The sequence below is a fragment of the Planotetraspora phitsanulokensis genome, from assembly GCF_016863295.1.
Classification (GTDB): domain Bacteria; phylum Actinomycetota; class Actinomycetes; order Streptosporangiales; family Streptosporangiaceae; genus Planotetraspora; species Planotetraspora phitsanulokensis.
This window is the reverse complement of record NZ_BOOP01000020.1, coordinates 1-115,343: the sequence shown is the minus strand read 5'-3', so window position 1 is coordinate 115,343 and position 115,343 is coordinate 1. Positions and strand designations below refer to the sequence as shown.

At 70.7% G+C, this 115,343-nt stretch carries 100 protein-coding genes and 1 tRNA gene; 51 read left to right on the top strand and 50 right to left on the bottom strand.

What is annotated here, in order from left to right; translation table 11 throughout:
- Positions 1–103: 103 nt before the first annotated feature.
- Positions 104–460: a hypothetical protein gene (locus Pph01_RS21725; protein ID WP_204074967.1), complete on the bottom strand. Its 357-nt coding sequence runs from the start codon at positions 458–460 to the stop codon at positions 104–106.
- Positions 461–644: 184 nt separating this feature from the next.
- Here Pph01_RS21725 and Pph01_RS21720 point away from each other — a divergent pair, with 184 nt between their 5' ends.
- From Pph01_RS21720 to Pph01_RS21695, 6 genes are all read left to right on the top strand, one after another.
- Positions 645–2,927, top strand: a complete 2,283-nt coding sequence (locus Pph01_RS21720) for a TIM-barrel domain-containing protein (RefSeq protein ID WP_204074966.1) — start codon at positions 645–647, stop codon at positions 2,925–2,927.
- 24 nt (positions 2,928–2,951) lie between these two features.
- Positions 2,952–4,265 (top strand): ABC transporter substrate-binding protein, encoded by a 1,314-nt coding sequence (locus Pph01_RS21715; RefSeq protein ID WP_204074965.1) that lies wholly within the window; start codon positions 2,952–2,954, stop codon positions 4,263–4,265.
- Between the two features lie 78 nt (positions 4,266–4,343).
- Entirely contained in the window at positions 4,344–5,225 is an 882-nt protein-coding gene (locus Pph01_RS21710; protein ID WP_204074964.1) for a carbohydrate ABC transporter permease, read from the top strand.
- The gene (locus tag Pph01_RS21705; RefSeq protein ID WP_239116902.1) at positions 5,222–6,079 is read left to right on the top strand and encodes a carbohydrate ABC transporter permease; all 858 of its coding nucleotides are present in this window, start codon (positions 5,222–5,224) and stop codon (positions 6,077–6,079) included. Before Pph01_RS21710 ends, Pph01_RS21705 begins: the two co-directional genes overlap by 4 nt.
- 66 nt (positions 6,080–6,145) lie before the next feature.
- On the top strand, positions 6,146–9,100 hold the full coding sequence (locus Pph01_RS21700; protein ID WP_204074963.1) for a glycoside hydrolase family 3 protein: 2,955 nt from the start codon (positions 6,146–6,148) through the stop codon (positions 9,098–9,100).
- Positions 9,101–9,269: 169 nt separating this feature from the next.
- Positions 9,270–9,524 (top strand): metallothionein, encoded by a 255-nt coding sequence (locus Pph01_RS21695; protein WP_204074962.1) that lies wholly within the window; start codon positions 9,270–9,272, stop codon positions 9,522–9,524.
- A gap of 8 nt (positions 9,525–9,532) precedes the next feature.
- On the opposite strand, the gene Pph01_RS21690 is transcribed toward Pph01_RS21695, so the two are convergent.
- The 3 genes from Pph01_RS21690 to folE all read right to left on the bottom strand — a co-directional run bounded on the left by Pph01_RS21690 (position 9,533) and on the right by folE (position 10,956).
- Entirely contained in the window at positions 9,533–9,880 is a 348-nt protein-coding gene (locus Pph01_RS21690; RefSeq protein ID WP_204074961.1) for a peptidylprolyl isomerase, read from the bottom strand.
- Between the two features lie 80 nt (positions 9,881–9,960).
- The gene (locus Pph01_RS21685; RefSeq protein WP_204074960.1) at positions 9,961–10,344 is read right to left on the bottom strand and encodes an arsenate reductase family protein; all 384 of its coding nucleotides are present in this window, start codon (positions 10,342–10,344) and stop codon (positions 9,961–9,963) included.
- A 15-nt stretch (positions 10,345–10,359) separates the two neighbouring features.
- Entirely contained in the window at positions 10,360–10,956 is a 597-nt protein-coding gene (gene folE / locus Pph01_RS21680; RefSeq protein ID WP_204075083.1) for a GTP cyclohydrolase I FolE, read from the bottom strand.
- A 152-nt stretch (positions 10,957–11,108) separates the two neighbouring features.
- On the opposite strand from folE, the gene Pph01_RS21675 reads away from it, so the two are divergent.
- The 7 genes from Pph01_RS21675 (at position 11,109) to Pph01_RS21645 (ending at position 21,429) form a co-directional block, all read left to right on the top strand.
- Entirely contained in the window at positions 11,109–11,831 is a 723-nt protein-coding gene (locus Pph01_RS21675; RefSeq protein WP_345483422.1) for a helix-turn-helix transcriptional regulator, read from the top strand.
- Between the two features lie 4 nt (positions 11,832–11,835).
- On the top strand, positions 11,836–13,071 hold the full coding sequence (locus Pph01_RS21670) for an NAD(P)/FAD-dependent oxidoreductase (RefSeq protein WP_204074958.1): 1,236 nt from the start codon (positions 11,836–11,838) through the stop codon (positions 13,069–13,071).
- A gap of 143 nt (positions 13,072–13,214) precedes the next feature.
- The gene (gene sthA, locus Pph01_RS21665) at positions 13,215–14,618 is read left to right on the top strand and encodes a Si-specific NAD(P)(+) transhydrogenase (RefSeq protein WP_204074957.1); all 1,404 of its coding nucleotides are present in this window, start codon (positions 13,215–13,217) and stop codon (positions 14,616–14,618) included.
- Between the two features lie 168 nt (positions 14,619–14,786).
- Positions 14,787–15,998, top strand: a complete 1,212-nt coding sequence (locus Pph01_RS21660) for an ROK family transcriptional regulator (protein WP_204074956.1) — start codon at positions 14,787–14,789, stop codon at positions 15,996–15,998.
- A 306-nt stretch (positions 15,999–16,304) separates the two neighbouring features.
- Positions 16,305–19,142, top strand: coding sequence for a glycoside hydrolase family 3 protein (locus tag Pph01_RS21655; protein ID WP_204074955.1), 2,838 nt, complete (start codon positions 16,305–16,307; stop codon positions 19,140–19,142).
- Positions 19,139–20,149: a LacI family DNA-binding transcriptional regulator gene (locus tag Pph01_RS21650; RefSeq protein ID WP_204074954.1), complete on the top strand. Its 1,011-nt coding sequence runs from the start codon at positions 19,139–19,141 to the stop codon at positions 20,147–20,149. The genes Pph01_RS21655 and Pph01_RS21650 overlap by 4 nt, the downstream gene beginning before the upstream one ends.
- Positions 20,146–21,429: a GH1 family beta-glucosidase gene (locus Pph01_RS21645; protein WP_204074953.1), complete on the top strand. Its 1,284-nt coding sequence runs from the start codon at positions 20,146–20,148 to the stop codon at positions 21,427–21,429. Before Pph01_RS21650 ends, Pph01_RS21645 begins: the two co-directional genes overlap by 4 nt.
- A 60-nt stretch (positions 21,430–21,489) precedes the next feature.
- On the opposite strand, the gene Pph01_RS21640 is transcribed toward Pph01_RS21645, so the two are convergent.
- A complete protein-coding gene (locus Pph01_RS21640; protein WP_204074952.1) occupies positions 21,490–22,143 on the bottom strand; it encodes a maleylpyruvate isomerase family mycothiol-dependent enzyme in 654 nt (217 codons plus the stop codon).
- A gap of 95 nt (positions 22,144–22,238) precedes the next feature.
- Between Pph01_RS21640 and Pph01_RS21635 the strand changes: the two genes are divergently transcribed.
- The gene (locus Pph01_RS21635; RefSeq protein WP_239116901.1) at positions 22,239–23,294 is read left to right on the top strand and encodes a sigma-70 family RNA polymerase sigma factor; all 1,056 of its coding nucleotides are present in this window, start codon (positions 22,239–22,241) and stop codon (positions 23,292–23,294) included.
- A 66-nt stretch (positions 23,295–23,360) separates the two neighbouring features.
- Here the strand turns inward: Pph01_RS21635 and Pph01_RS21630 are convergent, their stop codons facing one another.
- A complete protein-coding gene (locus Pph01_RS21630) occupies positions 23,361–24,497 on the bottom strand; it encodes a low temperature requirement protein A (RefSeq protein WP_204074950.1) in 1,137 nt (378 codons plus the stop codon).
- Between the two features lie 46 nt (positions 24,498–24,543).
- Positions 24,544–25,533: an isopenicillin N synthase family dioxygenase gene (locus Pph01_RS21625; protein ID WP_275412856.1), complete on the bottom strand. Its 990-nt coding sequence runs from the start codon at positions 25,531–25,533 to the stop codon at positions 24,544–24,546.
- Positions 25,534–25,636: 103 nt separating this feature from the next.
- Here Pph01_RS21625 and Pph01_RS21620 point away from each other — a divergent pair, with 103 nt between their 5' ends.
- Entirely contained in the window at positions 25,637–26,551 is a 915-nt protein-coding gene (locus Pph01_RS21620) for a DMT family transporter (protein ID WP_204074948.1), read from the top strand.
- 13 nt (positions 26,552–26,564) lie between these two features.
- On the opposite strand, the gene Pph01_RS21615 is transcribed toward Pph01_RS21620, so the two are convergent.
- Together Pph01_RS21615 and Pph01_RS21610 are read right to left on the bottom strand one after the other, a co-directional pair.
- Complete coding sequence (locus Pph01_RS21615) at positions 26,565–27,371, bottom strand: DoxX family protein (protein ID WP_204074947.1); 807 nt, start codon at positions 27,369–27,371, stop codon at positions 26,565–26,567.
- A gap of 75 nt (positions 27,372–27,446) precedes the next feature.
- On the bottom strand, positions 27,447–28,979 hold the full coding sequence (locus Pph01_RS21610; protein WP_239116900.1) for an MFS transporter: 1,533 nt from the start codon (positions 28,977–28,979) through the stop codon (positions 27,447–27,449).
- 240 nt (positions 28,980–29,219) lie between these two features.
- Here Pph01_RS21610 and Pph01_RS21605 point away from each other — a divergent pair, with 240 nt between their 5' ends.
- From Pph01_RS21605 to Pph01_RS21595, 3 genes are all read left to right on the top strand, one after another.
- Entirely contained in the window at positions 29,220–31,130 is a 1,911-nt protein-coding gene (locus Pph01_RS21605) for a tetratricopeptide repeat protein (RefSeq protein ID WP_204074945.1), read from the top strand.
- A 57-nt stretch (positions 31,131–31,187) separates the two neighbouring features.
- Positions 31,188–33,539 (top strand): AAA family ATPase, encoded by a 2,352-nt coding sequence (locus Pph01_RS21600; protein ID WP_204074944.1) that lies wholly within the window; start codon positions 31,188–31,190, stop codon positions 33,537–33,539.
- Positions 33,540–33,657: 118 nt separating this feature from the next.
- Positions 33,658–35,358 carry an ABC transporter family substrate-binding protein gene (locus Pph01_RS21595; protein ID WP_204074943.1) on the top strand — a complete coding sequence of 567 codons (1,701 nt, stop codon included), beginning with the start codon at positions 33,658–33,660 and terminating at the stop codon, positions 35,356–35,358.
- Here Pph01_RS21595 and Pph01_RS21590 read toward each other — a convergent pair.
- The 5 genes from Pph01_RS21590 to Pph01_RS21570 form a co-directional block, all read right to left on the bottom strand.
- Positions 35,348–36,220 (bottom strand): 5-oxoprolinase subunit C family protein, encoded by an 873-nt coding sequence (locus Pph01_RS21590; protein WP_204074942.1) that lies wholly within the window; start codon positions 36,218–36,220, stop codon positions 35,348–35,350. The genes Pph01_RS21595 and Pph01_RS21590 overlap by 11 nt on opposite strands.
- Positions 36,217–36,834: a 5-oxoprolinase subunit B family protein gene (locus Pph01_RS21585; protein WP_204074941.1), complete on the bottom strand. Its 618-nt coding sequence runs from the start codon at positions 36,832–36,834 to the stop codon at positions 36,217–36,219. The genes Pph01_RS21590 and Pph01_RS21585 overlap by 4 nt, the downstream gene beginning before the upstream one ends.
- Positions 36,831–37,595 (bottom strand): LamB/YcsF family protein, encoded by a 765-nt coding sequence (locus Pph01_RS21580; RefSeq protein ID WP_239116899.1) that lies wholly within the window; start codon positions 37,593–37,595, stop codon positions 36,831–36,833. Before Pph01_RS21580 ends, Pph01_RS21585 begins: the two co-directional genes overlap by 4 nt.
- 210 nt (positions 37,596–37,805) lie before the next feature.
- Positions 37,806–39,305, bottom strand: a complete 1,500-nt coding sequence (locus Pph01_RS21575) for a hypothetical protein (protein WP_239116924.1) — start codon at positions 39,303–39,305, stop codon at positions 37,806–37,808.
- Between the two features lie 149 nt (positions 39,306–39,454).
- A complete protein-coding gene (locus Pph01_RS21570) occupies positions 39,455–39,700 on the bottom strand; it encodes a hypothetical protein (protein WP_239116898.1) in 246 nt (81 codons plus the stop codon).
- Between the two features lie 100 nt (positions 39,701–39,800).
- On the opposite strand from Pph01_RS21570, the gene Pph01_RS21565 reads away from it, so the two are divergent.
- The 3 genes from Pph01_RS21565 to Pph01_RS21555 all read left to right on the top strand — a co-directional run bounded on the left by Pph01_RS21565 (position 39,801) and on the right by Pph01_RS21555 (position 44,578).
- Positions 39,801–40,367, top strand: coding sequence for an HhH-GPD-type base excision DNA repair protein (locus Pph01_RS21565; RefSeq protein WP_204074938.1), 567 nt, complete (start codon positions 39,801–39,803; stop codon positions 40,365–40,367).
- A gap of 178 nt (positions 40,368–40,545) precedes the next feature.
- A complete protein-coding gene (locus tag Pph01_RS21560; protein WP_204074937.1) occupies positions 40,546–42,636 on the top strand; it encodes a SpoIIE family protein phosphatase in 2,091 nt (696 codons plus the stop codon).
- Between the two features lie 217 nt (positions 42,637–42,853).
- Complete coding sequence (locus Pph01_RS21555; protein WP_204074936.1) at positions 42,854–44,578, top strand: RNA polymerase sigma factor; 1,725 nt, start codon at positions 42,854–42,856, stop codon at positions 44,576–44,578.
- A gap of 252 nt (positions 44,579–44,830) precedes the next feature.
- Here Pph01_RS21555 and Pph01_RS21550 read toward each other — a convergent pair whose 3' ends face one another.
- Positions 44,831–45,577, bottom strand: a complete 747-nt coding sequence (locus Pph01_RS21550; RefSeq protein ID WP_204074935.1) for a YaaA family protein — start codon at positions 45,575–45,577, stop codon at positions 44,831–44,833.
- Between the two features lie 87 nt (positions 45,578–45,664).
- Here Pph01_RS21550 and Pph01_RS21545 point away from each other — a divergent pair, with 87 nt between their 5' ends.
- On the top strand, positions 45,665–46,405 hold the full coding sequence (locus Pph01_RS21545) for a GNAT family N-acetyltransferase (RefSeq protein WP_204074934.1): 741 nt from the start codon (positions 45,665–45,667) through the stop codon (positions 46,403–46,405).
- A 55-nt stretch (positions 46,406–46,460) separates the two neighbouring features.
- On the opposite strand, the gene Pph01_RS21540 is transcribed toward Pph01_RS21545, so the two are convergent.
- A complete protein-coding gene (locus Pph01_RS21540; protein ID WP_204074933.1) occupies positions 46,461–46,694 on the bottom strand; it encodes a DUF7455 domain-containing protein in 234 nt (77 codons plus the stop codon).
- A gap of 245 nt (positions 46,695–46,939) precedes the next feature.
- On the opposite strand from Pph01_RS21540, the gene Pph01_RS21535 reads away from it, so the two are divergent.
- Both Pph01_RS21535 and Pph01_RS21530 read left to right on the top strand, forming a co-directional pair.
- Positions 46,940–49,012 (top strand): DNA gyrase/topoisomerase IV subunit B, encoded by a 2,073-nt coding sequence (locus tag Pph01_RS21535; RefSeq protein WP_204074932.1) that lies wholly within the window; start codon positions 46,940–46,942, stop codon positions 49,010–49,012.
- A gap of 136 nt (positions 49,013–49,148) precedes the next feature.
- Complete coding sequence (locus Pph01_RS21530) at positions 49,149–50,213, top strand: DUF418 domain-containing protein (protein ID WP_204074931.1); 1,065 nt, start codon at positions 49,149–49,151, stop codon at positions 50,211–50,213.
- Between the two features lie 41 nt (positions 50,214–50,254).
- Here the strand turns inward: Pph01_RS21530 and Pph01_RS21525 are convergent, their stop codons facing one another.
- Positions 50,255–50,827 carry a TetR/AcrR family transcriptional regulator gene (locus tag Pph01_RS21525; RefSeq protein WP_204074930.1) on the bottom strand — a complete coding sequence of 191 codons (573 nt, stop codon included), beginning with the start codon at positions 50,825–50,827 and terminating at the stop codon, positions 50,255–50,257.
- Positions 50,828–50,941: 114 nt separating this feature from the next.
- Between Pph01_RS21525 and Pph01_RS21520 the strand changes: the two genes are divergently transcribed.
- Entirely contained in the window at positions 50,942–52,000 is a 1,059-nt protein-coding gene (locus tag Pph01_RS21520; protein ID WP_204074929.1) for an aldo/keto reductase, read from the top strand.
- Between the two features lie 63 nt (positions 52,001–52,063).
- Here Pph01_RS21520 and soxR read toward each other — a convergent pair whose 3' ends face one another.
- From soxR to Pph01_RS21500, 4 genes are all read right to left on the bottom strand, one after another.
- The gene (soxR, locus tag Pph01_RS21515; RefSeq protein WP_373315680.1) at positions 52,064–52,516 is read right to left on the bottom strand and encodes a redox-sensitive transcriptional activator SoxR; all 453 of its coding nucleotides are present in this window, start codon (positions 52,514–52,516) and stop codon (positions 52,064–52,066) included.
- 88 nt (positions 52,517–52,604) lie between these two features.
- A complete protein-coding gene (locus tag Pph01_RS21510; RefSeq protein ID WP_204074928.1) occupies positions 52,605–52,928 on the bottom strand; it encodes a hypothetical protein in 324 nt (107 codons plus the stop codon).
- A 34-nt stretch (positions 52,929–52,962) separates the two neighbouring features.
- Positions 52,963–53,961 (bottom strand): SPFH domain-containing protein, encoded by a 999-nt coding sequence (locus tag Pph01_RS21505; protein ID WP_204074927.1) that lies wholly within the window; start codon positions 53,959–53,961, stop codon positions 52,963–52,965.
- 126 nt (positions 53,962–54,087) lie between these two features.
- On the bottom strand, positions 54,088–54,597 hold the full coding sequence (locus tag Pph01_RS21500) for a beta-class carbonic anhydrase (RefSeq protein ID WP_204074926.1): 510 nt from the start codon (positions 54,595–54,597) through the stop codon (positions 54,088–54,090).
- 157 nt (positions 54,598–54,754) lie between these two features.
- On the opposite strand from Pph01_RS21500, the gene Pph01_RS21495 reads away from it, so the two are divergent.
- Together Pph01_RS21495 and Pph01_RS21490 are read left to right on the top strand one after the other, a co-directional pair.
- Entirely contained in the window at positions 54,755–55,993 is a 1,239-nt protein-coding gene (locus Pph01_RS21495) for a hypothetical protein (RefSeq protein WP_204074925.1), read from the top strand.
- Positions 55,994–56,066: 73 nt separating this feature from the next.
- A complete protein-coding gene (locus Pph01_RS21490) occupies positions 56,067–56,291 on the top strand; it encodes a VOC family protein (RefSeq protein ID WP_204074924.1) in 225 nt (74 codons plus the stop codon).
- A gap of 66 nt (positions 56,292–56,357) precedes the next feature.
- On the opposite strand, the gene Pph01_RS21485 is transcribed toward Pph01_RS21490, so the two are convergent.
- Positions 56,358–58,907, bottom strand: a complete 2,550-nt coding sequence (locus Pph01_RS21485) for a DNA gyrase/topoisomerase IV subunit A (protein WP_204074923.1) — start codon at positions 58,905–58,907, stop codon at positions 56,358–56,360.
- 385 nt (positions 58,908–59,292) lie between these two features.
- On the opposite strand from Pph01_RS21485, the gene Pph01_RS21480 reads away from it, so the two are divergent.
- Complete coding sequence (locus tag Pph01_RS21480) at positions 59,293–61,464, top strand: Hsp70 family protein (protein ID WP_204074922.1); 2,172 nt, start codon at positions 59,293–59,295, stop codon at positions 61,462–61,464.
- Between the two features lie 37 nt (positions 61,465–61,501).
- Here Pph01_RS21480 and Pph01_RS21475 read toward each other — a convergent pair whose 3' ends face one another.
- The 3 genes from Pph01_RS21475 to Pph01_RS21465 are packed head-to-tail and all read right to left on the bottom strand — an operon-like array spanning position 61,502 to position 65,542.
- Positions 61,502–63,382, bottom strand: coding sequence for a dynamin family protein (locus tag Pph01_RS21475; protein WP_204074921.1), 1,881 nt, complete (start codon positions 63,380–63,382; stop codon positions 61,502–61,504).
- Positions 63,366–65,216: a dynamin family protein gene (locus tag Pph01_RS21470; protein ID WP_204074920.1), complete on the bottom strand. Its 1,851-nt coding sequence runs from the start codon at positions 65,214–65,216 to the stop codon at positions 63,366–63,368. Before Pph01_RS21470 ends, Pph01_RS21475 begins: the two co-directional genes overlap by 17 nt.
- On the bottom strand, positions 65,213–65,542 hold the full coding sequence (locus Pph01_RS21465) for a hypothetical protein (protein ID WP_204074919.1): 330 nt from the start codon (positions 65,540–65,542) through the stop codon (positions 65,213–65,215). The genes Pph01_RS21470 and Pph01_RS21465 overlap by 4 nt, the downstream gene beginning before the upstream one ends.
- A 47-nt stretch (positions 65,543–65,589) precedes the next feature.
- On the opposite strand from Pph01_RS21465, the gene Pph01_RS21460 reads away from it, so the two are divergent.
- A complete protein-coding gene (locus tag Pph01_RS21460; protein WP_204074918.1) occupies positions 65,590–66,132 on the top strand; it encodes an RNA polymerase sigma factor in 543 nt (180 codons plus the stop codon).
- Between the two features lie 10 nt (positions 66,133–66,142).
- On the opposite strand, the gene grpE is transcribed toward Pph01_RS21460, so the two are convergent.
- The 3 genes from grpE to Pph01_RS21445 all read right to left on the bottom strand — a co-directional run bounded on the left by grpE (position 66,143) and on the right by Pph01_RS21445 (position 69,117).
- On the bottom strand, positions 66,143–67,441 hold the full coding sequence (grpE, locus tag Pph01_RS21455; protein WP_204074917.1) for a nucleotide exchange factor GrpE: 1,299 nt from the start codon (positions 67,439–67,441) through the stop codon (positions 66,143–66,145).
- A gap of 55 nt (positions 67,442–67,496) precedes the next feature.
- Positions 67,497–68,420, bottom strand: coding sequence for a hypothetical protein (locus Pph01_RS21450; RefSeq protein ID WP_204074916.1), 924 nt, complete (start codon positions 68,418–68,420; stop codon positions 67,497–67,499).
- Positions 68,421–68,541: 121 nt separating this feature from the next.
- Positions 68,542–69,117 carry a GNAT family N-acetyltransferase gene (locus Pph01_RS21445; protein WP_204074915.1) on the bottom strand — a complete coding sequence of 192 codons (576 nt, stop codon included), beginning with the start codon at positions 69,115–69,117 and terminating at the stop codon, positions 68,542–68,544.
- A 56-nt stretch (positions 69,118–69,173) separates the two neighbouring features.
- Here Pph01_RS21445 and Pph01_RS21440 point away from each other — a divergent pair, with 56 nt between their 5' ends.
- Positions 69,174–71,357, top strand: coding sequence for a RecQ family ATP-dependent DNA helicase (locus tag Pph01_RS21440; protein ID WP_204075080.1), 2,184 nt, complete (start codon positions 69,174–69,176; stop codon positions 71,355–71,357).
- Between the two features lie 111 nt (positions 71,358–71,468).
- Here Pph01_RS21440 and Pph01_RS21435 read toward each other — a convergent pair whose 3' ends face one another.
- Positions 71,469–72,362 (bottom strand): carbohydrate kinase family protein, encoded by an 894-nt coding sequence (locus tag Pph01_RS21435; RefSeq protein ID WP_204074914.1) that lies wholly within the window; start codon positions 72,360–72,362, stop codon positions 71,469–71,471.
- A gap of 298 nt (positions 72,363–72,660) precedes the next feature.
- Here Pph01_RS21435 and Pph01_RS21430 point away from each other — a divergent pair, with 298 nt between their 5' ends.
- From Pph01_RS21430 to Pph01_RS21415, 4 genes are all read left to right on the top strand, one after another.
- Positions 72,661–75,303, top strand: a complete 2,643-nt coding sequence (locus Pph01_RS21430) for a bifunctional acetate--CoA ligase family protein/GNAT family N-acetyltransferase (protein ID WP_204074913.1) — start codon at positions 72,661–72,663, stop codon at positions 75,301–75,303.
- A 56-nt stretch (positions 75,304–75,359) separates the two neighbouring features.
- On the top strand, positions 75,360–75,953 hold the full coding sequence (locus Pph01_RS21425) for a DUF5998 family protein (protein WP_204074912.1): 594 nt from the start codon (positions 75,360–75,362) through the stop codon (positions 75,951–75,953).
- Between the two features lie 87 nt (positions 75,954–76,040).
- Positions 76,041–77,147 carry an alkaline phosphatase family protein gene (locus tag Pph01_RS21420; RefSeq protein WP_239116896.1) on the top strand — a complete coding sequence of 369 codons (1,107 nt, stop codon included), beginning with the start codon at positions 76,041–76,043 and terminating at the stop codon, positions 77,145–77,147.
- 70 nt (positions 77,148–77,217) lie between these two features.
- Positions 77,218–78,030: a sulfurtransferase gene (locus tag Pph01_RS21415; RefSeq protein WP_204074911.1), complete on the top strand. Its 813-nt coding sequence runs from the start codon at positions 77,218–77,220 to the stop codon at positions 78,028–78,030.
- A gap of 29 nt (positions 78,031–78,059) precedes the next feature.
- Here Pph01_RS21415 and Pph01_RS21410 read toward each other — a convergent pair whose 3' ends face one another.
- Genes Pph01_RS21410 through Pph01_RS21395 form a run of 4 tightly spaced genes read right to left on the bottom strand, consistent with a single transcriptional unit; the run spans position 78,060 to position 82,754 of the window.
- Complete coding sequence (locus Pph01_RS21410; protein WP_204074910.1) at positions 78,060–80,729, bottom strand: CHAT domain-containing protein; 2,670 nt, start codon at positions 80,727–80,729, stop codon at positions 78,060–78,062.
- Positions 80,708–81,184, bottom strand: coding sequence for a hypothetical protein (locus Pph01_RS21405; RefSeq protein ID WP_204074909.1), 477 nt, complete (start codon positions 81,182–81,184; stop codon positions 80,708–80,710). The genes Pph01_RS21410 and Pph01_RS21405 overlap by 22 nt, the downstream gene beginning before the upstream one ends.
- Positions 81,181–81,702, bottom strand: a complete 522-nt coding sequence (locus Pph01_RS21400; protein WP_204074908.1) for an RNA polymerase sigma factor — start codon at positions 81,700–81,702, stop codon at positions 81,181–81,183. Before Pph01_RS21400 ends, Pph01_RS21405 begins: the two co-directional genes overlap by 4 nt.
- Positions 81,703–81,746: 44 nt before the next feature.
- Positions 81,747–82,754, bottom strand: coding sequence for a S8 family peptidase (locus Pph01_RS21395; protein WP_204074907.1), 1,008 nt, complete (start codon positions 82,752–82,754; stop codon positions 81,747–81,749).
- A 204-nt stretch (positions 82,755–82,958) separates the two neighbouring features.
- On the opposite strand from Pph01_RS21395, the gene Pph01_RS21390 reads away from it, so the two are divergent.
- Positions 82,959–83,456 carry a DUF3145 domain-containing protein gene (locus tag Pph01_RS21390; RefSeq protein WP_239116895.1) on the top strand — a complete coding sequence of 166 codons (498 nt, stop codon included), beginning with the start codon at positions 82,959–82,961 and terminating at the stop codon, positions 83,454–83,456.
- Positions 83,457–83,601: 145 nt separating this feature from the next.
- On the opposite strand, the gene Pph01_RS21385 is transcribed toward Pph01_RS21390, so the two are convergent.
- The 9 genes from Pph01_RS21385 to Pph01_RS21345 form a co-directional block, all read right to left on the bottom strand.
- Entirely contained in the window at positions 83,602–85,023 is a 1,422-nt protein-coding gene (locus Pph01_RS21385; RefSeq protein WP_204074906.1) for an acyl-CoA carboxylase subunit beta, read from the bottom strand.
- A 14-nt stretch (positions 85,024–85,037) separates the two neighbouring features.
- The gene (fabF, locus tag Pph01_RS21380; RefSeq protein WP_204074905.1) at positions 85,038–86,267 is read right to left on the bottom strand and encodes a beta-ketoacyl-ACP synthase II; all 1,230 of its coding nucleotides are present in this window, start codon (positions 86,265–86,267) and stop codon (positions 85,038–85,040) included.
- Positions 86,268–86,340: 73 nt separating this feature from the next.
- Positions 86,341–86,580 carry an acyl carrier protein gene (locus Pph01_RS21375; RefSeq protein WP_204074904.1) on the bottom strand — a complete coding sequence of 80 codons (240 nt, stop codon included), beginning with the start codon at positions 86,578–86,580 and terminating at the stop codon, positions 86,341–86,343.
- 63 nt (positions 86,581–86,643) lie between these two features.
- Positions 86,644–87,600 (bottom strand): beta-ketoacyl-ACP synthase III, encoded by a 957-nt coding sequence (locus Pph01_RS21370; protein ID WP_204074903.1) that lies wholly within the window; start codon positions 87,598–87,600, stop codon positions 86,644–86,646.
- Complete coding sequence (locus Pph01_RS21365) at positions 87,597–88,493, bottom strand: ACP S-malonyltransferase (protein WP_204074902.1); 897 nt, start codon at positions 88,491–88,493, stop codon at positions 87,597–87,599. Before Pph01_RS21365 ends, Pph01_RS21370 begins: the two co-directional genes overlap by 4 nt.
- A gap of 118 nt (positions 88,494–88,611) precedes the next feature.
- Positions 88,612–89,781, bottom strand: coding sequence for a PucR family transcriptional regulator (locus tag Pph01_RS21360; protein ID WP_239116894.1), 1,170 nt, complete (start codon positions 89,779–89,781; stop codon positions 88,612–88,614).
- 148 nt (positions 89,782–89,929) lie between these two features.
- The gene (locus Pph01_RS21355; RefSeq protein ID WP_239116893.1) at positions 89,930–90,403 is read right to left on the bottom strand and encodes a DUF350 domain-containing protein; all 474 of its coding nucleotides are present in this window, start codon (positions 90,401–90,403) and stop codon (positions 89,930–89,932) included.
- Entirely contained in the window at positions 90,400–91,563 is a 1,164-nt protein-coding gene (locus tag Pph01_RS21350; RefSeq protein ID WP_204074901.1) for a glutathionylspermidine synthase family protein, read from the bottom strand. The genes Pph01_RS21355 and Pph01_RS21350 overlap by 4 nt, the downstream gene beginning before the upstream one ends.
- Positions 91,563–92,429, bottom strand: a complete 867-nt coding sequence (locus Pph01_RS21345; RefSeq protein ID WP_204074900.1) for a hypothetical protein — start codon at positions 92,427–92,429, stop codon at positions 91,563–91,565. The genes Pph01_RS21350 and Pph01_RS21345 overlap by 1 nt, the downstream gene beginning before the upstream one ends.
- 142 nt (positions 92,430–92,571) lie before the next feature.
- Here Pph01_RS21345 and Pph01_RS21340 point away from each other — a divergent pair, with 142 nt between their 5' ends.
- From Pph01_RS21340 to Pph01_RS21320, 5 genes are all read left to right on the top strand, one after another.
- Complete coding sequence (locus Pph01_RS21340; protein WP_204074899.1) at positions 92,572–93,600, top strand: PHP domain-containing protein; 1,029 nt, start codon at positions 92,572–92,574, stop codon at positions 93,598–93,600.
- Between the two features lie 112 nt (positions 93,601–93,712).
- The gene (locus tag Pph01_RS21335) at positions 93,713–94,171 is read left to right on the top strand and encodes a helix-turn-helix transcriptional regulator (RefSeq protein ID WP_204074898.1); all 459 of its coding nucleotides are present in this window, start codon (positions 93,713–93,715) and stop codon (positions 94,169–94,171) included.
- An 88-nt stretch (positions 94,172–94,259) separates the two neighbouring features.
- Positions 94,260–96,290: a family 20 glycosylhydrolase gene (locus Pph01_RS21330; protein WP_275412855.1), complete on the top strand. Its 2,031-nt coding sequence runs from the start codon at positions 94,260–94,262 to the stop codon at positions 96,288–96,290.
- Between the two features lie 100 nt (positions 96,291–96,390).
- Positions 96,391–97,107, top strand: a complete 717-nt coding sequence (locus Pph01_RS21325; RefSeq protein WP_204074897.1) for a helix-turn-helix transcriptional regulator — start codon at positions 96,391–96,393, stop codon at positions 97,105–97,107.
- Between the two features lie 117 nt (positions 97,108–97,224).
- Positions 97,225–97,611 carry a VOC family protein gene (locus Pph01_RS21320; RefSeq protein ID WP_204074896.1) on the top strand — a complete coding sequence of 129 codons (387 nt, stop codon included), beginning with the start codon at positions 97,225–97,227 and terminating at the stop codon, positions 97,609–97,611.
- A 284-nt stretch (positions 97,612–97,895) separates the two neighbouring features.
- On the opposite strand, the gene aceE is transcribed toward Pph01_RS21320, so the two are convergent.
- A complete protein-coding gene (aceE, locus tag Pph01_RS21315) occupies positions 97,896–100,649 on the bottom strand; it encodes a pyruvate dehydrogenase (acetyl-transferring), homodimeric type (protein ID WP_345483354.1) in 2,754 nt (917 codons plus the stop codon).
- Between the two features lie 846 nt (positions 100,650–101,495).
- On the opposite strand from aceE, the gene Pph01_RS21310 reads away from it, so the two are divergent.
- The 7 genes from Pph01_RS21310 (at position 101,496) to Pph01_RS21280 (ending at position 104,732) form a co-directional block, all read left to right on the top strand.
- Positions 101,496–101,690: a DUF1918 domain-containing protein gene (locus Pph01_RS21310; RefSeq protein WP_203884005.1), complete on the top strand. Its 195-nt coding sequence runs from the start codon at positions 101,496–101,498 to the stop codon at positions 101,688–101,690.
- A 9-nt stretch (positions 101,691–101,699) separates the two neighbouring features.
- A complete protein-coding gene (locus Pph01_RS21305) occupies positions 101,700–102,107 on the top strand; it encodes a YjbQ family protein (protein ID WP_204074895.1) in 408 nt (135 codons plus the stop codon).
- 138 nt (positions 102,108–102,245) lie between these two features.
- Positions 102,246–102,674, top strand: coding sequence for a DUF3052 domain-containing protein (locus Pph01_RS21300; RefSeq protein WP_203884003.1), 429 nt, complete (start codon positions 102,246–102,248; stop codon positions 102,672–102,674).
- 77 nt (positions 102,675–102,751) lie between these two features.
- Entirely contained in the window at positions 102,752–103,207 is a 456-nt protein-coding gene (locus tag Pph01_RS21295) for a peroxiredoxin (protein WP_204074894.1), read from the top strand.
- Positions 103,208–103,329: 122 nt separating this feature from the next.
- Entirely contained in the window at positions 103,330–103,659 is a 330-nt protein-coding gene (locus Pph01_RS21290; RefSeq protein WP_204074893.1) for a hypothetical protein, read from the top strand.
- 29 nt (positions 103,660–103,688) lie between these two features.
- On the top strand, positions 103,689–104,645 hold the full coding sequence (locus Pph01_RS21285; protein WP_239116892.1) for an ROK family protein: 957 nt from the start codon (positions 103,689–103,691) through the stop codon (positions 104,643–104,645).
- A 15-nt stretch (positions 104,646–104,660) separates the two neighbouring features.
- Positions 104,661–104,732: transfer RNA gene (locus Pph01_RS21280), tRNA-Val, on the top strand.
- Between the two features lie 93 nt (positions 104,733–104,825).
- Here Pph01_RS21280 and Pph01_RS21275 read toward each other — a convergent pair.
- From Pph01_RS21275 to Pph01_RS21255, 5 genes are all read right to left on the bottom strand, one after another.
- A complete protein-coding gene (locus Pph01_RS21275) occupies positions 104,826–105,158 on the bottom strand; it encodes a tyrosine-type recombinase/integrase (protein ID WP_204074892.1) in 333 nt (110 codons plus the stop codon).
- A 95-nt stretch (positions 105,159–105,253) separates the two neighbouring features.
- A complete protein-coding gene (locus Pph01_RS21270) occupies positions 105,254–105,565 on the bottom strand; it encodes a barstar family protein (protein WP_204074891.1) in 312 nt (103 codons plus the stop codon).
- Positions 105,566–105,576: 11 nt separating this feature from the next.
- Positions 105,577–105,975: an ankyrin repeat domain-containing protein gene (locus Pph01_RS21265; RefSeq protein WP_204074890.1), complete on the bottom strand. Its 399-nt coding sequence runs from the start codon at positions 105,973–105,975 to the stop codon at positions 105,577–105,579.
- A gap of 370 nt (positions 105,976–106,345) precedes the next feature.
- Positions 106,346–106,753: a YybH family protein gene (locus Pph01_RS21260; protein WP_204074889.1), complete on the bottom strand. Its 408-nt coding sequence runs from the start codon at positions 106,751–106,753 to the stop codon at positions 106,346–106,348.
- Positions 106,754–106,786: 33 nt separating this feature from the next.
- A complete protein-coding gene (locus Pph01_RS21255) occupies positions 106,787–107,500 on the bottom strand; it encodes an SDR family NAD(P)-dependent oxidoreductase (protein ID WP_204074888.1) in 714 nt (237 codons plus the stop codon).
- A gap of 871 nt (positions 107,501–108,371) precedes the next feature.
- Here Pph01_RS21255 and Pph01_RS21250 point away from each other — a divergent pair.
- Together Pph01_RS21250 and Pph01_RS21245 are read left to right on the top strand one after the other, a co-directional pair.
- On the top strand, positions 108,372–108,911 hold the full coding sequence (locus tag Pph01_RS21250) for an RDD family protein (RefSeq protein WP_204074887.1): 540 nt from the start codon (positions 108,372–108,374) through the stop codon (positions 108,909–108,911).
- An 11-nt stretch (positions 108,912–108,922) separates the two neighbouring features.
- Complete coding sequence (locus Pph01_RS21245) at positions 108,923–109,213, top strand: hypothetical protein (RefSeq protein WP_204074886.1); 291 nt, start codon at positions 108,923–108,925, stop codon at positions 109,211–109,213.
- Between the two features lie 349 nt (positions 109,214–109,562).
- Here the strand turns inward: Pph01_RS21245 and Pph01_RS21240 are convergent, their stop codons facing one another.
- The gene (locus Pph01_RS21240; protein ID WP_204074885.1) at positions 109,563–110,000 is read right to left on the bottom strand and encodes a hypothetical protein; all 438 of its coding nucleotides are present in this window, start codon (positions 109,998–110,000) and stop codon (positions 109,563–109,565) included.
- 315 nt (positions 110,001–110,315) lie between these two features.
- Here Pph01_RS21240 and Pph01_RS21235 point away from each other — a divergent pair, with 315 nt between their 5' ends.
- Entirely contained in the window at positions 110,316–111,158 is an 843-nt protein-coding gene (locus tag Pph01_RS21235; protein ID WP_204074884.1) for an alpha/beta fold hydrolase, read from the top strand.
- A gap of 642 nt (positions 111,159–111,800) precedes the next feature.
- Here Pph01_RS21235 and Pph01_RS21230 read toward each other — a convergent pair.
- Positions 111,801–112,784 carry a BtrH N-terminal domain-containing protein gene (locus Pph01_RS21230; RefSeq protein WP_204074883.1) on the bottom strand — a complete coding sequence of 328 codons (984 nt, stop codon included), beginning with the start codon at positions 112,782–112,784 and terminating at the stop codon, positions 111,801–111,803.
- 564 nt (positions 112,785–113,348) lie between these two features.
- On the opposite strand from Pph01_RS21230, the gene Pph01_RS21225 reads away from it, so the two are divergent.
- Entirely contained in the window at positions 113,349–115,133 is a 1,785-nt protein-coding gene (locus Pph01_RS21225; RefSeq protein WP_505866654.1) for a sigma-54-dependent Fis family transcriptional regulator, read from the top strand.
- The last annotated feature ends 210 nt before the right edge of the window (positions 115,134–115,343 follow it).

The following is a 115,343-nucleotide window of genomic DNA, read 5'->3' as shown; positions in this document are numbered from 1 at the left end:
GGGCTGCCCTCTGTGACCTCGCGTGCATGATCACGCACTGTGAAAGGGCTGGTCGGGAGGCCTGTGTACGAAGGTGTGCATGATCACCCCCAAAAGGGCTGCGTTAGGGCTCGGGGGAGGCTTCCCATTCGTGGCAGGGGCGTAGCGCGTAGTGGTGGTAGATGATGATGCAGACCGCCAGGCGGGGGTCGCCCTCCGGTCCCTCGTCGTCGTCCGCCTGTTCCAGGCCGTCGGCCCGATCCCAGTCGTCCGCGCCCGTGTCCGGGGAGTACGCGCCGTCCGGGAGGTCCTCGTCCTCGAAGCCGGTCAGGTCGTCGGCGTCGACGACGCCGTCGAGGTCGGGGTCCTCCAGGAGGTCCGCCGCGCTCACGATCTGCCCGGCCGGTCCGCAGATGCAGTCCGGCGTGCCCTCATGGCTGATGACGTCGTCGAGCGGCATCACGTGAACGAACTTGTTCATGCCACCTCCTGGCCCTTAATTGCCGGTCACATTACCCAAAACATGCATAAATCGGAATAAAACAGGCGAAAGTCGCACGAAGATGCTCATTTCGATCTTCGAAGCGTCACGGAGCCGTTGACCTTTGTTCGGATGGACGGCAAACTAACTCCACAGTCTTCGCACCAACGATGGAGTGTCGCAAATGCCGTACCGCCCTCCCCTGATCGCGCGCGAGTACTTCGTGGCGGACCCGCCCGAGCTTCCCGTGCGAAGGCCCGGGGAGACCGGCCTGTCGGCGGTGACGCGGGCCGAGGTCGTGGCCTCGGACGGCGACGGCGTCACCTTCAAGGGCTCGACCTCGGCGGACGAGACGCTGGTCGTGCAGGTCTCGGTGGCGGGGGAGGGCGTCATCCGGGTCAGGCTCGGCGCGGAGGCCGACGCCCGCAGCCGTGCGTCCCGGGCGATCACGATGGTCACCCCCGGCCGGTACGGCGACGCCGTCGTGGAGGCGGGACACAGCAGGGTGATCGTCGACGCGGGCTCGCTCCGGGCGGAGATCAGGCTCGACCCGTGGAACATGCGCTTCACCGACCGCGCAGGACGGACGCTGGTCGAGCAGGACCCCGGGCAACCGGACATCAGCGGCCGGCTCCGCACGCTGCCCTTCGGGCGGTCGAGCGCCGACGGCGTGCCCGTGGCCTACCACGAGACGTTCCTGGCCCCCGCGGACGAGGCGTTCGGCGGGTTCGGCGAGTCGTTCACGCCCCTGGACAAGCGCGGCCAGCGGCCGCTGATGTGGAACTTCGACGCCTTCGGCGCGGAGTCGCAGCGCGCCTACAAGAACGTGCCGTTCTACCTGTCGAACAGGGGATACGGCCTCATGGTCGACAGCGGCTCCCCGGTCGAGTTCGACATGTGCCAGTCCACGCACAGCGACGTGCAGATCATCGTGCCGGACGACCTGCTCGACTACTACGTGATCGCGGGACCGGCCCCGGCGGACGTGCTCACCCGATTCGGACGGCTCACCGGCAAGCCCGAACTGCCGCCCAAGTGGGCGTTCGGCACGTGGATCTCCTCGGGGTTCTTCCGGGACAGCCAGGAGCGCGTGCTGGAGCGGGCCGCGACGATCAGAGAAAGGGGCATCCCGTGTGACGTCCTCCACCTGGACACCTACTGGCAGGTCGGCGACCACTGGTCGGACATGCGGTGGGACCCCGAGACCTTCCCCGACCCCGTGGGCATGCTGGCCGCCCTGAAGAAGCAGGGCTTCAGGGTCTGCCTCTGGATGAATCCGTATATTTCACATCTCAGTCCGGCCTTCCCGGAGGCGGCCGAGAACGGATATCTCCTCAGGAGGCAGGATGGCGAGGTCTACGTGGCCGACTCCTGGCACGGCTCGCACCCGGCCTGCGGCATCGTCGACTTCACCAACCCCGCCGCCGTCGACTGGTTCAAGGGCCTGCTCCGCGACCGCCTGCGCGAAGGCGTCTCGGTCTTCAAGACCGACTTCGCCGAGGGCGTCCCGGCCGACGCGGTGGCCTTCAACGGGATGACCGGCACCGACCTGCACAACGTCTACTCGCTGCTGTTCAACGACGTGGTCTCCGAGGCCACCCGTGAGGTCGCGGGACACGGCATGGTCTGGGCCCGCTCGTCCTACCTGGGCGGCCAGCGGCACGCCGCGCAGTGGAGCGGCGACGTCGACTCCGCCTATCCCTCGATGGGCAGCACGATCAGGGGCGGCCTGTCGCACGGCCTGTCCGGCATCCCGTTCTGGACCCACGACGCGGGCGGCTTCACCGGGACGCCGACACCCGATCTCTACATCCGCTGGTCGCAGTTCAGCGCGCTCTCGCCGCTGATCCGTTTCCACGGCACCACCACCCGGGAGCCGTGGCGGTTCCCCGCGCACGCTGAGCGGGGCGCCGTCGAGGCGATCCGGCTGCGTTACCGGCTCATGCCGTACATCTACTCCGCGGCGGTCACGGCGGCGGAGACGGGCGCGCCGATGATGCGGGCGCTGTGCGTCGACTACCCGGACGACCCCGTCGCGTGGCAGGCCGACCTCGAATACCTCCTCGGGACCGACCTGCTCGTGGCCCCCATGATCTCGGCGGACGGAACCCGGAAGGTCTACCTGCCCGCGGGGGTGTGGGTGGACTACTGGACCGGGGAGGCGATCGAGGGCGGCCGCCACATCACGGTCTCCCCGCCGCTGGACCAGATCCCCCTGTTCGTACGGCACGGCGCGCTCATCCCCGTGACCGAGCCGGGGGACACGGTGGGCGACGACGCCCCGGTCACGTTGGCCGCCTTCGGCGTGCCCGCCCGCGAGAGCCGTACGACCATCAGGGACCTGGACGGCGACACCGTCGTCACCGCCGTGCGCGACGGCGACCGCCTGGTCGTCACGGTCGAGGGTCCCAAGCGGATCACTGGCGTCGAGTTCACGGGCCCCGGCGCCCCGGTCATCATCAACTAGCACGAAACCCCCTGGAGAATGACCATGCTGAAGATAGGCAGGACGGCCGCGGCGGCTGTGCTGGCCGCCTCCGCGATGGTGCTCGCCGCATGCGGCGGATCGTCGGATGGCGGGGGCGGCGGCTCGTCGTCGGGCCCGAGGACCCTCACGCTGTGGCACTACGAGGGCGCCGACAGCGCCATGGGCAAGGCCTGGGCGCAGGCGATCAAGGAGTTCGAGGCGAGCCACCCCGGCGTCACGGTGAAGTTCGAGGAGAAGGGCTTCGAGCAGATCCAGAAGACCGCGGGCATGGTCCTCAACTCCGACGAGGCGCCCGACGTCATGGAGTACAACAAGGGCAACGCCACGGCCGGCCTGCTGTCGAAGCAGGGCCTGCTCACCGACCTGTCCGACGAGGCCGCCAAGCGCGGCTGGGACAAGCTGCTCAGCCCGTCGCTCCAGACCACGGCCCGCTACGACGACCGCGGCATCATGGGCTCCGGCAAGTGGTTCGGCATCCCGAACTACGCCGAGTACGTGATGGTCTACTACAACAAGGACGCCTTCAAGAAGCAGGGCATCGAGGTGCCCACGACCTTCGACGAGTTCACCGCCGCACTGGACAAGTTCGCCAAGGCCGGCATCACGCCCATCGCCACCGGCGGCGCCGAGTACCCCGCCCAGCAGATCATGTATCTGCTCGCGCTGAGCAAGGCCGACCGGGCCTGGGTCGACGCCTTCCAGCAGTACAAGGGCAAGGTCGACTTCCACGGGCCGGAGTTCACCTACGGCGCGCAGACCTTCGCCGACTGGGTGAAGAAGGGCTACATCAGCAAGGACTCGGCCGGGATCAAGGCCGAGGACATGGGCGTCTCGTTCATCGGCGGCAAGTTCCCGATCATGATCTCCGGCAGCTGGTGGTACGGCCGGTTCCAGGAGCAGATCAAGGACTTCGACTGGGGCTCGTTCCTGTGGCCAGGCGGCGCGATGGCGCCCGGATCCAGCGGCAACCTGTGGGTCGTCCCCGAGAAGGCGAAGAACAAGGACCTGGCCTACGACTTCATCGACATCACGATGAAGAAGGACATCCAGAACCTGCTGGGCAACTCCGGCGGCCTTCCCGTCGCGGCTGACCCCACCGCGATCACCGACCCCAAGAGCAAGGAACTGGTGGAGAACTTCAACAAGCTCTCCTCCCAGGACGGCCTGGCCTTCTATCCCGACTGGCCGGCACCCGGCTACTACGACGTGCTCGTCGCGGGCGTGCAGGAGCTGATCAACGGCAGCAAGTCGCCCGAGCAGGTGCTCGACGAGATCGCCCAGCCGTACAACGACAACCTCGCCGACATCGGGAACTGACCCCCAAGGCGAACGCAAGGCTCCCGGCGGCAGGGGTGACCGGCCCCCGCCGCCGGACATATCCCGAAAGGTCTGCTCATGGCGCCATCTCCGGCGCGCCCCCGAGGGCGAGGCGGCTACTGGATCTTCCTGATCCCCAGTTTCGTGCTGTTCCTCGCCGTCATCGTCGTGCCGTTCGTCATGAACGTCGCGACGAGCTTCACCCGCTGGTCCGGGGTCGGCACCCCCACCTGGATCGGGCTGGACAACTACACGAAGCTGTTCAAGGACGAGCGGTTCTGGACGTCGTTCGAGCACAACGTCGCCCTGATCGTCGCCATGGCCGTCGTGCCGACCCTGATCGGGCTCGTGCTGTCCGCGGCCCTGTTCGACTACATCGGCAAGAAGTTCGGCTCGCGCACGGCGTCGGTCCTGCGCGCCGCCTACTACCTGCCACAGATCCTGCCGATCGCCGTGGCCGGCGTGGTGTGGAACTGGATGCTGCACCCGTCGTACGGCGCGGTCAACGCGATCTTCGGAACCAAGGTCAACTGGCTGGGGGACCCCGACCTCGCCCTCGCCACGGTCATGGCGATCATGGTGTGGTTCCAGCTCGGCTACCCGGTCGTGATCTTCATGGCCGGGCTCCAGCGGGCCGACCCGGCGCTGCACGAGGCCGCCGAGATCGACGGCGCCTCCTGGTGGCGCAGGTTCTGGCACATCACGATCCCGCAGATCAGGCCAGAGATCTTCGTCGTGCTCCTCACCTGCACTATCGCCGCCCTCAAGGTCTTCGGGCCGATCTTCGTGCTCACCCGGGGCGGGCCGGGCAACGCGACGATGGTGCCCTCGTACTTCTCGTATCTGAACTTCTTCCAGAAGGCCAACGTGGGCTACGGCTCGGCCATCGCGACCGTCCTCGCGCTGATCATCGTCGTCGTGACCTTCCTCTTCCTGCGCGTCCAGGAGCGTGACGCATGACCTCCGTACGCGCAGTACGCACCGTGCGCAGCGTGCGCGCCCCCGGCAGGTGGGCGGTGCTCGCGGCCCTCGTGGTGCTGGCCGTCGCGATGGTGTCCCCGTTCGTGATCGTCACGCTCAACGCGTTCAAGTCGCCCGCGGAGTACTCCGCGGGAGGGCCGCTGAGCCTGCCCAAGGGGCTCTACCTCGACGGGATCATCGACTTCTGGAACCGGGTGGACTTCGGCGAGAAGTTCTTGAACAGCCTCCTCATCAGCGGTGCGGTCGCGATCGCCGCCGTCGTGCTGTCCGTGCTCAACGCGTACGCGCTGGGCATCGGCCGGGTCAGGGGCAGGTTGTGGATCCTGGTGCTGTTCCTCGTCGCCAACACGCTCCCGCAGGAGTCGCTCGTCTACCCGCTCTACTACCTGTCGAAGGAAGTGGGGCTCTACGACTCGAAGCTCGCCGTGATCCTGATCTTCACCGTCATCCAGGCGGCGTTCGGGACCTACCTGCTCTCGTCGGTGCTCGGGCAGTTCCCCCGCGAGATCCTCGAGGCGGCCTCGATCGACGGGGCGGGCAAGTGGCGGGCGCTGTCGCGGATCGTCGTCCCGATCAGCCGCCCGACGTTGTCGGTGTTGGTGATCTTCTTCTTCATCTGGACGTGGAACGAGTTCTTCCTGCCGCTGATCTTCCTGATCTCCAACGACAACCAGACCGTGCCGGTCGCCCTGGGCGTCCTGCAGGGCGAGAAGATGATGGACGCCACCATGTCGAGCGCATCGGCGCTGCTCGGCATCGTGCCGGCCGTCGCCTTCTTCCTGATCTTCCAGCGCACGCTGACCAGAGGGGTGACCGTCGGCGCCATCAAGTGAGGACCCGATCCCCTCGTCTTCCCGGACCCAGTGAACTCCATGCCCCCCACCTGACCTGGAGGCACCATGTCCCTGCGACGTCCGTTATGGGTGACGGCCGTCATCGGCCTGCTGATGACGCTCCTGGCGGCCCCGGCCGCCAGGGCGGCGGAGGACCCGCCCTTCCGCGACCCCGCCCTCCCGCTCGGCCAGCGGATCGACGACCTGCTCGGCCGCCTCACGCTCGACGAGAAGATCTCGTGGCTGCATCAGTACCAGCCCGCGATCCCGAGGCTCGGCATCGGGCTGTTCAAGACCGGCACCGAGGCCCTCCACGGAGTCGCCTGGTCCACCGACATCGACCACGGCGGCGCGGTCGTGACCGCGGACGGGACCGTCTTCCCGCAGGCCGTCGGCCTCGCCAGCACCTGGGACACGGACCTGATCGAGCGGGTCGGCGCCGCGGTCGGCGACGAGGCGCGCGGCTTCAACAGCCGCAACCCGCGGGTCTGGGGCCTGAACCTGTGGGCGCCGGTGGTCAACCTGCTGCGCGACCCGCGCTGGGGCCGCAACGAGGAGGGCTACTCCGAGGATCCGACGCTGACCGGCGCGATCTCCACCGCGTACGGCTCGGGCATCCAGGGCGGCGACCCCGACCACCTCAGGGCGGCGCCGACGCTCAAGCACTACCTGGCCAACAACAACGAGGTGCGCCGGGACAGCACGTCGTCCGGCCTCCCGCCGCGGGTCGAGCAGGAGTACGACCAGGCCGCGTTCAGGCCCGCCGTCGAGGCCGGCGCCGCCACCGGCGTCATGGCCTCCTACAACCTGGTCAACGGACGGCCCGCCACCGTCAACCCCGACCTGGACGACGTCGTGCGGTCCTGGACGGAGAAGGACCTGCTGAACGTCACCGACGCCGGCGCTCCCAACAACCTCGTCGGCTCCCAGTCCTACTATCCGAACCTCGCCGAGGCGGACGCGGCCGCGCTCAAGGCAGGCATCGACAGCTTCACCACCGACGACACCAACGCGGCTCCCACCACCACGGCGATCAAGGCCGCCCTGGAGCGGGGACTGATCACGGAGTCAGACGTCGACACCGCCGTCCGGCACATCCTGTCCATCCGCTTCCGGCTCGGCGAGTTCGATCCGGACGGCGGACCGTACGGGAAGATCGGCGCGGACGTGGTAGACAGCCCGGAGCACCGCCTGCTGGCCCGCAAGACGGCGGCCGAGGCCATGGTGCTGCTCAAGAACTCGAACAAGGCCCTTCCGCTGAGCCCGGCGGCCAGGAAGGTGGCCGTGATCGGCCCGCTCAGCCAGACCCTCTACACCGACTGGTACTCCGGCGGCCTGCCGTACCGGGTGACCCCGCTCGACGGGATCCGGGAGCGGCTCGGCGCGGGCGCCGTCACCGGCACCGAGGGCGCCGACCGCATCGCCCTCAAGGACGTCGCGACGGGCAGGTACATCACCGCCGGCGCCGGAGAGGCTGGCGCGGTGCTCAGGGAGAGCGCGACCACCGCGGGCGACACCGAGAAGTTCGACGTGTTCGACTGGGGCCAGGGCGTCCTGACGCTGCGCAGCGTGGCCAACGGCAAGTACGCCGGGTACAACTGGTCGAACTTCGTCAACGACCAGGCCCAGCCGAACGGCTGGTTCGTCCAGCAGCAGTTCAAGCTGGAGAAGCAGGCCGACGGCGCCTACCTCCTGCGCTACGCCGGCTACGAGACCGCCGAGAGCTGGTTCGGGCCGAACACCTACATCAAGGCCGGCGACGACGGGACCCTCGTGCTGACCACCGCCGACCAGGCGTCCAGGTTCGCCAAGGAGACGGTCGCCAGCGGCGTCGAGGCGGCCGCGGCGGCGGCCAGGGGCGCGGACGTCGCGGTGGTCGTCGTCGGCAGCATGCCGTTCATCAACGGCCGCGAGGCGCACGACCGCACCGACCTGAACCTCGCCGAAGGACAGGAGGCCCTGGTCAAGGCGGTCAGGAAGGCCAACCCCCACACCGTGGTGGTCCTCGAGAACAGTTATCCGACGACGATCGGCTGGGAGCAGGACAACGTCCCGGCCATCCTGTGGACCACGCACGCCGGCGCCGAGACCGGGCACGCGCTCGCGGACGTGCTGTTCGGCGACGTCAACCCGGCGGGACGCCTGACCCAGACCTGGCCCCGCTCGGCGGGCGACCTGCCGGACATCCTCGACTACGACATCATCAAGAGCGGCGCGACGTACCAGTACTCCAAGGACCGGCCGCTCTACCCGTTCGGCCACGGGCTCAGCTACACGACCTTCGCGTACCAGGGGCTGAAGCTGAACGCGAACTCGGCGCGGCCGGACGGCACGGTCGTGGCGACCGTCAAGGTCACCAACACCGGCCCGGCCGCGGGTGACGAGGTGGTCCAGCTCTACACCCACCAGCGGTCCTCGCGGGTGGAGCAGCCCGTCAAGCGGCTCCGCGCGTTCGAGCGCGTCCACCTCGAGCGCGGGCAGACCAGGACGGTGACGTTGTCCTTCAAGGCGGCCGACCTGGCCATCTGGGACGTCACCCGGAACAGATGGGTCGTCGAGGCATCCGGGCACGACGTCATGGTGGGCGGCTCATCCGACGGCGTCCGCCGGCGGACGACGCTGAACGTCACGGGGGAGACGATCCCGCCCCGCGACCTGACCCGGCTGACCAGGGCCGTCGACTTCGACGACTACTCCGGCGTCGAGATGGTCGACGAGACGAAGGAGCGCGGTGACGCCGTCGGCGCCTCGAGCGGCGACTGGATCGTGTTCCGTGACGCCGACCTCAGGAAGCCGGCGCGGGTCACCGCGGGAGTCTCCTCGGTGAGCGGCGGATCGTTCGAGCTGCGCCTGGGCTCGCCGACCGGCAAGGTCGTCGCGACCGTCCCCGTCCCCGCCACGGGCGACGTCCACGCCTGGGGAACGGCCACCGCCCCGGTCGGCCCCGTCGCGGGAGTCAGGGATCTGTACCTCGTCTTCACCGGAGACCTGAGGATCAGGGACTTCGTCCTCGGCGGTTGACCAGGCCGGAGCCGCCGGTTCCGGACGCCGCGTGCCACCGGGGGGCGCGGCGTCCGGCGCCGGTGATGAAAGTCCTGGTCAGTGCGTTGTTATGCGCGGTACATCGCGGTTCGCCGGTGTGACCGGACGGGTATGCCGGAGTCGAAATATCGGCTGACCGGGGGTGACCATGGCGACCTGCGAGGTCTGCGGCAACGATTACGACATGGCGTTCGAGGTGCACGCTCAGGGGGTGGTGCACGTCTTCGACAGCTTCGAGTGCGCGATCACCAGGATGGCGCCCGTGTGCGAGCACTGCTCGTGCCGCATCGTCGGGCACGGCGTGGCCCTGGACGGGCGATGGTTCTGCTGCGCCCACTGTGCGCGTGAAGCGGGCGCGAAGACCATCGCCGACCGTGAGACCCTCCCCGGAGGGCGGCGGTAGTCCCGGGGTCAGGACTCGAAGGCGATCAACCTGATGATCACATATCCCTCACCGTCGGGCACGGGAGGGAACGTGGTGCCGGGCACGGCGTCGAACACGCTGGGACGCTCTGCCCGGGTCACCACGCCGAACATGTCGCCGGGCAGGGTCATGCCGAACACGTGCGCCCGCTTGGCCGCCGCGTAGAAGCTGCCGCCCGCCTCCAGGTCCGCGGCGACCGCGGCCGCGGCCCGCTGGTCGACCAGCCGCAGGTACGCGACGCGGGCCTTGTCCGGCTTCACCGCCTGTGCGCTGAGATAGTCCTCGATCTCCCAGATGAGGAGCTCGCTGAGGTAGCGCGAAGTGTCCTTCCACATGCTTAGCAGGGTGCCTCGCCCCAGTTGCGTCTGAGTTGCACTCGGATTGCTTCGCCTGCCCCGGGCACCTGTGCGAGCGGTTAGGGGGTTCCGTTCCTGGGTGAGGGCGGCGTGAGCACGGAGCGGACGGCGTCGGGGGATCGGCCGACGACGGCGGGCCCGTCGTCGACCGTGATTATGGGGCGCTGAATGAGGATCGGATGGGCGGCCAGGGCCCGGATCCAGCGGTCGCGGTCCCCGGGGTCGCGCGGCCAGCCGGCCATGCCGAGGCCGGCCGCCACGCTCTCACCGGTCCGGGTGATGTCCCACGGTTCGAGGCCGAGCCTGGTCAGCACGTCACGGAGCTCCTCCTCCGTGGGCGGCTCGTCCAGATAGTGGCGCACGGTGTACTCCGCGCCCGCGCCGTCCAGAAGAGACAGGGCCGAGCGGCATTTCGAGCAGTCGGGATTGATCCAGATCTCCATCGGGTGCCCGTCGTCTCAGTGGCCGGTGGGGTGGGCGAGGGCGAAGAACTCGCCGCGGGAGCGCGCGTCGTCGCGGAGCACGCCCAGGAGGGCGGAGGTGACCGTGTGCGATCCCGAGGCCCGGACGCCGCGCAGCGTCATGCACGTGTGGTCGGCCTCGACGACCACGCCGACTCCCTTGGGCTCGAGCCGGGTCTGCAACCAGTCGGCGACCTGCTTGGTGAGCCGTTCCTGGACCTGGGGGCGGCAGGCGAAGTGCTCCACGATCCGGGCGAGCTTCGACAGGCCGACGATGCGCCGTCCGGGCAGGTAGCCCACGTGGGCGACACCGGCGAAGGGCAGCATGTGGTGCTCGCACACGGACCGGACGGGGATGGAGCGGACCAGGACGAGCTCGTCGTACCCCTCGTCGTTGGGGAAGGTGGTGAGGTCGAAGGGGCGCGGGCTGAAGAGTTCGGCGTAGGCGCGGGCCATCCGGCCAGGCGTGTCCCGCAGGCCCTCCGCGTCGACGGGGATGCCGAGGGCGCTGAGGAACTCCCCGGCGGCGCGTTCGGCCGCCGCGACGTCCACGCCGTCGTGACGCGTCGGGCGCCCGTGGGTTCCCGGGACCATCGTCACCGGCCGTTCGGCCTGGTGTGCCGGACTGGACATTGCCACCTCCTGTTTCGGAAGCAAGTGTTAGCCATATCGGGAACGAACGTCAACAAGCAGGATGGCTGGGCTATTTAACCAACAAGTTTGGGTGTTACTGTGGTCGGGTGACCATGGACGACTCCACGCTCGCGGCCGTCGCGGTGCTCAGCGACGACCTTCGCCGCCGCATGTACGGCTTCATCCGGCGATCGGACGGCCCGGTCACCCGGGACGAGGCGGCCGACAGCGTCGGGATCTCCCGCAAGCTCGCGGCCTTCCACCTGGACAAGCTGGTCGACGTGGGGCTGCTGCGGGCCGGCTACGGCCGGCCGGGAGAGACGCGCGGAGTCGGCCGCGCGCCGAAGGTGTACGAGCCGACCGATCTGGACGTCCAGGTGAGCATCCCCCAGCGTGAACACGGCCTGCTCGCGGACATCCTGCTCGACGCCGTCCGCACCCAGGACCCGGGGGAGAGCGGACGGGACGCCGCGCTGCGCGTGGCGGCCGACCGCGGCCGCGAGCTGGGCGACGCCGAGCGCGGGCGGACGAGGCCGGGACGTCTGGGAGCCGAACGCGCCCTGACCTGCGCCGGCCAGATGCTGGAACGCCATGGGTTCGAGCCCGCGCGCGCCACGCCGACGCTGGTCCGGCTGCAGAACTGCCCCTTCCACCCGCTGGCCGCCAAGGATCCCGACCTGGTCTGTGCGATCAACCACGCCTTCCTGGCCGGGTTCCTCGACGGGCTCGGCGCCACCACCCTCACCGCCACTCTGGCGCCCCGGCCGGGAGCCTGCTGCGTCGAGCTCGGCACAGCCGTCCCGCCCGCGTCCGCCACGAGCCCGACTGGAGCATGACGTCATGTCCACACCCCCCACGTTCGTTGTCGCAGGCGGCGGGCTCGCCGCGGCCAAGGCCGCCCAGGCGCTGCGGGAGCAGGGTTTCGACGGCCGGGTCGTACTGATCGGCGACGAGCCCCATCCGCCGTACGAGCGGCCGCCCCTGTCCAAGGACTACCTGCAGGGGAGGTCGGAGCGGGAGAAGATCTTCGTCCACGACGCCGGCTGGTACCGGGAGCACGACGTCGACCTGCGCTCGGGCGTCGCGGTGACCGCGGTGGACCCCGGCGCCCATCGGGTCACGCTGTCCGGCGGAGAACGGCTCGGCTACGACAAGTTGCTGCTGGCCACCGGCGCCTCGCCCCGCCGCCTGACCGTCCCGGGAGCGGACCTGGACGGCGTGCTGTACCTGCGCACCGTGGGGGACAGCGAGCGCATCCGGGACACCCTGGCCACCGCCTCCCGGATCGCGATCGTCGGCGCGGGGTGGATCGGCCTGGAGGTCGCCGCCGCCGCCCGCGCCGCCGGGGTCCGGGTGAGCGTCCTGGAGGTCGAGTCGCAGCCGCTCCTGCGCGTGCTCGGCCCCCGGATCGCCTCCGTCTTCGCCGACCTGCACCGTGACCACGACGTGGACCTGCGGCTGGGAGCGCGGGTCGCCGAGATCACCGGCGAGGACGGACGGGTCCGGGGGGTGCGACTGGCCGGCGGCGCCCAGCTGGACGTGGACGCGGTCGTCGTCGGGATCGGCGCGGTCCCCAACACCGGTCTCGCCGCGGCCGCCGGGCTGACCGTCGGCGACGGGGTGCGGGTCGGCGCAGACCTGCGCACGTCGGATCCCGACATCTTCGCGGCCGGCGACGTCGCCGCGGCCTACCACCCGCTGCTGGGCGTCCACATCCGCGTCGAGCACTGGGCCAACGCCCTCAACCAGCCCGTGGTCGCCGCGGGCGCCATGCTCGGCCGGGACGTCGCCTACGACCGGCTGCCCTACTTCTACACCGACCAGTACGACCTGGGCATGGAGTACAGCGGCCACCCCTCACCCGGCCACATCGACGACGTCGTGGTGCGAGGCGACCTCGCGTCCCGTGAGTTCATCGCGTTCTGGATCGCGGACGGCAAGGTGACGGCCGGCATGAACGTCAACGTCTGGGGCGTCGCCGACCAGATCCAGGCGCTGATCCGCTCGGGCGCCCCCGTCGACCGAGGCAGGCTCGCCGACCCCGGCGTGCCGCTGCCCCAGGTGGCCGCCGGCTGACCCCGGCCGTCTCAGGCCGGCCCAGGATCGTCATTCCGGGGCCGTGTGAACTTTTCGCGAAATGCGGATCAATATGTCACGTCGGGCCAGGTGAAACGAAGGGAACTCTTTCCGGCGCCAACTCGGAGCCTCAAACTAACGATGTGACCGACTTTGACGTACTTGTCCTTGGCTCCGGGCCAGGTGGGCAGAAGGCGGCGATCGCCGCGGCGAAGCTGGAACGACGGGTCGCCATCGTCGAACGCCGCGACATGATCGGCGGCGTCTGCATCAACACGGGGACCATCCCCTCCAAGACGCTCCGCGAGGCGGTGCTGTACCTGACGGGCCTGACCCAGCGGGACATGTACGGCCAGAGCTACCGGCTGAAGGAGGACATCACCGTCACCGACCTGACCGTGCGGACGCGGCACGTCGTGGGCCGCGAGGTCGACGTGATCCGCAACCAGCTCGCCCGCAACCGGGTGACGGTCCTGAGCGGCTCGGGCCATTTCGTGGACCCGCACACCGTGGCCGTGGTCGACGATCGCGGCAACGAGCTGAAGGTCTCGGCCGACAAGATCATCGTCGCTACGGGCACGCGGCCCGCGCGGCCCGCCAGTGTGCAGTTCGACGACCAGACGATCATCGACTCCGACGGCATCCTGCAGATGGACCGGGTGCCCGACTCCATGGTGGTCGTCGGCGCCGGGGTCATCGGCATCGAGTACGCCTCGATGTTCGCCGCCCTCGGCACGAAGGTCACCGTGGTGGAGCGGCGCGACCGGATGCTGGACTTCTGCGACCTCGAGGTGGTCGAGGCGCTCAAGTACCACCTGCGCGACCTCGCGGTGACGTTCCGGTTCGGCGAGACGGTCGCCGCGGTCGAGAAGCACCCGCGCGGAGCCCTCACCATCCTGGAGAGCGGCAAGAAGATCCCGGCGTCCACGGTCATGTACTCGGCGGGCCGCCAGGGGATGACCGAGAACCTCGCCCTGACGGCCGCGGGGCTGTCGGCCGACGACAGGGGCAGGATCGCGGTCGACGAGTTCTACCGGACCTCCGTCCCGCACATCTACGCCGTCGGCGACGTCATCGGTTTCCCCTCGCTCGCGGCGACCTCGATGGAGCAGGGCAGGCTGGCGGCCTACCACGCCTGCGACGAGCCGGTCAGCGGGTTGAACGGGCTCCAGCCGATCGGGATCTACACCATCCCGGAGATCAGCTTCATCGGGAAGACCGAAGACGAGCTGACCGACTCCCTCATCCCGTTCGAGGTGGGAGTCTCCCGCTACCGCGAGCTCGCCCGCGGCCAGATCATCGGCGACACCTACGGCATGCTGAAGCTGCTGGTCTCGCCGGAGGACCGGACGCTGCTCGGAGTGCACGTCTTCGGCACGGGGGCGACCGAGCTCATCCACATCGGCCAGGCGGTCATGGGCTGCGGCGGCACCATCGACTACCTGGTGGACGCGGTCTTCAACTACCCGACGCTGGCCGAGTCGTACAAGGTGGCCGCACTCGACGCCGTCAACAAGCTCAGGAGGGTGGCCAGGATCACCGACTGACGAGGGCCTCCGTGCTCCGGCCGCGAGCCGCCACTCCCGCCCCGCGTTCCCGTTAGTTAGTATTGAGGTCAAACAAAATGGGAACGCCGTGCCCGCAGGAAGGTGTGTGGCATGCCGGGCCGCCCGCCCATGCGGCATGATGAGCCGGAGCACGAACGGGGCTGACTTTTGATCACATCGCACAACGGGCCTCAGCCTGCCGACTTCACCGACGTCCGGGCGACCAACCTGGCGGTCGTGTTGCGGTTCGTGCGGGAGGGCGCGCCCTGCTCGCGTGCGGACATCGCGGCGTCGACCGGTCTCAACAAGGCGACCGTGTCCAGTCTGGTGGCCGACCTGATCGACCGCAGGCTGCTGCGCGAGACCGGGCTGACCGAGAACCGGGTCGGCCGCCCGGCCACGATGCTCGTGCTGGACGGCTCGCCGTACGCCGCGATCGGCATCGAGGTCAACGTCGACTACATCACGGCCGTCGCGGTCGACCTCAAGGGCGAGCAACTGCTGAACTGGCGGCGCGCCTTCCCCGGGGGGACGTCGAGCGCCGGACAGGCGGTGGCCGCGGTGGCCGCCATCGCCAAGCGCGCGGTGAGCCGGATGACGAGGGAGGCCCGGCAGGTGCTCGGCCTGACCGTGGCGGTCCCCGGCCTGGTCGACGTGAACGGCACGGTCCGCATCGCGCCCAACCTGGGCTGGCGCGACGCCGACCTCGGCGGCGACCTCATGAAGGCCCTCCGTGATCCCGGCTTCCCCGTGCTGGTGGACAACGACGCCAACCTCGCCGCCCTGGCCGAGTGCCGCTTCGGTCCGCACGGCGACGTCGGCGACCTCGTGTACGTCACCGGAGAGGTCGGGGTCGGCGCGGGCGTCGTCATGGACGGCAGGCTGCGGCGCGGCGGACACGGCTACAGCGGCGAGATCGGTCATGTCGAGGTCGACCCCGGCGGGCCCGAGTGCCGCTGCGGCCGCCGCGGCTGCCTGGAGGCGGTCGCCGGCATCGGCGCCATCCTCGCCCGCACCGCGCCCGGCGCCCCGCCGGCCGAACTGGCGGCGGAGGTCGACGAGGTCGTCCGCCGGGCGAAGCGGAACGACCCGGAGGTGCTGGCGCTGCTGGAGACCGTCGGCAGGGGACTCGGCAAGGGCGTGGCGATCGCGGCCAACCTGCTCAACCCCGAGGTCGTCGTCCTCGGCGGTTACTACGTCCCTCTCGGGCCGTGGCTGCTCGGACCCGCGGAGGACGAGATGCTCCGCCGCTCGCTCGCCCCCGGCGCGGGCGGCTGCCGGCTGGTCGTCTCCACGCTCGGTCATCGTGCTGCGGCCCTGGGCGCCGCGGCCCGCGTGCTCGACTCGGTCGACTCCGGGCGCCTCCCGCCGCGGCCCTGATCGGGAGGAACCCGGGCACCCCGTTCGCCGCAGGGCGCGTCTAGGGTGCCCGACCCGTACGGGCGACCCTGGGTGTACGGGCGTGCGGGTGACCGTCTTGGGTCTTGACCGGAAGCCAACAAAGGGGCAGTCTTCCGGATAAGTCCGGAATTAACACATCGGAAACTCAGAGAATCCTTTTCGAAGCGCTTCGACTCCGATGGCGCTTCAGCGAACCGAACACGGCCGGTCGAATGCACAGTCGCGCCTCAGGGCGCGTTTTTCCGCCAGGTCGTCGAAGCGCTTCGACAGGAAGGTCGGATCCTCATGAACGAACCGGTCACCGCCTCCGGTCCGGCGGCCGACGACGAGGCCCGTGACGCCTGCTTGTTCAGGGACGCCGCGCTGCCCGTCCGGGAGCGGGTGGACGACCTGCTCGGCCGGCTCACCCTTGAGGAGAAGCTCGGCCTGCTGCACCAGTACCAGGCTCCGGTCGACCGGCTCGGACTCAGGGCGTTCCGCACCGGCACAGAGGCGCTGCACGGCCTGGCGTGGCTCGGCCCGGCGACCGTGTTCCCGCAGGCCGTGGGGCTGGCGAGCACGTGGAACCCCGGCCTGGTCGAGCAGGTGGGGGCGGCCACGGCCGACGAGGTGCTGGCCTTCCACCACAAGGATCCCGGCGGGGCGGGACGCAACGTCTGGGCGCCCGTGGTGAACCCCCTCAGGGATCCGCGCTGGGGCCGCAACGAGGAGGGCTACGCCGAGGACCCCTGGCTGACCGGGGTGATGGGCACGGCCTACGCCCGCGGCCTGCGCGGCGACCACGAGGTGTTGAAGACGGCCCCCACCCTCAAGCACTTCCTCGCCTACAACAACGAGACCGACCGACAGGTGACGTCGAGCAGCGTTCCGCCCCGTGTCCTGCACGAATACGAGCTCAAGGCCTTCAGGCCCGCGATCGAGTCGGGGGCGGCGGTCGCCGTCATGCCGTCGTACAACCTGGTCAACGGACGCCCCGCCCACCTGTCGCCGCTCATCGGCACGCAGGTGCGGGCCTGGACGGACGACGACGTCCTGGTCGTCAGCGACGCCCACGCGCCCGCGAACCTCGCCTGCCTGCAGCGCTACCACGAGGACCTCCCCGAGGCGTACGCGCACGCCGTCCGGGCGGGCCTGGACAGCTTCACCCAGGACGACGCGAACACGGCGGCGACACTCGGTCACCTCAAGGCCGCGCTGGAGCGCGGACTGCTGAGCGAGCGCGACGTCGACGCCGCGGCGGGGCGCGTGCTCGCCATCCGGGTCCGCCTGGGCGAGTTCGACCCCGCCACGCCGTACGACGGGATCACTCAGGACGTCGTCAACGGCCCCGAGCATCGCGCGCTCGCGCGGGAGGCGGCCCGGCAGTCGATCACCCTGCTGAAGAACGACGGCATCCTGCCTCTCAGCGCGCCGAAGACGGTCGCGGTGATCGGACCGCTCTCCGACGTTTTGCTGGAGGACTGGTACAGCGGCACGCTGCCCTACCAGGTGACGGCGCGCGGGGCCCTCGGCGGGCGGTGCAGGACCGTGCACTGCGAGGGCGTCGACCGGGTCGCGCTGCGCGCCGACGGTGGGTACCTCCAGGCGACCGACGACCCGGCGGGCGGCCCGCTGAGCGTCGGGCCGGACAGGTCGGCGTTCGACGTGTTCGACTGGGGCGGCGGAGCGTACGCCTTCCGGGCGGCGGCCAACGGGCAGCACGTGTCGGCGGGCGACGACGGCGTCCTCGTCAACGACCAGCCGGGGCCGAACGGCTGGGAGGTGCGTCAGACCTTCCGGATGGAGGAGCGGCCCGGCGGGATGGTCCTGCGGAACATCTCCACAGGTCACTACGTCACGCTCTCGGACGGCGTCGCCACCGTCGCCGAGGACCCCGAGACGGCGGCCGTGCTCACGGTCGAACTGATCGAGAGCGGCCGCGCGCGTGCGGCGGAGGCGGCCGCGGCGGCCGACGTGGCGGTGGTCGTCGTCGGCGACCACCCCCTCGTCAACGGCCGCGAGACCGAGGACCGGACCGACCTCCGCCTGCCGCGGCAGCAGGAGTCCCTGGTCAGGGCGGTCCACGCGGCCAACCCCTCGACCGTCCTCGTCGTCTCCAGCGGCTACCCCTTCGCGGTCACGTGGGCCGACGAGCACGTTCCTGCCATCGTCTGGTCGTCTCACGGCGGCCAGGAGTACGGCAACGCGCTCGCCGACGTTCTCTTCGGCGACGAGGACCCCGGGGGCAGGCTCACCCAGACCTGGTACCGCTCGGCCGCGGACCTTCCCGACCTGCTGGACTACGACATCATCGGGACGGACTCCACCTACCTCTACTTCCTCGGCACCCCGCTCTACCCGTTCGGCCACGGTCTCAGCTACGCCCGCTTCGCGTACTCCGACCTGGTCCTGTCCGCCGCCGAGGTCGGTCCGGGCGACACGCTGACCGTCCGCGTGAGCGTCACCAACACGGGCGGAAGCGCGGGGGAGGAGGTCGTGCAGGTCTACACCCACCAGCGGCGCTCCCGCGTCAAGCAGCCCCTTCGGCAGCTGAGGGGCTTCCGCAAGCTGCGGCTCGAGCCGGGCGAGAGCCGTACGGTCTCGGTGGAAGTCCCGGTGGCCGACCTCGCGTTCTGGGACGTGACGCGTGGCAGGTTCGTCGTGGAGGACGCGCCGCACCAGGTGCTGGTGGGCCGTTCGTCGCGAGACGTCGAGCTCAGCGCGCCGCTGACCGTGAAGGGGGAGCGGATCCCCCCGCGCGAGGTCGTCGGACGCCCGATCGAGGCCGCCGACCACGACGAGTACGACGGGGTCGTGCTGTGCGACGCCTCCCCGGAGGCCGGCGACGCCGTCCGGTCCGCCGAGCCTGGGGCGTGGATCGTGTTCCGCGACGCCGACCTCACCGGCGCGCCGTCCGGCTGCGCGCTCGCCGCCGGCGGCGCACAGGGCGGAATCCTGACGCTGCGTCTCGACGACCCCCTCTTCGGCGACGTGATAGGAGCGGTCACTGTGCCGCCCACGCCGAGCAGGCACGACTTCGCCGGGCTCGGAACCCCTCTGGCGGGAGCCGCCGGAGTGCGCGATCTTTATGTGGTGTTCGAGAACGAGGGGCTCGCGGTGAGCGCGCTGGAGTTCCGCCCGTGAGCTCTCCCAGAACGGCGACCATCGCCGACGTGGCCAAGCACGCCGGAGTCGCGGTCAGCACGGTGTCGTACGTGCTGAGCGGCAAGCGGGCCATCTCGGCGACCACCCGGCAGCGGGTGCTCGACAGCGTCCGGGCGCTCGGATACCACCCGAACGCCGGAGCCCGCGCCCTCGCCAGCAAGCGCGCCAAGGTGATCGCGCTCGTGCTGCCGTTGCGGGCGGGCATGAACCTGCCGGTGCTGATGCAGTTCGCGACCTCGGTCGTGACCACCGCGCGGCAGTACGACCACGACGTCCTGCTGATGACGGCCGACGAAGGTCCTGACGGGCTGCGCAGGGTCGCGGCCAGCGCGCTGGTCGACGGCATGCTGCTGATGGACGTGGAGATGCACGATCCGCGCGTGCCGCTGCTGCGCCATCTCGGCGAGCCGAGCGTGCTGATCGGCTTCCCCGCGGACAGGGAAGGGCTGACCTGCGTCGACCTGGACTTCGCCCGGGCCGGGGCGCTGTGCGCCGACCACCTCGCCGGGCTCGGCCATCGGGAGATCGCCCTGCTCGGGGCGCCGAGCGTGGTCTACGAGCGCGGCACCGGCTTCGCCGAGCGCACCCTGGCCGGCTTCGTGGAAGCGGCGGGCAGGCACGGCGTGCGCGCGGTCACCCGGCCCTGCGAGGAGTCCTTCGACGAGGTCTGCTCGGCCGTACGCGACCTGATGGACGAGCACCCCGGCGTGTCCGGCCTGGTGGTGCACAACGAGGCCGCGGTCGGGCACGTGCTGGGGGCGCTGCGAGTCCTCGGCAAGAGGGTGCCCGAGGACGTGTCCGTCGTGGCGATCTGCCCGGACGACGTCGCCGAGCGCGCCAGCCCGGCGCTGACCTCAGTGCTGGTCCCCGCCGAAGACGTCGGCCGACAGGCCGTCAGACTGCTCATGGCCAAACTGGACGACCATCCCGTACCGCAGTCGACCCTTCTCGAACCCCGCCTGACCATACGTGAGAGCACTCAATGACGATATTTCCTGAAGGCTTCCTCTGGGGGGCGGCCACCGCCTCCTACCAGATCGAGGGCGCCGTCCACGCCGACGGCCGCGTCCCCTCGATCTGGGACACCTTCTCCCACACGCCCGGCAAGGTCCGCGACGGGCACACCGGCGACGTGGCGTGCGACCACTACCACTGGTACCTCGAAGACGTCGAGACGATGTCGTGGCTCGGACTGGGGGCCTACCGCTTCTCCGTCGCCTGGCCGCGCCTGGCCGACCTCGGCTTCTACGACCGGCTCGTGGACGCGCTGCTCGACAAGGGCATCGCGCCGGTGGCCACCCTCTACCACTGGGACCTGCCCCAGAGCCTGCAGGACAAGGGCGGCTGGACCGACCGGGACACGGCGTACCGGTTCGCCGACTACGCCACACGCGTCCACGACCTGCTGGGCGACCGCGTCCGGACGTGGACCACGCTGAACGAGCCGTGGGTCTCCGCCTTCGTGGGCCACGGCTCGGGCCGGCACGCGCCGGGTGTGGCCGACCCCGCCGCGGCCTTCACCGCCGCGCACCACCTCATGCTGGCGCACGGCCTCGGCGTCCAGGCGCTCCGCGCGGCGGGGGCCGAGTCGATCTCGCTGACCCTGAACCTGACGCCCATCCTCGGCGACCCGGAGCCGGCCCGCCTCGTCGACGGCCTCGCGAACCGGATCTTCCTCGACCCGGTGCTGCGCGGCGCCTACCCGGACGACGTCCTGGAGCACCTGTCCCGCTACACCGAGGTGAACCTGGACGACCTGGCGACCATCGCCGAGCCGATCGACGTGCTCGGGGTGAACTACTACACGGTCAACCGGGTGGTGGCCGACCCCGAGGCCGAGGGCTCCCTGGAGCATCCGGGCACTCAGGGGATCGCGTGGGCGACGCCCCACGGAGAGCTCACCGAGATGGGCTGGGAGGTCATCCCGTCCGGGCTCGAGGACCTGCTCGTACGGCTCTCGCAGGAGTACCCGGACGTCCCGCTGATGATCACGGAGAACGGCGTGGCCGTGCCGGACGGCGTGGCCGACCCGGGCCGGACCGCCTACCTCGACGGGCACCTGCGCGCCGTGCACGCCGCCATCGGCAAGGGGGCGGACGTGCGCGGCTACTTCGTGTGGTCGCTGCTCGACAACTTCGAGTGGGCCCGGGGTTACGACATGAGGTTCGGCCTGGTCCGGGTCGACTACGACACCCTGGAGCGCACTCCCAGGGACAGCGCCCGCTGGTACCGCGAGGTGATCGCGCGGGGTGGCCTGCCGTCCTGAGCCGTGATCGGCGGCCACCGCCCGGGCCGATCCGGCCACCGGGAAGACCGAGTGCGGAGATCAGCGGTGGCGGAGGGTGGCGACGCCGTCTCCTTGCAATTCGTCGCAGTACGCCGTCCGTCCGGTCATCGCCATGATCAGGGCCACAGTGGGACCGGACACGAGTGGCCCGGTTCCGGTGGTGAACGGACCGTCGGTGGCGACGAGTCGTAGGCCGCCGATTCGCCCCTTGGCGAGGACGACGAGGTCGGAGCCCTGGTAGTACTCGGCTACTCGCGTCAATGTGTCGATCGGGTAGTCACGGTGGATGTCCAGCGGGCGCCGAATGTCTTCCGCGTGCACGATCGTCTCGCCGAGCATCGCCAGAGTCGGGAGGGGCGGTTTGGTGGTGCTGGTGATGACGCCGCGGAATCTCTCGAGCGTCTCGGCCTCGGTCGAGCCGAGCTGCTCGGCCAGCCTCATGGCCACCTGCCTGTCGAAGTCGAATCGGCAGCGGATCACGCCCGCCAGCCAGCGCACCGGGGTCAGGCCGGCCCCGGCGGTCAGGTGGGCGAGCACTTCGCGTACCGTCAGCCCGGTACACAGCGACGGTGTCGCCCATCCCTCGTCGGTCAGGTTCATGAGGTCGGCCGCCAGGGCGGCGCGCTCGGTATGGATGAGAGACCATGTCTCGGTCCGGCGCCGGAGATCTGACGTCGCTCGCGTCTTGGGCATGTCGTGGACTCCTGTCGTGGTTCATGACCTCGGCCGCGCGTGTGACGGCGGTCAGTCGTAGTGGTGACTCCCGCCGCACGGCAGAATCGTCGCTCGTGGGTGAAGTCTTTTCCGGACCGTCCGCGGGCTCCGAGGTGAGGGCCGCCGAGCACGCCGACCTGTCCCGGGCGCGTGCGGGAGACGACGCGGCGTTCACCCGCCTGGTCCAGCCGTTGCGGCGGGAGCTGCACGCGCACTGCTATCGCATGCTCGGCTCCACCCATGACGCCGACGACGCGCTGCAGGACGCGCTGCTGCGGGCGTGGCGAGGGCTCGCGCGTTTCGAGGGACGCAGCTCACTGCGCTCGTGGTTGTACGTCGTGGCAACCCGCATCTGCCTGGACATCGTCGGCACCCGTGCCAAGCGTGCGATGCCCGTCGACCTCGGTCCGTCCAGTGAGCGCGCCGTACTCGACTCGACACCACTGACCGACGTCGCCTGGCTGGGCCCCTACCCCGACGTCGGCCTCGGTGACGGTCCCGCCACGCCGGCCGCGCACTACGAGCAGCGGGAGGCCGTCGAGCTCGCCTTCGTCGCCGCCCTGCAACACCTGCCGGGCAACCAGCGGGCGGCGCTGCTGCTGTTCGATGTCCTGGGTTTCTCCTCGTCCGAGATCGCCACCATGATGGACACCTCGGCCACCTCGGTGAACTCCGCCCTGGCCCGAGCCCGCAAGATCGTCGCGGAGAAGGTTCCCGGTCCCGCTCAGCAGCGGGCGCTGCGCCAGATGGGCGACGCCCGGGTGCAGGAGATCGTCACCAGGTTCGCCACGGCGCTGGAACGAGGCGACGCCGACGCCCTGGTCGCGCTGCTGACCGAGGACGTCACCTGGTCGATGCCGCCGCTGCCGCACTGGTACCGCGGCCTCGCGGCCGTCGCCGACTTCGCCGTCGAGGTCCCGTTGACCCGCTGTCCCAGCTGGCGTCACCGCCTCACCAGCGCGAACGGCCAGCCGGCCATCGCGTGCTATCTGGGGGAAAGCCTCAGCAGCGTTCACCACGCCTGGTCGATCAACGTGCTGACTCTGCGCGACGACCACATCGCCGAGATCACATCATTCCTCGGCTCCGAGCACTTCGCGCCCTTCGGACTGCCCCTCTCAATGCCTTGAGCTGTTTCCCCCGAATCACCGCCATCGACGATCCACGGGACACGCCTCAGAGGGCTCGCGTCGGATCTAGAGGGCGCGCTCGGCCGACAGCGTCACGACGAGGAGCGCGACCAGCGCTCCGAGGTGCGCGGCCGACGACCACAGCCCGATGGGGAAGCTCGCCGCGGCCAGCAGCGCGGCGAGCGGCCGGGCCGCCCCGCGGCCGAGCCCGAGATGGCGGCGGAACCACACGTCGCCGATCATGAACAGGGCCACGCCCGCCGCCAGGGCCACGGCCGGCCCGAGGTCGAGATGGTCGTGCCCGATGGCCTTCTTGATCCCGGCGGCCGTGGCCACGATGCCCAGCAGCAAAGGGATGTGGGCGTAGAAGTAGGCCCCGAGGATGTGCCGGGTGCGGCTCACGACCTCCAGGCGGAGCAGCGCCCGGACGGGGGCCTCCTCGTCCCCGCCGAAGTACACCCACCACAGTGCGGTCGTGAGCGCCAGCCCGAGCAACGCGGAGACGATCAGCCCCGCCGACGGGTGGGCGCCGCTTGCGCCGATGCCGATGGCGACGATCGACTCGCCCAGCACGATGATGACGAGCAGCCCGTGCCGCTCGACGATGTGCGCCGGGTGGAGGGCGAAGCCGCGCTGGCCGATGAAGTAGGGGCTGGTCCACACCAGGACGAGCGCGGCGGCCCACAGCACGTAGCTCCACGGCGCGTTCACGAACGCGGCGGCGAAGATGAGCGCGGTCGCCCCGAGGTTGAACGGCAGCAGCCGGAACACGCTGCTGGACGCCTGCAGGTAGAGGCCGCCGTGGACCAGCACGATGACGAGGTAGCCGATCGCGAACGACAGTCCGCCGCCGTCGAAGGCGCTCGGGATCGCCAGGGCCATGATCAGGAATCCGGCCATGCCGCAGAGGATCAGCACCCGTCGCGCCGGCCGCTCCGGCGGGACGGCGTTCGTCAGCCAGGCGTAGCCGGCGTACATCCACCACAGCACGCCGAAGATGAGCAGCGTCTGGACGACGCCCTGCCCGGCGAAGTGGTGCGCGCCGGGCGCCCGTTCCGTGAAGTCGCCGACGACCAGCGTGGTCAGCTGCGTGACCGTGAAGACGAAGACGAGGTCGAAGAAGAGCTCGATCGTCGAGACGCGGAGCTCGTTCTCGGGGGAGGTGGGCTCCACCCTTTCGCTGAACCAGGTGGGCAGGCGCATGCCGATATTGTGGAGCTTTCTTGATTACAAGATTGCACCACTTACATCACGGCTGATCGAGAACCTCGTCGCGCAGCTGAGGGAAGACCTTCGCGACCTTGCCGAGCAGGTAGTCGCCGTACGTGCCGGTGAAGGCGCGCAGGTCCTGGCCGTCCCATCGGGGGCGGCCGCCGTTGCGCAGGGGGAGCGAGGGCAGCGGCGGCACCTCGCAGTCCCACCCGGGGTCGAAGAAGAACGGGAACGACAGGCGGTCCCGGCCGCTGACGTTGCGCACGCGGTGCGGAGTCGACCGGTAGTGGCCGCCGGTCAGCCGGTCGAGCATGTCGCCGATGTTGCAGACGAACGTGCCGGGAACGGGCGGAGCCTCGACCCAGCCCCGGGAGGTGTGGACCTGGAGGCCGCCGTTGCCGTCCTGGAGCAGCAGCGTCAGCAGCCCGTAGTCGGTGTGCTCGCCCACCCCCCAGTCGTCGGAGCCCCGCGGCGACGGCGGGTAGTGGAAGATCCGGAACAGCACGGTCGGCGCCGCGGTGTAGCCGGAGGAGAAGTAGTCCTCGTCGAGCCCGAGGCTCAGGGCGATCCCGCGCATGACCGCCTGGCCCACGTCGGTGAGCATGTCGAGGTAGCGCAGCACCGCGTCCCGCAACTCCGGCACCTCGGCGGGGAAGAGGTTGCGGCCGTACAGCGGCCGCTGCCGGTCGTCGAGCGCCTCGGCGCCGAAGTAGACGCCCTCCTTGAGGTCGGGACGCCCGGAGGTGAGCTCGCCGCCGACGGGGAAGAAGCCGCGCCAGGCCCGGCCTCCCCTATTCATGGAGATCTCCATCTTGCGCTCGAGGGGGAGCGCGAAGAAGCGCCGGGCGGCGCCGTCCAGCGCGGCCACGAGTTCCGGCGGGACTCCGTGCCCGCTGATGTAGAAGAACCCGCTGTCCCGGCAGGCCGCCTCGATCTGACGGGCGACCTCCGCGCGCTCCTCGGGTGAGCCGGGGCCGACGAGGGAGCTCACGTTGATGATCGGCAAGGGTCCCGATGCGCTCGACATTCTCCTATCCCAACACATAGTCCGAAAACGCTCGAACTAAGGTGTCATTGGGCATTACGCTCCTTACCGGCACGAGATCGTTCCCGAGCGGAGGACTGCATACATGCGCCGGTGGGCTCCCTCCTTCATCCTGCTGGCCGCCATCTGGGGCAACAGCTTCTTCTTCATCAAAGTCGCCGTCGGCAGCCTCCATCCGCTCCAGATCTCTTTCGGCCGGATGGTGATCGCCTCGGTTACCCTGCTGGTCGCGCTGTTCGCCAGTGGGCGGCGCCTTCCGACGGATCTCCGGCTGTGGGGTCACTTCGCCCTCGGCTCGGTCGTGCTCACCACCCTGCCGTTCACCCTCTTCGGGTACGGCGAGCAGCACGTGTCCTCGGTGGTCGCCTCCATCTGGAACGCCACGACGCCGCTGTGCACGCTCGTGTTCGCCCTGCTGCTCCGCAGCGAGCGGGCGACCGCCGCCAAGATCACCGGCCTCGGCGTCGGCTTCGCCGGCGTGATGGTGGTCCTGGGGGTCTGGGAGCCCGTCTCCGGCGGCGAGCTGACCGGCAGCCTCGCCTGCTTCGCGGCCGCCGCCTGCTACGGCGTCGGCGGGGCCTACATGGGCCGGTTCATCACACCACGGGGGGAGGAGCCGCTCGTGCTCGCGACCTCCCAGCTCCTGGCGGGCACCGTCCAGTTGGCCGTCATCACGCCGCTCGCCGGAGTGCCGCTGGTCGACCTGGACGTGCCGGGGGAGGTCTGGGCCAGCCTGCTCGCCCTCGGCGCGCTCGGCACCGGAATCGCCTACCTGCTCCTCTATCGCGTCCAGCGAATCGCGGGCGTCACGACCACCTCGACGGTGACGTATCTCCTGCCGGTGTTCGCCACCGTCTCCGGCGTCACGATCCTCGATGAGCGGCTTACCTGGCACCAGCCTGTCGGCGCCCTCGTCGTCCTCGCGGGGATCGCGGTGATTCAGGGCCTCGTCCCCCTTCGCAGGTCCAGGCGCCCGGTCGCCGCGGTGGCCGCCGACTAGCGGCCTGGGCCGGTCAGTCCTGCCTGCCGACCCGCCGGCCGGCGACCAGTGTGTCGCCCTGCTTGGACGGCGGCGCCTCGCTGCGGCTCTCGGTCGTCTCGTCCGGCCGCTTGGGACGGCGGAGCCTCGGCTTCGGCACGGTGTCGTTCACCACGGCGTCCTCGGCCTTCTTCGGTTCCCCGGCCCCCGTGCCTCCCGCGGGCTCGCCGGCCGGCGAGGTGCCGGAGGTCGCGCCCTTGGCGGCCGCGCCCTTACCCGCGGAGGGCGCCGCAGCCTTCCCCGCGGACGGCGAGGCGCCCGCGGTCCCGGCCGGGCCTTCGCCTGGCCGGGTGTCGCCGGGCCGGGGCTCGCGCAGCGCGGCGATCACGGCGTCGGCCTCGGCGTCGGTGGCGAAGTCGTCGGCCTCCTCGGCCTCACGCCGTTTGATCACGACCATGTGGTCGACCGAGATGCGGCCCGCGCCGACCACCGCGAGCAGCACGGACGCGGCTCCCAGTGCGACCATCAGCTCGATGCTCCCGCCGGTGAGCGGCAGCCCCGTGTCCCCGGCCGCGATGACGAATACGGCGAGGGCCTCGGCGAACAGCAGGAGCCCGATGGCCGGCACGGCCAGGCCCGCGATGAGCAGGGCGCCGCCCACCAGTTCGATGAGCATCGTGGCCGCGGCCCACAGGTCGGGCGCGGGAGCTCCGAGCGCGGCGAACTGCACGCCCGTCGCGTCGAGGCCGGCTTCCAGCTTGTGCCAGCCGTTGGCGAAGAAGATTCCGCCGACGCCCATCCGGGCCGCTAGCGACGCGAGATCTTGGAGGGTTTTCTTCACGGCTCCTCATTCTGGGGGGATCGGAGGGGCTTGCCCAGACACTCTCCCCGTAACCCCCGCCCTCATGCGTGATCGTCAGGCGGAGAGGCGTTCGTCGTCCTCGGGGGCCGACGGGTCGGGCCGGGGGATCAGCACGGCGACGGCGAGCGCGGTCAGGCAGAGCAGGGCGACGCTGACGACGACCGTGGAGTGCAGGGCGGTGACGAAGGCGACCCGGGCCGCGCCGAGCAACTCCGGCCCCGCTGTGCTCCCCGTCTCGGCGGCCACGTGGGCGGCCGAGGCGAGTGATTCGCGTGCCTCGGCCATCAGGGGCTCGGGCACGCCGGGGACGGCCGCGAGCGAGGGCGCGTAGACGATCGCGGTGATCGTCCCGAGCACCGCGATGCCGAGCCCCGCCCCCAGTTCGTAGGCCGTCTCCTCGATCGCCGCCGCTCCTCCGGCGCGCGACTCCGGGGCGGACGCCATGATCGTGTCCGAGGCCGCGAGCAGCGCCACCTCGACTCCGAAGCCGATCCCTATGAAGCAGAGCGTGAGCATGACCGGGTGCTGCTCCACGCCCCAGGTCAGGACGGGGACGAGGGACAGGGCGGTGAGTGCGAGCCCTCCGCTCGTCGTCGCGCGCAGGCCGATCCGCTGGAGCACATGAGCCGCGGCGAGCCCTCCGGCGATGGCGGCCACCATCAGGGGCAACATGCGGACCGCGGCGGCCAGCGGAGTCAGGCCCAGCACGAGCTGGAGGTACTGCGCGAGCATCAGCTCCAGCCCCACCAGCGCGAAGATCGCGAACAGCACGCAGGCCACGCCGGTCGAGAACCCGCGCTGCCTGAAGAGCCCGACGTCGAGCAGTGGGAACGCCAGGCGGCGCTGACGCCGGACGAACCAGATCAGCAGGACGACGCCGAGGAGGAACACGGCCGCCGACGGGCCACGGCCGATCGTGTGGCCGTAGCCGGCCTCCTTCAGCCCGAACGCGACCGACAGGATGCCGAGCGTCGACAGGACGGCGCTCAGCGCGTCCCACGAATGGCCGGAGCGGTGCTCCGACGGGGGCAGGAGCCGAACCGCCAGCGGCAGCGCGACGACGAGCAGGGGGACGTTGATCAGGAAGACCGCCCCCCACCACAGATGCTCGACCAGCGCGCCGCCGATCAGCGGCCCGACGGCCGCCCCGGCCGCCGCCACCGCGCTCCAGACGCCGAGCGCGATCGCGCGTTCCCTGCGGTCGGTGAACACCTGCCGGATGATCGAGAGGGTGGCCGGCATGATCATCGCGCCGCCGACGCCGAGGAGGGCGCGCGAGACGATCAACGCCTGCGGGCTCCAGGCGAACGCCGAGGCGAGCGAGGCGATCCCGAAGACCACGTAGCCGGCGAGCACGAAGCGCCGCCTGCCGTACCGGTCTCCCAGTGTGCCGAAGGTGACCAGCAACGGCGCGACCACGAGCGAGTAGATGTCGATGATCCAGAGCAGCTGGATCGAGGACGGCTCGAGCGCGGCGGTCAGCGCCGGCACCGCGATGTGCAGGACGGTGGCGTCGACGGCGATCAGGAGCAGGCTGAAGCAGAGCAGCACAAGGATCCACCACCGGTTCGCCCGGTGTTCATGCACGACGCCTCCAGCGCGGACAGCGCCGGACTCGGCCTCAACCCCGACCATGATCATAGGCGGATCACGGCTCCTCGGGGTGCTGGAACATGCGTGGCAGCTTAGGCCATCACATGCGACTTCCTCAGCCGCTTCCGGTGAGCTCCCCCCGATATCGGGTCATACCCCCTAAGTCTCTCTAGAGAGCTATAGGTATATATCCGCTGTCTAGGCAAGCCGCGACCCGCAACGGATCATGCGGTCGTGGGGAGCGAGATCGATCAATGGGACACATCCCCGGTTCCGCCCCCGCACGACCACACCGACCCTCGGGCCTGGTGCGCGGTCGCGGTGGCGAGACTGTCGCGCGGCCAGCAGGAGTCGGCGCTGGACGCGGCTCGCCAGGCGGTCGACCGTGACCCGTACGGCGAGTGGGGGCATCGCCTGGCGAGCCTCGCGCTCGAACGTCTCGGCAGGGACGCGGAGGCGGTCGAGGCGGCGCGCGAGGCGGTTCGGCTCGTGCCCGGGTCGTGGGCCGCACGGCTGCGGCTCGGCGGAGCCCTGCGCCGCGGGTCCGGGCAGTGGCGCCAGGCGTGGGCCCAGGCGCGCACGGCCGTCCGGTTCGCTCCGGAGGAGGCGGATCCGCACGTCCTCACCGGGGATCTGGCCCTGCTCCGGGGAGAGCACGACAGGGCGGCCAGGGCGTACGAGGCCGCGCTGAGCCGGTCGCGGGACCATCGGGTGGCGCGGATCAACCTCGGCCTCACGCTCCTGCGCTGGGAACGGCCGCGTGGTCACCACGACCCCGCCTGGGAGGCCGACCCGCGCGACACGGGCCGCGCGAGGCACGCCATCGTGATGTGGTCGCGGCAGATCCGGGTGCTGCTCGCGCTGGCGCTGACGGCGGCGTCGGTCGCCGGCCTCGGGTTCGACCTGCGCAGGGAGGCGCAGATCGGGGGAGCGGCGGTGCTCGCCGCGGTGCTGGCGATCACCATCAGGCAGGCCGGCCGCGTGCGGGCCTGGCCGTACGTGGTCCCGATGATGAGACGCGACCTGTGGCTCAGCATGTCGGTGTCCGTCGGCCTCCTCGTCGTCGCGGCCTACGTGGCGGGTGTCGCGACGCTTCCCGACACGACGCTCTCCGACCCGACGCTTCCCGGCACGACCGCGGGGGCGCTGACACGGCCGGAGGACGGCGTGTGGGCGGGCGCGTTCGGCCTGGTGCTGTTCAACGGCCTGGCCGTCGCGCTGGCACGCCTGATCGTGGAGACGTGGCGGGGCAGGCTCGTCCCCGCGCTGAGGCAGTTCGCCGCCGCCGGGGACGACAGGACCGCACTGCGCGACATCGACGTGACGCTCTGGCTCGTTGTGGGCCGCGCGTGGTGGCTGGTCGCGATCGCCGCCCTGCTGCCCCCCGTCACCGGCGAGCCGTTCGCGGCCGTCGCCGCGCTGGCCGTTCCGGTCGCCCTCCTGTACGGCAGGGCGAGGGTCGCGCGCGCGGGCTCGGGAGGGCTTCCTCTGCGGGTGATCCTGCGGGGCGACCGGTGGCTCGCGATCGCGCTGGTGGCACTGCTCGTGGCCTCCGCCGGACTCGTCGTGGCGGGGGTCGCCGGCGGGACCGCCGCGATCCTCGCCGGGCCGGAGACGGAAGGAGTGCCCGCGGGTGCGGGGACGTCCGCCGTCACCCGGGCGGCGCTGCTGGGCGCGGCGGGCGCCCTGGCGGTCGTGGCCGTCGCGTTCGCCGCGCGGGCCGCACGGGCGTGGTGGCGCGGCGGCCCCGGACCCCTGCGCTCCTCCCTCGTCATGTCGGACGCGCGGTCCGCGCCGATGCCCGGCGACGTCAGCCCCTCGACGAGCCTGAGCGACGACGTGCGGCACGCCGCGACCTTCTCCCGGAGCGTGGTGCTGGCCTACACCGAGCCCGGAGGGCCGCGCGCGCTCGCGGTGAGCGCGGTCACCTCGGTCAGCGCGTCGGGGGAGTTCCGGCTGATCACAGGGGACGAGGCGTGGGACGCCGTGGAGCGCGACCCCCGGGTCGTGCTGTACGTCGGCGATCCGCGCTTCTGGGCGGAGGTCAGAGGCGTCGCCGTGCCCGACGACGACGTCCTGCGCGTCACCCCGAGACACGTCCTCATGCGGGAGTACCCCGGCCGCCACCAGGCTCGCACCCGTTAGGTCCACCCATTGCGCCGCCCCGTGCGGTATAACCGGGGGCGAACCGGGGAGGCGTCGATGCGAGACTCCGAAAGGGCACGGTCCGCGGGGATCTTAAGACGGACCACGGCACGGGATGTGTTCGAACAGGTCCGCGTTCGCTATTTCCGCCTTTCGCCGTTCGCCAGACGCGTCGTGTTCGTCGGGCTGCTGATCGCTGTCATGGGCCTGGCCGCGGCGCTGAGTTGGCCGCTCAGCACGACGTTCGTGTGCACCGTGGTGGTGCTGGCCTTCGTCGCGCTCACGCTCAGCTATCCGAGGGCCGCGGCCACCGCGCTCGTCATGGCCGCCTGGGGGCTGCTGCTGTGGCCGTTCCTGGGCGTGTTCGGCACGCAGTCGTTCGCGCCGTCCCTGTTGTTGTTCCTCGCCGTCCCCGTCGCCGCGGCCGCGCACCTGATCCGCTGGGTGACGCCGTGGGTCACCACGCTCATGGCCCTCGCCCCGGCCGGCGTCGCCGCGTTCGCGGTGTCGTGGCTGTCGCCCGCCGCGTCCGTGTGGAGCGCGTACGGCGTGGCCGCCGCCGTCCTCGTCTTCCGGTTCGTCCTGGCCCGCGGGGTGCGGTCCGACTACGAGCAGGACGGGACGGAGGGCGAGACTCCGGCTGCCCAGCAGCGCATCAGGCTGGGCGGCCACCAGGCCCCCTCCGGCGACAAGGGCGCGCCGCCGCCCATCACGGTCGAGCAGGCGCTCGGCGAGCTGGAGGCCATGATCGGCCTGGAGCCGGTCAAGGAGCAGGTGCGGGCGATCGCGGCCTCCATCGAAGCGGCCAGGCTCCGCAAGGAGGCGGGCTACGCCAACGAGGCGCCCATGCGGCACTTCGTCTTCGTCGGGCCGCCGGGCACGGGCAAGACGAGCGTCGCCCGCACGGTGGCCAAGATCTTCTACGCCTTCGGGCTGCTGGAGACCCCGTTCGTCGTGGAGGCCCAGCGGGCCGACCTCGTGGGCGAGTACCTGGGCGCCACGGCGATCAAGACCAACGAGCTCATCGACCGGGCGCTCGGCGGCGTCCTGTTCGTCGACGAGGCGTACAGCCTGATCAACTCCGGAGACGGGCAGCCGGACCGGTTCGGCTCGGAGGCGGTGCAGACCCTGCTCAAGCGGGCCGAGGACGACCGCGACCGGCTGATCGTCATCCTGGCGGGCTACGAGAAGGAGATGAACGGCTTCCTCGCGTCCAACCCCGGTCTGTCCAGCCGGTTCGCCAGCAGGGTCCGCTTCCCGAGCTACACGCCGGCCGAGCTGCTGGAGATCACCGAATCGCTGCAGGCCAGGCGTGGCGACGCCCTCGCCGACGACGCCAGGCCGGTGTTCCGCCGCCTCTACGAGGACGTCCACCGCCGCGGGCTCGTCGACGAGCTGGGCAACGCCAGGTTCGCGCGCAGCCTGACCGAGGCCGCCGCGCAGGCCCGTGACGTGCGGGTCGTCAGCGCCGGCGGCGCGCCGCGCGGCGAGGACCTCGTCACCATCGTCGCCGCCGACGTCACCAGGGCGTTCAACGAGATCACCGCGCGCTTCCGCGGCTACCAGGCCACTCCGACACTCGAGGACGCCCTCGCCGACCTCGACCGCATGGCCGGCCTCGAGCCGGTCAAGCAGCAGGTCCACGCGATAGCGGCCCAGCTGAAGGTGGCGCGGATGCGCCAGGAGCAGGGACTGCCCGTCCAGTCGCAGATGCGGCACTTCGTCTTCGTCGGCCCGCCGGGCACGGGCAAGACGACCGTCGCCCGGATCCTCGGCCGGATCTTCTCCGCCCTGGGCCTGCTCGCCCGGCCCGACGTGGTCGAGGCGTCCCGCGCCGACCTGGTCGGCCAGCACCTCGGGGCCACCGCCATAAAGACCAACGAGCTCGTCGACCGGGCGCTCGGCGGAGTGCTCTTCATCGACGAGGCGTACGGCCTGGTCAACGCGGGCTACTCCGGGGGCGACGCCTTCGGCGCGGAGGCCGTGCAGACGTTGCTGAAACGAGCCGAGGACGACCGCGACCGCGTCGTCATCGTCCTGGCCGGGTACCGGCGGGAGATGGACGCCTTCCTCGCGACCAACCCCGGCCTGGCCTCCCGGTTCGACCAGCGGGTGTCGTTCCCGTCGTACGCCCCCGCGGAACTGGCCGAGATCGCCGCGCTGACGGCGTCCAAAAGCGGAGACCGCTTCGACGACGCGGCGGCCCGCGACCTCGCGGACGTCTTCGACTGGGTCTGCCGCGAGGGACTCATCGACGGCCTCGGCAACGGCCGCTTCGCCCGCTCGCTGTACGAGAAGGCCGCGCTGCGGCGCGACGTGCGGTTGGCGGCCCTGGGGACCGCCAACGCCGCCGAGCTCACGACGATCACCAGCGAGGACGTCCGCAGCGCGGTCGACGAATTGTCCTGACCCGCTGAAGCGTTCCTGACCTTCCATGTTTTCCGTGCTCGCGCGTCCAGATGCCCGGAGTGATTACTTTCTGCTACTAATCAAGTGCGATAAGTAGCTGGAGGAATCGGAGAGCACGTTGAGAGCACGATGGCCGGCCGCCCTGGCCGCCGCACTGATCGCTCTGGGATCCGTCAGCGCCTGCGGGGGCGACAACCTCCCGGGGTGGCGTGGAAGCAGCCTCGCTCCGTCTCCCGTCAAGGCGATCGACATCAACCCCATGCCGCGAGAAAAGGTGAAGGACGGGGGCACCCTGAAATGGGGGCTCGGCGACTTCCCTGTCCAGTGGAACCAGAACCACATAGACGGCGACACCGCCAGTGTCGACACGGTCATGGGCGCCCTGATGCCGACGCCCTTCCGGTCGGACGAGAGGGGGCAGGTCTCCCTCGACCTCGACTACGTCACCAACGCCCGGGTCACCGCGACCACGCCCCACCAGGTCATCACCTACTCGCTGAACCCGAAGGCCAAGTGGTCGGACGGCAAGCCGATCACCTGGGCCGACTACGCGGCGCAGTGGAAGGCGATGAACGGGCAGAACAAGGCCTACCGCGTCGACTCCACGATCGCCTACGAGAACATCCAGAGCGTGACACGGGGGACGAGCGACCACGAGGTGGTGGTCACGCTGACGCAGCCGTTCAACGAGTGGCAGTCGCTGTTCTCACCCCTGTATCCGAGCTCGTCCAACGCGACTCCGGAGGCGTTCAACTCCGACTGGGTCAACAAGATCCCCGTCACGGCCGGGCCGTTCAGGTTGTCGTCGTTCGACGCGAAGAACAAGACGATCACGCTCGACCGCGATGACAACTGGTGGGGCGACAAGGCCAAGCTCGACAAGATCGTCTTCAAGGGCGTCAAGACCGACATGGTCCGCGCCTTCACCAAGGGAGAGGTGGACGTCTTCGACGTCGGCCCCTCTCCCGACGAGTACTCGCGGGCGAGAGGCGCCTGGGACGCCGTCGTACGGCAGGCGGCGGGCACCGACTTCCGGCAGTTCACTTTCAACGGCGAGAGCCCGACGTTGTCCGACATCAAGGTCCGCCGGGCCATGGCGATGGCGCTCGACCGCCGCGCCCTGATGCAACTCGACCTGAAGGGGCTCGGCTGGCCGGCCGTCACGCTCGACAACCACTTCCTGGCCAACAGCCAGCAGGGGTATCGCGGCAACGCGGGCGACCTCGGCGTCTACAACCCGCAGCGGGCCGGGCAACTGCTCGACGAGGCGGGCTGGAGGCTCTCCGGCAAGACGAGGGCCAAGAACGGCACACCGCTGAACCTGCGTTTCGTGGTTCCGGCGGGAGTCGGCATGAGCGACACGGAGGCCACGGTCACGCGGCTCATGCTCCGGCGCATCGGGGTCGGCGTCACCATCCAGACGGTGCCGTTCAACGACTTCTTCACCAAGTACCTGATCCCGGGCAACTTCGACCTCACGGCCTTCTCGTATCCGGCCACGCCGTACCCGATCTCCAACGCCTTCGACGTGTACGCCAACGGCGAGGCGGCCAAGGGAGACGACATGAAGTGGTACTCCAACCTGGGCCGAACCGGCAGCCACGAGATCGACCAGGCGATGTACCGGGCGGGCAGCGTGCTCGACCCGGCGGAGGCCGAGGAGTCCGTCAACACGGCCGACGCACTGGTCTGGCAGGAGATCAACGTCCTCCCGCTCTACCAGACGCCGCAGAGCGTGGCCGTGCGGTCCACTTTGGCCAACATCGGGGCGAACGGGTTCTACGACCTCAAGTTCGCCGACATCGGATTCACGTCCTGACGCCGCGGCCCGGCACCGGCCGGAACCACAGCCGGTCGCCGGGGCGCAGCTGCGCGACCACGGGGACGTCGCGCGCCGCCACCACGCCGATCACCGGGTAACCGCCCGTCGTCGGATGGTCGGCGAGGAACACGATGGGCCGGCCGTCCGGGGGAACCTGGACGGCCCCCAGAGGCATCCCTTCGCTGGGGATCTCGCCTTCGCGGGCCCGCTCCAGGGTGGTCCCCCGCAGCCTCACGCCCACGCGGTTGGTCTCGGTCGCGACCTCGTACGGGCCTGCAGCCAGCGCACCGGCCGCGTCCGTCGCGAACCAGTCGGCCCTCGGCCCGAGGACGAGCCGTACTGAAGGGCACGAGGAGAACGGGCTCTGGACGGCGGAGTCCACCCTGATCGCGGTCTGCTGCTCGGCGTCGCCGACGGGAAGGACCGTCCCCGCGCGCAACGCCGGCGGGCCGAGCCCGGACAGCGAGTCCGTCGACCGGCTGTCCAGCACCGGCTCGACGGCGATCCCGCCCCGCACGGCGACGTACGTCCGCAGGCCCTCGCGTGGTGCGCCGACGCGGAGCGTGACGCCCTGGGGGACCCAGACGGGCGCGCACATGCCCGCGGGCCGCCTGTCCGCCTCCACCGGGCAGGGAGCCCCGGTCAGGGCGATCCACGCGCTGTCCCCGAAGCGCAGCACCGCGCCCCCGAAGGTCAGCTCGATCCCCGCCGCGGACTCGGGGTTTCCCACCAGCCGGTTGGCCAGGCACAGGCTGGGGGCGTCCGCCGCTCCGGAGCGCGGCACGCCGAGATGGGCGTATCCGGGCCGGCCGAGGTCCTGGACGGTGGCGTACGGCCCCGGCGACACGATCTCGATCATGGAACGAACCGGACCCGCGTCCCCGGCGGCAACTTCGCCGGGGGATCGGCGGCCACGTCCCAGACCCGCAGGTCCGTACGGCCGAGCAGCCGCCACCCACCGGGGGACGCCGAGGGGTAGACGGCGGAGTAGGGGCCGGCGATCGCCACCGAACCAGGCGGGACCGACGTGCGCGGCGCGTCGAGACGCGGCACGTGCAGCCGTGGATCGAGCCCCAGGAGGTAGGCGAACCCCGGGGCGAAGCCGAGCCACCCCACGACGAACTCCGATCCCGCGTGCAGCGCGATCACCTCGTCGACGCCGAGGCCGGTCAGCGCGGCCACGGACTCGAGATCGGCGCCGTCGTAGACCACGGGGATCTCGACGGTCCCGACCGGCGTCCCCGCCTCCTGAGAGCCGGCGGCCTCCGCCGATGCGAGCAGGCCGGCCAGCCGCGACTCCAGACGCTCCTGGTCGGCGTCCGGCGCGACGACCAGCACGGTCTCCTGGCCGGGCACGATGTCCTCCACGTGCTCGGGGCGGTCGGCTCGCAGGAGCGCGTCCAGGCGGTGCGCGACGGCCGTCGAGCCCGTCTCGACCAGCAGGGCGTGCTCGCCCGCCCGCCGGATCGTCACGCGAAGGCCTCGATCGTGACGCCCGCCCCCGTCAGGGCCTTGCGCACGGCCTCGGCGAGCGCCACGGCGCCGGGGGTGTCCCCGTGGACGCAGACGGACCGGGCGTCGATCCGGACCTCGGTGCCGTCGACGGCGGTCACCGTCCCCTCACGGGCCATCCGGACCGCGCGGGCGGCCACCTCGTCCGGGTCGTGCAGGACGGCGCCGGGCTCGCTCCGCGGCACGAGCGTGCCCGACGGGGTGTAGGCCCGGTCGGCGAAGGACTCGCTCACGGTGGGCACGCCGTACCCGGCGGCGACCCCGTGCAGCACCGAGCCGGGCAGCGTGAGGACCGGCAGAGGCCGGCCGGCCGAGGGGATGTAGTCGGACACGGCGGCGGCCACGGCCTGCGCCTGCTCGACGTCCCTGCAGGCCCGGTTGTAGAGGGCTCCGTGCGGCTTGACGTAGGACACCATGCCGCCCATGGCCCTGGCGATCCCGTCGACGGCCGAGATCTGATAGAGCACCTCGGCGCAGAGCTCCTCGGGGTCGACCTCCATCTCCCTGCGGCCGAAGCCGGCGAGGTCCCGGTAGGAGACCTGGGCCCCGATGGTCACCCCCCGGTCCACGGCGGCGGCGCAGGTCCTCCTGATGATGAGCGGGTCGCCCGCGTGGAATCCACACGCCACGTTCGCGCTCGTCACGACATCGAGCAGGGCGAGATCGTCGCCGAGCCTCCAGACCCCGAAGCCCTCGCCGAGATCCGCGTTCAGATCGATCATTGCGTTCATGGTCCTCGCTCCGCTCGGAGGGCTCAGGGCGCCTTGGAGGCGGTGGGTCGTGCCGGAGGCGCGCGACGAACCGCGACTAATCGCGATGTACACAGCCCCCGTCGCATGCCGGCTCGACCCTCGCCGCGGGCGCTCCCCGGCCCGGGCACCGCAACGCCCCTCGCACCACCAATCCTGCCGCAGATCGGTCCGATCGCGAGGTCAGACCGGTGGTTCGTCCGGGATGTCGGCGATGTCGTCCAGGGCCGCGGCCAACTCGTCGGGGTGGTCGCCGATCCGCTCGGCGATCTCGATGAGGATGTGCAGCACGTCGTGCCGGTCGTGGCCGAGATCGATCAGGCGCTGGGCCGCCTCCCACAGCTGCGGGGGGTCTCCCACCCAGAGCCGGCCCGCGATCTCCTCGTGCCAGGCGAGATGCTCCTCGAGGTCGTGCCTGCTCAGCTCGTCCGCGTGGTCGATCTCGAGCAGGATCCGCCGGTCCGCTTCGTCCGACGGGTTGAGCAGGTCCAGGTCGGTCGAGCCCCGCATGCCCTGGAGCAGCGGGAAGGCGAACGCCCGCCGCGCGAGGGCGGACAGGTCGCCGTCGGGCAGCAGGCGGCGCACCAGCGACGGGTCGAGGCCGAACGACGTCGGGTCCCGGTAGGCCTCGGTGAACCGCGCCGTCGCCTCCCAGACCGCGTCCAGGGTGGCCCGGATCCCCTCCTCCGGCAGGCCGATGCGCGGTCCGGCGAAGCGCACCCAGGCCGACAGCACGTGCGGGACGGCGTCCTGCTCGGCGGGGGAGAGCAGGACCTTGCGTGGCAGCCAGTCGAGCAGGAACGTCTCGCACTTGGTCGGGCTGACCCGCATCGGCCGGCCGAAGTCCTGGTCGCAGCCGTAGTCGATGATGTGGTCGGTGCACCGCGAGGCCGCCGAGGGGTCGGAGAGGTTCTCCGCCGCGTCCGAGGCCAGGAACTCGGCCGCGAGCATGGCACGGCGGTCTCGGCTGTAGGGGGCCTCCGTGTGCGCCGGCGCCGGCCGCAGCCGTCCCGGCGGCAGCGCCTTGATCCGGGACCGGGCGAAGGCGTGGTAGGCGCTGTAGCTGTCGCTGACGAGCTGGGGGGCCTTCCGCCCCTGGGCGGCCCCGGTCGCCTTCATGGCGAAGTCCAGGAGCGCCCGGGCCTGCTGCGGCTCGATCTCCTCGAAGCGGAGCAGGGCGTTGCCCGAGGCCTCCTGCCTGGCCTGCTCGAGCAGCTTGTCGACCTGCGACGAGACCCAGGCGTCCCGCGCCATGCCGCCCATGTTGTAGTCGACCACCAGGACCAGGGCGTGCGTGTCCTGCCCGTTGTAGGCGAAGGTGCACACGACGGTGTCCTGGTCGCCGTAGACGTCCCGGGAGACGTAGCAGCCGGCGGGCTTCACCGCGCCGACGCGGTCGGCCCACTGCGGCCTGGCCACGTCGGACTCCATCAGCGCGAGCGCCGCGCCCTCGGCCTTGGCGGCCTGCCGGGCGGGGCCGAGATAGGCGACGGAGACGAGCAGCGTCAGCGCCGCGGGGGTGCCGGCCTTGGCCGCGTAGTCGACGAGGCCCTCGCCGAGTATCTGCTCGACGTCGCCGCCGCGCAGCCGCCGTCCCCACCAGGCGCCGAGCATGTCGGACACCATGAGCTCGGCGTCGAGCGGGCTGCGTACGGCCAGCAGCTCCCTGGCCGCCAGCAACATCTCCGCGAAAACGTCGTCCGGCGGCCGGGTCTCCCTGGGATCTCGCCGGTGCCGACGACTCACGAGAACTCGCTCCGCTCGCTCACGCTCCCACCTTCTCGCATTCCCGGGCCGGAAGGCATCAGGAACGCGGGCCGGTGACGTCCCCGTTATGTGCGCGAGGGCGGCGCGGAGTTGACCCTTCCGAGCAGGTGCTCGCGGGCGACCCGCTCGACGATCTCGGGAGTCACCTCGAGCCCCAGGTGGCCGGCGCACGCGGACACGTCCGTGACGCACCGGTTGATGGAGCTCACGGGGATGCTCAGGAATTCGGCGGCCAGCCGGGCGATCACATGTCCGCGGAGATCGGCGTCCGCGGACGGGCCGCCACTGACCTGCATTGCGAGTGCGGGCATAGGCTGCAATCCTCGCTCAATGGGGTCCTGCCGCCCCTTATTCCACCTCTTTCCGGGCGACTGTCAACCCTTTGATGACGTCGCATGCCAAGCTGGTCGCATGCGGATCCAGCTCGCACAACAACCTGAGGCCGACGAGTTGCTCGGCCGCAACTCTCTCGCCCTTCTGATCGGCATGCTGCTCGACCAGCAGATTCCGATGGAATGGGCGTTCTCGGGACCCCGGGCCATCGCCGATCGGATGGGCCATGACTTGGCCGCGCGGGAGATCGCCTCCTATGATCCTGCGCAGTTCGCGGATCTGCTGGCGGCCAAGCCCGCGGTTCATCGCTATCCGAAGTCGATGGCGGGCCGGATCCAGCAGCTCGCGGTCTACCTGGTCGAGCATTACGACGGCTCGGCCGACGGGGTGTGGGAAGATGTCGGCGACGGTGCCGAACTGCTGCGCCGGTTGATGGCGCTGCCCGGATTCGGGCGGCAGAAGGCACAGATCTTCGTGGCACTGCTGGGCAAACAACTCGGTGTCCGGCCGCAGGGGTGGCGTGAGGCGGCAGGGCCGTACGGCGAGGAGGGCGTGCACCGGTCGGTGGCCGACGTCGTCGACGCCGGCAGTCTGGAGCTGGTCCGTGCGACCAAGCAGGAAGCCAAGCGGGCGGCCAAGAAGTAAGCCCGGATCTTCCTGCGCGGGGCGCCGGTCTTTTGACAGGATGCGTTGACCGTATGGCGGGCGGGGCTTCCGTCCGCACATGCCCATCGCCGATGATGTAGGGCAGATCTGCGCTACCAATCACAGTTATGGAGATGTGCCTCGTGGGAGAGCCTGGCACGCGACGGAGGTGCCGACCATGAGCGCCGAAACCTCCGTGCCCCGGCCCCGGGAGTCCGGTTTGGACATCTCAGACTCCGACCTCTTCAGAGGTCTGATGTCGGAGGCTCCGTTTGCCTTTGCCTTTTTCGACCCTTCTGGTCGATTTGTCCGAGTTAATTCCACATTTACCGAACTGACCGGACTTCCAGTCGAGCGGCATCTCGACCGCCGCCCCGCGGAACTTCTCGCCGCCGATCTCACGGCGCTCATCGACTCTGCCCTGCGGCGGATCGGTGAGGAGGGGCTGCCGGTCACCGACCAGCGGATCAGGACCAGGGCGGAGAACGGCGACAGCCGCCACTGGGCGGTGTCGTTCTTCCCGATGCACGGTGACGAGGGCGTCGTGGGCGTCGCCCTGTTCGGCATCGACCTCACCGAGCGGCAGATGACCGAGGAGGACCTGCGGCGCAGCGAGGAGCGGTACCGGTCGCTCGTCGAGTCGCAGCAGCAGCTCGTGTGGATCACCGCCCCGAGCGGCAGCGTCGTCGAGGACGCGCCGCAGTGGCGGGCCATCACCGGCCAGGGCCTGGAGGAGTACCTCGCCCACGGCTGGCTCGAGGCCGTCCACCCCGACGACCGCCCCGGCGCCGAGGAGGCGTGGCGCGAGGCCCTGCGCGGCCGGACGATGTTCGAGTGGAGCTACCGGGTCCGCACCCGGGCCAGCGGCTACCGGCACTTCGAGGTCCGCGCCGTGCCGATCGTCCGGCACGGCCGGGTGGTCGAGTGGGTCGGCGCGAACTCCGACGTCACGCCGCAGCGCGAGGCGGAGGAGATGCGGGGCCGCCTGACCGACCAGCTCGGCGCCGCGGCTCTGCGCACGGCCCGGCTTCAGGGCGCCACGGCGCTGCTGGCCGAGGCCCTCACCGTCGAGCAGGTGGTGCAGGTCATCATCGACGTCGGCCGTACGGCCCTGGCCGCCGACCACTCGGCGGTCGCCCTGCTCGACCCCGATCGGGCCACGCTCAAGGTGATCAACAGTGGCGGCATCCCCGACGCGCCCGGCGCGCCGGGGGACGACATCCTGTTGTCCCAGTCCAGCGTGATGACCATCGCGGTCAACAGCCGCCGCCCGGTCTTCGCCGAGTCGCCGGACAGCCTCCGGACCAAGCTGGTGGACGCCGGCGCGGAGGAGGAGCAGATCCTGGGCTTCCTCAAGCACACCGACGAGCGCGCCTGGGTCGGCCTCCCGCTGCTGGCCGCCGGCCGCGCCCTCGGCGCGCTGCGGTTCTCCTTCACCCGCCCGCAGAAGATCTCGCAGGAGGACGGCGTCTTCCTGGAGGCCCTCGCGGGCCAGTGCGCGCTCGCCGTCGAGCGGGCGACGTTGTTCGAGCGCGAGCACCGGACGGCCGAGACGCTCCAGCGGAGCCTCCTGCCCGACCGGCTGCCCGTGGTCCGGGGCCTGGAGCTGGCTCAGCGGTTCCGGTCGGGCTCGCGCCACGTCCAGGTCGGCGGCGACTGGTACGACGCGTTCGTCCTGCAGGACGGGCGTGTCGCGGCCGTCGTCGGCGACGTCATGGGCAAGGGCGTCAAGGCCGCCGCCGGAATGGGCCGCATCCGCAACGCGATGCGGGCCCTCGCGCTGACCAACCCGCCGCCCGCCGCCGTCCTCACCGGTCTCGACCGGGTGTTCGAGGCCACCGAGGAGGAGGAGCAGGTCACCACGCTGGCCTACATGGTCGTCGAGCCGGGCACGGGAGAGGGCACGCTGGCGCTGGCCGGCCACCCGCCGCCCCTGCTGGTCTCGCCCCAGGGGACGGCACTGCTCCACGAGACCGAGCCCGGGACTCCGCTCGGCTGGGCCACCAGCCGGAGGCAGTTCCGGTTCTGCGTGCCGCCCGGGCACACCGCCGTCCTCTACTCCGACGGCCTCGTCGAGAACCGCAAGCGAGGGCTGGATGCGGGGCTTCGCGAGCTTTCGTCCGTTGTGGCCGAGGCGCCCCCAGAGGTCGTGAGCAGCCCTCATATGTTGCTGGATTTCCTGGTGGATCGAATGTTGTCCGGGTACGAGCAAGATGACGACGTTACGGTACTCGCAGTTCATGTGCCGTCCGCCACGAAGAGTGACTGAATGAATCAGTCATAACGGTTGCTTTCGGGTATCAGTGACCGGCTTCCGTACGCACTAGTCTCTCGGTCCGCCTAGGGTGGAGAGGCAACCGGCGGTACGCGGCCGTATTACGTGCCGTGGCGTGCCACAATGGCATGTCGCGGTCCGCGCGGCCTCACCACCGGAAAAGAAGAAGCACTGGGTCCATTCCCGTCATGCGTTCGTTCGAGAGGTGTTCGTGTCGCCTGCAAGTTCGACTCGCTCGAAGCCGTCGGAGCTGAACGAGCCAGTGATTCAGCAGCTCCTCGAGCGTGGGCGCTCGCAGGGTTTCCTCGAGTCCGAGGATGTCCGCAAGGCCTTCGAGGAAGCGGACATCCCGCTGTCGCACGCCGCTGGATTCCTGCGCAGCCTCAGCAAAGAGGGTGTGACCGTCGTGGTCACCGCTGCTGACTCCGCCGCAGCTCCGAAGCGGTCCCGAGGTCAATCCAAGCGTCGCACCACCGCGCCCGTCAAGAAGACGACCAAGTCGGCCGCGGCCAAGGAGTCGCAGCCGGAGACCGTCACCGCCGTGGTGACCGACTCCGCGCCCGCGGCCAAGCCCGCGGCGAAGAAGGCGCCGGCGAAGCCGGGAGCCGCCAAGGCCGCTCCGGCGAAGGCGCCCGCGGAGGCCGCCGCCAAGAAGGCCGCGCCCGCGGCCAAGCCCGCCGCCAAGGACAAGCCGGGCGCACCCGCCAACGGCCCCGAGTCCAAGGCGGCCAAGGCCGACACCAAGGCCAAGTCCGCCGACGCGGCCGAGGACGAGGAAGATCTCGAACTCGAGGGCGACGTCGAGATCGAGGACTTCGACCTGGAGGCCGAGGACGTCGAGATCGAGGCCGAGGGCGACGCCGAGTCCGAGTCCGAGTCCGAGTCCGACGCGGAGGGCGAGCCCGACGCCGAGGCCGAGGGTGACGAGCCGAAGGCCGAGGCCGTCGTCCAATCCGACGATGAGGTCCTGATCCTCACCGATGACGACGACGACGCGCCGGTCGCCCAGGTCGCGGCCGCGGGAGCCACCGCGGACCCGGTCAAGGACTACCTCAAGCAGATCGGCAAGGTCCCGCTCCTCAACGCCGAGCAGGAGGTCGAGCTCGCCAAGCGGATCGAGGCCGGCCTGTTCGCCGAGGAGCAGCTGTCCGGCGACGGCGAGCAGTTGCCCGTCGACGTCCGGGCCGAGCTGGAGTGGATCGCCGAGGACGGCCGCCGGGCCAAGAACCACCTGCTCGAGGCCAACCTCCGACTGGTTGTCTCGCTCGCCAAGCGCTACACCGGGCGCGGCATGCTCTTCCTGGACCTGATCCAGGAGGGCAACCTGGGTCTGATCCGCGCGGTCGAGAAGTTCGACTACACCAAGGGCTACAAGTTCTCGACGTACGCCACGTGGTGGATCCGGCAGGCGATCACCCGGGCCATGGCCGACCAGGCGCGGACCATCCGCATCCCGGTCCACATGGTCGAAGTGATCAACAAGCTGGCCCGGGTTCAGCGGCAGATGCTGCAGGACCTCGGCCGGGAGCCCACGCCGGAGGAGCTGGCCCGCGAGCTGGACATGACCCCGGAGAAGGTCATCGAGGTCCAGAAGTACGGCCGCGAGCCGATCTCTCTGCACACTCCCCTCGGTGAGGAGGGTGACAGCGAGTTCGGCGACCTGATCGAGGACTCCGAGGCCATCGTCCCGGCCGACGCCGTCAGCTTCACGCTGCTGCAGGAGCAGCTGCACTCCGTTCTGGACACGCTGTCCGAGCGGGAGGCGGGCGTCGTCTCGATGAGGTTCGGTCTCACCGACGGCCAGCCGAAGACTCTCGACGAGATCGGCAAGGTCTACGGCGTGACCCGGGAGCGCATCCGCCAGATCGAGTCGAAGACCATGTCGAAGCTCCGGCACCCGTCCCGCTCCCAGGTTCTGCGGGACTACCTCGACTGATCGGCTTCAACCTCTCCGTATGACGTTGCGGTAGTGCACCTCGGCGCTCCTGGACGGCCTCCGGGCCCATGGGAGCGATCGAGGTGAACCGGCGTCCGCTCGGGGGTCGGGGGCGATCTCTGGCCGTCCATGGGCGGACGCCCTTCTCGGCGACACGGCCGAGGCCGCCCGCTGGGGGCGTCACTGCGGGGGCCTCGGCTCATCTGGGGAGCCGGGGCGATCCCCACCAGCGGGAGTGCGGACGGTTCGACGTCAGCTGACGATCACATCCAGCGTCCACGGCCTGCCAGGCCGCGGCGGGTTTCCCAGCTCTGCCCGATGCCCCCGCTCCGTCAGGAATTCGGCGAGCTGCCGAGCCGTGCCGACTCTGTCCGGGCACTCCACGAGAGAACGGGCCACTGCTCCCCGGGTGGCCTTGGCCATGTGGCTGACCACGGTCCGCGTCCCCGAGACCTCACGCAGCACCCGTACGGTGACCGCCCGCTCGCCCGGCTGCCAGGCGGCCGCGTAAGTCGTGGAGCGCAGGTCCACCACGAGCCCCTTGACGGGATCGAGCGCCTCCGCCACGTACGGCTTCCAGAACGCCGCCAGGCCGCCCATAGGCGGAAGCCGCACGCCCATGGACAGCCGGTACGGCGGGACCCTGTCGCCCAGCCTCAGCAGCCCCCACAGCCCCGAGAACACCACGATCCGCCTGGTGGCCCTCGCCTTGGCATCAGAAGGCAGCGTGCTCAGCCCGAGATTGTCGTACAGGACGCCGGTGTAGAGGTCCGACACGGGCAGGTTGGGGGCCGTGCGCAGCTCGCGGTTGAGGTCGATCGCGGCCGCCTGGCCGTCCGACAGGCCGAGCACCGACTGCGCCTGCCCGGATTCGGACAGCGCGATCAAGGCGTCGAGAACCTTCTCGCGCGGTGACGCCAGCTCGGGGAAGCTCAGCCGCCTGAGTTTCGAAGTCCCCCGGGGCGCCTTCCCCTCTGAGGGTGGCAGCAGGATGAGCACGATCCCGCACTCTATTAGGCCCCTGACCCGGGCGTGCGGGCACCCTGAGCACAGGGGACGTCACCGGGGCCCGGCTACGCTCCACGGATGGACGAGGAGACGCCGCCGTTCGACCGGCTCGTGAATCAGGCGTGGCCCGCGCCGCACCGGGTGGACGCGGAAGGATGGATCTACCGGCACGCCGGCGGGGTGACCAAACGGGCCAACTCGGTGCTGCCTCTGGGGGAGCGGCGGGATCTGTCCCGAGCTGTCGACGAGGCCGAGGATTTCTACGCCGGGCTTGGCCTGCCGTGCGTGTTCTCGGTGGGGGCTCAGGCGCCGCCGGGCCTCGACCCCGAACTCGCCCGGCGTGGATACCGGCGGGCCGACCCGACTCTCGTCATGACGGCGCCGCTGGCGGAGCAGGCAGGGGGAGTCCCGCAAGGCACGGAGGTGCGCGACAGCCCGTCCGAGCCGTGGTTGCGCACCTGGTGGGGCGTGGACGGAGGGCGGCATCCGGAAGGAGGGCGGGTCCCGGCGCGGGAATGGGCCGAGCGCATCCTCGGCGGCGTCCGCGCGGGTTACGCGTCGGCGGGGGCCGGGGCGGCGGTGGGACGCGGTGTGCCGCAGGGAGACTGGCTGGGGATCTACTGCATGGCCGTGGACCCCGGCGCACGGCGCCGGGGGCTGGGCAGGTCGGTGCTGCGCGCCCTGCTCGCCTGGGGACGGGACACGGGCGCGAGCAGCGCATACCTCGTGGTCACGATGACGAACGCCGGAGCCCGCGCCCTGTACGAGGGTGAGGGCTTCGGCGTCGCCGGGGGATATCACTACCGGATCGCACCCTGACGACACCGGCGGTGCCGCCGGGATGACGAATCATCCCGGCCGCACCGTTCGATGATCAGCGTTCGTCGTTCGGGGCGGTCGCGGGGGATTCACTGAGTCGGGCCGACTCGTCCAGGATCTCAGCGCCTTTGTCCCGCAGGGCAGCCACGTGCTGACGCCCGTGGTGGGCGCAGAACAGCAGCTCCCCGCCTGCCAGGGGCAGGGTCGCGCGGATGTAGGCCTGAGCTCCGCACCGGTCGCACCGGTCCAGGGCTGTCAGCGGCTTGGTGGGGGCGAGAGCTCCAGTCACGTATCGCCTTTCGGGTCGCCCCACCGTGTGGGGACGTTGGCGTCAGTCACTTGGGACAACATCTAACCCGATGGGGGGCTTCCCAACCGTGCCGCAACTACGCCGAGAGCGGAATGATCTGCGAAGTGACGCGGATCACAGCGTTGGTGTGGAGGACCCCGCTGCGCCTGGCAAGCTTGTACGCGTAAAAACGTGGGTGAAGGTAAGCTGCGTACGCGTGTTCGATTGATAAGTGGGAGCTCGGTGTGACGGCGGTTAGCGCGGAGACGGGTTATACGGCTCGCCATCTGTCGGTGCTGGAAGGTCTGGAAGCCGTCCGCAAGCGGCCGGGGATGTACATCGGGTCCACCGACACCCGAGGCCTGATGCACTGCCTGTGGGAGATCGTGGACAACGGTGTCGACGAGGCGCTCGCCGGCTTCTGCTCGCACATCGAGGTCGAGCTCCATCCGGACGGGTCGTTCGAGGTCCGCGACGACGGGCGCGGCATCCCCGTCGACGTCGAGCCCAAGTCCGGCCTCGCCGGGGTCGAGCTCGTCTACACCAAGCTGCACGCGGGCGGAAAGTTCGGCGGCGGTTCCTACGGCGCGTCCGGCGGTCTCCACGGCGTGGGCGCCTCCGTCGTCAACGCGCTCTCCTCGCGCCTGGACGTCCACGTCGACCGTGACGGGCGCACGCACGAGATCAGCTTCCGCCGGGGTGTCGCCGGCGCCTTCGACGGCGACGGTCCGACGGCCAAGTTCCGCAAGAAGTCGGGGCTGCGCGACGGCGGCGCGGCCGGGAGGAAGTCCACCGGCACGCGGGTCCGCTGGTGGACCGACCGGCAGATCTTCCTGCCCGAGGCCGAGGTCTCGGTCGACGAGATCCATGTGCGGCTGCGCCAGACGGCGTTCCTGGTGCCGGGGCTGTCCCTCACGCTCCGCGACTCCCGGGGCGAGGAGCCTGTCGAGGAGACCTACCGCTTCGACGGCGGCATCGGCGAGTTCACCGACTTCCTCGCCCGCGACGAGGCGGTGTGCGACGTGCTGAGGCTGCAGGGCGCCGGGCACTTCCACGAGACCGTTCCGGTCCTCGACGAGCAGGGCCACATGACCTCCACCGAGGTCGAGCGCGAGCTGAACGTCGACGTCGCGCTCCGGTGGGGCAAGGGCTACGAGACGACCGTGCGCTCGTTCGTCAACGTGATCGCGACCCCCAAGGGCGGCACCCACGTGACGGGCTTCGAGCGGGCCCTGGTGCGGACGATCAATGAGCAGCTTCGCGAGACGCGGCTGCTCAAGAACGGCGACGACCCGGTCACGAAGGAGGACATCCTCGAAGGCCTGACGGCCGTCGTGACCGTCCGCGTGCCCGAGCCGCAGTTCGAGGGGCAGACCAAGGAGGTCCTCGGCACCTCCGCGGCCACCCGCATCGTGGGGCACGTGGTGGCGCGGGAGCTCAAGGCCCAGTTCGCCAATCCCAAGCGGGGGCAGAAGCTGCAGTTGCGGGCGATGCTCGAGAAGGTCGTGGCCGCGGCCAAGGCCCGCATCGCCGCCCGTGAGCACCGCGACAACCAGCGCCGCAAGTCGGCCCTGGAGAACTCGGCGCTCCCCGCCAAGCTGGTCGACTGCCGGAGCGACGCCATCGACCGCAGCGAGCTGTTCATCGTCGAGGGAGACTCCGCGCTCGGCACCGCGAAGCTGGCCCGCGACTCGGAGTTCCAGGCGCTGCTCCCCATCCGGGGAAAGATCCTCAATGTGCAGAAGGCGTCCGTCGCCGACATGCTCAAGAACGCGGAGTGCGCCGCGATCATCCAGGTGGTCGGCGCCGGCTCGGGCAGGTCGTTCGACATCGAGGCGGCCCGCTACGGCAAGATCATTCTGATGGCCGACGCCGACGTGGACGGCGCGCACATCCGCTGCCTGCTGCTGACCCTCTTCCACCGTTACATGAAGCCCATGGTCGAGGCCGGCAGGGTCTTCGCCGCGGTCCCTCCGCTGCACCGCATCGAGGTCACCAACCCCGGCAAGGGGCAGGACAAGTACGTCTACACCTACTCCGACGCCGAGCTGCGGAAGGTCATGCGTGACCTGGAGCGGCGGGGCAAGCGCTGGAAGGACCCCATCCAGCGCTACAAGGGTCTGGGTGAGATGGACGCCGACCAGCTGGCCGAGACCACCATGGACCCGCGCCACCGCGTCCTGCGCCGCGTCAGGATCGAGGACGTCGAGGAGGGCGAGCGGATCTTCGACCTCCTGATGGGCAGTGACGTCGCCCCGCGGCGCGAGTTCATCGTCGGCAACGCGGCCGAGATCGACCGCGACCACATCGACGCGTAGCACCCGCCGACGCCGCGTCACCGCGGGCTCGCCCCCCCGTGACGCGCGCGAACCGGCCGGAAGTACGGCCGGGGCCGCTCTGAACCCTTCTTTCGGCAGGTCCGTCGCCGGAACCGGGGCCGCAGACTTTGGCCTCATGACATACGAAACGCTTCCTCCTGCGCCGGAGGTCACGGGGCCTGGACGGCCCACGACGACCTCCTCCGGCCGGCCGCGCATCGCCGCGCTGGACGTGCTGCGCGGGTTCGCCCTGTGCGGGATCCTGCTGGCCAACGTCAAGCCGATCGCCCACATGCTCCACACCGCGTCGGCCACACAGGCGGTGGTGACGGAGAACACGGACGGCTCCTGGCTGGGGCTGGGGTTGTTCGTCGACCAGCGCATCTTCCCGATCTTCTCCCTGCTGTTCGGCATCGGTTTCTCGCTGCTGCTGGACTCCGCGGGAGCCCGTGTCGCTCGTCCACGGGTGCTCCTGCTGCGCCGGCTCCTGGTGTTGCTCGCCATGGGCCTGGCGCACATGTTCCTGCTGTGGCGGGGCGACATCCTGACCATCTACGCCGTCGCCGGTCTGCTGGTGCTGCTGCCCTCGACCTGGCTGCCGCGCCGGGCCGTCGCAGGGCTCGCCGCCGTCCTCGTCGCGTTGCCGCCGATCCTCGGCAGCAACGGCGTGGTGCTGGTACCCGGGCTGTTCCTGCTGGGCTCGGCGCTGACCCGATACGGCGTGATCGACCGGATCGGGCGTTCCGTCCGCGTCCCGGCCGTACTCGGCCTGGTCTTCGCGGCGGGGGCGGTGCCCGCCGTGTGGATGCAGATCGAGTCCGGCGCCGCCGGCAGGGACGATTTCAGCACCTGGTTCGCCGTCGCCGGGCTGCTGACGGCAGGCGCGTACGTGTGCGCGCTGCTGCTCCTGCTCAGAACGCCGCTCCGGCCGGTGCTCCAGGGGGTTTTCGCGCCACTGGGCCGAATGGCGCTCACCAACTACCTGTCCGCCACGGTTCTCGTCCTGGTGGCCGGCCGCATCGTCGGCGGCTCACCGGATGGCTGGTCCTCGGCGACGGTGCTCCTGGTCGCCGGTGCGATCCTCGTCCCCCAGTGGCTGGTGTCCACGCTCTGGCTGCGCCGCTACCGCCAGGGACCCCTGGAATGGCTCTGGCGGTGGGCCACCTGGGCCCGGCGCCCGCCCCTGCGCCGCACCTCCTGACCACTGGGCTCACACAGGCCTGCCATGCCGCGGGGCCCGGGTCAGCGTTGTGAGCGCAGCCCGTCGAAGACGACGGCCAGCGTTCGGGTGCGCAGTTCCTCGCTCCACTGGTCGCGTTCGGCGGCCATGCAGGCGGCCGCCAGCAGGGCCAGCAGTTCGGGCATGCGCAGGTCCCGCCGGACCGCGCCCGCCTCCTGGGCGCGGACCAGCAGCCTCTCGATGACGTTTCTCATGTCCCGGCTGATGTCCGCCGTCCCGGCCTTGGGGTCGATGCCGGCCTGGGTCAGCACGTCGGCCAAGGTCTTCTTCTGGGTCGCGTCCACCACGATGCGGGTGAGGTACTCGAAGAACGCCGCACCCGGATCATCCGCGGCCAGCGACGCGTCCGCCTCGGCGATGAGCCGCCGCGTACGGTCGATGATCACCTCTGCGTAGAGGGCCTCCTGGGTGGGGAAATTCCGGTAGATCGTGCCCAGCCCCACACCGGCGTGCTGGGCGATCGTCCGCATCGAGGCGGACAGGCCGTCACGGGCCACGATGACCTCGGCCGCGTCCAGAATCCGCTCCCGGTTGCGTCGCGCGTCGGCGCGCAACGGCTTGGCTTCCCCGCCCATCGTCCTCCTCGCCGCGTTGACAACCGGAACAGTTGTTCCGTATGTTCCTTAACCGGAACAGCTGTTCCGATCCTAGCGGCTCAACCGGCCGCCTCGCGGACGAAGGACCTCCCGATGCAGTACACGACACTCGGCCGCTCGGGCCTCACGGTCTCCCGGGCCTGCCTGGGAACGATGAACTTCGGCACGTCCGGCGGGGTGGCCGCCTGCGACGAAACCGAGGCGGCTCGCATCGTCGACGCCTTCCTGGACGCCGGCGGCAACATCGTCGACACCGCTGACGCCTACACGGGCGGCGAGTCCGAGCAGATCGTCGGCCGGGCCGTCAAAGGCAGGCGCGACCAGGTCGTGCTGGCCACCAAGGCGTTCCTCCCCCAGGGGCCGGGCCCCAACGACAGGGGACTGTCCAGGGTCCACCTGACCAGGGCGCTGGAGGCCAGTCTGCGGCGGCTCGGCACCGACTACATCGACCTCTACCAGTGCCACCAATGGGACGACTCCACTCCCATCGAGGAGACGATGGCGACCCTGGACGGGTTCGTGCGATCCGGCAAGGTCCGCTACCTCGGCTGCTCCAACTTCTCCGCGGCCCAGATCGTGGAGTCCCAATGGGCGGCGCAGCGTACCAACGCCACGCCGTTCATCAGCCTCCAGCCGCAGTACTCGTTGCTGGCCCGGAGCATCGAAGCGGAGATCCTGCCGGCCTGCCGGAAGCACGGTCTGGGCACTCTGGTCTGGTCTCCCCTCGGCGGCGGAGTGCTGACCGGTCGCTACCGTCGAGGCGCCGCCCCCGACGCGGGCAGCCGGATGGGCCGGCTGAAGGCGTCCGCGCTGCCGATGGCCCGCGCCTGGGCCGACGGCCTGCTCAACGAACCGAACCTCGACATCGCCGGCCACGTCGTCGAGACCGCCGCCGAACTCGGCACGACCCCCGCGGCCGTCGCCCTGGCGTGGGTACGGCACAGGCCGGGCGTCACGTCCGTCATCGTCGGACCACGCACGCTCGACCAGCTCCACGGCAACCTCGCCGGGCTCGCCACGGACCTGCCGGCCGAAACGATCGAGCACCTCGACGAGATCTCCCGGCCCGCCGGCGCCGCGATCGTCAACGGCATGAACACGAGCCCGGTAGCGGGCCCAGGCCGCCTGGGCGTGGCGGGGGAGGGCCGATAGGCATGCGGCGCGGGTGAACCCGGGACGCGCACCCGGAGGCGTCCTGGCGGCCCTCGGGGCTCGTCAGGGGCTGAGCAGGCGTCGTGCGCCGGGCCCCTCGTCGCCGAGGGAGTCGCACGGGTTCGCCAGGGCGCACCGGTCGATCGACAGGCAGCCGCACCCGATGCATTCCGTGAGGTTGTCCCGCAGCCGCTGGAGGTGCTCGATGCGGTCGGTGAGGTCGTCCCGCCACCACGCGGACACGCGCGCCCAGTCCTCGCGGTTCGGGGTGCGTTCCTCGGGCAGCAGGGCCAGGACATCCTTGACCCGGCTGAGCGGGATGCCGACGCGCTGGGCGACGCGGATGAAGGCGACGCGGCGAAGGGTGTCGCGCGAGAACCGCCGCTGGTTGCCGCTCGTGCGGCGGCTTCGGATGAGGCCCTGGCGCTCGTAGAACCGAAGTGCCGACGAAGGGACGCCGCTCCGTTCTGCCAGGTCGCCGACCGTGAGCTCGCGGGCCTGCCAGGACACAGTCACGCACCCACGCTAGCGGACCTGAACCATTGTTGAAGTATGGTCCCGGCGATCTCGCCGCGCCGAGTGACGTGGACGTCCGGCGCGGCGGTCAGGTCGACTCGATCTCCAACGTGGCCACGCGGGCACGGGCCTCCAGCATCGCTTCGCGATACCGCTCGTCCCAGTGGGGGTCGTCGTCGGGGATGGCCCGGACCGTCTGCCTCGTGAGCTCCACGGGGCCCCGGCGGCCGAGTGCGGTCCGCTTGACGACGATCAGCGTCCAGCCGTCCTCCATGACCGTGTCGACCTCCCATCGGGGCGCGCCGCGCGCGTCGTCGGACGCCGCCCTCCTCCACCCCCGGAGGAGGACCACCAGGAGGTAGATCAGGGCGGCGACCACGATCAGCGTCACGGGGAGGGCGAACAGCCGCATCGGGTCTTGCCTCCTTCCCCGCGAGTTCAGCGCGTCACTTGGTGGGCAGCGCGACGCCGCCGGTGTTGCCCGGCGCGTACACCGTGATGCCCTGCGGAAGCGCCTTGAGCTTCTCGATCTCAGCACACGTGGGGCACCTGTTGTAGCCGTCCTGGCGCGCCTTGTTGGCGTCCGCCTCGGCGCGGGCCGAGGCGACCTTGGCCTGGGCCTCGCTGACCTGCGCGAAGGCGGCCTGCGCCTTGTCGACCGCCGCCTGGACCTCGGGCGGCAGGGTGACGCGGGAGAGGTTGAAGTGGATGTCGGTCAGGAACTCCCCGCCCAGCGTCGACTTGAAGTCCTCGGCGAGGCTCGTGTTCACCGCTTCCTGGATCTTCGCGATGTTCGCGTTGTTGCCCTGCTGCGGCAGGCCGCTCTGCGGATCGGTGTTGTTCTGCACGAGCGTGCAGGACGACACGAGTTCGGCGCAGCGGAAGTTGTTGACCTCCGTCCGCAGGTCGTTGTCGATCACCGGGCGGACCATCTGGTCGAGGAAGGCCGACCAGCCCGCATCGCCGTCCCACGGGTAGTAGGTGCCGCCGGCCACGCTGCGGTACGTCCGGGTGCCGAACTTGTCGTCGAACGCCTTGAGCGCCGCGTGGTCGAGGTTGAGCGCGAAGTACACCGTGCCCTCGATGCCCATGTTGACGCCGTCACTGCTCGGCACGGTGACAACGTCGACGCCGGAACGCTCACCCCGGCCGACCGAGGTGATCGTGTAGAAGCGCTGCTGCGCCGGATACCGGTGGAGTTGCGACCACCATCCGACCCAGGTGACGCCGGAGGCGGGGTCGATGACCTGGCGGACCTTGTTGTCGTCGAGCAGTCCGCCGTTGCGGACGACGGCCACCTCGCCGCCGCTGGTGCGCTCGAAGCCGTTGAACGCTCCGATCACCGTCGGCACCGCGACGACGATGAGCGCGACCACGATCAGGATGGCGATTGCGCGGAAGGACCGGCGGCCGCCGGTCGCCGTGCGGACGGATGTGGGGGACATCGGCGGTTCCTTCGACGGGTCGGGGGGCCGGCGGACCACGGGGAGGTGATCCACTCAGCAGGAGAACGTAGCAGCCGAAGCCGGGGTTCCAGCTTCTTCACGGCCCCCTGACGCCGTGCGGAACGGTTATGGGTGCGGGGTCTCGACCAGTCGCAGCGCGCCGGTGCGGACGTCGTAGAGCGCGCCGCCGACGGTGAGGGTCCTGGGCAGGAACGGGCTGGTCATGATGCGCGTGATGTCGTGCCGGAGGGTCTCCTCCTGGTCACGAACGGTCTGGAATTCCAGGCTCCGGGTGTCGATGCCGTACTCGGCGGAGATCAGTTGGTGGACCTCGTCGTCGGTCGACTTCGACATCCGGCAGTCGGTGTGCGGCATGACCAGGACGCGGTCGACGCCGAGCAGGTAGACCGCGAGCACGAGCGTGCGGAGCACGTCGTCCGTGACGCGGGCGCCCGCGTTGCGCAGGATCTTGGCGTCTCCCGCGCGTAGCCCGAGCAGCCCGAGCGGGTCGATCCGCGAGTCCATGCACGTCACGACGGCGAGCCCGCGCGCGGCACGCCCGGTCAGATCGCCTTGCGAGAACGTGCTCGCGTACTTCTCGTTGGCGGCCAGGAGGTCATCGAAAGCACCGGTCATGGGACTGATGTTCTCTCATGTCCATTTCATTCGTTTAGTGGGGTCCCGGTGATCGGGGTGACGGATGCCGAATCGGCCTGTAGCAGCCGGACGGAGCACACCGATATACGAGGGTCCGGCTCGTTCGACCACCGCGCACCGAGCCTCAGGGAGAGTCGTGACGGATCTCGTTTACGGAATCGAGTTCGGCGCCACGCACGCGGCCCTCGTGATCGGCGAAGGCCCCGGCGGCAACACCGGCATCGGCGATCCCGAGCCGATCGGGAGCGAGATCCCCGCCCGCGTCCTCGGCCTCCTGCGGGTCCGCGCCCAGGCGCGGGTCCCGGGCACGCCGGCGATGGTGGTGATCGCGCTGCCGGCGTCGTGGGAGGGGCAGCGGCGCGTTCAGATGGTCGAGTCCGCCGTCGCCGCCGGATTCGACCGGGCCAAGATCCGCGTCGAGACCTCCGAGGCCGCCGTCGCCGCCCTCGGCCCGGGCCCGTCGCCGGACGACACGGAGGCGGTCGCGCGCGGCGCGGCGATCCTGGCCAGGGCCCGGCTGGAGGAAGACTCCCAGACCCTGCCCGGCGCCCGGCTTCCGCCGTACCCCCAGGCGGAGCCGACACAGCCGTCATCCGCCCGGCTGCCTCCCGTGTCCGACTTCCTGTCCGGGTCAGCCGCCCCGCCGGCGTTCGCCCCGGCCACCGCCGCGCCGCAGCGGCGCAGGCTCCCGCTCGTGTTGTCCGTCGTTGCGGGAGTGGCCGTCATCGCGGTTCTCGTCGGCATAGCGGCGGCCAACAGCGGGCCGTCCTCGGACTCGTCGGCGAGTCCTTCGCCCGGATATTCGTCCAGTCCGCCGGCCTCGCCGTCCGACTCGCCGTCCGATTCGTACTCTCCGACCCCGTACGAATCCCCCTCGCCCGAGGGCCTGTCCGTGGTGGACCCGTCTCCCACTCCGGAGTACGGCTACGGGCAGGAACAGGCCGAGGCGATCGACGACCTCCTCGACGAGAGCGCCTCCTCGCGCTCCGGGCTGTCCTCCGCCATCAGCGACCTGTCGGCCTGCCGGGACATGGACAGCGCGCTCTCCACCGTGTCGAGCATCGGCGAGGACCGTGACAGCCAGGCGAGCACCGCGCGGGACCTGGAGGTCGACGCGCTCGACGACGGAGAGTCGCTGCAGGGGTACCTGGTCGAGTTCCTGGAGGCCTCCGCCTCCGCGGACGAGGCGTTCCACGACGCGGGCTGGTCGTATCAGGACGACGGCTGCGGCGGCAGCATCACCGACTACTCGTCCTACGACGAAGGCGTCTCCTACTCCGAGGACGCCGGCGACGCGAAGGACGCCTTCGTCGACCTGTGGAATCCGGTGGCCGAGTCGTACGGCCTGTCGACCCGGAGCCGGGACGAGATCTGAGAACTCACGCGCCCGCCTCCGTACGGAACGCGGATGTAGGGTTTCCGACCGGTGAGCCGAAGGAGGTAGGCGAATGAGCGGGATCGCACGGATGCGGTCGATCGTGCTGGACTGCCCGGACCCGGAGCACCCCCAGCAGTTCCACCTCGATGTGACCGTCGACGATCTGGCCGAGGCGGAGACCGAGGTGCTGGCGCTCGGGGCGGTCAAGCACGCGCACCAGCCCGGCGTCGACGGCGGGTTCACCGTCTTCCTCGACCCCGCGGGTCACCCGTTCTGCCTCTGCGTCGACGACTGACGGCGCCGACCTGGAAGATCGGCGCCGCTCAGAAGATCGACGTCAGGGCAGAAGGCCGGCGTCGGGTCAGAAGGCCGGCGTTGCCTCCGCCTGGCCGTCCGGCGCACCGTCCGAGGGCGAACCGGCGCTGTCCGCGCCGTCGGCGCCCACTGAACCCGCGTCGTCGATTCCGGCGCCGAGCGCGCCGCCGACGGCCGCGACTCCGTGCAGCAGTCGCACGCCCGAGCCGTCCCGGCGGCCGAGTTCCCCGGGCAGGGGGACGGGCTTGCCCGCCGAGGAGACGGCCTTGGCCGGCGCGGGGCCCGCCCAGGCGAGCAGGAGCGTGTCCTCGCCCTTCAGGAACCGCTGGGCGCGGACGCCTCCGGTCGCGCGGCCCTTGGCCGGGAAGTCCGCGTAATCCGACATCTTGCCCGCGCCCGTCTGGGTGCCGGCGAGAGCCGTCGAGGACCCCGCGATCGTCACGACCCGCGCCTCCTGCGACGGGTCGACCGACCCGAACCAGATGACCTTCGCGTCGTCCTCCAGGCGGATGCCCGCCATGCCGCCCGCCGGACGGCCCTGCGGACGCACATGGGACGCCGAGAAACGCAGCAACTGGGCGTCTGAGGTGATGAACACGAGGTCGTGGTCGGCCGACGTCAGCTCGACGGCGCCCACCACGGTGTCGCCCTCGCGAAGGCCGATGACCTCGAATTCGTCGCGGTTGGGATAGTCGGGCACGACCCGCTTCACCACGCCCTGCGCCGTCCCGATCGCGAGGCCTGGGCCCTCCACGTCGATGCCGCCGAGCCCGACGACGTGTTCGCCCGGCTCGAGCGTGACGTACTCGGAGACGGGATGCCCGCCCGCCAGGGAGGGCGGGTTCGCCGACGGAGGCAGCGTGGGAAGGTCCACCACGGACACCCGGATCATGCGTCCCTCGGACGTGACGGCTCCCACCTCGCCGCGGATCGTCGCGCGGACGATGGAGACCAGGACGTCGTGCTGCGTCCGCTCACCCTCGCCCCCGAGGGGGGACGCGTCGGCCGTACGCGCGAGGAGCCCGGTCGACGACAGCAGCACGAGGCAGGGGTCGTCGGCCACCTCCAGCGGCACGGCGGCGGTCCGCACGACGTTGGACGACTCCAGCAGCACGGTCCGGCGGGGAGTGGAGTAGGTCTTCGCCACCTCGGCCAGCTCGCCCGAGACGACGGAGCGCAGCCGGTCCTCCGAGGAGAGGATCGCGGTCAGCTCGTCGATCTCGGACTGGAGGGTCTCCTTCTCGCGGTCGAGCTCCAGCTTGTCGTAGCGGGTGAGGCGGCGCAGCGGGGTGTCGAGGATGTAGTTGGCCTGGATCTCGCTCAGCGAGAAGGTCTCGATCAGCCGCGCCCGCGCCTGGGACGAGTCGTCGGAGGTGCGGATCACCCGGATGACCTCGTCGATGTTGAGCAGCGCGATGATGAGGCCGTCGACCAGGTGGAGGCGCTCCTCCCGCTTGCGGCGGCGGAACGCCGACCGCCTGCGAACGACGTCGATGCGGTGCTCGACGTAGACCGACAGGAGCTCGCGCAGCCCCAGCGTCCTCGGCTGGCCCTCGACGAGCGCGACGTTGTTGATGCCGAAGGTCTCCTCCATCGGCGTGAGCCGGTAGAGCTCGTCGAGGATGGCCTCGGGGTTGAAGCCGTTCTTGACCTCGATGACCAGCTGCAGGCCCTTGTGGCGGTCGGTGAGGTCCTTGAGGTCGGCGATCCCGGTCAGCTTCTTGGCGGTCACCAGCTCCTTGATCTTGGTGACCACCCGCTCCGGGCCGACGTTGTACGGAAGCTCGGTGACGACGATGCCCTTGCGGCGCGGCGTCACGTTCTCGACCGTGGCCCTGGCCCGCATGCGGAAGGTGCCGCGGCCGCTCTCGTAGGCGTCCCGGACGCCCTGCAGCCCGATGATCGAGCCGCCGGTCGGCAGGTCGGGCCCCGGGATGAAGCGCATCAGCTCGTCGAGCGTCGCGCCCGGGTTCTTGATCAGGTGCCGGGCCGCCGCCACGACCTCGCCGAGGTTGTGGGGCGCCATGTTGGTCGCCATGCCGACCGCGATGCCCGTGGTGCCGTTGACCAGGAGGTTGGGGAACGCCGACGGCATCACCGAGGGCTCGGTCTCCTGGCCGTCGTAGTTGGGCCGGAAGTCGACGGTCTCCTCGTCGATCGACTGGACCATCAGCATGGCGGCCGGGGCCAGCCTGGCCTCGGTGTACCGCATCGCGGCGGGGGAGTCGTCGGGCGAGCCGAAGTTGCCGTGCCCGTCGATCAGCGGCAGCCGCATCGAGAACGGCTGCGCCATGCGCACGAGGGCGTCGTAGATGGCGCCGTCGCCGTGAGGGTGGAACTTGCCCATGACCTCGCCGACGACGCGGGAGGACTTGACGTGGCCGCGGTCCGGACGCAGGCCGAGTTCGCTCATCGAGTAGAGGATGCGGCGCTGGACGGGCTTGAGCCCGTCCCTCGCGTCGGGGAGCGCACGCTGGTAGATGACCGAGTAGGCGTACTCCAGGTAGCTCGCGCGCATCTCGGCGGATACGTCGATGTCGACGATCCGCTCCTCGAACTCCTCGTCCGGGGTGGGTGTGGTCGTCCGTCGGGCCATATCGAACATTGTGCCGATGTCCAGGCGTGGTCGCGACTCGGCCATGGTTCCCGCCCGATTTGGTGCGGCTCGTGCCGGGGCCCTTGCCGGCGGGAGGCGGCGTCGCCGGGGGGTCACGCACGTCCCGTGGGGTCAGATCTCGCATTCCGTGCTCGGGACATCATTTCAGCAACATTCATTGCCAACCTTGGGGAAAAGGGCGACCATCCACATCAGTGCTCGAGCGATATGGGTGGGGGAGCCTCGAATGGCTTTGTGGTGCCTGGGAGTCGATCTAGGTACGAGTTTCTCCGCTGGGGCGATTGCGACGGATGACCGTATAGAAATTCTTGAAATCGGCGGAGAAAAACGGATTCCGTCCACAATTCTGCTCAATGAACAGGGCGTGCTGGTCGCCGGACGGGTGGCGCAGCGGTCGATGGCCCGCTACCCGGAGCGGGTGGAGCGCAACCCGAAGCGGTACGTCGGCAAGAAGACGATGCTCCTCGGCGGGGTGCCCGTCGACGTCGGGGACGCGCTGGCCGCCCTTCTCGGCCTGTTCGTGAACGAGGGCCGGGTGCGCTTCAACGGGTCCATGCCGTCGTGCGTCGTGCTGACCTGCCCCGTCGCCTGGCGCGACGACCGCAGGGAGATCCTCAGGGGCGCGGGCGAGGCCGTCGTGCCCGACGCGCGGATCGTCCTGGTCGAGGAACCCGTGGCCGCGGCCCTCCACTACGCGTCCACCCACCGGGTGAACGGCGGGAAGCGGGTCGCCGTCTACGACCTCGGCGGCGGGACGTTCGACGCCGCGGTCCTGGCCGCCGACGGCGACGACTTCAAGGTCATCGGCGAGCCGGGCGGCGACGACGCCATCGGCGGAGAGGTCTTCGACGAGCAGGTCTACGGCTTCTTCGGCGAACAACTGGAGCGGACGCGGCCCGAGTTCTTCGCCGACGTGACCGGCAACCCCGACCGGCGGTTCCTGGCCGCCGCGGCCGACCTCCTGGAGGAGGCGCGGATCGCCAAGGAGACCTTGTCGGCGTACGGCACCGCGAGCCAGTACATCGCCGGCGCTGACGTGGACGTCACCATCACCAAGGACGACCTGGAGGGTCTGGTGAAGGCCGACGTCACGCGGACGGCCGACCTGCTCGACGAGACCCTGGAACGTGCCAAGGTGACGCCGGCCGACCTCGCCGGGATCTTCATGACGGGCGGCGCGAGCCGGATGCCGCTCGTCCACTCCACCCTGCGCGAACGTCACGGAGATCTCGTCCACACCTCGGACGACCCCAAGATCGTCGTGGCTCTGGGCGCCGCCCGCCTCGCGTGGAAGCTGAAGTCCGACCACGAGAACCACATCGTCCCCGTCATGGACGGCGTCTTCGACGTCGCGGCGAGCACGGCGGGCGTCTACGCCCTCTGCGCGGGCGAGGCCGGCCGCCACGTGTTGCGGCGCATCGACCTCACCGCGGGGCGGGCGGACCGCGAGTTGCAGTTCGGCGAGGTCCTGGACTGGGCCGTGTCGAGCGAGGGCGTCGTGGTCGCCGACCGGGCTCCCGACGGCGTACGGCTCCGGACGCTGACGCCGGAGCTCACGATCCGCTCGGGCCAGTTGCTCCCGCTCGGCAGTGAACCGCGGGTGCTGGCCCGCGACGGAGCCGGATGGGCCTTCTTCCAGCCCAGGCGTCCCACGCTGGTGAACAACGCGATCGGCCTGCCCTGGGGGGAGACCGGGTCGCTTTCGGTCATCGAGGTGAGCCTGGGCGGGTTCTTCTCGCAGGAGGCGCCTCCCGTGCCGCTGGGCAACACCGCCCAGTGGTTCGTGAACGAGGACAACAGCCAGCGGAGGCTGCTCGACCAGGACAGCCCGACGGGCGGCGAGGCCGCGCTCGCCGTCGGGTCGTCGGGGTGCGTCGTGGTGCTCGGCCAGTTCAAGTCGAAGAAGGGCGTCTTCGGCGGCGCTCACCAGAACTTCGTCCCCAGGCAGGTGCTCTGCGTGGTGGAGCCCGGCGGCAAGATCAGCCGGATCGAGCGCCGGTCGCCCAACTGGCTCCAGCAGGTCGTCCTGCACGACGGCAAGTGGTTCATCTCCACCAACGCCGGGCTGGAGATCGACGCCGCACCGGAACCGCCCCAGGTGATCGTGCCGCGGCAGCGGGCCGGGGCCCTGCGGTGGTTCCCGGCCGGCACCGAGATGTACGCCGTCGGGATGGACACGGTCGTCCCGGCGCGAGGCTGGTCGGTGCTGCACTTCGACGCGACGACCGCGAGCGCGCGCGTGCTCGCGCAGGAGGATCGGGCGTGCCTGCTCGGGCACCTGACCTCCCGGGCGCCGCTTGAGCGCCCCCGGGTCATCTCCGACGGGGACTCGCTCTGGATGGCGGTGTCGGGGGAGGAGGGCACCTCGCGCATCCTGCACGTCACGCCCTCGGGTGCCAAGGAGGTGTTCCGCGCCCCCGGATGGATCGAGCCGGTGGCGAAGGTCCCGTACGGCCTGATGTGCCTGCACCTGCCCGGCACCCCGCCCGGCGTGAGCCGCCCTCCCGCGGCCGGGCTGGTGCGCATCGCCGTATGACCGCCGTGGAAGGCGCGCGGGCGTACGCGACCGGCTTCTAGACCGACGGCCTGTTCATCGCGTTGACGGCGGCCGCGATCTCCGCGCGCAACGTCACCGCCCGGCCGCTGAGCGCCGTGATCGTCTCGAGGCGCGTGCTGCCCGACGCGCGGGCCCGGTCGCGGCCCGCCGGATCCTCGCCCACCATCGACCTGAGCTCGGCCCGGCGCGTCTCCAGTTCGCGGCGCTGCTTGGCCAGCGCCTCGTCGGCCGTCTGCTCGACGGCCGTCCGCCAGCCCGCCACCTCTCGTTGCAGGGCGAGCGCGAGGTCGCCGGAGGCCTGCGCGAACTGTTCGGCCAGCAGGCGCCGCAGCGAGGCCTGGTTGCGCTGCACGTCGTCCCACCCGCGGCGCCGGGCGATCACCGCCGCCGCCAGCACCGGGCCGACCACGAACCCGACAGGCGTCAGATGCGCGAGCATGAGCCCGATCGAGGCCGCCATCGAGGCGGCGGGCACCCCTTCGCGGAGGAAGTCGAACCGCGCCGGCGCGGACGGTTCGATGCGCAGGTCGCGCGACCGTACGGCGGGCATCGCCACCCGGGCGAGATCCATCTCGGCGGGGGCGAGGCCCAGTGACGCGAGGAACTCGTTGAGCGCCTGCGTGGTCATCGTGTGCGCCTCGTCGAGGATCTCGTCCCAGGCGGCCTGCAGGGAGCGTTCCACGCTGTCCGGAAGCTGCTCCAGGTAGCGGTCGATCTTCGCCCTCGAGTCCAGCTCGCCGATCGCCTCCTCGTACGGCCGGCGGATCTCGGCCAGACGCGCCCGGACGAGCCCGGCGACCTCCTGCCCGAGGAACTGGTTGCCCGCGCCGAGCCTGCGCCGCTCGCGGGCGGTCGTGGCGAGCTCGGCCAGGGCCTTCTCGACGTCGGCGAGCCGGTTGGCCGGTTCGGCCCCGTCGCCGGAGCCGGCGGCGACCCGGTCCTGGGCGACGGCGGCGAGCGCCGTCAGGACCGAGGTCGCGGCCGAGAGCACGGTGGCGCTCCTGGCGAGCTCGCGCGCGCCCGCGCAGCCGCGGATGTAGTCCTCCAGCGCCGCCATCCCGCTGCGGAGGCGCAACTCCTCCGCGCGCTCGGCGTCGCCGATGGACCGCAGGGCCGCCGACGCCTCGTAGAGCTTCGCGCTGACGGGCAGCCAGGGCGCGCCGAGCAGGTGCCGCACCTGGTCGCCGGGCTCTCCCCGCGTGTCCCGCTCGGCGGCGAAGGCCGCCAGGCGGGCCCGGTTCTCCGCGAGGAGGCTCTGCCAGTTCGCGCTGTCCTCCACCTTGGTGAGGACGAACGCGACCGCTTGCACGCGTGTCGCGGCCTCGGCGAGGAACTCCAGCTCGTGCCGGAGCACGGGCTGGTCCTGGGCGCTGAGCGTGAACAGCAGCGCGTCGGCGCGCTGGAGCGTCGCCACCGTCACCTGGCGATGCCCCACGGTGAGGCTGTCGACGCCGGGGGTGTCGAGCAGTCGCACGCCCTGAAGCAGCGGATGGTCCATCGTGACGTCCACGCTCACCACGTCGCGCCGCCGTGCCGGGTCGCCGGCCATCGACGCGTAGTCGGACAGCCGGCCGGGGTCGATCGGGAAGCTCCCGTCGACCTGGTCGGTCACGACGGCGGTCAGCGCCGGTCCGTGCCGCAGGGCCAGGCAGCAGTTGGTCGCCACGTCGGCGTCGACGGGAAGCAGTCCCGGCCGGCCGAGCATGGAGTTGATCAGCCGGCTCTTTCCGCGCTTTTGCGCGCCGGCGACCACGATGGTCGTCTCGTCCTCCTTCCAGCGCGCGGCGACCCTGGAGAGGATCTCCGAAAGGTCCTCACGGCCGTGCTGCCTGGCCAGCGTGTTCACCTCGTTGGCCAGCCGCAGCACCTGGGTGACGGTTTCAGCGGCGGTCGGCATGTCCGCGGTCCTCCCGGGCGGGCGCGCACGCGAGCGCGATGGCGGCGAAGGTGTCGCAGGCGGTCTCCGCGGCCCGCCGCGTCCGCAGCGGCAGCGGGCGGTGCAGGAGCGATCGGAACCGTGCGCTCAGCGCGGCGGCCAGGGCGGCGACGTCCGTGGAGGCCGCACCCGGCGGTGCGCCCACCTGGGCGGCGCCGTCGTCCCCCTTCAGGAGTCGGTCGAGCGCCGACCGGTCCTCCGGTGTGATCAGCGGCGACGCGCGCAGCAGCCGTACGGCGTCGCCGTCCACGCGGACGGCGGGCAGGTCGGCGGGGGGTAGGGCCGGGGCGGGCGCGTCCGCGGCCGGGGCCGACGCCAGATCCTCCAGGACCCGCAGCACGTCATGGGCCCGCTGGCCGCCCACCCGGCCCTCGGCCATCGTCGCGAGTCCCCGCCAGCGGGCGGACGCCGTACGGGCCGCCTCCGACACCTCCCGCGGGGAGGCGCCAGGAGGCAGTCCCAGCTGCTCGGCGGGGTCGTCCGAGCGGGCCAGCCGCAACAACTCCGCCTGGGCCCGCTCGTCGAGCACGAGCCGGCCGCGGCTCATCGCCTCCACCGCGGCGAAGATCCGCAACCCGGCGAGCCCCGCCGCGATCGGCCGGGTCTCGTCGAGCTCGGCCGCCAGCGCGTCGAGCGTCGTGCGGTCCGAGCCGAACGCCGTCGAGCGGGCCAGCCTGCGGAGCTGGTTGATCCCGGCCAGGGCTTTGAGCTGACCCGCCCTGCGGGCGAAGTGCGTGATCCCCGCGGCGACCGTCCCTCTCGGCGGGGGAGTGCCCGTCCCGAAACCGGAGCGTTCGAGCAGCACGCGGCCGAGCGACTCCGGGTCCGCCGCCTGCCCGCTCCTGAGCGCCGACACGGCGGTGCGGATGCCGTACCGATGAAGCCGCCGGACCAGACGGCGTCCGACGTCGGTGGGGACGGGGGAGTGGGGCGAGCCGGCGAAGTCGCCGAGGTCGAGCAGGAGGTAGCCGAGCAGGTGCTCGTCGAGCGTGGCCAGCGCGTCGAGCGCCTCGATCTCCTGCCGGCCGACGACGGGCGTGCGCGCGGTCTCCGCGAGCAGCCCGATCACCGGGACGACGTCGTACACCGCCGTGCGCAGGTCCGCGTACGCCCGCGCGGCCAGCCTCCTGGCGGTCGGCCACGGATCGTCCTCGTCGCCCCGCCTGTCGATCTGGCTCAGTACGGCGAGTGTGTTGACGGACGTCATGCCGCACGCCTCGGTCAGGTTCCTGAACTCGGTGAGGATGTCGTCGTCGAACCGCTGCACGTAACGCAGGACGTAGATCAGCGCCTGCGCCCGGTCGTCGTCCTCGGCCGTGCCGAACAACATCCGGCGTGCCGCCCGCTCGTTCCCCGCGGTGAGGGTGTTCATCCCCGGCGTGTCCACGACCGTGACCGCGCGCAGCGCCTCCGTGGAGAGCAGGACCCGGGCGCGGACGATCTCGTCCACGGGCGCGCCGAGGTCGGCGGGGAGCCGGTCGTCAGGCTCCAGCCGTGACACCACGACGCGGCCGTCGCCGAGCTCGGCCTCGATCCTGCCGTGGTCGTCGCCGTACTCGTACTGCGTGACGAACGGGGTGCACTCGCCGGGGGCGACCAGGGCGACGGGATGGCCCAGCAGTGCGTTCACCAGGGTGGACTTTCCGCTGCTCACCGAGCCGGCCACCGCGACCTTCAGCGGCGCGTCGAGCCGGGACCGCACCTGGGCGACCTTCTCGCGCAGACCAGGGTCGGCCAGCTTGGCGATCGTTGCGTCGCACAGCTCTGCGAGCCGGTCGCAGGGGTCTGGCGTCATCCGTCCCCGTCCCCGGTGTAGCCGTCGTGGAGGTGATGGTGGTGGTCGTGCCACCCGGCCGGATCGTCGGGGGAGAACTCCGTGCCGGGGTCCCAATGAGCGGAATCGGCGGGGTCCGGAATGAAAGGATCATATGCGCCGAGATCGGAATGACTGTCGTCGGGCGAATTGACGGTTTCGTAGAACATTGCGGCGCTTTCTTCTTCGGTCGGAGAAAGGACCGGGTCGTAAAGCAGACGCTGGAACTCCATTAGTTCCGCACCGTCGAGATCGTGATTACGGTCGAATATCATGCCCGCCCATCCCCTGCCGATGCGGCGTTCCACGTGATCTCATCGTGGCAGATTCCCGGACCCGGGGAGGTCGTCGGAGCATGTCCGCCCCCACAGTCGGCGACGACGAGAACATCCTTCTCGGGGCCGCGCGCGCCGGAGACGCGGAGGCCTTCCGGCGTCTGTGGGCCCCCGTGGAGCGCAGGGCGTTCGGTCTGTGCCTGCACCTCACGGACAACCGGGCGGACGCGCTCGACGCGCTCCAGGAGACCCAGATCGCCGTGTGGCGCAACCTCGGCCGGTTCGAGGGCCGGGCGCCGTTCGCCGCCTGGGTCATGGTGATCGCGCGCAACTCCGCCCGATCGGTGGCGCGGCGGGTCAGGGCGGCGCGGGAGGACCTGCTGTTCCCCGAGGTGGAGCCCGTGGACGTGGAGAGCGGCTTCGACGAGACCGTGGCGGGCCTGGTCGACCTGCGCCGCGCGCTGGCCACGCTGCCCGCGTCGCACAAGGAGGCCCTGCTGCTGTGGGCGGGCGGGCTCACCTACGAGCAGACGGCGGCCGCGCTCCAGGTCCCGCTCAACACCGTGCGGGTCTGGATCTTCCGGGCGCGCAAGGCGCTGCGGGAGACACTCGGGCGGCCGTGAGCCGGGCACGTCAGCGCTCCAGCCGGTAGACGCTCACCCTCGGCACGCGCACGACGCGGTCGCCGTCGACGTATCCGGGGCGTTCCGTGGCCGCGACGACGTCCTGGAGACGGGGGTCGGCTGTCGGGACGACGTCGACCGCTTCGTGCACCCGCCCGTCGAACGACTGCCCGTCGGCGCCGATCTCCCGCACTCCGGCGGAACCCAGGGCGTCCAGCAGGCGGTCCGCCAGGAGGGGTTGCCGCTCGCCGAGCTGGTCCCTGAACCGGATGCAGGCGTCCACGAGAGCGTCCCGGCCGGGCTCGGAGGCGAGCAGCCGGTCGATCTGCTGTGCCAGGGCGTCGCTCACGCCACCGGCTGCGACCTCCCGCAGAGCCGCCGTGAGATGACCGAGCCCGCCGCCCGAGGCCGTCCACGGAGGCGTGGCCGTCCCCACAGGCGCGGCCGCGGGGAAGCCGCCGATTCGAGCGGCCGGTCCTCCGGGGTGGGAGGGCTGCATGGTGGGCACTCCTGGGGGCCATGCCTCCATCTGCGGCGCCCGGCGCCCGCGTGCGACGAACACCGCGCCCGCCGCCACGCCGCCGACGACCAGGACGAGGGCGAGCCCGCCCAGCAGCCAGCCACCCGAGGAGCCGCTGTGCGTAACCGGCACAGCGGTGGTGGGCGGGACCGTCGCGGGGGTCGTCTTCTTGTCCGCGGGGGTCGCGCTCGTGCGCGGGGTCGGGCTCTTCTGCGGGGCCGGGCTCTTACCGGACGGGCCCTGCCCTCCGCCGGCCCCGGGGCTCTTGGACGACTTCGGAGTGGGGCTCCCGCCGCCGGCTCCCTGCTTGGGCTTGTCGGTCGTTTTGGGTTTGACCGTCACCCGGGGATCGGACGTCGTCTGGGGAGGATTGACCGGGGCGACCGCTTCGCCTGCGGTGAGGGGAGCGATCGGGCGGAGGGTCCCGGCGGCCTGCGTCGCCTGCCCCGCCGCCGCCGGGTCGTCTCGCGGTGCCTGCCCCGCAACTGCCGGGTCCTCTTGTGTCGTCTGAGTTGTGGCTGCCGAGCCGCCTTGCGCGGACCGGCCCGCTGCGCCCGCGTCGTCCGCCGGAGCGCCGGCCTGCTCCGCCGCCGCGGGAGCGGTGGCGACGGGCGGGTCCGGGCGGGCGGCCGGTGCCGCGTCCTGCCCCCCCGCTCCGCATCCGGCGAGGACGACCATGACCAGCAGCAGGCCGGGTCCCGCGAGGTGCCGGAGCCTGATCGCCGGGGACGCGGGCGCCGCCGCCCGGGGGCCTCGCCGGTGCCGGTGACCGGGTCGAGTGGGGTTCATGCCCTTCTCCTCCTGTCGAGCCGGCCGTCCTGGCCGGAGGCGACTCTCCCGGGCCTTACTCGGCCGACTCGGCGCGGTCGGCCTCGATCCAGGCGTCGGTCTCCGCCTCGTGCGCCTGGTTCGACCACTGGACCTCGCGGTCGTGCTGGATCACGTCGTTGTAGACCTGGTCCTGGTAGGTGTAGCCCTCGAGCACGGCCGAGTTCCGCGCCGTGTTGTCGATCCGCTCCTCGGCCGCGGACAGCTCGTCGGAGGAGACCGAGCTCGGGTCGAGAGCCGACTTGTAGACGGTTCCGGCATCGGCCATCTGCGCGTTGAGGTTGTCGAGGAAGCCGCCCATGCTGCCGCTCACCGGCGGGACGTAGGCGGTCGCCGTCTCGGGGAACAGGGGAGCGGAGTCGGCCGCGGCGGAGTCAGACGAGTCGTCGACCGGGGTGAGGGTCGCCGCGTCCGAGAGGTCCGAGGAGTCCGACGAGCCCGAGGAATCCGACGAGCCCGAGGAATCCGTGTAGTCCTCGGAGTCCGAGGAGTCGTAGTCGGAGCCGGAGTCGTCCGAAGACTCGTCAGACTCGTCAGACTCGTCTGAGTCGTCGTAGTCCGCCGAGTCGTCCGAGTCGCCGCTGCTGTCCTCGTCCTCGTCCGCTTCCTCCGAGTCGTCGGAACCAGAAGAGCCGGAGGAATCGGAAATATCCGAGGTGTCCGAGTAGTCGGCGGAGACCAACTGGATGTCGGCCACACCGTCGCTGTCGACGTCGAACAGCTCCTCGTCGGCCGTCCCGTCGTAGTCGGCGTCGGTGTACTCCACGTCGGCCACGCCGTCCGCGTCGAGGTCGTACCTCTCGGAGTCGGCGATGCCGTCGCTGTTGCCGTCCGTGAACTGCTGATCGGCGATTCCGTCGCCGTTGTTGTCGACGAGCAGGGTGTCCTCGGTCCCGTCGCTGTCGAGGTCGGCCCACTGCTCGGCGTCGAAGGCGTCCATGCGTTGCTCCGTGGTGTTCCGGACAGATGCGTCACGGATGGGGACGCCGACGGAGGGCGCATTGTTTCAGCGGGAGCCCGGCGGGGTTCGCCCGCCGGGCGTCGACGGGGGCGGTACGGCGTCAGTCGCGGGGGCCGGCCCCCGGCCACGGACCGGGCGTCACGCCCTCGTCCTCGTCGCCGGGCACGTTGAGCCTGGTGTCGTAGATCTGGAAGCCGCGGGCCTGGTAGTTGGCCAGGGCCGCCGGGCCGTCCAGTGAGCAGGTGTGCACCCAGACGCGGCGCGTCTTCTCACGGCCGGGCCAGCGGTCGGCGAGGTCCCAGGCGCGGGCCGTGCCGGTCGCCAGCAGGTGCCCGCCGAGGCCCCGCCCGATGGCGAACGGCAGGAGCCCGAAGTTGGTGATCTCCACCGTGCCCTCGTCCTGGGCGGCGAGCTCCACGTATCCGGCGGGCGTCCCCTGGGACCAGGCGACCCAGGTCTCGAGACCGGGACGGCTGAGCCAGTCCATCCACTGCCGCCAGGTCCAGGGCAGCCGCGTGGTCCACTGCCAGTCGCCGCCCACCGAGGTGTAGAGGAACCGGCTGAACTCGGGGCTCGGGCGTTCCGCGCGGACGACCTCGACCGAGTCGGGGAGAGGACGGCCGGGGCGCAGGTCGCCGGGGCTGTGCTGTTCGAGATACCACGTGGTCACGTCCATAGCAGGGCTTATCAAACCATGACATCTCGCCCATCTGGCGGATGCCCCTCGCCTCCATGGCCCTCGAGGGTCCCTCGAAAGGGCTCGGGTACGGAGGCCGTTCGTCACCTGAACCTGGTACCAATGACCGGGTGAGCGAAGAGGAGTCCCTGAGGGAAGAGGCCGAGGAGCGGCTGCGGGCGCTGGCCGGTGAGGACGCGCGCCTGCGCGACGACCAATGGGCGGCGATCAAGGCGCTGGTCGTCGACCGCCGCAGGGCGCTGGTCGTCCAGCGCACGGGCTGGGGCAAGTCCGCCGTCTACTTCATCGCGACGGCACTGCTGCGCGAGCTGGGCGAGGGCCCGACGGTCATCATCTCGCCGCTGCTGGCGCTCATGCGCAACCAGATCGCCGCCGCGGAGCGCGCCGGCATCCACGCCGCCACCATCAACTCGGCCAACCCGGAGGAGTGGGAGAAGACCTACGCCCAGGTCGCCGAGGGCATGGTCGACGTGCTCCTGGTCAGCCCCGAACGGCTGAACAACCCCGAGTTCCGCGACCAGGTCCTCCCCGAGCTCGCCGAGAGCGCCGGCCTCGTCGTGATCGACGAGGCCCACTGCATCTCCGACTGGGGTCACGACTTCCGTCCCGACTACCGCAGGCTCCGCACGATGCTCGCCGAGCTTCCGCCGGGCATCCCCGTGCTCGCCACCACCGCGACCGCCAACGCGCGGGTCACCCGTGACGTCGCCGAGCAGTTGGCCGTCGTCGCGGATCCGGAGGAGGCCGAGCTCGGCGACGTCCTGGTCCTGCGGGGGCCGCTGGAGCGCGAGAGCCTCCATCTCGGCGTCGTACGGCTCCGCGGCGCCGAGCAGCGGCTCGCGTGGCTGGCGCGGACGCTCCACGAGCTGCCCGGTTCGGGGATCGTCTACACGCTGACCGTGGCGGCCGCGCAGGAGATCGCGGCCTACCTGCGCGAGCAGGGGCACCCCGTCGCGGCCTACACCGGGCAGACCGAGCCCGCCGAGCGGCTGGCCGCCGAGGAGGACCTGCTCGGCAACAAGATCAAGGCGCTCGTCGCCACCTCGGCCCTCGGCATGGGGTTCGACAAGCCCGACCTGGGGTTCGTCGTCCACGTGGGCGCTCCGCCGTCACCGGTGGCGTACTACCAGCAGGTCGGCAGGGCGGGGCGCGGCGTCGAGCAGGCCGAGGTGATCCTCCTGCCCGGTACCGAGGACCAGGAGATCTGGAGCTATTTCGGCTCGCTGGCCTTCCCGCCGGAGCCGGTGGTCCGCACCACCCTGGACGCGCTCGCCGAAGGGGAGACCCTGTCGACCGCCGCGCTGGAGACGCGCGTCGACCTCAGCCGCAGCCGCATGGAGATGATGCTCAAGGTCCTCGACGTGGACGGCGCGGTCCGCCGGGTCAAGGGCGGCTGGGAGGCGACCGGCGAATCGTGGACCTACGACGCCGACCGGTACGCGCGGGTCGCGGCGGAGCGCAAGGCGGAGCAGGACGCCATGCTCGGCTACATCACGACGGCCGACTGCCGGGAGGAGTTCCTCCGCCGCCATCTGGACGACGAGGCCGCGACTCCGTGCGGCCGGTGCGACAACTGCACCGGTGCCCACCGTTCCGCGGAGATCGCGCAGGAGGCCGTGGAGGCCGCGCGGGCCCGCCTCACGCGGCCGGGGATCGAGATCGAGCCGCGACGGCAGTGGCCGACCGGGCTGGCCGACCTCAAGGGGCGGATCAAGCCGGACCTGTCGGCCGGCTCAGGGCGCGCCCTCGGCCGGCTGACCGACATCGGCTGGGGCACCCGCCTCAGGGAGCTGCTCGCGGCGGGCGACGCCCCCGTGCCGAACGAGGTGCTCTCGGCGGTCGTCGCGGTGCTGACGTCGTGGAACTGGGAGCAGCGCCCCGTCGCCGTGGTGAACATCCCTTCGGCATCCCGCCCGACACTGGTCCGGAGCCTCGGCGAGGGGATCGCGCGGATCGGGCGGCTGGCGTACCTGGGCGAGCTGGGTTACCGCAGCGGGTCACCGGGCCGTCAGTACAACAGCGCCCAGCGGGTGGCCGCCATCCGGAACACCCTGGCGATGCCGCGCGAGCTGGGCGGCAGGATCGCCGAGCTGGGCGGGCCCGTGCTCCTCGTGGACGACCGCGTCGACACCGGTTGGACCATGGCCCTGGCCGCTGCGCAGATCCGGCACGCGGGCGCGCCCGCGGTGTTGCCCCTGGCGCTGGCCACGACGACCTGAGCCCGACCATCTGAGCTCGGTCACCTGAGCTCGGTCACCTGAGCCCGGACACGGGACAGGCCCCCGCCGAGGGCGAGGGCCTGTCCCGGAAGCCGGATCAGAGAGGGCGGATCAGAGACGGGGGCGGGCGCCGAGGTTGGAGATGCACCGGGCGGCCAGCGCGTTGCCCGCGGCGAGGGCCTCGGTCGGCGGCTTGCCGTCCAGCCACTGGGGCAGGAAGCCCGCGGCGAAGGCGTCGCCCGCACCCGTGCCGTCCACCACCCGGTCGACGGACTCGGCCGGCACGCGAACCGGCTCCGCGCGGTTGTTGGTGTACCAGAGCGCGCCTTCGTCGTTCAGCTTGATCACGACCTGCGGGAACCAGGCGGTCAGCACCTTGGCGGCGGATTCGGGCTCGTCACGGCCGGTGAGGACCTTCGCCTGGTCGGCGTTGGCGAACAGCAGCTTGACGCCGTGGGTCCACTCGAGGAACGGCTCCGCCCCGGTGCGCTCGACGGGCGCCGATGACGCGCAGTCGACCGAGATCGACATCCCGGTACGGCGGGCGAGATCAAGCGCGGCCAGGCCGGCGTCGCGGGAGCCCTCGTTGATCAGCGTGTAGCCGGACATGTGCAGGTGGCTGCCGCCCGCGAAGAGGTCCCGGGGCAGGTCCTCGGGAGAGAGCGCGGCGTTCGCGCCCGGGTCGGACAGCATGGTCCGCTCGCCCTTGTGCGTCACGAGGACGACGCAGGTGCCGGTGGGCCGCTCGGGATCCATCACGAGCCGGGCGTCCACGCCGTAGCCCATGAGCTCCATGTCGCGGTTCCGGCCGGTGATGTCGGCGCCGCGGCGTCCGATGAAGGCCACCTCCGAGCCCTCCACGGCCAGCCAGGACGCGATGTTGGCGCCGGAGCCCCCACCGTGCATGGTCACCACGGCAGGGGTGTCGCTCGCCCTCGCGAGAGGGAACTTGGCGCGGGCGACCGCGTCCGTCATGAGATCGCCCACCACGACGACCCGCGTCATGATGTCACCACCTTGCCGACTGCTGTGGAGGTGAGTCCGCCGCTGCCTGTGGAGGGGCGGCGTCCTCTCCGTGCTGTGAGGCTGACGCGAAGAAACCTAACAGTTTCCGGGGGTGCCGTGGGGCAGAGAGCGGACACCGGAGCGCAGTCGATGCACAAGCGTTGCCCAACTCACCAGCTGGAGAGTTGTCGTCTTTCGCTACGATCCCGGCCGTGCGTAAGCAGTGTCACACCGGGGTTTCGTAAAAGTAAGAAACACCTCAATCAACAGCAAGCCGGACAACGCTAGCCTCTCGTTCGTGCGACCTCATTACCCCGCCCACTGGGAGGCGGACGTCGTCCTTTCCGACGGGGGCACGGCACACCTGCGCCCGATCAGGCCGGACGACGCCGACGTGCTGCGCTCCTTCTACTCCCGGCTGTCCGAGCAGTCGATCTTCTTCCGGTTCTTCGGCCCGCGGCCGCGGCTCACCGACCGGGAGGTCGCCTGGTTCACCAACGTCGACTACGACGACCGCGTCGCCCTCATCGCCACGATCGGCACCGAGATGGTCGCGGTCGTACGGTACGACCGGGTCGAGCCCAGGGACCACGCCGAGGTCGCCTTCCTCGTCGAGGACCGCCATCAGGGCAGGGGAATGGCGTCGATCCTGATGGAGCACCTCAGGGCCGCGGCGAGGGAACGCGGGATCAGGACGTTCATCGCCGACATCCTGCCGGGCAACCACCGGATGACGGGCCTGCTCCGGCAGGCCGGTTACACGGCGCAGAGCCAGTTCGAGGACGGCGTCGTCCGCATGACGCTCGACCTGGCGACCACGGAGACCGCGCTCGAGGTCAGACTGGCCCGCGAGCACCGCTCCGAGGCCAGGTCCATCGAACGCCTGCTGACGCCCGGTTCGGTCGCGGTCATCGGGGCCAGCAGGGAACCCGGCGGCATCGGGCAGGCGGTCCTGCGCAACCTGCTCGGCGCCGACTTCTCCGGCCCGGTGTACCCCGTGCACAGGCACGCGCGCGCCGTCGCGGGCGTCCGGGCGTACAAGAGCGTCTCCGCGATCGACGGCGACGTCGACCTGGCCGTCCTGGCCGTGCCCGCCGAGGCCGTGCTCGACGTGGTCAGGGAGTGCGCGGAGAAGGGCGTCAAGGGTCTCGTCGTGGTCTCGTCGGGCTTCGGTGAGACCGGCGACGACGGCCGGTCCCGCCAGGAGGAGCTCGTCAGCATCTCCCGGGCGTACGGCCTGCGCGTGGTCGGCCCCAACTGCCTCGGCATCGCCAACACCGACCCCGCGGTACGGCTCAACGCGACCCTGGCGGAGACCCTCCCCGGCCGCGGGCGGGTCGGGTTCTTCAGCCAGTCGGGGGCGCTCGGCACGGCCCTGCTGCAGAGGGTGGCCCAGCGGGGCATGGGGATCTCGACCTTCGTGTCCGCGGGCAACCGCGCCGACGTCTCGGGTAACGACCTCCTCCAGTACTGGGAGGAGGACCCCGACACCGACGTGATCCTGCTCTACCTCGAGTCCCTGGGAAATCCGCGCAAGTTCACTCGCCTGGCCCGCCGGATCTCACGGAGCAAGCCGATCGTCGTCGTCAAGAGCCGCGGGGTCCCGGGAGGTCACGCCGCTCCCGACCTCGGCCTGCCGGACACGGCGCTGAGCTCCCTGTTCGAAGAGGCCGGGGTGATCCGCGTCGACGACCTCACCCAGCTGTTCGACGTCGCCCAGTTATTGGCCTACCAGCCGCTTCCCGCGGGTCCCCGGGTCGGCGTGGTGAGCAACTCCGACGCCCTGGCCCTGCTCGCCGTCGAGGCCTGCGTCGCCGCCGGGCTGGAGCCCGCTCCACCGGTGAACCTGGGCGCGCAGGCCCGGGCCGCCGAGTTCGCCGGGGCGTTGACGGAGGTCCTCCCCACGGTGGACGCGGCCGTGGCCGTCTACATGCCGCCGATCCCCGGCGGATCCGGCGAGATCGCCGCCGCGCTGCTGAAGGTGGCCCGGGAGTCGGGCAAGCCGGTGCTGGCCACCTTCCAGGGCGAGATGGGCATGCCGGTCGCCCTCCGCACCCCCGTTTCACCCCAGGACGCCGCTGGCGCGCCCGCGGCCCCGGGAAAGGGGTCGATCCCCTCCTATCCCGCGCCGGAGGAGGCCGTCCGAGCCCTCGCCCATGTCGTACGGCACGCCCGCTGGCGCGAACGGCCCGCGGGCACGGTCCCCGAACTCGGCGGCATCGACACCGCGGGAGCCCGGGAACTCGTCGCCGCCGCCGTCGGCGAGGACGGCCGGGACCGGGAGATCGACGCCACGGCACTGCTGGCCCGCTACGGCGTGGAGGTGTGGCCGGCGGAGGAGGTCGCCTCGGCCGACGAAGCCGTCGAGGCGGCCGAGCGGGCCGGCTGGCCGGTCGTGGTCAAGGCCACCGGCCCCGACGCCGCCCAGCGGGCGGGAACCGTCCGGCTCGGCCTCGGCGAGCCGTCCGGCGTCCGGCAGGCCTACACCGGCCTGGCCGCCCTGCTCGGGCCCGGAGCGACCCTCGCCGTCCAGCGCATGGCCCCGCAACCGGCGGTGCCGACAGTCGTCGGGGTGGTCCAGGACGGCCTCTTCGGCGGGGTGGTGTCCTTCGGGCTGGCCGAGGTCGCCGCGCGGCTCCTCGGTGACCGCGAATACCGCCTCGCCCCACTGACTGCGGAGGACGCCGAAGGCCTGGTCCGCTCCGTCCGGACCGCGCCGCTCCTCTTCGGCCAGTACGGCTACCCGCCGGTGGACGTGGAGGCGCTCGGGGACCTGCTCGTCCGGGTGGGGCTGCTGGCCGACGCGCTGCCCGAGGTGGTCAGGATGGAGCTCGACCCGGTCCTGGTCGGCCCCTCCGGGGTGACGGTCCTCGGCGCCCGCGCGGTGCTGCGGCCGGCGTCCGCTCTCCGTCCGGACGGGGGTCCCCGCCGCCTGGGCTGAGGCGGCGGAGCCGCTCGGGTGTGAAACCGGTGTCCCTTACAGGGCAGGATGGACCTATGAGGGAAACCCGAGTCTCCGCCGCGGGCATGCGCGAGGCCATCGACCGCAGCGGCTACTACCCCGACCTGGTGGCTGACGCCGTGGACTCCGCGCTCGGCAAGGAGCAGGTCACGGCGTACGTCGTGCATCACGAGGCCACGTTCGACCCGGCGATGGAAGTCCGCAGGCACGTCACCGTCCTGGTGCTCTCGCCCACCAGGCTGCTCGTCTGCCACACCGACGAACACCCTCCCGCCGAGGGCATGCCCGCCTCGCACGCCTCCACCACCACAGAGGCGGTGCGGCTCAGCCGGATCCAGTCGGTCGCGGTGACCAGGGTCGTCCCCGACCCGGCGTCCTACGTGCCGGGGGTCGCCCCGAGCGAGGTCACGCTCACCATCGGGTGGGGCGCCATCTCTCATCTCGATCTCGAACCCGCGACCTGCGGAGACGAGAACTGCGAGGCCGATCACGGCTACACCGGCGCGATCACGGCCGACGACCTGTCCCTCCGGGTGAGCGAGGCGGCCGACGGCCCCGAGGCGGTCGTCCACGTCCTGGCGTTCGCCAAGGCGCTCTCGGAGGCCACCGCCCGCGCCGCCACCGGATGATCCGTCCCTACTGAGCCTGGAGGCGATGTGACCGAGTCGGGGATTTCCGGCCCGCGGCCCATTACGGCGTCCGAGACGCCGCCGGCCGTGCCCGTCGTACCGGCGTACGGCACGGCCTCGCTCGCGGACCTGCCGGAGTCCCTGCTCGCCTCCCTGGGGATGCCCACCACCAACGTCCTCGGCCTCGAACCCGCCGAACGGGTGTGCCTGTTCCTCGTCGACGGGCTCGGGGCGGAGCTTCTCGCCGCCCATCCCGGCGCGGCGCCGTTCCTGTCCGCGCATCTGCGCCGGACGCTCACCGCGGGCTTCCCGTCGTCGACCCCGACGAGCCTGGCCACGCTCGGCACCGGCACCCCGCCGGGCGAGCACGGGATGATCGGCATCTCCATGGCGATCCCGGGTGAGGGGCGGATGCTGAACTGCCTGCGCTGGACGGCTCCCGGCCTGCCCGTCGACCCCGACGTCTGGCAGCCGGCCGACACCGTCTACCAGCGGATGCACGCCAACGGGATCCGGCCCGTCTACGTCGCCCCTGGGGCCTTCGACGGCACCGGGCTGACCCGGGCGGTCTACCGGGGCGTGCGCTATCACGCCGCCGAGACCGTCGACGAACGGGTCGAGGGCGTGCGGCGGGCCCTGGCGGAGAGCTCCTACGTGGTCGTCTACTACGGCGACCTCGACGCCATGGGCCACATGACCGGGTGGGGCAGCGCCCAGTGGCTGGAACAACTGGCGATCGTCGACCGCATGGCGGAGCGGATCGCCGAGGGGATGCCGCCGGGGTCGGCCCTGTACGTGACGGCCGACCACGGCATGATCAACGCCGTCGACAAGGTCGACGTGGACGAGTCGCCCGTGCTCCAGGAGGGCGTCGTCATGCTGGGCGGCGACGCCCGCGCCCGTCACGTCTACACCGCTCCCGGCGCGGCGGCCGCCGTCCTCGAGACGTGGCGCACGGTCTTCCACGGCCGCGCCTGGGTGGTCTCGCGCGAGGAGGCCGTCGCCGAGGGCTGGTTCGGGCGCACGGTGCGGAAGGAGTGGCTCGGCCGGATCGGCGACGTCATGGCGGTGCCGTACGGCGACTGCGTGATCGTCGCCTCGCGCGCCGAACCGCTCGAATCGTCGCTCGTCGGCTACCACGGTTCGCTGACGACGGCCGAGCAGACCGTTCCCCTGCTTGGGATCCGCCGATGACGGCCGCGCAGGGATCTCGGCCCGGGGCAGCAGGCACAATGACGAGGCGCATCGCGTCAGGAGGTTTCCGATGAGCCCACTGATCACTCCGGAGGAGCTGTCCGCGCTCCACGACGTCGCCATTCTCGACGTGCGGTGGAGGCTCGGCGGTCCTCCCGGGGCCGATTCCTACGCGGAGGGGCACATCCCGGGCGCCGTCTTCTGCGACCTCGACGCCGACCTCGCCGCCCCGGCCGGGCCCGGCGGACGCCACCCGCTGCCGGCCGCCGGCGCCTTCCAGGCCGCCATGCGCCGCCTCGGCGTGTCCGGGGCCCGAGCGGTCGTGGTCTACGACGACGCGGACTCCACGGCCGCCGCCCGCGCGTGGTGGACGCTGCGCTACTACGGCCACGGCGACGTCCGCGTGCTCGACGGGGGCCTGCGGGCGTGGGCCAGGGCCGGGCTGCCCGTAGTGAAGGACCGCGCCGACGTGCCGCCCGGCGACTTCGAGGCGGTCCCCGGCGGTATGCCGCTGCTCGACGCGGACCAGGCCGCCGCGCTCGCGGACAGCGGGGTCCTGCTCGACGCGAGGGCCGGCGAGCGTTACCGGGGCGAGGTCGAGCCCATCGACCCGGTGGCCGGCCACATCCCCGGAGCGATCAGCGCCCCCACGGCGCAGAACGTCGAGCCCGGCGGCCGGTTCCGGTCGCGGGGTTTCCTGCGCGAGCGGTTCAACACACTGGGCGTCGTCGACGGCGTCCAGGTGGGCGCCTACTGCGGGTCGGGCGTCACCGCCGCCCATGAGGTCCTCGCGCTGGAGGTGGCGGGCATCACGGCCGCCCTCTACGCCGGTTCGTGGTCCAACTGGGTGGCCGACCCCACGCGGCCCGTCGCCACGGGCTGACTCGTCCTCAGGCCCTCCGCCTCAGGCCCTCAGCCTCGGTCCGGCCGCTCCGGCGTCCCGTCCACTCGCTCGTCTCCCGCGCCGAAGCACACGAAGCCGCCGACTCCGGTCTTCGCGGCCGCCGCGCCCAGCGCCTCCGCCGGGGCGCGGCCGTCGGCGAGGAAGGCGTGGAAGACCGTCATGAGGGCCGAGGCCTCGTCGTCGCGCACCGGGGCGACCCCGGCGACCACGCAGGCTGCGCCGCGATCGAGGAAGGCCCCTGCCAGGCCGAGCACGGCGCCGTCCACCGGCGCGTGCGCCATGCCCGCGTCGCACGCGGAGAGGACCACCAGTCGCGGGACGGCCCGGAGCCGCCGCAGCTCGTACGCCATGAGGGGGCCGTCCTCCAGGGTGATCCGCGACGACATCGGGCTGCGCGGGGAGAACATGCCGTGCGCGGCCACGTGGAGCACGTCGGCCCGCTCCAGCGCCGCGAGCATCCCGGCCCTCGTCCCGGCGGCCCGCTCGGCCCCCGGATGCGTCCGGACGACCATCTCCGCCTCCGGCCCGGCGTGGGCCAGCCCGGGCCCGGCCAGCGCGACGACCACAGGCACGCCGTACGGCTCTCGCGGGCCGGACGGCCGGTCCGCGGCGAGCCAGGAGGCGCCCTCGGCCGCCACGGACACCGCCCGCCCGCGAAGGCACGGAAGGAGCGGCCACGGCAGCGTGCACAGCGATCCCGTGGGGACGACGAGCACCGGACCGCCGCCCAGGTCGACGGGCCCGAGCAGCCGCCGGCCGAGTGATTCCAGCTCGTGGTCCAGCCCGCCCGCGGCCTCGGCGTCCCGCAGGTTGCGGCGGCGCAGGCAGTACCTGATCCGGACGGTCGCCTCCACCGCGGCGGTGTAGGACCCGAGCGAATGCAACGCGCAGCCCCGTGAGCCGACGGCGATCCCCCAGAGATCGTCCTCGTCCCGTACCAGCTCAACGAGGGTGCCATCGGCCACAGGAGGGCGGGTGAAGGCGGCGGGAGGCGGTGTGCCTCTGACGATCGCCCGCCATCGCTCCGCCCAGGTGAGGACGGTCCAGGGATCGCCGCCGCCGAGCGCCGTCCGCAGGCCGAACGCGGCGAGATCCTCCGCCGGACGGGCGGCGTGCACCCGGGCCGCGTGCACCCCGGCCGTCTGCACCCCGGCCGCCTGCTGCCGGGTCGTGTGCTCGGCCGTGTCGTGGCCGCCGGGTGCGCCGGCTCCGGCCGTGCCGACGCCGGATGCCCCTGTGCCCGCTGTGGTGACGCCTGCCGTCCCGCTGTCGGCCTGGGACGCGACCGCGGCGAGTCCCGCCGCCGCGGCCTCGAGGGCGCCGGAGCGGTCGCCGTCGAGGTGCAGGAGCATCGCCGCGGCGTGCTGCCTGATCACGGTCTTGGCGGGGGATCCGGCCAGGAGCGCGAGCTGCTCCCGCGCGGTCCCGAGGTCGCCGAGCCGGCAGGCCAGGCCGGCGGCCGTGAGCCGCAGCGCGTGGGAGTCGCCGGTCCACCCGGAGACGGCCAGGCGCCCGGCGCACGTGAGGAGGTCGGCCAGCAGGTCGTGACCCGGCTCCTCCTGGAGGACCCGGGCCCGCAGCAGGACCTCCTCGGCCAGGGACGCCCATGACGACCGTCCCTGCCCGGCGAGCTCGGCGAGCGCGGTTCCGGCCGTCGCGGCGGCCCGGTGGCCGTCGCCGGTGAGCAGTTCCGCCCGGGCGAGCAGGAGCCGGGCCTCGGGAAGCGCCGCGTGCGCTCCCGCCGCCTCCAGGTCGGGCACGGCCCGTTCGACGACGGCACGCGCCTCGCCGGGCAGGCGTGCCGCCAGCAGCGCCTCCGCGTAGTCGGTACGCATCGCCGCGAGGCGCTCGGGATAGCCGGACAACGCCGACTCGGCGGCGTGGTACCTCTCGAAGGACGCGGGGATGTCCCCCCGCCGGGCGGCGACGAAGGGGAGGTTCCCCTCGGCCAGCATGGCCACATGGTCCAGGCCGGCCCGCCTGGCCAGACTCGCGCACGCCGACAGGTCGGCCTCCGCCGCGCCGTACTCCTCGAGGAAGGTGTGCGCCAGACCCCGGTTGAGCAGGCCGCCCGCCTGGAACTTGGGATCGCCGTCCAGCGACTCGATAGCGTCGTCGCAGTGGCGGACGGCCTCCCCATGGCGTCCGAGAAGGATGAGCGCCACCGAGCGCTGCACGCCGAGTCGCGCCAGATCGCTCCCCGTGAGGTCGCGCTCCGCCAGGTCGGCCAGGCGCAGCCCGCCTTCGGGATCCCCGAGCTGGGCGCGAACGGTCACCAGGGACATCCGGGCCTGTGCCACGCGTCGCGGCAGCCCCTCCCCGGCAGCGATCGCCTGCTGGAGCCGCTCCTCGGCCAGAGTGAGGTCGCCAAGCTCCCTCGTCGCCAGAGCCGACGCGCGCAGCGCGACCGAGAGCGCCTCGGGGCACGGCCCGCCCGCAGTCTCCGCCAGTACGGCTCTCGCCTCCGCCAGCGCGACGCGGGGGTCGGTGCCGGAGAGCAGGACGGCGGCCTCCGCACGCGCCACGAGGGCGGCCGCCCGCTCCGGCGTCTCCGCCCGCCCCGACGTCTCCGCGCGGTGTGGCGTCTTCTGTGGTGTCTCCGGGCGGTGTGGCGTCTCCTGCGGCGGCACGCGCTCAGCGGCGGGCTCGGGACGCGTCACGAGCGGACGTGCAGCCACCGGGTGGACACCGGCGGCTCGCCGGGACGGTGGCAGACCACGCTGACCCAGCCCGTGGGCAGGCCCCCCACGGCGAACCGGCCGTTCTCCGACAGGTCGCGCGTCTTGCTGACGTGCGACGTGCGGATCTCGGCCTGCCAGGCGGCGCCGGGGCCGGGAGCGGGGGACACCTGCCCGGCCACCTCCAGGATGCCGTCGGCTATGACGGCCTCCACATCGATGGTGAGCCCGGCCACCGAGAACCGGTGCATCCCCGGGCCGTCGTCCTCCGGCGCTCCCCGCGTCCCATCGCCGGACCTGGCGCCCGCCGGTCCGCGGACCTCGACGGGCGCCGCGACGACGCCTCCGGGCAGGCGCAGGTGGAAGGCCGCGCGGGCGTCGGCGCCGACGCGGCCGGGCACCGGGTCGGCGCCGGCGGCCAGCCGCAGCGCGGCGAGCAGGTACTCGTCCCTCATGCGGACTCCTCGAGCAGGCCGCGCAGCCGCGACATGCAGCGTGCCCGGGTGGGGCCGATGCTGCCTGGCGATATGTCGAGACGGATCGCGATCTGGGCGTACGTGGCCTCCGGCCGGAGCACGGACAGGCGCAGAAGCGAACGGCAGGGCTCGCCGAGGGACTCGAGCCGCTGCCAGGCGTGCCGGCCGAAGTCCGCGTCGACGACCGCCGCCGCCGGATCGGGCAGGACGGCGTCGGGCAACTCGTGGCCCGCCGCCACCTCTCCCCGGCGCCGGCGGCTCAGCCGCAGGGCCTCGTGCCGGGTGGTGGTGACGAGCCACGCGCCGATCCGCTCGGGATCGCGGATCGCGTCGAGGTTCTCGACCATCCGCAACCAGGCTCCCTGAACCGCGTCGGCGGCGTCGGCGGGGCCCAGCCCGAGGGCACGGGCGACCGCCCACATCCGGCCGCCGAAGCGGGCGACGAGGTCTTCCCACGCGGCCTGGTCGAGGCGGGCGAGGGGCTCTTCTACGGTCATGGACGTCACTTCGCGCATCGAGGGGGGAACGCTGCGTGAGCACACTACCGATCCTGAGTGACCATGACCCCGAGATCCGGAATTCGCCGGCCGCCCTCGAGCACGCGCCGTACGGCGTCCCGGGGCGGCATGTCCCGGCACAGGCGGGCGACGGCCCCCGCGACGACCGCGGTCGCGAACGACGTGCCGCTCCAGGCGGCGTAGCCGTGGAAGCCGGAGTGCTCGACGAAGCTGCTCGTCAGGCCGACGCCCTCGGCGCAGGCGTCCACCCACGGGCCGTGCCCGGAGAAGTCCGCCCGGGCGTCCCCGTCGAGGGCGCCCACCGCGAGCACGTCGGGAAGCGCGGCGGGCCAGAAAGGCCGTGAGGACCCCGTGTTGCCCGCGCAGGCGACGGCTGCGGGGAAGACGTCCAGCGCGTCCTCCAGGCCCACGGGCGGCCGGTCGTCGAAGGTGTGACCGCCGAAGGAGAGGTTGAGCACGTCGACCCGGTCGTGCCGAAGCCGGGCCAGCGCGCGCAGCAGGGCGGCCTCGTCGCCGACGCCGTGACTGTCCAGCAGGCGCAGGGCGCGCAGGCGCACGCCCGGAGCCTGCCGGAGGATCAGCCCGGCGACGAACGTGCCGTGCCCGGCCTGCTCGTCGAGCGCGCCGTCCCCGTCGGCGTCCGGCGTCTCGGCGATGTCGTCCCGATACCAGTCGAGCAGCCACGGATGGGGTGCCAGGCCCGTGTCCAGGACGCCGACGGTGACGTCGCAGGGCTCACCCTTCTCGTACGGCACGGCGGCCGCGGGCGTGGGCCTGCTGCCCGGACCGCCGAAGTACAGCGGTTGCCCGACGAGGAGGTGGTTGGGCGACGCGACGTGGCCCCTGTCACGCAACGTGGCGGTGAGGTCGAGCACGTCCACGCCGGGCGACAGCCGTACATGGTGGAGGGGACCGGCGGGGGCGGCGTCGTCGGCCCAGCGGGCGGCGGCGGCCGGCGACGAGGTGAGGAGTTCGCCGGGCCGGATGAGCGCGGGCCGGTCGGGGAGGTGTTCTACCAGCGCGGCGCGCATCCGGACGTCCTTCGCGGGAGAGTCACGAGTCGATCACGATAGGCGGCTTTCCCGATCCGGAGCGTTAACAAGCCTGATTCGCTATGACCTCCCTCTGGTGCCGGGCCACGACGGACGGTAGTCTCTCTTACGTTTGAAACTTGTGATCATCCCAAACTATGAGGCCGTTGGGGAAGGCGCACCTCATGGGATTTGGGAGGTCCGGTGGCTGCTGCTCGTGGCGTCCTGTACGTCCACTCGGCTCAGCCTGCGTTGTGCCCGCACATCGAGTGGGCGGTCGCAGGCGTTATTGGCGTACCCGTCGACCTGACGTGGACAGCTCAGCCCGCCGCGCCGGGCACCTTACGGGCGCAGGCGGAGTGGGAGGGCCGTCCTGGCACGGCCGCCGCGATCACGTCCTCGTTCATGGGCTGGCAGCGCATCCGCTTCGAGGTCACCGAGGACGCCTCTCCGGGCGTGGACGGCTCTCGGAACGCCTACACGCCGTCGCTCGGCGCCTTCACGGCCGTGGTGGGCGCGAACGGCGACATCCTCATCCCGGAGGATCGCCTGCGGAATGTCATGCTGATGGCCACCCAGGGCCGTGCCGTACTCGAGGACGAGCTCGACCGCCTGCTCGGCAAGCAGTGGGACGAGGAGCTCGAGTCGTTCCGCTACGCGGGTGAGGGCGCGCCGGTCCGCTGGCTGCACGCCGCCGTGTGATCACCGACTGACCCGGTCCGGCGGGGGACACCCCGCCGGACGACGTCCGACGACGCCGAAGGCGCCGGCCCCCCACGGGACCGGCGCCTTCGGCGTCGAACGGCACTCGGATCAGCGAAAGCTCATCGCCGGACCCGCCGCCGGATCAGAGCGGGATGTTGCCATGGGCGCCGCGCGCCGGGGTCGCCTGCGCGATGACCCGGGCGATCGCCCCGCGCGTCTTGGACGGCTCGAGCACCTCGTCGATGACGCCGAGATCGATGGCCCGCTGGAGACCACCGGCGACCTTCTCGTGCTCCTCGGCCAGCCGGGCCTCCAACGCGGGACGCTCCTCCTCGGAGACCGCCGCGAGTTCGCGCCGCTTGAGGACCCGTACGGCCGCCACCGCGCCCATGACCGCCACCTGGGTGGTGGGCCAGCCGAAGACCCGGGTCGCGCCGAGCGACCGGGAGTTCATCGCGATGTAGGCGCCGCCGTACGCCTTGCGGGTGACGAGCGTGACCCGCGGGACCGACGCCTCGGCGAAGGCGTGCAGCAGCTTGGCGCCGCGGCGAACGACACCTTCGTGCTCCTGGCCGACGCCGGGCAGGTAGCCGGGCACGTCGACCAGTACGACCAGCGGCACCCCGAACGCATCACACATCCGGACGAACCGAGCGGCCTTCTCGGCCGAGGTGGAGTCGAGGCATCCACCGAGCCGCAGCGGGTTGTTGGCGACGACGCCGACCGTGCGCCCGCCGAGACGGCCGAGCGTGGTGACGATGTTCGGCGCCCACTTCGGGTGCAACTCCACGCCCGGCTCGTCGAGCAGGCCGTTGACGAGCGGGTGCACGTCGTAGGCGCGGCGCGGGTTGTCCGGGAGCAGCGTGCTGAAGTCGACCTCGTCGATCTCTCCGCGGACCCGGCCCTGGTGGCCGAGCAGGGTGGCGAGCTGGCGCGCCTTGAGCAGCGCCTCCGCCTCGGTCTGCGTGATCACGTGGACGACGCCGCTGCGTTTGCTGTGCGGCTCGGGCCCGCCGAGCCCCGCCATGTCGATCTGCTCACCGGTGACGCTGCGGACGACGTCGGGCCCCGTCACGAAGATGCGGCCGTTGTCGGCGAGGATCACGATGTCGGTCAGGGCGGGGCCGTAGGCCGCGCCCCCCGCCGCCGGGCCGACGACGACGGAGATCTGGGGGACGACCCCGGAGGCCTTCGTCATCGCGGCGAACACGCGGCCCACCGAGTGCAGCGACTCGACACCCTCGGCGAGCCGGGCGCCGCCGGAGTGCCACACGCCGATGACGGGGACCCGTTCGCGTACGGCCACGTCGTAGGCGTGGATGATGTGCTCGCACCCCTCGGCGCCCATCGCGCCGCCCTGGACGCGGGCGTCGCTGCAGAAGGCGACGACGGGGACGCCCTCGACGCGGCCGGTGACGGCCAGCACGCCGCTCTTGTCCTCAGGGGAGATCAACCGGATGGAGCCCTCGTCCAGAAGGTGGCCGAGGCGCGCCCCGGGGTCGCGGGGATCGACAGGCTCCTGTTCGGAATCCCCGGTCACCGTCCCGTCGTCGAGCACAGTCATACGAGACTCCTCGCTCAAACAGAGGTGAAGACCACGGCTACGTTGTGCCCGCCGAACCCGAACGAGTTGTTGACCGCGGCGATCTGCCCGCCGGGCAGCTTGCGCGGCTCGGCGCGGACGATGTCCACCTCGATGCCGTCGTCCAGGTCGTCGACGTTGATGGTCGGGGGAACGACGCGCTCGTTCAGCGCGAGGATGGTGAAGACCGACTCGATTCCGCCCGCTCCGCCCAGGAGGTGACCGGTCATCGACTTGGTCGAGGTCACCAGCGGGTGGGTGCCGACCGAATCCTTGATGGCGATCGTCTCGACGACGTCGCCGGCAGGGGTGGAGGTCGCGTGGGCGTTGACGTGGACGATGTCGGCGCCGGTCAGCCCGGCGGCCTCCAGCGCCCGCCGCATGGCGGTCTGGATGCCCGCGCCCGTGGGCTCGGGCTGGGCGATGTGGTGGGCGTCGGAGGAGTATCCGGCCCCGGCGGCCACCGCGTAGATCTTGGCGCCGCGAGCGCGCGCGTGCTCCTCGGACTCGAGCACGACGATGCCCGCGCCCTCGCCGAGGACGAAGCCGTCACGCCCCTTGTCGAACGGCCGCGACGCGCGTGCCGGTTCGTCGTTGCGGGTCGACATGGCCCGCATCGCCGCGAAGGAGGCGACGTTGAGCGGGTGGATGGCGGCTTCCGTGCCGCCCGCGACCACCACGTCGGCCCGGCCGTCCTTGATCATCTGAACGCCGTAGGCGATGCCCTCCGCGCCGGTGGCGCAGGCGCTGACCGGCGAGTGGGTGCCCGCCCGCGCACCGATCTCGATGCTGATCCATCCGGCGGAGCCGTTCGGCATGAGCATGGGCACGGTGAACGGCGAGAGCCGGTTCCAGCCCTTCTCCTTGAACAGGTCGTAGGCGTTGAGGATCGTCGTGATGCCGCCGATGCCGCTTCCGACGGCGACGCCCAGCCGCGTCGGATCGACCTCCGGCTTGCCGGCGTCCTGCCACGCCTCGCGGGCCGCGATCAGCGCGAACTGCTCGGCGCGGTCGAGCCGCCTCGCCTCAGGCCTGGGGAGCACGTCCCCGGGGTCGACCGCCGCCACGCCGGCGAACTTCACCGGCACGGAGTCGATCCAGTCCTCTGTAAGCGCGCGGACTCCCGACCGCCCGTCGAGGAGCGCCGACCAGGAAGAGGCGGCGTCCCCACCGACGGGCGTCGTCGCGCCGATCCCGGTGACGACCACTACCCGGTCATTACTCACGTCTCTGCACTCCTCTGTATGGATTGGGTGAAACGTGCGGGTCCGGCACGTTCGCCGGGCCCGCGCCGACCGGCTAGGCCTGGATGAAGTTGATGACGTCCTTGACGGTCTTCAGGTGCTTGAGCTGGTCGTCGGGGATCTCGACGCCGAACTCGTCCTGCGCGGCGACGGCGATCTCGACCATGGAGAGCGAGTCGATGTCGAGGTCGTCCACGAAGCTCTTCTCCGGGGTGACCTCGGACGCCGGGATTCCGGTGATCTCGTTGACGATCTTGCCGAGGCCCGCCAGGATCTCCTGCTCGGTCAGTGCCATGTCGGTGGTTCTCCTTGAATTCATGGATTATCTGGATCTTGTACGGCAAGCCGTACAAAGCATTTACGGGAGCTCGATCACCTGGGAGGCGTAGGTGAGCCCCGCGCCGAAGCCGAGCAGCAGGGCGAGCCCGCCCGAAGGCACCTCGCCGCGCTCGATCATGCGGGACATCGCGAGTGGGATCGACGCGGCCGAGGTGTTGCCCGCCAGGACGATGTCCCTGGCGATGACCGCGTTGTCGGCTCCGAGCTTGCGGGCGATGGCCTCGACGATGCGCAGGTTGGCCTGGTGGGGGACGAACGCGGCGAGCTCGGCGGGGTCGACCCCCGCACGCTCGCACGCGGCCTTGGCGACCGGGTGGAGTGCCGTGGTGGCCCAGCGGAAGACGGTCTGGCCCTCCTGCTGGAGGAAGGAGTTGCGGTCCTTGACCATGATCGCGTCCGACTTGTCGCCGGCGCTGCCCCAGGCCACCGGGCCGATGCGGGGCGTGTCCGACGGGCCGACGACCGCGGCGCCCGCGCCGTCGGCGAAGATGACCGCAGTGGTGCGGTCGTTCCAGTCGACCCACTGGCTGAGCTTCTCGGTGCCGATGACCAGGACGTTCGTGGCGGACCCCGCCCGCACGGCGTCGTTGGCGGCGGCGAGCCCGTAGCAGAAGCCGGCGCACGCGGCGTTGACGTCGAAGGCGCCCGGCGCCTCGATGCCGAGCCGGTGCGCGACCCGGCCGGCCGCGTTCGGGATCTGCGCCTCGAGGGTGCAGCTCGCCACGATGACGAGGTCGATGTCGCTGCTGGACAGGCCGCTCGCGGCGAGCGCCTTTCCGCCGGCCTGGACCGCGAGGTCGATCTCCGACTCCTGCGGGCCCGCGATGCGGCGCTCCTTGATGCCGACCCGGCTCTGGATCCACTCGTCGCTGGTCTCGATCCGCTGCGCGAGATCGTCGTTGGTCACGACATCGGCCGGCTGGTAGCCGCCGAACGCGAGGATCCTCGCGCCGGGTGAACCTTGGCTGAGCCTCACTTGATCACCTCTCGGGCGGCGTCGAGATTGTCGGGAGTCTTGAGTGCGACGGTCTTCACACCGGGCAGGCCGCGGCGTGCGAGGCCGGTCAGGGTGCCGCCGGGCAGCAGTTCGATCATCGCGGTGACGCCCTCGGCCGCCATGGTCGCCATGCAGGCGTCCCATCGGACCGGGTTGGCGACCTGCTTGACCAGGCGGTCGACGAAGTCCGAACCGGCGGCGACGAGGGCGCCGTCGGAGTTGGACAGGAGTTTGACCGCCGGGTCGCCGGGCTTGATGCCGGCAGCGGCCTGGCGGAGCTGATCGACGGCCGGGGACATGTGGACCGTGTGGAACGCGCCCGCGACCGAAAGGGGAATCAGACGGGCCTTGGCCGGAGGGTCGGCCTTGAACGCGTCGAGCTGCTCGAGTGTGCCGCCGGCGACGATCTGGCCCGCGCCGTTGATGTTGGCCGGGGTGAGGCCCTGCCCGGCGATCGCGGCGAGCACCTCGTCCTCCGCGCCGCCGAGGACGGCGAGCATGCCGGTCTCGGTCACGGCCGCGGCCTTGGCCATCGCCTGGCCGCGTTCCCGGACGAGGCCGAACGCCTCCTCGCGGGTGAGCACGCCCGCGATCGCGGCGGCGGCGAGTTCGCCCACGCTGTGTCCCGCGACCAGGTCCGGCGTGACGCCGAGCACGTCGTAGGCGGCGAGGGCGGCGGCCACGAGCAGCGGCTGCGCGACGGCGGTGTCGCGAATTTCGTCGGCGTCCGCGGTCGTGCCGTACGCGATCAGGTCAAGGCCGACGATCTCGGACCAGGCGGAGATACGGTCACGGAACTCGGGGATCTCAAGCCATGGAGCGAGGAAGCCCGGAGTCTGGGCACCCTGGCCCGGGGCGGCGATGACGAGCACGTACTCAACCCTGCCCTGTAGAGGTTCGCCACACTGATGGAGATCCGAACGAACTTTGGACCCGCCGGTTTGTGGGGTACCTACAGTTTCCGTTGCGCTGCGGTTAACGGGGGCCTCGCTACATTACGGACAGGCGGCCGAGTATGAGCCCCACCTGAAGCGTGAAAGCGGATCTGCCCTCCGTGGGCTGGTATCCGGTCAGCTCGGTGATCTTCTTGAGCCGGTACCTCACGGTGTTCGGGTGGACGAACAGCAGCCGCGCGGTGGCCTCCAGCGAGGTGCCCTGCTCGAGATAGGTCGCCAGAGTGTCCAGGAGCGGCGTGCCCGCGAGAGGTTTGTAGACGTTCTCCACAAGCTGGGCCCTGGCGTCCTCGTCGCCGTCGAGGGCGCGCTCGGCCAGCAGGTCCTCGGCCAGGACCGGCCTCGGGGCGTCCGGCCACCCGGCGGCCGCTCGCAGTCCCGCGATGGCGGCGCGCGCCGAGCTCGCGGCGGCGTGCAGGTCGGGCACCTCCGGGCCGATCACGATGGGACCCGGGCCGAATCGCGGGACGACGCTGCGCGCCGCGTCCTTGACGCCCGCGGCGCCGCCGACGATCACGATCAGCCGGTCGCCCTGCACGCCGGCGAGCAGTTCGTGACCCACCCGGCGGCCCTTGTCGCGCAGGCCGTCGATGATGCTCTGCGGATCGTCGTCGGGCGCGTGCCCCGCGAAGACCATGACGGGCGCGGACGTCCAGCCGAGCGCCGCGGCCCAGGAGTGCAGGCCGTCGTCCACCTGCCCGCGCACCAGAGCGTCGACGATCAGCGCCTCGAGGCGGGCGTCCCATGAGCCGCGCGCCTCAGCCTCCCGCGCGTACACCTGCGCAGCGGCGAAGGCGACGTCGCGCGTGTAGCGGAGCATCGCGTGGCGGAGCACGTCCGCCCCGCCGGGCGCGGCGAGCTCGTCGACCTGGGCCTCGACGACCTCCACGACGATGCGGACGAGGTCGACGGTCTGCTGGAGGGACACGCTGCGCTTGAGCTCGCGCGGCGCGGTGCCGAAGAACTCGATGCTCGGGGTGGGCCGTCCCTCGCCCGCGTGGCCGAACCACTCGACGAACGCCGCGATGCCCGCCTGGGCGACCAGGCCGACCCACGACCGGTCCTCCGCGGACAGCGCGCGGTACCAGGCGAGCTGCTCCTCCATGCGGGCCATCGCGGCCGTGCCCAGGCTGCCCATGGCACGGTCGAGCCGTCGCGCCGTGTCCTCCTGGACCTTCGCGTTCATGCCGCCTCCCCGGCCGTCCATGCGAGCGAGGGCACCGACGTGCCCGTCGCCGCGCACCTGCCGGCCGTCCTGCTCTCCCGCTCGCTCACGTCTCTAGCGTGCCAGGTCATCCGGGGTGCTGCGGCACTCGGCGCGGCAGGGCATGACGTGGCGGTCATCCGTACGGGTCCTAGATGACCGCGACGGCGGTGACGAGGCCGATCACGAAGTGCGTGACGGCCAGCAGGAAGGCGGCCGGCTGGAGGGTGGGCTCCTGGACGAGCTCGCGGACGGAGATCCCGGCGATCCGGTCGAACACCACCATCCCGAGCGTCTGCGCGACGATGCCGACCAGCCCGAAGACGAGCGTGGCGAGCAGCCCCTCGCGCAGGACGCCTCCGGACGACCAGATCGAGGCCGCCACGATGAGGCCGACGGCCGCGAGGCTGGAGGAGGCGAGCAGGGTCGCGTTCGGGTTGCGCTCCGTGCGGATCACCTTGCTCAGCCGTCCGGGCGTGGCCAGGTCGATCACGTAGAAACCGGCGATGAGCAGCAGCACGCCGAGGATCGCGTACGCCAGGATCGCCAGCGAACCGTGGCCGAGGACCTCGGCGAACGACGTGGTGGGGGGTGCGGGATTCATCGTGAAGGCGGTCGCTTTCATCCGTGGATGCGGTGGGGGACGAAGGAGGAGGTGTCATCGGTGATCAGCCCGGAGGTCTCGCGGATGCCCAGCCCGGCCGACTCGTCGTCGACCACCCAGGCCCCGAGGACCGGCCGCCAGCCGGAGAAGTCGGGCAGAGCGAGGAACTCCTGGTAGACGAAGCCCTCGGCGCCGTAGTCGCCGTCGGTCTCGACTGTGAGGCCGGGGGTGACGACGCGCATGGACGCGCCCTCGCGGCCGAGCAGCGGCTTCTGGACGTACCCGGCGCCCGCGGCGAGGTCGCGTGGCCCGTCGAGGTAGGCGGGGAGCAGGTTCGGGTGGCCCGGGTACAGCTCCCACAGGACGGCCAGCAGCGCCTTGTTCGACAACAACATCTTCCACAGGGGCTCGACCCAGGCCATCGAGATCTGCTGGGCCATGGCGTGCGGCCCGAACGGCTCGGCGACGATCCACTCCCAGGGGTAGAGCTTGCACAGGGAGCGGATCACCCGGTGCTCCATGTCGACGAAACGCCGGTTGAGCGCGTCCCAGCCGATGTCCTCCATGGCGATCGCGACCGTGGCCAGCCCGGCCTGCTCGGCGGTCTCCTGGAGGTAGGCGAGCGTCATCACCTCCTCGCCCGTCTCGTCGGCGTTCGTCCAGGCGAAGTGCACCGGGCCCGTCGGCAGCGTCAGCGCCTTCCACCGGTCGATCAGCCGCTCGTGGATGGAGTTCCACTGGTCGTCCTCGGGGAAGACGTCCTGTAGCCAGAACCACTGGACGACGGAGCTCTCCACCAGGCTGGTCGGGGTGTCGGCGTTGTACTCCAGCAGCTTGGCCGGCCCCGTCCCGTCGTAGCGCAGGTCGAACCTGCCGAAGACGTGCGGGTCACGCCGGCGCCAGGACTCCGCGACGGCCGCGCGCCACGCGGGCGGGACGGCGAAGTCGGCGAGCCGGTCGTCGGCGACCACGTGCTCAGCGGCCGCGAGGCACATCCGGTGGAGCTCCTCCACCTGCTCCTCGAGCTCGAGGACCTCGTCCATGGTGAAGACGTAGTGGACGCCCTCGTCCCAGTACGGCCTGGCCAGCCCTTCGGGGTGGGCCGACCGGTGGAACGCGAGCCCCTGCGACTCGACGGTGGCGGCCCAGTCGTCCCTGGGCCGTGACGCCTCCCTGCGCATCAGCCGCCGCCGCCGACGTGGAAGCCGAACCCGCCGCGCTGGATGACCCGTCCCGACCGCGTCGATATCTGCGAGCCGGACGGCTTGATCGTCGTCCCGTGCAGGACCCGCCCGGCCAGGCGGGTGCCGCCGTAGTACCACCCGTAGGCGCCATGGGAGCCGTGGTAGCGCGCGTCGTCGCAGTAGTCGTCGCTGACCACGGCGTACGAGCCGTCGGCCTGCCGGCTGGAGGTGTCGACGCAGTCCGCGTTCACCTCTTCGTAGCGGTTCTGCGCGACGCAGAATCCGACGACGAGGGTGGACAGTCCGCCCATCATGCCGAGCTTGATCACGCTCGACTTCTTGATGCCGCGCGGTCGCGGTTGCCTGAGCGGTGCCGTCCCCGCGAACGGGGGAGCGGGCTGGCGCGGAGGCTCGTACGGAGGCGGCTTGTAGGGGGGCGGAGCCTGGGGGTGGTCCACTCGCGGACGCTCGTCCTCGGGACCGGCCTCGTCCTTGGCGGCGGCGTCGTCGGGAGCGGACTTGTCCTCGGTGGCGGCGTCCTGTGGGGCGGGGCCGTCGGGGGTGGGCTCGTCCTTGGGGGTGACGTCGTTAGAAGCGGCGTCGTCCGGAACGTCTTTGGAGGCGGGCTCCTCGGAGGCGGCGTCGTCCGGGGCGGGCTCGTCCTTGGGGGTGGCGTCGTTGGAAGCGGCGTCGTCCGGAGCGGGCTCATCCTTGGCGGCGACGTCTTTGGAGGCGGGCTCCTCGGAGGCGGCGTCGTCGGGAGCGGGCTCGTCCTTGGGAGTGGCGTCCTCGGGGGCGGCGTCCTGTGGGGCGGGGCCGTCGGGGGCAGGTTTCTGCGGAGGGTTCTCCCCGGATTCCTTCATCGGGCTCCCCTCAGTAGAGAATCTGTGCAGATCGGTCGAACGATAGCGCCAGCCAGACGAACGGGACAGGGGAGGGTTTGGTTCCCGGCCGCCCTCGGGAACGGCCGCGCGCTCCCGGCCCGCACTCGGGTAGCGTGCCGGTGTGGATCCGGTCGAGGCCCTCAAGCGGATCGCCTTCCTCCTGGAACGGGCGGGCGAGCCCACCTTCCGCGTCCGGGCGTTCCGCGGCGCGGCCGCCACCGTCGGAGCCCTCCCGCATGACGAGCTCGTACGGCTCGCGCGGACCGGCGGCCTCGGCGACCTCAAGGGCATCGGCAAGGTCACCGCCCTCGCCGTGACCGAGGCGCTGAACGGCGACGTGCCCACCTACCTCCGGCGGCTGGAGGCCACCGCGGACGTCGACCTGGACGACGCGGCGTTCGCGCTGCGGGCGGCGCTCAGGGGCGACCTGCACAGCCACTCCGACTGGTCCGACGGCGGTTCGCCGATCGAGGAGATGGCGGCCGCGGCACGGGCGCTCGGCCACGACTATCTGGCGCTCACCGACCACTCGCCCCGGCTGACGGTCGCGAACGGGCTGTCCGCCGACCGGCTGCGCACGCAACTCGGCGTCGTCGAGGAGCTAAACGCCGGCTTCGCGGCCGAGGGCTCGGCGTTCCGGATCCTCACGGGCATCGAGGTCGACATCAACCCCGACGGCTCCCTCGACCAGGAGCCCGCCCTGCTGGAACGGCTCGACGTCGTGGTGGCGAGCGTGCATTCGCAGCTGAAGATGGGCGCCGACGACATGACCCGGCGGATGGTGACGGCCATCGCGAACCCCCACGTCGACGTGCTCGGCCACTGCACGGGCAGGATCGTGCGCGCCGGCGGACGCCGGGGCGGGCTGCGTCCCGAGTCGGCGTTCGACGCGGAGATCGTGTTCGAGGCGTGCAGGCGGTTCGGCGTGGCCGTCGAGATCAATTCGCGGCCCGACCGGCTCGACCCGCCGAAGCGGCTGATGCGGCTCGCCTACGAGATGGGCTGCTCCTTCTCCATCGACTCTGACGCGCACGCTCCCGGTCAGCTCGACTGGCAGCGGAACGGCTGCGAGAGAGCCGCGCTCTGCGGGATCGGCCCCGACCGCGTCGTCAACGCGCGGCCGTGGGAGGAGCGGCACGTCGCAGGCTGACCTCTCAGGCTGACGTCTAGGGTGCCCGGGGTGTCCCAGGTGATGGTGGTGTGGCGTCCGGGTGAGACGTTTTCGTGGGGTTTCACCGGGCTCGTCGGCGTAGCTTCGAATCATGGACCGCCGCGACGCCCTGGTGGAGGAGCTCCGCGCCGGCGGCCGGCTCTCCGCCCGTGAGCTGGCGTCGCGCCTCGGGGTGAGCAGGCGCACGGTCATCCGGGACGTCGCGCGGCTGCGCGAGGAGGGCGTGCCCATCAGGCTGGATTCCGGCGGTTACGTCATCTCGGAGCTGGAGTCGGTCAAGCGGTCGATCGACCAGGCGCTGCTCGGGCGGCGGATCCTGCGGATCGAGTACGGCGACGGGCGGGGGGCGGTGACGTCCAGGGACGTCGAGCCCAGCATCTGCCTCGGCGGCAGGGGAGGCCACTGGTACCTGGTGGCGTGGTGCCGTCTGCGGGACGACGTGCGGGTCTTCCGCCTGGACCGGATCGTGTCGGCCGTCGTCACCCGTGAGCGGTATCCGGAGCCCTCGCCGGATCGTCTCGCGGACCTCGCGGACGCCGTCGGCGTCTGAGAACCTCCCGGCTTCGGCGGATCCTTGACGCCCTCCCAGCTGTAAGTAAAGCTCACTAATTATTTAATTCCGGCTCGTGGAGGGCGCCATGAGGCCTGCCGTACCGCTCGATCGGGCCTCGGGGCGGGGCTCCCGGCGCGCCCGGTTCGCCGTGCTGTCGCTCATGGTCGCGCTCCTCACCGCCGGGGCGGAGGTCGCCGTGCTGACCACCGCCGAGCCGGCTCGCGCCGCCACCATCGGGGACGTGGTGCCCGCACCCGTGTCGGCGCAGCCTGCGAGCGGGACGGTCTACACGCTGCCCGCCGAGGCCGGCATCTTCACCGAGGCGGGCTCCGCCCAGGCCGCCGACGTGGGGAGCTATCTGGCCGGGATCCTGCGGCCCTCGACGGGCTACCCGCTGCCGGTCTCCGCCGCCGGGACGGGCGCGCCGGCCGCCGGCATCTCACTGCTGCTCACCGGCGCGGACGCGACCGTGGGGCAGCAGGGCTACCAGCTCGACGTGACGTCGGCGTCCGTGGTGATCCGCGCGCGGACGGCCACCGGCCTGTTCAACGGCGTCCAGACGCTCCGGCAGTTGCTTCCCGCCGAGGTCGAGAGCACGACGGTGCGCCCCGGTCCCTGGACGGTGCCCGGTGGGCGGATCGTGGACTACCCCCGCTTCGCCTACCGGGGCACCATGCTGGACGTCGCCCGGCACTTCCACCCGGTGGCGACGGTCAAGCGGTACATCGACAGGATCGCCCTCTACAAGATCAATTATTTGCACCTGCACCTGTCGGACGACCAGGGCTGGCGGATCGTCGTCGACGCGTGGCCCCGGCTCGCGACGTACGGCGGCAGCACCCAGGTCGGCGGTGGAGCGGGCGGGTACTACACCAAGGCCCAGTACCAGGACATCGTCGCCTACGCCGCGCAACGGCAGATCACGATCGTGCCCGAGATCGACATGCCCGGGCACACCAACGCGGCCCTCGCGTCGTACGCCGAGCTGAACTGCAACGGCGTGGCCCCCGCCCTCTACACCGGCACGGACGTCGGCTTCAGCTCGTTGTGCACCTCCAAGGAGACGACCTACGCCTTCGTACAGAACGTGCTCGGCGAGCTCGCGGCGATGACGCCCGGGCCGTACCTGCACATCGGGGGAGACGAGGCCAGCGCGACCTCCGCGTCCCAGTACGCGACCTTCATGAACCGGGTGCAGCCACTCGTCGCCGCGACCGGCAAGACGGTGATGGGCTGGCACCAGATCGGCGCGTCCGCGGTGCAGCACTCGCCGGGACGCGTGACGCAGTACTGGGGTCTGACCACCTCGGACTCCCTGGTCAGCGGTGCCGTGTCGAAGGGCGCGAAGGTCGTGATGTCCCCGGCCGACAAGGCGTACCTCGACATGAAGTACACCTCGTCGACGACGCCGGGACAGAACTGGGCGGGCTACATCGAGGTGCAGACGGCCTACGAGTGGAACCCCGGCACGTATCTCAGCGGCGTCCCGGAGAGCGCCGTGCTCGGCGTCGAGGCGCCGCTGTGGACCGAGACCGTCGTCACCGAGGATCACATCGAGAAGATGGCCTTCCCCCGGCTGCCGGCCATCGCCGAGCTCGGCTGGTCCCCGTGGTCCACGCACAACTGGGCCGCCTTCCGCCAGCGGCTCGGCGCCCAGGGCCCGCGCTGGACGGTCATGGGGATCGACTTCTACCGGTCGCCGCAGGTGCCGTGGGCGACGGGTGACCAGGGGACCGTGCGGTACGAGGCGGAGAACGCCGTCATCTCACGCGGCGTCGCCGAGTCGAACCACGCCGGGTTCTCCGGCACCGGCTTCGTGAACTACGACAACGCCGCGGGGAGCTACGTGCAGTGGACGGTGAACGCCGCGGCCGCGGGCCCCGTGACGCTCCGGCTGAGGTACGCCAACGGCACGTCCACCGGCCGGCCCATGGACATCTCCGTCAACGGCACGACGGCGGCGGCGGGCGTGGCATTCAACGGCACCGGGGCGTGGACCACGTGGCAGACCAGGACGCTGACCGTCAACCTGAACGCCGGGACGAACACGATCAGGGCCACCGCGACGACGTCCGGCGGCGGCCCCAACGTGGACTACATCGAGATCCAGCGATGAACGGCGCCCACGCGGAGGCGGGGCGGGAGAGGGCGGGCTCCGGCGTCCCGTAGACGCGCGAACGCCGTAATTGTCGGTGGTGTGGCCTACCGTCTCGCCTGTGAACCGTACCGACCGGCTGTATGCGATCGTCGAAGACCTGCGGGCGATCTCCCCACGCTGCAGGTCAGCACGCGATCTCGCCCGCCGGTTCGAGGTGAGCTCGCGCACCATCGAGCGGGACATCGCGGCCCTGCAGCAGGCCGGGGTCCCCGTCTACGCCGAGGTGGGGCGCAAGGGAGGCTACGTGCTCGAGAAGAGCATGTCGCTGCCCCCGCTCAACTTCACCCCCGCGGAGGCCGTGGCCGTCGCCATCGCGCTGAACGGGGCCGACGGGCAGCCCTTCGCGGACGACGCGCGGAGCGCGTTGCGCAAGCTCGTGGCCGCGATGCCCGGCCACGAGGGAGACCGGGCGCGGCAACTGGCCACCCGCGTCCAGGTGATGTCCTCGCAGCGGGCCGACGTACCGCAGCAGGCCGGGGCGGTCGCCCGGGTCATCGAGGAGGCCGTGCTCAAGGGCGTCGTCGTCCGGATCAGGTACGGCGACGCGACGGGCTCCGTGACCGTCCGCGAGGTCGAGCCGGGGATGTTCGTCGGCGGCGGCACCGGCTCGTGGTATCTGGTCGGCTGGTGCAGGCTCAGGGAGGCCGTTCGCGTGTTCCGGCTCGACCGGATCGAGGACGCGGTGCTCACCGAGCAGCGGGCACCGCTCCGGCCACTCTCGGAGTTCGACACGGACATGTCCGGCGCGATCGCCCGCCATCCGGTGCTGGACTGAGCGGACCGGTCGCAAACCGGGAAAGGCGCCGCCGGAAACACCGACAGGGGGTTGTCGCCATCCGCCGCGAAGCTTGATCCAACGGCTTGGACCATCTGAAGCAGCGAGGAGGCGGCGATGAGCGTGCCGGCGATCAACACCGTGGCGTGGTTCGAGGTGGCGAGTGACGACCCGGACGCCGCGCAGCGCTTCTACGGCGACCTGTTCGGCTGGCGGTTCGAGACCGATGAGGACTCCGCGGCCGGCGGGATGGATTACCGGATCGTCAGCTACCCGGGTGACGGGCAGGCCCGGGGCGGCTTCTCCGGCACCGGCGGGCAGCGGCCGGGTCACGCGGTCTTCACCGTCCTGGTGGCCGACGTGGCGGGCACCTGTGCGAAGGCCGAGTCGCTCGGCGGCACGGTGGTCTCCAAGGTCGTGGGCAACGCTCACGGGCCCGACTTCGCCTACGTCCACGACACGTCGGGCAACCTCTTCCAGATCTTCGCCGAGGTGGGTTCCTGACCCGCTGAAGCGATCCCGGGCCGTCCGATCGCCCGCCGGGACTCTGCTCCCGTGTTTCCCCTCCGGCGCTTCCCCACGGTGACCTGCCTCCGGGCCGAGAGGGCGATCGGACGGCCCTTCCCTTTGCCCGCGTCCCCTTTGCCCGCGCCCCTTGGTCTCGCGGTGACCACCTCGGCCCCTTGTCCGGCCTGTGACCGGCACAGGACCGCCAGGGCTGGTGAAGAAACAGAAACGGCTCCCGCCGGCGGCGGGAGCCGTTTCTGCTGAGTGAATCCTGGGAGAGGTCAGACACCCATCGACTGGGTGTCGTTGGTCTCCGGGTTCGGGTGGCTGGCCACCTCGGTCACACCGTTCTTGAGGTGGTAGCGGGCGACGGCCTCCTGAAGCACTTCCTGCTTCATCTCGCCACGCCTGACCAGCTGGGTCAGCACCGCCAGCGTGATCGAGGCCGCGTCCACGTGGAAGTGGCGGCGCAGCGCCGACCGGGTGTCCGACAGGCCGAAGCCGTCGGTCCCGAGCGAGGCCCAGTCGCCGGGCACCCACTGCGCGATCTGGTCGGGAACCGCGCGCATGTAGTCGCTGACGGCCACGAGCGGCCCCGGCACGCCGGCCAGCTTGCTCGTCACGTACGGGATCCGCTGCTCGGCCTCGGGGTTGAGCAGGTTGTGCTCCTCGGCCGCCAGGGCGTCCCTGCGCAGCTCCGACCACGAAGTGGCCGACCACACGGACGCGGCCACACCCCAGTCGTCGGCGAGCAGGCGCTGCGCCTCGAGCGCCCACGGCCCGGCCACGCCCGAGGCGAGGATGTTCGCCTTCGGCCCGTCACCCGTCGCGGGGGCGAAGAGGTAGAGACCCTTGAGCACGCCCTCGACGTCGAGGTCGGCCGGCTGGGCCGGCTGCTGGTAGGGCTCGTTGTAGACGGTCATGTAGTAGAAGACGTTCTCGGGGTCGTCCCCGTACATCCGCCGCAGGCCGTCCTTGACGATGTGCGCGATCTCGAACGCCCACGCCGGGTCGTACGACACGGCCGCGGGGTTCGTCGAGGCGATCAGCGGCGTGTGGCCGTCCTCGTGCTGGAGGCCCTCGCCGTTCAGCGTCGTGCGGCCCGCGGTGGCCCCGAGCAGGAAGCCGCGGCCCATCTGGTCGGCGAGCTGCCACATCTGGTCGGCGGTGCGCTGGAACCCGAACATCGAGTAGAAGATGTAGACCGGGATCATGTGCTCGCCGTGGGTGGCGTACGACGTGCCCGCCGCGATCACCGACCCCATCGAGCCGGCCTCGCTGATGCCCTCGTGGAGGATCTGGCCCTCGGTCGACTCCTTGTAGGACAGCAGCAGGTCGCGGTCGACCGCCTCATACGTCTGCCCGTGCGGGGAGTAGATCTTGGCGGTGGGGAACATCGCGTCCACGCCGAACGTGCGCGCCTCGTCGGGGATGACCGGCACGAATCGGTGGCCGATCTCCTTGTCGCGCATGAGGTCCTTCAGGAGGCGGACGAACGCCATCGTGGTGGCGACGTTCTGCTTGCCCGAGCCCTTGGACAGCTGCTTGTAGACGTCGTCTCCGGGCAGCTTGAGCGCCTTGGACCGTACGACGCGCCGCGGCAGGAACCCGCCGAGCGCGGCCCGGCGCTCCTTCATGTAGGCGATCTCTTCGTTGTCCGGGCCCGGGTGGTAGTAGGGCGGCAGGTCGCCCTCGAGGTCCTTGTCCGGGATCGGAAGGTAGAGCCGGTCGCGGAACTCCTTGAGCTCGGCCTTGCTCATCTTCTTCATCTGGTGCGTGGCGTTGCGCGCCTCGAAGTCCTTGCCGAGCGTCCAGCCCTTGATGGTCTGGGCGAGGATGACGGTCGGCTGGCCGATGTGCTCGCGGGCCGCCTTGAAGGCCGCGTAGACCTTGCGATAGTCGTGGCCGCCGCGCGACAGCTTGCGGATGTCGTCGTCCGACATGTGCTCGACCATCTTGCGCAGCCGGGGGTCGCCGCCGAAGAAGTTGTCCCGGATGTAGCCGCCCGACTCGACCGAATAGGTCTGGAACTGGCCGTCAGGCGTGGTGTTCATCTGGTTGACCAGCACACCGTCGACGTCCGCCGCGAGCAGCGGGTCCCAGTCGCGGCCCCAGACGACCTTGATGACGTTCCAGCCCGCACCGCGGAAGTACGACTCCAGCTCCTGGATGATCTTTCCGTTGCCGCGCACCGGGCCGTCGAGCCGCTGGAGGTTGCAGTTGATCACGAAGGTGAGGTTGTCGAGCTCCTCACGCGAGGCGACCCCGATGGGACCGAGCGACTCGGGCTCGTCCATCTCGCCGTCGCCGAGGAAGCACCAGACATGGCTGCGGCTGGTGTCCTTGATCTTGCGGCTGAGCAGGTAGCGGTTGAACCGCGCCTGGTAGATCGCGGCGAGCGGGCCGAGGCCCATGGACACCGTGGGGAACTCCCAGAAGTCCTGCATCAGGCGGGGGTGGGGGTAGGAGGGCAGGCCGTGGAAGCCGTGCGACAGCTCCTGCCGGAACGCGTCGAGGTCGTTCGCCGTGAGGCGGCCCTCCAGGAAGGAGCGGGCGTAGATGCCCGGCGCCGCGTGGCCCTGGATGAAGACCTGGTCGCCCGACTCGCCGTGGTCCTTGCCGCGGAAGAAGTGGTTGAAGCCCACCTCGTACAGCGACGCCGCGGAGGCGTAGGTGGCGATGTGGCCGCCGACGTTGGTGTGGGCGTTGGCGCGGCTCACCATGACCGCCGCGTTCCACCTGATGTAGGCCCGGATCCGGCGCTCGACGTACTCGTCGCCCGGGAACCACGGTTCCTTCTCCGGCGGGATGGTGTTGATGTAGTCCGTGCTGCGCAGGCCGGGGACCCCGACCTGGTGTTCACGGGCGCGCTCCAGCAGGCGGAGCATCAGATAGCGGGCTCGGGTGCGGCCCTCGGTCTTGATGACGTTGTCGAGCGATTCGAGCCATTCCTGGGTCTCGCTCGGGTCGACATCAGGCAACTGGCTGGGTAGGCCGTCGCTGATGATCGAGAAACGCTGGCGTCCGGAAGCCACTGGGTCTCGCCTTCCGAGAATGGACATTGGTCACGTCGGATCTTGCTGAACTCTTGCCGGCTGGGGGTGCGTCCCTGCTGGATCGCCGCTCCGCTTGGTCGACTTCCATCCTGGCTCTTCGGTCCGGAAAGCGCATCTCTACTCTCCGGTAACCAAATTGTCCCTGCTGGCAGCAGGGCTTGGATGGCCTAGACCACCGATGGTAGGACGATTTTGGCAAACCGCCCACTTGCTCTTGCCATGGGGGCCGAAATAAGCCGTCTGCGGCGCTCGTGCCCGTGGACGCTATACGACTCCCGTCGGGTACTTCCCCCCGGGACTCCTCTCTAAAGGGAAGACCGGCGTCCATCTCGGAAGGCGTGATGATCAGGTGGCCGCCGGGTGGCGGGGAGGGGCCCCGTGAGCCCGGTCCTCGGGCGTCCAGCCCCCCGCCTGGTCGTCAGCCAGGCATTGGCGTCTGTTGTCAGCCCGGCTCTGCCGTCCGCCGATGCCGTGGAGTCGGCCCGGTCCTGCCGTCCGCCCCAGCCGGATTCCCCGTCCGCGTAGGCCGTCCCGTCCCGGCTGGACGGTCCGTCCGGCCCCGCGGCGTCCGGCCCTGGACGGCCCGTGCGGCCCGCGGCGCCCGCCCTGTCCGGGCCCCTTTCCGGACCGCAGCCGCCTGCCTCGGGAGTGCGGACGAGAGGGCCGTACGGCCGGCCCTCGTGATCGTGGAGGCGGCGCCTGTCCGGCTGCATATCCGCAGCGTAACGTTTTGGTATGTGTTGTCCCCGCCTCTCGAGAGGGTGGGGTTTCTCCTCTTTCCAGCTGGCGATAGCCGTATCAGGCTCAGAGAGGGAGGGGATCGAGATGCACGCAACCGTTGGCGACAGGCTCGTGGTGCACGGAGCCGTCGTCGGAGAGCACGACAAGTGCGGCGAGATCATCGAAGTCCGCGGCGTCGGTGGCGAGCCGCCGTTCCTGGTCCGCTTCGAGGACGGGCATCAGGCGCTGGTCTTCCCGGGCCCGGACGCCGTGATCGTCCATGAGCACAGGGGATCGTAGTATCGCGCTGTGAAGTCGAGGGAGATCCAGGTGCGCACCGGCTCGCGCGAGCGGGTCCACGACCTCACCCAGGAGTGTGCGGATTTCGCGCGCGAATGCGGCGGAGACGGGCTGCTGCACGTGTTCGTGCCGCACGCGACGGCGGGTATCGCGGTGATCGAGCTCGGATCGGGCAGTGACGACGATCTGCTCGCCGCCCTCGGTGATCTGCTTCCCGCCGACGACCGCTGGCGGCATGCGCACGGATCTCGGGGGCATGGACGATCACATGTCATGCCCGCCTTCATTCCGCCGTACGCGACGGTCCCGGTGCTGGGCGGGGAGCTTGCGCTGGGGACCTGGCAGTCGGTCGCCATGGTCGATCTCAACGTGGACAACCCGAACAGGCGTGTTCGTTTGTCGTTTTTGTCCAATTAACAGATAACGGTGCGGGTCACCGGCCGTGGCGACCGTTGACGACGATGGGTCACAGCGTGTGGACTGTGCCGAAGCATGGCTCTCCGGAGCCGGACGACCGCACAAAAGAGCGGGGTCACCCAAGCAGGAGGGATGAACGTGAGCGCGACCGCGGGTCAGGCGCAAGGCGAGCGCGGCCTGGCCGAAAGACTCGGCCTCAAAGCCGGTCAGGTGGTGCAGGAAGTCGGCTGGGATGAGGACAGCGACGAGGCGCTGCGCCAGTCCATCGAGGAGCTGACCGGCAACGAGATGGTCGATGAGGACTACGAGGACGTCGTCGACGTCGTGCTGCTGTGGTGGCGCGACGAGGACGGCGACCTGTTCGACGCCCTCAGCGACGCGATGACCGCACTCGCAGACGGAGGCCAGATCTGGCTGCTGACCCCGAAGGCGGGTCGGGACGGCCATGTCGAGCCCAGTGACATCGGCGAGGACGCGGCGACCGCGGGACTGTCCCAGACGAGCAGCGTGAGTGCTGCCAGGGACTGGTCGGGGACCCGGCTCGTCGCTCCGAAGGCTCGCCGCTGAGCTACCCTGCCGTACGGCTCGGCTGTGCCGTACGGCAGGCACGGTGCGCGGACCCACGTCCCGGAGGACGGTTGTTCATGGCGGCAGAGGTCGGGGCGATGGCCCCGGACTTCCAGCTCAAAGATCAGCACGGCACCCCTGTCAGGCTTTCCGGCCTCAGGGGCAGGAGGATCGTGCTCGTCTTCTATCCCCTGGCGTTCAGTCGCGTCTGCCAGGGAGAGCTGTCGGCGATCCGCGACGAGTTCGTCGCCTCGGCGCCGGAGGACGTCCAGGTGCTGGCGGTCTCGGTCGACTCGATGTTCAGTCACCGGGTCTGGGCCGATCAGGAGGGGTTCACCTTCCCTCTGCTGTCCGACTTCTGGCCACACGGGGAGGTGGCCAGAATGTACGGCGTGTTCGACGAGGGAAAGGGTCTGGCGTTGCGGGGGACGTTCATCATCGACGCCGAGGGCGTCATCCGCTGGAAGATCGTCAATGAGATCGGCACAGCGAGGGATGTCGTCGAGTACCAGAAGGTGCTCGAGGGCATCTGATCAGCTCTTTGTGTGATTTATCGCGTCTTAACCACCCGGACCTTGTCTTCTCGACCTTGTTCGAGTTACCTGAGTCTTGTGCCCGGGTCTCCTGGCCTGGACTGCCTTTATGGGAGGCGAAAATGCCCTGCTACCGGTGCGGGGCCCGGCAGACAGACCCTGTCCGTGGCGCCAGCCCCTGGAAGCGCGGAGTCCGCGACGAGACGCAGGTCCTGATCTGCCCGGACTGCCAGCGCGCCCGCGACCTCGATCTCGACGCATGCCCCTCGTGCGGGTCCGTATCCCTGATCCGCCGCCTCGGCGAGGTCGAATGCCGCTCCTGCGGTTCCGTACGGCAGGCACGGCCCGACGAGCCGCACGTCGCCACGGCCAAGCCGGCCGGATTCTCCAGCGCGCCGGGGCTGCCCGCCGAGGTGGCGGCCGCCCTCGACCGGGTGCTCGGACGCTCGTGATCACAACTCGCACCTCAGGAGTAACGCACGTGGACTATGTCGTCGGGCTCGACGTCGGCGGCACGACGATGAAGGGTGGTCTGGTCACACGCGACGGCCGGGTGACGGCGCTCGAGGGACGGCCCACCGGCCGTGAAGAGGGTCCCCAGGCCGTCGTGGAGGCCGTCCGCGCCTACTCCGGTGAACTGGCCGAGCTCGGCACCTCCCGGTTCGGGGCTCCGCCCGCCGGCATCGGCCTCGCCGTGCCCGGCATCGTGACCGAGTCCACGGCTGTCTACTCCGCGAACATCGGCTGGCGGGACGTCCCGGCGTCCGAGTTCGTCCCCGAAGGCATTCCCACCCGGCTCGGCCACGACGTGCAGACGGGCGGGCTCGCCGAGAGCGTGCTCGGCGCCGGGCGCGAGGCCGACGACTTCCTGTTCCTGCCGATCGGCACGGGCATCGCCGGCGCCGTGATCATCAAGGGCGAGCCGTACGGCGGCGCACGCGGCTGGGGCGGCGAGATCGGCCACGCGCCGGTGTGGCCGACGGGGGAGAAGTGCGCCTGCGGCCAGATCGGCTGCCTGGAGACCTACGCCTCGGCCTCCGCCGTGGCCCGTCGCTTCGAGACCCGCACCGGCCGTACGGCGACCGCCAAGGAGGTCGTGTCCCTGGCGGCCGCCGGAGACGAGGCGGCCGCCCAGGTCTTCGGCGAGGCCATTGAGGCTTTGTCGATCTCGCTCGCGACGTACGTCCTGCTGCTCGATCCCTCGTTGATCGTGCTGGGCGGCGGGCTCGGGGAGGCGGGCCGGGCCCTGTCCGACCCTCTGGAGGAGCAACTGGCCGGACGGCTGGCGTTCCGCGAGCCGCCTCCGCTGCGTCAGGCCGACCTGGGCATGCGGGCCGGGATGCTCGGCGCGGCCCTGCTCGGATGGCGTGCGGCGGGGGTGTACGACGCGGGGCGCGGCTGGTCGCTCGATGTGCTGAGAAGTGGCCCTGTGTCGTAAGGTGTAGTCCCGTCCGGGCGGTTAGCTCAGCGGTAGAGCACTCGCCTTACAAGCGAGGGGTCACTGGTTCGAACCCAGTACCGCCCACCTGCGAAAAGAGCCCCGCCAGCGATCATGCTGCGGGGCTCTCGTGCCATTAGCGTGCCATTAGCTCTCGCGGTTGCGCGCTGCTGAAGATCCTTAGCTGCCGCGCGGACGGGCTTGTGTGATCGTGTCGTCCATGGCGTTGGCGATCTTGCGGTCGGCCTCGGCGGTGCTGTGTTGGTAGATCAACGCGGCGCGAACGGAGTCGTGTCCCATCCGCTCCATGAGATCGCGAAGGGTCGCGCCAGAGCCGGCCGCGATCGTGTTCCCGGTATGCCGGAGATCGTGGAAGTGGAGACCGGGAAAGCCGATCTTCCTTGTGTTCTCGTCCCACTTGGCCGCCCGTCGGAAGTTGCTGCGCCGCAGGATGCCGCCGCGCGCTCCGGTGAAGATCAGCGCGTCGTCTCGCCCGCCATCGACCCGGGACAAGCCGAGCAGCCCACAGGTAGGGGTCAAGGTCGTTCGTCTTGACTCCTACCTGTGGCCCGCTTCCCCTTCGGGCGGGTCGACGGCGGACGGGATGATCAGGCGGGCGGAGTGTGCGCGCCGCGCAATTCGAAGGTGAAGCGCTCGCGCCGGTTCCATTCCGCATCCTGTGCTTGAACGTGCGTGAGAATGCTGCAGATCTTGTCGAAGACCTCGGTTCCCAGGTTCGCTCTGCTCTCGTCCCAGTGGGTCCACACCAGCTCCACCGGCCGTTCTACGTCGGTGCTCAACCTGTCCCAAAGCGCGTCGAGGTTGTGCCCGTAGTAGGGACCGAAGTCCAGCGGCCCCGCCAGTAACCGGTGAAAATCAGCTTCCGACCTGACCTGCCGCCCATCCACGACCACGAGCATCCTGCCGCCTTTCACATGCGGGGTTCTGCTGGAGGAAGCTCAGGGCAGGGATTCGGCGCGGTGCGGCGAGCAATGTGGGCCTCAAGCAACCGGACAGCCAGCCCATGACGGTAGTGGAAAGCGAAGAGCCGCGGGATTGTTCCATCGGGGCCCGGGCGTTCGGGATCGGCCCCATAGGCCAGAAGCACAGCGGTGCATGAAGCGTCCAGCGGCTCTCCAGTTTGCGTTGCTCCGTCCGCCTCCATGTCGATCGCGTGCAGGAGCAGGGCCATGTTGGACCACACCTCGTCTGGGTCGGCACCAGCGTCGAGCAACCGGGTCAGCTCCCTCAGGTCGCCGTTCTCCACCGCGAGATGTGCCGGAGACATCGGCTCGTGAGCTGCCGCGTCATGTTCCATGATTGTGATCAAGGCAGAGGGTCTCCGTGCTGGGTAACGTATGTGCGAGTTGCGGGGCGGCTGGGGTGGGTGGCCATCCCGCCCGCCATCGACCCAGGCGAGCCCAGCAGCCCGTCTCCTCCGCCGCAAGCCCGGCTGTGGCCGTTGGCGTCCAATCACCGTGGAAGGCGAACAGGCGAAGGGACACGTCAAGCCGGGCTTGCACCTCCGTCGCCGGCCCGCTGCCGCTTCGCGGTCGGGTCGAGGCAGACGGGATGGACGGCAGGTGGTGTGGCGTGCGTCGACGCCCGCTTGCATGCTTCCCCTATGCAGTCTCGCCAGGGACGCCCGTTCGGCCCGGGGGTGACAGATGCGAACGTCGTTCGATGTCCGGTCTCGGCCGCTACTGGCCGTCGGGGTCTTCCCCGGTGGTGTCCTGGTCGAGCTTGGAGACCTGGTAGAAGGCGATGGCCCAGCCGGTTCCGGTCCGTTTCAGCAGGATGCTGAGGTAGACGTTGATCGTGGGGCGGTCGGTGAAGGAGAAGTCGACGCTCAGGTATCCGAGGACGAGGTCGTCGGAGAGGCGCCTGGTCTCCAGGACCCGGTACTCGGCGGTCAGGCCGGGGGGCTGGGAGTCGTAGTAGGCGGCGATGCCGGGACGTCCGATGCTGTAGGGGTGCATTCCCTGGAAGATGGCGTCGTCGGTGAAGTGGGCGGCCACCTGGTCGGGCTGGTGCTTGTCGACGGCGACCTTCCAGCCGTCGAGGACGCCGCGCAGGATCGTCTCGCTGTCCGCGGTGTTCTGGTTCATGGTGGTACTCCCGGAAGGAGTGGGTGGGCGTGGTCAGTGGCCGGCGCTCATGCCGCCGTCCACGTGGAGGATCTCGCCGGTGACGAACGGCGCGTTCTCCAGGTAGACGACCGCCTCGACGATGTCGTGGATCTCGCCCATGCGGCCGACGGGCTGCAGGTCGGCGAGGAACTGGTGGGTCTGCGGGTCGTGCATCGGGGTGCGGGTGGTGCCTGGAGAGACGGCGTTGGCCCGGATGCCGCGAGTGGCGTACTCGATGGCGAGGGACTTGGTGGCGGATTGCAGGCCGCCCTTGGTCAGCGCGGCGAGGACGGACGGGACTCGGGAGTCGGGGTTGTCGACGATGCTGGCGGTGATGTTGACGATGTGCCCGCCGCCCTGGGCGAGCATCTGGCCGACGGCGAGCTGGGTGAGGTGGAAGAAGCCCGCCAGGTTGATCCTGGTTACGGTGGCGTAATCCTCGGCGGTGTAGTCGGTGAACGGCTTGGCGACGTAGACGCCCGCGTTGTTGACCAGGGTGTCGACGCGGCCGAACCGCTCGACGGCCGCGGAGATCACCCGTTCGGCGGTGGCCGGGTCGGCGATGTCGCCCTGGACCGCGAGGACGCCCGCGTCCTCGGCGGGGGGGATGGTGCGCGAGGTGGCGACGACCGCGTGGCCGAGCTTGCGGTAGGCCTCGACCAGGCCGGCGCCGATGCCCTGCGAGGCCCCGGTGATGACGGCAACCTTCTGATTCTGCATGCTCATGACATACCTCCGGATGTTCGACCGAGCGCGAGCACGGGCTCAGTGATGGGATGGGATTCCTCGACCTCGGCTGCCGCCGCCGGTCGACTAATTGCCCTCTGTTCGTGTCGCGACCCCGTCGTTGTCTTACGTCTGGGCGGACCACCAGCTCGATGCCGAGGCGCATGCACCACTTAGCACGAGCTGACACCCCAGACGATTACGGGGCAAAGGTTGCTGGACGCGGCACTAGATCACGTGCCAGATGCGTGCCAGATTGAACGGCGATCAGCGGGGACTGACGGGGAGTCACGGGGACTCGACCAGCCCTGAGCTGCACCCCCTGTTTCCCAGCTCAGAGGGGGTAGATCAGTAGCCGATTCCCAAGCTGACAGTCCAGGCGAAGGACCTCGTCAAGGGCTTGCGCCGGGCGGATCTGCTTGCGGTAGACGGTCTCGGTGACGAGCCACCGGACAGGCGGCAGCAGCCGACGGCGGAGGCCCATCCGTCGCCTTCGTCGTCCTGAACCGGCAGTGCTCCGCGCCGACTCAAGAGGCGCCGACCGTTCGGATGGCCATTTCAGTGACGAGACTGAGTCTCCGGTCGACCGCGCCATGCAGGAACTCATACGGCTAGCGGGAAATCCGGATCGTCCAGATAAGAGTGGCTTGACCGGCACCGGATGCCTCAGGATGGCGGCATGACCGAGCCCCCCGGCGAACAACCTGCCCCTCCCAATCCACCACCCGGCGCCGGATACCCTCCTTTGGGCCCGTCGACCGGCGCGCACCCTTACGCCACCGGCCCCCAGTGGCCTGGGTATGCGCCGCCCGGCTATCCGCCGGTTGGTCAGTGGCCACCGCCAGGCCCGCCGGTTGCGTTCCGCCGGCCGGTGGGCGACCCGACGCTCGCCGAGTGGTGGGAGCGGCTTCTCGCCAGGTTGATCGACGGCACGATCCTCAGCGTCATCATCTCACCGGCCTACGTGCTCCTGGTGTTCTCGATCTCCGACGACTTCCTCGCGATCATGCGGCGGTCGGCCGAGGGCCGTCTCGTCGATGTGCAGGATCTCCTGGCGTTGGAGGTGACGACGCTCAAGTGGGGGTTCCTGATGGCGCCCATCGCGGCCGTCCTGTACTTCGTCTACGACGGGATCCAGCACGCGGTATGGGGTCGCACTCTGGGCAAGCGCCTGCTGAAGATCGAGGTGATCGCCATGTCCACGCGCGTGCGCGTCACCCGCGGCGCGGCCTGGCGCAGGGCGGCGGTCTACGCCCTGCCTCCGGCGGTGCCGATCATCGGAAGCCTCTTCGCGCTCGCGAACGGCCTCTGGTTGTTCCAGGACCCGATGGCACGGCAGTGCCTGCATGACAAGGCGGCGGGGACCGTCGTGGTGAAGGCCCGCGGACCCGGGACGACGACCCCGGTCTGAAACGGCTGGGCTTGATCCGGATCCAGGCCGGCGACGAGGCGCAGGCTGCCCATGTACGGCTGCTCGCCTTCGCGCGGAAGCCGTCATGGGAGACGACTGAGGCGCGCCTACGATGGCACGTCATGGGCCTCGGCAAAGGGAAGACGGAGCACGCCGGCGCGCGTGACATGAGCCGCAAGCATGGACACTGGGGGTTCACCGAAGAGGCGAAGGCTTGGGCCAGCAGAGCTCGCCGACGCGATGAGAAGCAGGACCTGCAGGCTGCCTTCACTGAGTTGGCGGACGAGGAGCCGACTGAGTGACTATCCGAGTGACAATCGCCATGGACGAGCCTGGACGCCGCTAGACGGCAGTGGACTGTCTAACCAGGTCAGGACTGGTGTGCGTGCTGATCCCGTCCCTTCTCGGCTTGACTTACAAGCGAGGGTCACTGGTTCGAACCCAGTACCGCCCACCTGCGAAAACAGCCCCGCCAGCGATCATGCTGCGGGGCTCTCGTGCCATTAGCTGCTGCGAACGATCTAGTTCCGGTGACTCTGCAGTTTCACCGGGTTACTGCCGCCCTCGCTGCTGGAGGGGTGGCTCTGTCGGTGCAACGGGTCGTGGTGTGCCGACGCCCATAAGGGGGCAGCCTGGCGAATTTCGTAGAACCTAGGGGATCCGAGTCTCGCTGACCGCCACGAGCAATTCGATGGGCAACTCCGGGTCGCTTTGGCCGACGGCGAGTGCGACCCACCGGCCGACTTCCAGGTGCCGCCAGATGAGCATCTCGCCGCTGAGCTGGCAGAGCTGGTTCATCGGCTCCGGAGTTGGGCCCTCGCTCCACGGATAAGGCCCCAGATCGATCGCCTCGGGCCCACCCCACCGCACCGTCAAGGCGTCTACCAGCGATTGAAGGGTCGCATCGATCTCCGCCTGGGCCGTCTCGACGATTTCCTCGCTGCGGTCGTTCCAAAAGTCCTGGCTGGCTTGTAGGACACACACGTGATAGCTCGGCCCGGTGGAGCGGAACCCCACATGTGTGTCCTTCCCAGGGAAGGGAAGCGTGAGCAGGCCGTCGACGATGGCAAGTCGATCTTCCGCAACCATGCCATGACACTAGTGATCCGGTGAAGGCATGCCGCATCGCGTCAGTGACCACTCGACTCGGGCAGGATCGCTTGCGTGATCTTGCCGTCCATGGCGTTGGTGATCTTGCGGTCGGCATCGGCGGAGGTCTTCGTCTCGAACGCGCTTCATGTGTGAGCGATGAGTTTGGGCGGGGGATCGGGTCTACTCCGGCATGACTCAAATCATCGCGGACATCTCGGTCTCCCTCGACGGCTTCGTCACCGGGCCTGACCCCGGCCCAGACAACGGTCTGGGCATTGGCGATACCAGCTGGTGATGCGAAAGGAGCTCCGAATGCGGATCAACGTTAACAAGGCCGAGCTTTGCGTCGAGACCTTCGGTGACCCGGGGGACCCGCCGGTGCTGCTCATCGGCGTCACCATGCTGAGCTGGCCGGACGAGCTGTGCACGGCGCTGGCCGGGCGCTATGTGGTGCGTTATGACCTGCGAGATGCCGGCCAGTCGACGTTCGTCGATCCGGACGCGCCCGCGTACGACCTGCGTGATCTGGTGACCGACGCGGCGGAGCTGCTGGTGGCGCTGGAGCTGGCGGGGACGCACGTGGTCGGGCTCGGCGTCGGCGGCTTCGTCGCGCAGCTGCTCGCGCTGGACCATCCTGACCAGGTCGCGTCGCTGACGCTGATCTCCACCCGGCCGGTCGCTCCTGGTCCGGTGGATCCCGACCTGCCCGACCACGCGCCTGAGTTGATGGCGGAGCTGTTCGGCCGTCCGGAGCCGGACTGGACCGATCGCGACAGCGTCATCGACTACATGACCGCCACCGCGAGGCTGATGTCTGGCTCGCGAGGATTCGACGAGGCGGACACGCGCACGGGTGCCGGGTTGGTCTTCGACAGGGCGGGGCGGACGGCGAAGGCGCAGCGTGCCAGCCACCTGGGTAGCATGTTCGCCGCCATCGACTGCCAGCCGCGGTGGCGTGAGCGATTGGGCAAGATTGCCGTGCCGACGCTGGTGGTGCATGGCGATGAGGATCCGTTCTTCCCGTCCGGGAACGGCGTGGCGCTGGCCGAGAAGATCCCCGGCGCCGCACTGCTCACGCTGCGCGGCATCGGCCAGGGTCTGCCACGGACAACCTGGCCGGTGGTGGTGGATGCACTCCTGCGCCACACATCCTGATAGGTGCAGGATGCAAGCCCCAAATCCATGCCTCCGGCGGGGGCACTCCAGCCTCCGGGATGATCGCCACTCACCTCGGCTCAGGTGACGGCCCGTGGACGCAACCCATCCCGTTCGCCATCAACAGGGACAAGCCGAGCGGGCGGGGCGACGGCGGACGGGATGATCAGGGAGGCGAGGTATGCGCGCCGCGCACGGAAGCCGGGTCACCGGCTGATCGTCGTGCAATTAGCGTGCAATTAGACAGGGTGACGAGGGGCCGACCACGGTCACTCACGACCAGCCCGAAGCCCAGGTCAGCGGTCCTACGAGCCGTGATCCATACACTTCCCAAGCTGACAGCGCGGGGTTTGGTTTCCGCGGCCACTGCTTACTGGGAAAAGCTCTCCGCGGGCGGGACGGTTACGATGCCCATGCAGAAGCAGGTCTGGGGCGATGAGTTCGGCATGTGCGTAGACAAATTCGGCGTGCCGTGGATGGTCAATATCAGCCAGCCGCAGATTTAGCAGCTCCGGGATACAGGCCAGGCAGTTGCCGGCGGCCAACGACGCGAGGTCACCGCGAGGAACGACCCGATGGTGCACCACAGCGAGGCCACCGCGTGACTCAGGCCATACCCGTACAGCCGGCCTTCCCTTTGAGCTACAACTGACGCAGCACCTGCATGGCGTCCTTCTCGAGACGCGAAAGATCGTGGAGGATGACGCCGGCCTGTTCCAGGTACTTCGCGTCGCCGCTCTCTCCAGCCTTCGCGATCAAGGTGGACACGTCCGTCCACAGGACGGCGGCCTCGGCGTACAGCCTGTGACCGGCGCGGAGGTTGCCGTCGTCGATTAGTCGGGTGCACTCGTCGAGGAAGTCGCGATAGAGGGTGCGAAACAGGGCACCGCCGGTGCCGCCCTTCTCCATGAGGAGGGCGGCCTGCGGCAGGTCCTGCTGCGGCTCGCCGGCGTGTAGCAGCCATCTGGGCACCTGCTTGCCGGCTTTGTCGATGCCGCGGTGGCCCAGGTTCGTGATGGGAGCGGCGAGGAAGGCGTCGGCGCAGCATTTGATGGCGGGGATGATTTGGTCCTGCCAGGAAAGCGGGTGAGCTGGCAGGGTGATGGTGAAGGATCGGTTCCTGGCGGTCATCGGGCCGCGTTCGGCCCGTGCCATGGCGAGGCTGGCCCGGCTGGTGCGCACCGATCCTCCCTGCTGGTCGGTGTCCACGAGGTAGACGTCGTGCTCGTCGTAGCCGTACATGGCGACGACATGACCGCCGAAGTGCACCTTGGAGCGGAAATAGTCCAGGTGGTAGCAGTCGAGTTGGAGGCCGACCGGCCGACCGGCGTCGATGGGGGCGGCCACGTTCTCCCACGCTTTGCGTGGTGAGGTGGTCTCCTCGGTCATCAACGTCAGCCCCAGCCTGGCGGCCAGGTTCCTGGTGAGGTCGAAAGGCTTGACGCGGCCTCCGAGAAAGGGCAACGCCATGCCCTTGCTGTCCCAATAGATGAAGGACAGGCCCGAGCCCAGCCCGAACAGCATGGGCTCGGACAGATCAAGTCCCTCATGCCGCAACAGCACCCCCAGCGCCGTCGTCTCGCAGTGGTGCATACCGCAGGCCTCGATGTCCTTCACGATGGTCATGCGTCGCTCTCCTGCTGACGCGGCGAACGGTCACACCGTCCCCGTCCCTGACACCTTCATGATCAACCATTGGGGACCGCTGGGAGTAGCATGAGGCCTCCCATAGTGGGAGAGTCCAGCCGCACGAAAAGCCCGTTCGACATTTAATGCCAGGGGCCATAGGGCGCAGCCGGTCGATCTGGACAGCGCCGGCCGGTCAGGCGCATCGATGGGCGCGTGTCACTCACAGACGAACGCTGATGATCGCCTTCTCGGATGATCGTTACAGCTAGTTTTTGTAACGGAAAGTGTTGGACGCTAGTGTAGTGGACACAATCGTCCAATCTCGTCAGTGCAGCGGCTGTTCGTGGAGTTGTGCAGTCAGCTTGGCTTATCCCTCGCATTCGAGGTGATGTACACACCCAGCGAGACCATCGGGCTCCACACCCTTCCGGTAGACCTCAAGGGGTGCTGCTCAGACCGGACGGAACAGGGCGTTGAGGTGATGCGGACGCCCGGGTGGCATGCGTTTCCTAGCGATCGACGTGCGATGCAGGTGTTCCGACTCGGGAGAAGTATCCGCAAATGATCCATCATGTCTGTTTTGGGGAGGCTGGCCCGCTCTACAGCGGAGGGGTGACTGAGTACATCGCCCGGGCACGCGAGTGTTTCTTACAAAGCGGCACCGTGCCAGTGATGCAGGTGCGCCCCGCCATCGTGGAGTCGTGGCGCCGTTCTCGCTTGTCCGGAGTGAGCAACGACGACCTCGACCCGCCGTACTTCGAAGATCTCGACACCGAAGGACGGCTCGCGCGCGCCGCGACGCCGGTGCTGGAACGGCTGGAGCAGACGCTGCTGGATGCCCCGGCGAGCCTGATCCTCACCGATGCTCAGGGCCGGATCCTGGATCGCCGCGTGAACCACGGGTCCTTCAGGCGGCACCTCGACGCCATCCGGCTGGCTCCCGGGTTCGGCTACGCCGAGGAGCAGGTGGGCACCAACGCTATCGGGACCGCGCGTGAGACGCGGCAAATCACTTTCGTGGGCGGAAGCGAGCACTTCACCGCACCGTTGCACGCAATGGCGTGTGCCACCGCTCCGATCACCGACTCGCTTACCGGGAGGCTGGCGGGCCTTGTGGACATAACTTGCCGGTCGCCCGGCGACGGCCCGGTGATGTCCGCTGTGGTGTGCAGCGCTGCCAGGGATATCGAACGGCGGCTGGTGGAGCTCGGCTCCGAGCGCGAGCGGACACTGCTGGGGGAGTTCATGGCCGCCGACCGCCACGGCGGTCAGGCGATCGTCGCCGTCGCCGACGATCTGACGATGACGAATCGTCGGGCCGCCGACCTGCTCGAGCCTTCTGACCACGCGATCCTGCGGGACAAGGTGGCCGAGCTGTTGCGCGCGGGCGGGAAGCACGCCTCCAGTCTTGTTCTGTCCGGTGGTGAGCAGGTCACGATTCGCTGCAACCCCGTCGAGGCGAACAGCGCCGTGGTGAAGATCTCCCTCACGGACGGCCACCGGTCGACGCCCCGACCGCGGACACGACCCGCCGATCTGAAGCTGGCCGGCACTTCGACGGTATTCGCCAATGTCTGCGCCGACCTGGCGATGCACCGTCAGACGTATACACAGGTGCTCCTGGAGGGCGAGCCGGGAGTGGGCAAGGTGGCGCTCGCCAGAGCCGTCCATTACCGGTACTCGCCGGAGCGACCGTTCATTGTGATTGAGTCCGACGCCGACGTGGCCAGCCGGTGCCGGGCGGCTCTCGGCGCCCCTGGAGGCACCGTGGTCCTGCGCCATGTGGAATCGTTCGCGGACGACGCACGCGCAGCGGTGATGGACTGGCTGGATACGATCGCCGAAGACGCGGATCGAGTCTGGGTGGTCGCCACCACCGACATCGGCGCCGAACTCCCCGAGGACCTGCCTGGCAGGCTGCCGGCGACGCTCACCGTGCCGCCGCTGCGCCACCGCATCGAGGATGTACAGGAGTTGGTGCCTGCGCTGCTGAGCACCTTCACCCCAGGCCGGTCGGTCTCGTGCGGCCCGGCGGCCATGCGGGTGCTCCTCCGCTCGACCTGGCCCGGCAACGTCACCGAGCTCGCCCAGGCTCTCCGTCACACCCTGGCCCGACGGCGGGTCGGGCAGATCCAGCCCGAGGACCTTCCGGAGTCGTGTCACGCCACTGGGAGCCACGTCCTCACCCGATGGGAGACGATCGAGCGCGACGCGATCATACGTGTGCTGCTGGAGACGCATGGCGACAAGGCTGCGGCGGCCGACCTGCTCGGCATCTCACGGGCCACCATCTACCGCCGGATCAACGCGTACGGCATCACAACAGCTGAAACACGCTCAGAATGAGACATCTCGCACCCGGCTAATCGGGTTGTTTGGCTGTATGAAGACAACGTCTCAACTAGGTGTTCACTCAGACCCTCGGCTGACGAGCGCGCCAGCTCGCGCGTGACGTGTCGCTGGACTCGCAACAGATCCTTCAGAGCCTGACATCGGCAAGGATCATCGCCTAGATCTGGGATTGCACGAGTGTGCGAACCGTAGCTGGTTTGCCCC

Excerpts from the sequence above, each read along its gene's own strand:
- Pph01_RS21725 (WP_204074967.1), bottom strand. The coding sequence starts at position 460 with ATGAACAAGTTCGTTCACGTGATGCCGCTCGACGACGTCATCAGCCAT.
- Pph01_RS21720 (WP_204074966.1), top strand. The coding sequence starts at position 645 with ATGCCGTACCGCCCTCCCCTGATCGCGCGCGAGTACTTCGTGGCGGAC.
- Pph01_RS21715 (WP_204074965.1), top strand. The coding sequence starts at position 2,952 with ATGCTGAAGATAGGCAGGACGGCCGCGGCGGCTGTGCTGGCCGCCTCC.
- Pph01_RS21710 (WP_204074964.1), top strand. The coding sequence starts at position 4,344 with ATGGCGCCATCTCCGGCGCGCCCCCGAGGGCGAGGCGGCTACTGGATC.
- Pph01_RS21705 (WP_239116902.1), top strand. The coding sequence starts at position 5,222 with ATGACCTCCGTACGCGCAGTACGCACCGTGCGCAGCGTGCGCGCCCCC.
- Pph01_RS21700 (WP_204074963.1), top strand. The coding sequence starts at position 6,146 with ATGTCCCTGCGACGTCCGTTATGGGTGACGGCCGTCATCGGCCTGCTG.
- Pph01_RS21695 (WP_204074962.1), top strand. The coding sequence starts at position 9,270 with ATGGCGACCTGCGAGGTCTGCGGCAACGATTACGACATGGCGTTCGAG.
- Pph01_RS21690 (WP_204074961.1), bottom strand. The coding sequence starts at position 9,880 with ATGTGGAAGGACACTTCGCGCTACCTCAGCGAGCTCCTCATCTGGGAG.
- Pph01_RS21685 (WP_204074960.1), bottom strand. The coding sequence starts at position 10,344 with ATGGAGATCTGGATCAATCCCGACTGCTCGAAATGCCGCTCGGCCCTG.
- folE (WP_204075083.1), bottom strand. The coding sequence starts at position 10,956 with ATGGTCCCGGGAACCCACGGGCGCCCGACGCGTCACGACGGCGTGGAC.
- Pph01_RS21675 (WP_345483422.1), top strand. The coding sequence starts at position 11,109 with ATGGACGACTCCACGCTCGCGGCCGTCGCGGTGCTCAGCGACGACCTT.
- Pph01_RS21670 (WP_204074958.1), top strand. The coding sequence starts at position 11,836 with ATGTCCACACCCCCCACGTTCGTTGTCGCAGGCGGCGGGCTCGCCGCG.
- Pph01_RS21655 (WP_204074955.1), top strand. The coding sequence starts at position 16,305 with ATGAACGAACCGGTCACCGCCTCCGGTCCGGCGGCCGACGACGAGGCC.
- Pph01_RS21645 (WP_204074953.1), top strand. The coding sequence starts at position 20,146 with ATGACGATATTTCCTGAAGGCTTCCTCTGGGGGGCGGCCACCGCCTCC.
- Pph01_RS21640 (WP_204074952.1), bottom strand. The coding sequence starts at position 22,143 with ATGCCCAAGACGCGAGCGACGTCAGATCTCCGGCGCCGGACCGAGACA.
- Pph01_RS21630 (WP_204074950.1), bottom strand. The coding sequence starts at position 24,497 with ATGCGCCTGCCCACCTGGTTCAGCGAAAGGGTGGAGCCCACCTCCCCC.
- Pph01_RS21625 (WP_275412856.1), bottom strand. The coding sequence starts at position 25,533 with ATGTCGAGCGCATCGGGACCCTTGCCGATCATCAACGTGAGCTCCCTC.
- Pph01_RS21620 (WP_204074948.1), top strand. The coding sequence starts at position 25,637 with ATGCGCCGGTGGGCTCCCTCCTTCATCCTGCTGGCCGCCATCTGGGGC.
- Pph01_RS21600 (WP_204074944.1), top strand. The coding sequence starts at position 31,188 with ATGCGAGACTCCGAAAGGGCACGGTCCGCGGGGATCTTAAGACGGACC.
- Pph01_RS21590 (WP_204074942.1), bottom strand. The coding sequence starts at position 36,220 with ATGATCGAGATCGTGTCGCCGGGGCCGTACGCCACCGTCCAGGACCTC.
- Pph01_RS21580 (WP_239116899.1), bottom strand. The coding sequence starts at position 37,595 with ATGATCGATCTGAACGCGGATCTCGGCGAGGGCTTCGGGGTCTGGAGG.
- Pph01_RS21575 (WP_239116924.1), bottom strand. The coding sequence starts at position 39,305 with ATGTTGCTGGCGGCCAGGGAGCTGCTGGCCGTACGCAGCCCGCTCGAC.
- Pph01_RS21570 (WP_239116898.1), bottom strand. The coding sequence starts at position 39,700 with ATGCCCGCACTCGCAATGCAGGTCAGTGGCGGCCCGTCCGCGGACGCC.
- Pph01_RS21565 (WP_204074938.1), top strand. The coding sequence starts at position 39,801 with ATGCGGATCCAGCTCGCACAACAACCTGAGGCCGACGAGTTGCTCGGC.
- Pph01_RS21560 (WP_204074937.1), top strand. The coding sequence starts at position 40,546 with ATGAGCGCCGAAACCTCCGTGCCCCGGCCCCGGGAGTCCGGTTTGGAC.
- Pph01_RS21545 (WP_204074934.1), top strand. The coding sequence starts at position 45,665 with ATGGACGAGGAGACGCCGCCGTTCGACCGGCTCGTGAATCAGGCGTGG.
- Pph01_RS21530 (WP_204074931.1), top strand. The coding sequence starts at position 49,149 with ATGACATACGAAACGCTTCCTCCTGCGCCGGAGGTCACGGGGCCTGGA.
- Pph01_RS21525 (WP_204074930.1), bottom strand. The coding sequence starts at position 50,827 with ATGGGCGGGGAAGCCAAGCCGTTGCGCGCCGACGCGCGACGCAACCGG.
- Pph01_RS21520 (WP_204074929.1), top strand. The coding sequence starts at position 50,942 with ATGCAGTACACGACACTCGGCCGCTCGGGCCTCACGGTCTCCCGGGCC.
- Pph01_RS21510 (WP_204074928.1), bottom strand. The coding sequence starts at position 52,928 with ATGCGGCTGTTCGCCCTCCCCGTGACGCTGATCGTGGTCGCCGCCCTG.
- Pph01_RS21505 (WP_204074927.1), bottom strand. The coding sequence starts at position 53,961 with ATGTCCCCCACATCCGTCCGCACGGCGACCGGCGGCCGCCGGTCCTTC.
- Pph01_RS21500 (WP_204074926.1), bottom strand. The coding sequence starts at position 54,597 with ATGACCGGTGCTTTCGATGACCTCCTGGCCGCCAACGAGAAGTACGCG.
- Pph01_RS21490 (WP_204074924.1), top strand. The coding sequence starts at position 56,067 with ATGAGCGGGATCGCACGGATGCGGTCGATCGTGCTGGACTGCCCGGAC.
- Pph01_RS21485 (WP_204074923.1), bottom strand. The coding sequence starts at position 58,907 with ATGGCCCGACGGACGACCACACCCACCCCGGACGAGGAGTTCGAGGAG.
- Pph01_RS21475 (WP_204074921.1), bottom strand. The coding sequence starts at position 63,382 with ATGCCGACCGCCGCTGAAACCGTCACCCAGGTGCTGCGGCTGGCCAAC.
- Pph01_RS21470 (WP_204074920.1), bottom strand. The coding sequence starts at position 65,216 with ATGACGCCAGACCCCTGCGACCGGCTCGCAGAGCTGTGCGACGCAACG.
- Pph01_RS21460 (WP_204074918.1), top strand. The coding sequence starts at position 65,590 with ATGTCCGCCCCCACAGTCGGCGACGACGAGAACATCCTTCTCGGGGCC.
- grpE (WP_204074917.1), bottom strand. The coding sequence starts at position 67,441 with ATGAACCCCACTCGACCCGGTCACCGGCACCGGCGAGGCCCCCGGGCG.
- Pph01_RS21450 (WP_204074916.1), bottom strand. The coding sequence starts at position 68,420 with ATGGACGCCTTCGACGCCGAGCAGTGGGCCGACCTCGACAGCGACGGG.
- Pph01_RS21445 (WP_204074915.1), bottom strand. The coding sequence starts at position 69,117 with ATGGACGTGACCACGTGGTATCTCGAACAGCACAGCCCCGGCGACCTG.
- Pph01_RS21440 (WP_204075080.1), top strand. The coding sequence starts at position 69,174 with ATGGCCCTCGAGGGTCCCTCGAAAGGGCTCGGGTACGGAGGCCGTTCG.
- Pph01_RS21435 (WP_204074914.1), bottom strand. The coding sequence starts at position 72,362 with ATGACGCGGGTCGTCGTGGTGGGCGATCTCATGACGGACGCGGTCGCC.
- Pph01_RS21425 (WP_204074912.1), top strand. The coding sequence starts at position 75,360 with ATGAGGGAAACCCGAGTCTCCGCCGCGGGCATGCGCGAGGCCATCGAC.
- Pph01_RS21415 (WP_204074911.1), top strand. The coding sequence starts at position 77,218 with ATGAGCCCACTGATCACTCCGGAGGAGCTGTCCGCGCTCCACGACGTC.
- Pph01_RS21405 (WP_204074909.1), bottom strand. The coding sequence starts at position 81,184 with ATGAGGGACGAGTACCTGCTCGCCGCGCTGCGGCTGGCCGCCGGCGCC.
- Pph01_RS21400 (WP_204074908.1), bottom strand. The coding sequence starts at position 81,702 with ATGACCGTAGAAGAGCCCCTCGCCCGCCTCGACCAGGCCGCGTGGGAA.
- Pph01_RS21395 (WP_204074907.1), bottom strand. The coding sequence starts at position 82,754 with ATGCGCGCCGCGCTGGTAGAACACCTCCCCGACCGGCCCGCGCTCATC.
- Pph01_RS21385 (WP_204074906.1), bottom strand. The coding sequence starts at position 85,023 with ATGACTGTGCTCGACGACGGGACGGTGACCGGGGATTCCGAACAGGAG.
- Pph01_RS21375 (WP_204074904.1), bottom strand. The coding sequence starts at position 86,580 with ATGGCACTGACCGAGCAGGAGATCCTGGCGGGCCTCGGCAAGATCGTC.
- Pph01_RS21360 (WP_239116894.1), bottom strand. The coding sequence starts at position 89,781 with ATGGACGGCCGGGGAGGCGGCATGAACGCGAAGGTCCAGGAGGACACG.
- Pph01_RS21355 (WP_239116893.1), bottom strand. The coding sequence starts at position 90,403 with ATGAAAGCGACCGCCTTCACGATGAATCCCGCACCCCCCACCACGTCG.
- Pph01_RS21350 (WP_204074901.1), bottom strand. The coding sequence starts at position 91,563 with ATGCGCAGGGAGGCGTCACGGCCCAGGGACGACTGGGCCGCCACCGTC.
- Pph01_RS21345 (WP_204074900.1), bottom strand. The coding sequence starts at position 92,429 with ATGAAGGAATCCGGGGAGAACCCTCCGCAGAAACCTGCCCCCGACGGC.
- Pph01_RS21335 (WP_204074898.1), top strand. The coding sequence starts at position 93,713 with ATGGACCGCCGCGACGCCCTGGTGGAGGAGCTCCGCGCCGGCGGCCGG.
- Pph01_RS21330 (WP_275412855.1), top strand. The coding sequence starts at position 94,260 with ATGAGGCCTGCCGTACCGCTCGATCGGGCCTCGGGGCGGGGCTCCCGG.
- Pph01_RS21320 (WP_204074896.1), top strand. The coding sequence starts at position 97,225 with ATGAGCGTGCCGGCGATCAACACCGTGGCGTGGTTCGAGGTGGCGAGT.
- Pph01_RS21310 (WP_203884005.1), top strand. The coding sequence starts at position 101,496 with ATGCACGCAACCGTTGGCGACAGGCTCGTGGTGCACGGAGCCGTCGTC.
- Pph01_RS21295 (WP_204074894.1), top strand. The coding sequence starts at position 102,752 with ATGGCGGCAGAGGTCGGGGCGATGGCCCCGGACTTCCAGCTCAAAGAT.
- Pph01_RS21290 (WP_204074893.1), top strand. The coding sequence starts at position 103,330 with ATGCCCTGCTACCGGTGCGGGGCCCGGCAGACAGACCCTGTCCGTGGC.
- Pph01_RS21270 (WP_204074891.1), bottom strand. The coding sequence starts at position 105,565 with ATGCTCGTGGTCGTGGATGGGCGGCAGGTCAGGTCGGAAGCTGATTTT.
- Pph01_RS21260 (WP_204074889.1), bottom strand. The coding sequence starts at position 106,753 with ATGAACCAGAACACCGCGGACAGCGAGACGATCCTGCGCGGCGTCCTC.
- Pph01_RS21255 (WP_204074888.1), bottom strand. The coding sequence starts at position 107,500 with ATGAGCATGCAGAATCAGAAGGTTGCCGTCATCACCGGGGCCTCGCAG.
- Pph01_RS21240 (WP_204074885.1), bottom strand. The coding sequence starts at position 110,000 with ATGGTTGCGGAAGATCGACTTGCCATCGTCGACGGCCTGCTCACGCTT.
- Pph01_RS21235 (WP_204074884.1), top strand. The coding sequence starts at position 110,316 with ATGCGGATCAACGTTAACAAGGCCGAGCTTTGCGTCGAGACCTTCGGT.
- Pph01_RS21230 (WP_204074883.1), bottom strand. The coding sequence starts at position 112,784 with ATGACCATCGTGAAGGACATCGAGGCCTGCGGTATGCACCACTGCGAG.
- Pph01_RS21225 (WP_505866654.1), top strand. The coding sequence starts at position 113,349 with ATGATCCATCATGTCTGTTTTGGGGAGGCTGGCCCGCTCTACAGCGGA.